We start from the raw sequence: 115,343 nt of genomic DNA on the forward strand, positions 1-115,343 counted from the left end.
GTCCTGTCGCTTTCGGAGCTTTTGCCGTCCTGGCAAAAATTACGAAATTTTTCAATATCTTAAGCAAAGAACTTCTAAAATTCGTTCGAATCTTCCTTCACAGCATATATCAGTCTCCATACAGTTGAAATTTACTTCTCAGTGCATTGCGTATACATATAATACATTATTACATGATTCTCAATAGAAAACTCAGATTTTATAATACTTATTATCCAATTTATGCATATTTTAGCTGTTTTAATAATATTCTATGACGGAGCCTGAAAAAATAATAAATTTGTTGATTATTACATTCATGAGATACTTGCATGTTTTTTTATGTTATATTTTTCAACAACTTAAATAATAAATTTCTTTTAAAGTATTTCTATATATGTAGAAAGCAAGTTGCTTTTAAATGAAATATATTAGTCTAGCAGCAAGCTACGCCTTAATTTTTAAGCATTATAGTTGTGATTATAAATATAATTTTGACTTACTAAAACCACTTACCATATATCACGGAATAAAAGTTAAAATCCAAACTTCCACTGCACCCTTATGTCGCAATATGCTTATTATTATCACTTAGCTTAAACTTACTAACTATATCATCAAGTTTTTCAGATATACCATTGAGCTTCTGCATGCTCACATTTATGTTTTCAATTGAATTATTTTGTTCTTCAACTGAAGCTGCTAATTCCTGACTCCCTTCAGAGGACTTTTCTGAAATGAAGGATATATTTTCTATTGACTTTACAACTGAATTTTTGTCTGCATCAACTTCATTAATTTTTTCAACCAAAGCATCTATGGTTAAAATCATTTCATCCATGGATTTTTTCATTATATCAAATGATTCATTGGATTTTTTCATGCTCTCATTGACTTCGGTATTAGTTTTGGCTACACATTCAATATTCTTTAATACCATTTCTATTTCTTCTCGTATTTCATTTACCACTTTGGAAATATTGCTTACAGATTTTTTGGTTTCTTCTGAAAGTAATCTAACTTCTCCTGCTACCACTGAAAATCCTTTTCCTGCTTCACCTGCTCTTGCAGCTTCAATAGCTGCATTTAATGCAAGCAAGTTAGTTTGATCTGATACTGACTTTATTTCATCTACTATTTTAACTATGGATTTGGACTTTTCGGCAAGATCATTTATACTCCTTGTGGCTTCCAAAACGGTTTTATTATTATCATTTAGTTTTAAATTTAATGATTTTATCTTCAATATTCCAGTGTCGTTTATACTTTTTACATTTGAAAAATGTTCTTTGAATTTATTTGCATTACTTGTTATATTATTTATTTCAGCAGATAAATCATTTAATTTTTCATTTCCTTTATTTGCTTCAACTGTTTGTAAAACTGAGTCACTAGCCATTTCTTCAGCTGTTTTTGAAACTTCTTCAATTGATGTTGAGGATTCACTTAATGCATGTAATATACTATTTGAATACTCAAGAATATCATAGGAACTGTTTTTTATAGTTTGAACTACAGAAGTTAAAGTTTTGGAAAGTGATTGTATATCACATGCTATATCCGCTAATTCATCTTGATTATTAATAACACTATCTAATTTATCTGTATTATAGTTGAAATTTAATTTTCCTATTTGTGATATTACATATCTTATATTATCTATAGGTCTTGATATTATTATGGCAATGTATCTTGAAAATATAATAGCTGCAGCTATGCATATAATTAATATAATTAGGTTTAATGCTATAAGAGAACGAAGGTCTTTTGTAAATTCACTTTTAGGAACTGCAAATCCAACAGTCCAATTGGATGCATTGACCTTAGATGCCGAAAAGTATTTGTTTATTCCATCATAATCATCCATATTTATGATTTGTCCATTTTTTTCTGTAATAGTTTTGTATTTTCCACCCTTAAAGTCATATAAACTTTTAAGCTTGTCTTTTTCAGGCTTTAAATCTTTATAAGGATGGACTAATACATTATTTCTATCATCAATTAAATAACCATAGCTATTTTCAATTGGTTTTGCTTTTTCTATTACATTTGTGATGGAGTCCATTTTTATATCTTCGGAAACTACGCCTAGTAGTACTCCATCTTTTGATACAGTGGTAGATATTGATACAACCATTTTCTTAGTTACCAGATCATAATAAGGCACATAGACCACTCCATTTTTTGAAAGGGCATTTTTGTACCAATCTCTTTTTGTAGGATCAAAATCTGCTGGAGGAATCCATCCTGATCCATCTATGTGAGTTTTATTTGTAAATCCCATATATAAATCTGAAATATTAGGATTTGCTTTAAGTTTTTGCTTAAAATAACCTGTTAATTTATTATTGTCATCTATTATATTGTTATCATACATATTATCAACAATATCTTTAAATTTTATGGTTTCTTTATCAAGCCATCCATTTACAATTTCAGAATATTTTTCAGATGATATGCTCATTTTATTACTATATTGATTTATAAGTATGTTTTTGGATATTAAATAACTTCCAGTAGATGAACAAAATAATAATAAAACAATTAATAACAGCATTGAAAAGGTTATTCTGTTTTTTATACTATTCATACAGCATTGCCTCCTTAATTTGATAATTTTATATTTTTTCATAGGTATATTTATCAAAATATTAATATTATAGTACTATATTTGATGAATTTTTGTAATAACCTCTGCGATACGTTAACGATTTGTTAACATTTCTTTTATATAATGAAGAGTATAAAAAGAACATTCATATATTTACTGTATCTTCAAAGTATTTGGTGTGATATAATTTTTAAAGGAAATTTTCAATGGTAAGGAGGAAATGCTGAATATGGGAAAAACAACTGATGAAAAAACATCTTTACAATTATCGAATCATAAAAGAAAGCTTGCTATTGCTGCAGTTGCACTAGGTACTTTTATGTCTGCATTAGATTCCAGTGTAGTAAACATAGCATTACCTAATATAAGCGCTCACTTTAATACAAATCTTTCAACTATTGAATGGGTTGTAATGTCTTATCTTCTTATAATAAGTAGTCTGCTCATTACATATGGACGAATGGGAGATATGTATGGACATAAAAAAGTTTATGTTAGAGGATTTATAATTTTTACTTTAGGATCTTTTTTATGTGGAATATCACCAAATATAATTATTTTAATCATTTCACGTATTATTCAAGCAATAGGAGCAGGGATGCTTATGTCCATGAGTTCTGCTATTATTACAAATATTACGCCTTCAGAAGAACGTGGAAAGTCTTTAGGTATAATAGCTGTTTCTGTTTCAATTGCGCTTGCCACAGGTCCGGTTATAGGAGGTATTTTAACTTCTCTTTTAGGATGGGAGAGTATTTTCTATATTAATATACCTATTGGAATATTTGGTTGTTTTTTTGCTGAAAAAGTTATTCCTAAAAGTACAATTATTGATAAGCAGCCATTTGATATAAAAGGTTCTGTACTAATTTTTGCATCATTAATTACTATACTTCTTCCACTAAGCTATACTGAAACCTACGGATGGGAAAATCCTTATATAATAACTTCACTTATTGGAGGAATAATGCTACTTGGGCTTTTTATTTTTGTAGAAAAGAAAGCACAATATCCTATGATGGATTTAAGCATGTTTAAAAACAAGCTTTTTTCCATGAGTAATTTATCAGCACTTTTAAGCTTTATAGCACAATTCTCGGTAATATTAATTATGCCTTTTTATCTACAGCAATTAAGAGGACTTCCGCCATCAAAGGCAGGATTCTTAATGATACCTATGCCTCTTACTACTATGTTTATAGCTCCTATAAGTGGTGCTATTTCTGATAGAATAGATAGTAGATATATCAGTGCATTAGGTATGGCTATAGCCTCATTTGGCATCTACCTTTTAAGTAATTTAAAAATTGGATCTTCCCATAGTTATATTGCTATGGCCCTTATGATTACAGGTTTAGGTACTGGCTTATTTCAGACTCCTAACAACAGTGCTATAATGGGCAGTGTTGCAAACAATAGAAGAGGTATTGCTTCAAGTATACTTGCTACTATGAGAAATATAGGAATGGTACTAGGAATAGCAATATCTGGTGCAATTTTTAGTACTCATCAAAATTACTTACTTAGAACTCTCTCAACAAAAGGATTAAATGCTAATGAAATAAAGGTTCAAGCCTTTACTGGAGCTCTTCATCTTGCATATACAGTAGGTGCTGCAATAGCATTTGCTGCTATTGTAACATCGCTAATAAAAGGTACAACTAAAAGGACAAATAAGTAAATATATTGATTTAATAACTTAATTTGGCTAAACAATTAAAAATGTGGTAATATTTAAAGTAGAAATATTATTTCATGACTTAATAGGAGGCTAATATGGTTAAAATTGATTTAAAAGTTAATCAAGGCAGTCCTCAGTATAGTTGTAGTTCTTGTAGTGATTGTCAAAGTGTTTTTGGAAAGAGCTTATGTTCAATAAAAAATAGAGGATGCTGCTGGTATTTTCCTAAATTTACACTGTATGAAATTCATAAAATGGCAAAAGAGGAAGATGGATTAAAAATATTGAATAGTATTGTAAGACTTCCCAAAGTAAAAATTTATAATTATTATATTCATGCAAAAGGGTATTTTGATGAAATAGGGTACACAAGATATATTAAAACCGAGCATGTATATGATGTTTCTCTAAAGGATAAATCTATTTTCTTTAGAGCATGTCCATTTGTAAATCAAGGAATAGGATGTATGCTGCCTGAGAAATATAGAAGCTATGTGTGCAACTTTTTTATTTGTGCTGAAGTAGTAAAAAAGGTACAAAAATATGATGAATTTAAAAATTATATAAATGAGCGCACCAATTATGTTAGATGGATTGAATGGGAGAACTTTTCCCTTGAAGAATTTTTAGCTGAGAAAAAATTAAATTTAGAGGACAATTTTGAGGAAGTTATAGAGGTTCTTAAAGATATGCCATTAGAGGAATATGAATTTAGGAGCTTAAAACCAATAGTAGCAATAGAAAAATTTAGTGATTATGAAAAGAAAAAAATTGGAATAAATTAGGCATTTTAAATGTGGCAGACTCATACTTATTAAAAGTATGAGCCCTTTAAATTTATAAACTGTATTTAGCTACAAATTCTTTAAATGAATTTGACTTTTTTATATTTTCCAATTCTTCATCTTCCAAAATGTATTTCAAGAACTCAGGATACAGCTTTAAAGCCATAATTATATCTTCACAAGCCCTATTTTCTTCACCAATCAAGGCATAAAAACAACTTCTGTTATAATATAAAAAATGTGTTTCACTGCAATTATTAATTCCACTAGATAAAACTTCTATGCCTTTTTTTGTATCTGCATATTTATAGATTACAGCTAAATTTAAATAACTGTATTCATAACTCTTATTTTTTTCAATTGCTCTTTCATAGAAGTTAATTGCTTTTTCTATCATATTAAACTTATAATAAATTACTCCCATATTGAACAAAGCTAAATAATTATTAGGATCTATCCTTAAAGCTTTTGAAAACTTCTTATAGGCAGCACCATTTTCATTTCTTTCTTCATAAATGCATCCTAGGTTTAAATTTGCCCAAAAATCCATAGGATTTAGGCTTAACAATTTTTCATAAGTTTCTATTGCTAAAGCTTTTTTTTCAGATACATCATAAACATTAGCTAAGAAAAAATAAGCTTTATGATAATTTGGATTTATATAAATAGCTTTATTATATAACTTTATAGCTTCTTCATAATTTTCTTCTTCATCATATATTGTAGCTAAACCGTAATAAGCTCTTTCTTCATAGTTATCTATGCTTAAAGCTTCCTTATAATAATCTTTGGCTTTCTCTGATTTTCCTAAAAAATCATATATTAAAGCTAAATTAATTATTGCATCTATATCTTCACCGTTTGAAAGTTCATAAGCTCTATTATATAAATTTAGTGCCTTAATCAATTTGTTTTTCTCAAAAGCTTCTTCTGCTTTTTCTAAATATTTATTAATTTGCATATCATCCTTCATAAATACACTCTTTCTATTAAATTATTTTAATTTGAATAGTTAAAATTATTAGCATTCAACAATTTTAATCCAGTTCTTTAATTATAGCATTTATATAATCTTGTGGTATACTTTATTAGGACTAGAAGATAGTGAAGGTTGTTAAATTGAAGCATAAGAGGTGAATTAAATGAAAGAGATAAATTATACAAAATTAATAGAAGATCTAAAAAATGCTGATGATAGGCAGAGAGCTGAAATAATAGATAAACTTTCAAGGAATTATAATAATGCAATGCCGTTGTTGTGGTCAGAAGCCTTAAATCAAGATAATCCAAGAGCAGTACTTTCTGTTATAAGAGATATTATAAAGAAAGAGAAACCTAGAGGTATATTTAAAAGAACTGTGGGGCATTCCAAACAAAAGCTTAGTGACCTTCTGAAACATTCAGATCCCAAAGTTAGAAAGAATGTATGTGGAATTATTGGTGAAATGGGTGATTCAAAATATTTAGAGGCTTTATATAGTGCATATGGTTCAGAGGAACAGCTATTTGTAAAATCATCATATGTACTTGCAATAGGAAATTGTGGTGGAATTTTGGATGCAGAAAAGCTTAAGTCAATATTTGAAGAATTAATAATTAAAGAAAAATCTCCAAAAGATAAAAATTTGGCTGTAAAGGATGAGAAGCACATAAATGAAGAAAAACGTGCACTTACAAGGGCTATAGCTAAATTATCTCCTCCAAAGCCTCATGAATTTACAGGCTTTAAGAATCCTGTACCTATGATATTAACAACTATGAATGATCATTTTCAAATTACTTTAATGGATCTTAAAGAAAAATCAATTAAAGGCACAACTGTGACTGAAGGTATATATATTGAAGAAAAGGATTTAAAAAAAGTCTACGAATGTAGAACTTTTTATGAACTTCTCTTTCCTTTAGAATCTTGTAGTAATCTTGAACTTAATTATAAGGTAGTAGCGGATAAAATTATAAAGACAAATATTATAAGCTTTTTAAATCAGTGTCATGCAGGAGATAGTAACAACCCATTTTGGTATAGAGTTGAATTTAAAACTACAGATCACAGCAGGGAAAGATCGGAGTTTGTAAAAAACTTATCTAGAGAACTAGATGAAATTTCAGGTGGAAATTTAAAAAACAGCCCTTCCTCTTATGAAATTGAGATTAGGATAGTTGAGAAAAACAATTTATGTAGTGCATTCATCAAGCTATATACATTAAATGATAATAGATTTGATTATAGAGAAAAATCGCTAGCTGCATCTATAAATCCTGTAACTGCAGCTATTGTAATGAAAAATATAGAAAAATGGCTAAAACCTAATGCTAAAGTTATAGATCCGTTTTGTGGTGCAGGAACTATGCTAATTGAAAGAGCTAAATTAAAAGATTTTAAAAGCTTGACAGGAGTTGATATATTTAACACAGGTATTGCATATGCAGAAGTAAATTCTTACATAGCTAATGTTAAAATAGAATTAAAATGTGAAGATATATTAGAATTCTACTCAAGAGATCGTTTCGATGAGATGATATCAAATATGCCTTTTGAAAGTAAGTCAGGAGTTAGCAGCTTTAACACTAGATTGTATAGTGAATTTGTAAATAGGATTCCTAGTATTGTAAGACAAGGGGGAATGGTATTTCTTTATACAGTAGAAAAAAATTTACTTAAGGAAAGTTTGATAGATAATAAGTATCTTAAGATTATTGACACTATAAAGATGGAAAGTGGCGGCTTGATTCCTCACGTGTTTGTAATAAGGGTTTTATAATTAATTTATATTAGAAGGTGAATTGTATATACAATCTACCTTCTATATTTTCTAAATAGATATACTAAACTGGAGGCCTCTGTCTGCTAAGAAGAAAAATTATTCTATTATAGACTGTACTCTGCCAATTTTGCCATCCTGTAATCTTACTTTAATCCCTCTTGGGTGAAATTTAGAGTTTGTAAGGATATCTTTTACAACTCCTCTTGTTAATTTTCCTGTAGGTTGATCTTTCTTAAGTACTATGTCTACAACTCTTCCAGAATAAACATCTTCTCTTTTCTGTCCGTTCATTTTTTAATCTCCTTATTATAAGATATTCTTTAGTTAATATATTGACTTTTGCCTTTAATTTTATCATGGATAGATTATAACACTATTTTTATATTAAGTGAAACTTGTTAACTTAAAATTTATGCTATTTTATTTGTTAAGACTAATTTTCTTGTAATTTTAGTTAATGGGAATAATAGTGATAAAATAAAGAATCTTACTAAAGACAGGTGTGTTAAAAAAATAACAAGAATTAACTTTTCAGAAGTATCTGATAAGAAAAAATATTTTTTTTTATTAGAGAAAATAATGGAATTAAAAGGTTGTTTATACAATGTTTTCATGAATTTACATAACTCATCTTTTTATGTTAATAAAATAACTATTATGGTAATTTTGAGAATATTATGCTAACATTAAAAGTGTTAAGTGGTCATACCATACTGCCAGTTTTAAAAAAATTGATGTGTGGTTACTGCTTTGTTTATAATAATTTGCTTCAAAGTTTTAATTGAAGCAGTAGAGTTTTTGAATTAGCAATGATAAGGCGGATAACATTTTAATGAAGTCTTATATAGTCATTGTAAACGTTTTTTATAAGCACTTATATATTTTGTAGTTTTGACTATATTGGGTTTCTCAAAAGTATTAACTTAGTGGTATGACCATAATACTATATTACCACTAAGCTGCATAAAAACATATGAGAAAAATTATGTAGAATTAATGAAAAATATTAAGTTAGCATTTGATCCTAAAAGTATGTTAAATTAAGTTGATTTTGCTAACAAATCATTTATATTTAGGGGAGGAATGAACATGAAATTAAAAAATATAACGCTTGTAAAAGATGAAAAACCAGGCTAGTTAGGATTAATAGAGCTAAAGCCTTAAAGATACTAAATTCAGGAACTTTAAGAGAATTATATACTAATGATGGCCAAAAGAAAGATGCAGTATTTATAAAAAGATAGATAAATATTAAAAAATAAAGTGAATTTTATGTAATAAATTTTTTAGATTTATGGTAAGTATATACTAAAAGGTAAAGGGGATGAAAGTTATGCAGATTCTAGTATGCGTAAAACAGGTTCCAGATGATTCTGTTGAAATTCATTTGGATGATAAGGTGAAAAAACCTAATTTAAATGGGGTTACTTCGGTAGCCAATGCATTTGACACATATGCATTGGAATTAGCCGTTCGCTTTATGGAAGCGCATGGAGGAAATGTCAGTGTATTAACTGTTGGAGCAGAGGATTCTTTGAATACGTTAAAAAATTGTCTTGCAGTAGGAGCAAAGGAAGCATTTTTTATAAAAGATGACTTATATGCAGATTTAGATGCTCTTGGTACAGCTCATGTCTTAGCAGATGCAATTCATAAGATTGAAAAAGACAAAGATATGAAATTTGATTTGATTCTTTGTGGAAAAGAATCTACAGATGAAATTACAGGTCAAGTAGGAGCAATGCTTGCTGAAGAACTAGGGACAGGCTTCGTAAGCAGCACAATTGAAATTGATCTAGAAGAGAATGTTATGAAGGTTCATCAAGAAACTGAAGAAGGGTATAATGTAGTTTCTTTAGATTCTCCAGCGGTAATAACAATAAGTAAACCAAATTATGATCCGCGTTATCCTACCATTAAAACTAAGATGGCAAGTCGTAAAGCAGTTATTCCAACTTATTCAGCTGCAGAAATTGGAGAGGTAAAACAAGCAAAGGTAAATTGTATTGAATATGTTGAACCTCCTAAGAGAGAAGCTGGTATCAAAATTCAAGAGAAAGATGTTACATTGGCAGTAAGTACTGCTTTAGAACAAATGAAAAAGGATAAGGCAATCTAATTAAGGGGGGAATAAAAGTATGAAAGCATTATTGTTTATGGAAACAGATGGAGAAAAAGTTTTAGGTGGAAGCCTTGAATTGATTAGTGCAGCAAAAGCATTAGATGCAGAAGGAACAGCCCTTATAGTAGGCAGCAAAACATCAGCTGATACAGCAGCTGCTTTGGGAATTCCAGTTATTTTTATAGATGCTGCTGCAGATTGTGATACTTTGACAGAAATATTATCAGAAATGGTCAAGGAACAAAATCCAGACATTGTTTTACTATCAAATACAGCAATGGCTAAGGATGTTGCACCTCGTATTGCAGGACGTATGGGCTTAGGATGTGTCAGCGATGTAATAGGGATTAATAAAGATAATGGCAAAGTTATATACACTAGACCAGCTTATGGTGGTACAGTTTTAGAACATATGGAAGTAGATGGTACTGCAGTAGTTACAGTTAGAAGCGGAAGTTTTTCAAAACCTGAAGAAGCTTCTAAGGCAGTTGTTACTGAGAAAAAGATGAAAATTCCAGCAGGCGCTATTAAAGCAAAAATTATTGATAAGGTAAAAGAAATTTCTGAAGCTGTTAATTTGGAAGAAGCAGAAGTTATTGTTTCTGGCGGACGTGGAATGGGAAATGTAGAAAATTTCAAACTTGTTGAAGAATTAGCAAATGTACTTGGCGGTGTGGTAGGTGCCACAAGGCCACCAATTGAAGATGGATGGATTTCTCGTGCACATCAAGTTGGACAATCAGGAAAGATTGTAGCACCAAAACTTTATATTGCATGTGGAATTTCTGGAGCAACTCAACATACATCTGGTATGTCAGGTTCTAATTATATTGTGGCAATTAATAAAGATGAAGAAGCTCCAATTTTTGAAATTGCTGATGTAAGTATTGTTGGAAATGTAAATGAAATTCTTCCAGTTATGATTGAAGAAATGAAGAAAGTAAAAGAAGAAGCAAAATAAAATTTTTTATTTCTTGGGCTAGGAATAAATTACTAAAATACAATCTATGGGAAACAATGTTAAATAATAAGGGAAAAGTTATATGATTAAAATATAAATGGTAGTACTAATTATAAGGTAATACCATAAAAATTGAATAAGGGGAAAAGAAAATGTTATTTTTTAAATTTTTATTAGCTATATTACCAATTATCTGGCTTATAGTGGCATTGAGTAAATTAAAAATGCCAGGTCATAAAGCTTGTTCTATTGCACTTGTTCTTACAGTGATTTTAGCTATTGGTTTTTGGAAATTAAATGTTATTTATACTGCATCAGCAGTATTAGAAGGATTACTAAATGCTTTGTGGCCAATTTGTTTGGTTATTGTTGCAGCTTTGTTTACGTATAATTTGACTTTACGTACAGGTGCAATGGAATCCATAAAGAAAATGTTGGCTGGAGTTTCTATTGACAAGAGAGTTTTAGTGTTAATTATTGGATGGGGATTCGGTAATTTCATGGAAGGTATGGCAGGGTTTGGCACAGCCGTTGCTATTCCAGCATCTATGCTTGCTGGCGTTGGATTAAATCCATTTGCAGCAGTTGTAGCTTGTTTAGTTGCTAACAGTACACCAACTGCATTTGGATCAGTTGGAATACCACTAGTAACACTTTCATCAGTAACAGGAATTACATCTCATACATTAGCAGCAAATACAGCAATGATTGAAGTAATTCTTGCTTTTATTAGTCCATTTATTATGGTATGTATCGTAGGTGGTGGAATAAAGGCATTAAAAGGAGCATTTCTTATTACATTAATTTCAGCACTAGCATTTGTACTACCTTGGTATGTTACAGCAGTAGCAGTTGGAGCTGAATTACCAAATATAGTAGGTTCTATTTGCTGTATGGCATGTACAGTTATTGCAGCAAAAGCCTTTAATAAAAAACCTGAAGATGAGTACAGCATTCTAACTAAGGAAGAAACAACTTCAAAAATAACTAAAGAAGAAACAGCTTCAGCAGTAGCTCAGGGTAAAGGAGAAGCTATATCATTTGGCAAAGCATTACAAGCATGGAGTCCATTTATTTTAATATTCGTAATGCTAATAATTACATCAACTTTATGCCCAGCAATTAATCATTTAATTGCAAAATACAAAACCATTGCCATTGTATATGCTGGTAAAGGCGGAGGTAAATTGACTTTTAGTTGGATCAATACACCAGGTGTTATCATCTTTATTGCTGCAATTATTGGTGGTATTATTCAAGGTGCAAAAGCATCAACCATGTTCGACGTATTGATTGCTACATTAAAAGCAAATTGGAAAGCAATGGCTACAATTTGCGCAGTTATGGCAGTAGCAAAGGTAATGGGCTATAGTGGAATGATTGCAGATATTGCAAGTCTTTTAGTTGTAGTTACAGGCAGAGCATATCCATTGATTTCACCATTAATTGGAGCTATTGGAGCATTTGTTACAGGTTCAGGTACATCAACTTGTGTTTTATTTGGAGGATTACAAGCAAAAACAGCTCAAAATCTTGGACTTTCTGCATCATGGATGGCAGCAGCCAATGTTCTTGGAGCAGGTATAGGAAAGATGATTTGTCCTCAAAGTATTGCAATTGGTGTAACTGCAGTTAATCAATCTGGTTCAGAAAGTAAGATTTTAGGAAGTGTGTTTAAATATTTTATGATCTATGTAGTTATTGCCGGCATCGTATGTTTTGTAGGAACATTGATATAAACTTTTAATAATATGTAAGAAAAAATTAGAAGGGAAGGATTATTATGGCCAAGTACAATGAATTGACAGAAGAATTAATTTCAAAACTTAAGGAGGCAGCTCCAGGACATATTTTGCTAGGTGATGATATAAATGAAGATTATTGTCATGATGAAATGCCTATTTATGGAAAGAAGGCTCCACAAGTTGTATTAACGGCACATTCTACAGAAGAAGTTGCTGCAGTAGTAAAAATATGTAATGAAAATAAAATACCAGTAACTCCAAGAGGAGCAGGAACAGGACTTGCAGGAGGAGCAGTTCCACTACTCGGAGGGGTTCTGATTGATATTTCAAAGATGAATAAAATACTTTCTTATGACATGGAAAACTTTGTTGTTCGTGTTCAAGCTGGTGTTCTATTAAAGGATCTTGCAGAGGATTGTACAAAACATGGACTATTATATGCTCCAGACCCTGGTGAAAAATCTGCTTGTCTAGGTGGAAATGTTTCAACAAATGCTGGTGGAATGAGAGCAGTTAAATATGGCGCAACTCGTGATTATGTACGTGCAATGACAGTTGTACTTCCAACAGGAGAAATTACAAACTTTGGAGCTTCAGTATCAAAAACAAGTTCAGGATATAGCCTTTTGAATTTAATGATTGGTTCAGAAGGTACTCTTGGAATAATTACAGAGATTACTTTGAAAACTATGCCAGCACCAAAGGTAGCTGCAAGTTTAATTATTCCTTTTGAAAATTTAGATGATTGTATTGCTACTGTTCCTAAATTTAAAATGGAGCACATGAATCCACAAGCATTAGAATTTATGGAAAGAGAAATTGTATTATCTAGTGAAAGATATGTTGGAAAGAGTGTATTCCCACAAGTAGTTGATGGAGTAACTGCAAATGCATACTTACTTGTTACTATAGATGCAAGTAGTGAAGATGAATTAAATAATCTTATTGAACAGGCAAGTGAAATAGTTTTAGAAGCAGGAGCAATTGATGTTCTTGTAGCAGATACACCTGCAAAAATGAAGGATGCATGGGCTGCACGTTCTAGCTTCTTAGACGCAATTATGGCAGAAACAAAATTATTAGATGAATGTGATGTTGTAGTTCCAGTAAATAAGATAGCTTCTTATCTTAATTTTGTAAATAAAACTGGTGAAGAATGTGGATTAACTATTAAGAGTTTTGGACATGCAGGAGATGGAAATCTTCATATATACCAATGTAGTAATGACTTAGAAGAGTCAGAATTTAAAACAAGAGTTGATAAATTCTTTAAGATCATCTATAAAGAAGCAACAGATTGTGGTGGTCTTGTTTCAGGAGAACATGGAATTGGTAGTGGAAAAATTAGCTATTTAGCAGATAGTGTTGGAAGCATAAATATGGAGTTAATGAAAGGTATTAAAAAAGCTTTTGATCCGAACTATATCATGAATCCAGGTAAGGTATGCTACTCATTAGATAAATAGTAATAATAATTAATAAAGCAAAATTATATGCACATAGAAAGAAAGGTAGGAAATTAATATGAATTTTAAACAAGATGAAAATCATGAACAATTACAACAAATGTACCGCGATTTTGCACAAAAAGAGGTAAAACCAATTGCAAAAGAAATTGATGAAACTATGAGATTCCCAAAGGAAAATGTAGCAAAAATGGCTGAAATGGGATTGCTTGGAATTCCATATCCTGAAGAATATGGTGGAGCAGGCATGGATACATTAAGCTATATGCAATGTGTAGAAGAATTAGCTAAATGTTGTGCAACAACAAGTACCATCGTTTCAGCACATACAAGTCTTGGTTCAGGACCTATTTACGCATATGGTACTGACGAGCAAAAGGAAAAATATTTAAAACCACTTGCTTCTGGTGAAAAATTAGGTGCCTTTGCATTAACAGAACCTTGCGCTGGAACTGATGCTTCTATGCAAAAGACAACAGCAGTACTTGAAGGTGACCACTATGTATTAAATGGTAGTAAAATTTTCATTACTAATGCAGGATTCGCAGATGTATATATTGTTCTTGCTATGACAGATAAAACAAAAGGAACAAGAGGTATTTCAGCATTTATCGTTGAAAAAGATTTCCCAGGATTCTCTGTTGGAAACCATGAAATGAAAATGGGAATAAGAGCATCTTCTACTTGTGAATTATTCTTTGATAATTGCATAGTTCCAAAGGAAAATCTTTTAGGACAAGAAGGTAAAGGATTTAAAATTGCAATGGCAACTCTTGATGGAGGTCGTATTGGTATTGCTTCACAAGCTCTTGGTATTGCAGAAGGCGCAATAGAAGAAACTATAAAATATGTAAATGAACGTGTTCAATTTGGACGTACTCTTTCAAAATTCCAGAATACACAATTCGAACTTGCTCAAATGCGTGCAAATACAGAAGCTGCAAAGCTTTTAGTATATCAAGCTGCATGTGCAAAGGATGATAATCAACCATATACACATTTAGCTGCTATGGCAAAATTAGTTGCCTCTAGAAATGCTAGTGATGTAACAAGACGTTGCTTACAATTATTCGGTGGATATGGATATTCAAGTGATTATCCAATTGAAAGAATGATGCGTGATGCAAAAATAACAGAAATTTATGAAGGAACATCAGAAGTTCAAATGATGGTAATTTCAGGATGGATGGGTGTTAAATAGTTAACACATATCATTTATCATGAATATTGACTGTGCACCGATAACGGGCGTAGATCTAAAATTCATTAGATTACCATATATTAAATTGCTATATATTTAGAATATTATATAAAAGGAGTATGGGTTAGTTTTATGCTTTGGATATATATACACCACTGATATTCAACTTATACTCCGGCAAATGTTGCCAAATCTCAGCACATATAAAAACTTTTTAATTATTCTTAACTTAGTATTTTAGAATAATTAAAAGTTTTTGTATGTGCTTTCCATTTTTAAAAACATATATCCCTCATTATCAATGCTGTCATTAGGTGGAAGCTTTTCAGCATATTTGGTTGCTATAGTCACTATACAGCTATTATGGTGGCTTGGTATACATAGATTTAATGTATAGTAGGTTTAGTGATAATTCAAGCGTCCACATAGTTTAAGGAGTGTTGTATAGTGCTTAAGCTGGGAAAGTTGAGTTATTCATTTACAGGTAAAGAGTGTAGTGCTAAAATTTATATATAAAAGGCATAGTTTATAAGAAGTTATTAAAAAATGAGGAGGTTTCGAGGTGGATTTAGTTCAAAAGAAGAATAATAGAACTGTTTCTAGCTGTTGAGGGGATGCTGCTGGTGCTAGTGAGCACACTAACTCCAACACTGAAAATTGTAAAATTTGTGGAGGGAAATTAGAGTATTTCAATTCTGGAAGAGAATTAACTTGTATTCTATGTGGTAAAAAAGAGGTTGGTAACATTTTTTGTGAAAATGGACACTATGTTTGTGATGAATGTCATGGTAAAGACCTTTTTGATAATATAAAGGATTATGTTTTAAAAAGTAAAAAATTGAATCCATTTGAAATTGCTGAATATCTGATGAATAAGGATAATGTTCCAATGCTTGGATGTGAAAATGCTTGGATAGCAGCAAGTTCTTTGATGGCAGCAATAAAGAATAATGGAATTGTTAAAGTTACGGATGAACAGATTGTTGAAGCATTAATAAGAACTAAGAGGCAAGCAATTGGGGGATATTGTGGATTAACAGGTGTATGTGGAATTGCACCAGCAATTGGTGCATGTTTTAGTGTTATTTTAGGTGCAGCTTGTCCTAAAGACCAAGAAACAGCTGTGACCATGAAAGTAGTTGCAAGAATTATTAATAAAATTGCTGATGAAACTGGTCCTTGCTGCTGCAAGAACTTTGTCAGAACTGCAATTGATGAGAGTATTAAAGCTGCAAAAGAATACTTAAATGTATCTTTGCCTTCAAATAGTGAAGTAATTATCTGCACTTACAGTTCCCGTCATCCTCATGGCTGTAGGGAAGCTAAATGTCAATATTTCAATATTAACGAAAACCGTTAAAATCCTAATATAAAAAGTAATGGAGAACGGTATTAACAAAACATATTGAAGTAAATTTCATAATCTTATTTGAAAAGCTTCAGTGGATTTATACATACTTTGCAAAATAAAAAATAACGAGTAGTGAGAACCAAACTGGATTTACACTACTCATTTTTTAATTATTATATAACCTTTGATTTTGTAAATATTAAAACTATTAGTATTTGCTATTATACTTTCTTTATTTTAAGCTTTGATACCATAAGATAAGTAAAAAGTGATAATAACATAAGAGATAAAATCATAAAAACGTCATTATTAGGTGTAATTAATGTAAACAATGCAATAAATGAACCTGAAATTGTTATAGGTATACCAGTAAAAACGCCATCAAATTCACTTAAATTGTATTTTGCCAATCGATAACAACCGCTTATAGTATATAGTAGTGGAATGATAAATCCTATTATACCCATATATTCTAAATGGAAAAAGTAATATTTAACAAATATTAAAAGGGCTGGTGCAACTCCAAATGAAACTAAATCTGCTAAGGAATCTAATTCTTTTCCAAGATTATTGGATACATTTAAAAACCTAGCAATCTTACCATCATATCTATCTATAATAGCTGCAAGAACTATTAATATAGCAGCATAAAAATAATTGTTATTAAATGTTTCAACTATTGAGATAATACCTAATGATAGATTAGTAAGTGTAAGTAAATTAGGTATAGAATTTTTTAACATATAACCACCTCTTAACTAATTTTATAAGATTCTTTATAATTGTTATTACGTGAAAGCTTGTTTATAATTTTGTCTTTGTAAATTATTCCTAAAATAAAGGCTATTAAAGCAAATGAACCTATTATTATTGTAGATGTATAATTTCTATAATGAAGATTTGATCCAACACTTACAGATGCTAAAAGCCATGGAAATCTACTAACAAGTAAAATACCAAAAAATTTCAAAGGTTTTATAGGAGTTAATCCTGCAACGTATATTAAAAAATCTTTTGGTAATCCAGGAATAAAGAAAATAATGAATAAAATGATAGAAAATTTTTTATTATCCATAATATCATTTAACCATTTAGAATTCTTTTTATTCATTAGCTTTTTCACAAAGGAATCACCTATGAGTCTGGTAAAATAAAAGGCTATAATAGCTCCTAAGAGCATACCTACTGTTGTGTAAGTTAGTCCTAAAGATACACCATAAATATATCCACCAGCAACTTGAATTACTTCTCCGGGGATTGGAGCAATTACTGTTTGCAGTACCTGAAAAAAGATAAATACAATAGTTCCTAATTTTCCTAGAGAAACTATATAATTTCTAAATTTATCAAGAGACATAGTCAGTTCAATAATATTTGGCAAATATTTTAATACCAATACAGTTGCACAAATTCCTAATAAATACATAAACATTTTAAAAATGAAAATTTTTTTAGATTTATTCATGATTGTTTCATCCTTTCTTATATGTTATAACTAATTAATATTTTATTAGAAACATCTTAAGATTTTTATATAGTAAATCTTAATAATTCTTAAGTCGCTTAAATAATGTAGATTTTAAGTTTAATGAATTATATACTAATAATTAAATGGAGGGTGAATGATTATGAAGAATATTTTGATTGCAGATGACAATGATGAAATAAGAGAAATAGTTCGTATTTTATTAGAGAGTGAAGGTTATAATGTTATGGAAGCTGTAGATGGTGAAGATGCTGTAATTAAAGTTGATAAAAATATAGATTTGATCATACTTGATATAATGATGCCTATAAAATCTGGATTTAAAGCATGTGTGGAAATTCGTGAAAAAACAAGTGCTCCTATTCTGTTTTTGACTGCTAAAACACAGGATTCAGATAAATGTATGGGATTTTCTTCCGGATGTGATGATTATCTATCAAAACCATTTTCTTATACAGAACTTGTTTCAAGAGTTAAAGCACTGCTTAGAAGGTATTATGTATATAAAGGAAAAGAGAAAGTTAATTCAAATGAAGATATTAATATAGATGGATTAATAATAAACACAACTTCAAATGAAGTGTTCATGGATAATAAAGAGATTATACTCACAGAAACTGAATATAGAATATTATTGCTTATGGCACAAAATCGAAAGAAGGTATTTTCAGCACAAAATTTGTATGAAAGCGTTTGGAAAGAACCTTACTTTTATTCTTGTAATAATACCATTATGGTACATATAAGAAATTTGAGAAGGAAGTTAGAAAAAGAACCACAAAACCCTAAATATATAAAAACAGTATGGGGAAAGGGGTATAGGATTGAATAAGAGATTTATATGTACAAAATTAGAAATCAAATTAATTCTAAGCGTAATATTTTCATCTGCTATTGCTGTTGGTATCTTTTTTTTACTATCAACAATAGGTGAAAATATATTATATAATTATTTTAATAAAACTTCTTTTGTAAGTAATCAAAAAAATCAGGCTATATCCGATTTTAAAAAGTATGTATCAGATAATAATTTGACAGTAAATGATCATGATAAAATAACAGAATGGGTTCGTAAAGAGAAATATGTAAATATTTATATTTATAAAGACAATAGATTAATTTATAGTTACAATATCAATAATCCCGATACTGGTTCCAATCTATTACAAGAAAGCCCAATAATTTTTTCGGATCAAGCACTTAGTGACATTAAATTTAATGATGTAAATGCAAAAATCTATATGGAATGTTTTTTTGAGTATAAATATTATTATATTGTAGCTTTTTTTGATGCTGCAGTTGCATTTTTATGCTTTATAGTAATTATGTTAATTTTAATAAAAAGAAAGACAATGTATATAGGAATACTTGAAAATGAAATAAAGATACTAGAAGGTGGCAATTTAAATCATGAGATCACCATTAAAGGAAATGATGAACTTTCTTCTTTGGCTCAAGGTATTGATGAAATGAGAAAGTCCTTTATGGAAAGATTGGAAAGTGAGGACAAAGCACATTTAGCTAATAGCGAATTGATCACAGCAATGTCACATGATTTAAGAACACCACTTACAGCACTAGTGGGATATTTAGATATTATAGAATATAAAAAATATAAGACAGATGAAAATTTGAAACAATATATTCATAACAGTAGGGAAAAAGCGTATCAGATCAAATATCTTTCTGATAAATTATTTGAATATTTTATAGTATTTAATACTAATGATGATGATTTGGAATTAGAAACTTTTGATGGAAATGAACTTTTAGAACAATTGTTAGGGGAGCAAAGTTTTATATTAGAAGACAATGGATTTGATTTTGAAATTGAATCTTGCAATGCACCTTTTTTTATGGAGATAAATTTAATTTCTATACGTAGAGTTTTTGATAATATTTTTTCTAATATTATTAAGTACGCGGATAAATCAGAGTCAATTAAAGTTAAATACTATATTCAAAAAAAGTTATTATTTATTTATATTGAAAATGAGATAAATAATAACTTAAAAGCAGTAAATAGTACAGGAATAGGACTAAGAACATGTAAAAAAATTATAGAAGGACACAATGGAAAAATTGAAACTGAAAAACAGGAGAATACCTTTTTCATTCAAATTGAACTACCTATAAAACTAAGTAATAGATGATTGGTTTTATTTATAAGTTTAATCAAGAGATTCTTAGACTCAGGTGTGGGTATTAGAAATGTACACATGGGATAAAAATTAAGTTGCCGCATTAAAGAATTTATGTATAATGTATTGCATTTAAATTCTTTAGTGCGACAATCTATTTTAAGAAGCTTTTATAGTAAATTGACTATTATATATATCACTATATAAGCCGCCTTTAGCTAATAATTCATCATGGTTTCCTTGTTCAACAATATTTCCTTTATCCATAACCAGTATTTTATCTGCATTTTTAATTGTAGATAATCTGTGTGCTATTATAAAACTTGTTCTCCCTTTCATAAGATTATCCATAGCGTGTTGTATTTCTAATTCTGTGCGTGTATCTACACTTGAAGTTGCTTCATCAAGTATTAAAATATAAGGATTGGCCAAAATAGCACGGCCAATGCATAAAAGCTGCTTTTGTCCTTGTGATATTGAAGAATTCTCATCATTTAAAACTGTATCATAGCCATGAGGAAGAGTCCTTATAAAATAATCAGCTTTGGCAAGCTTTGCAGCTTCTTTAACCTCTGAAATTGTTGCTCTATCTCTGCTGTATGAGATATTATCTTTTATACTTCCGTCAAACAACCAGGAATCTTGCAGCACCATTCCAAATAAAGAACGTAAATGACTTCTTTTTAGTTCAGTTATATCTATGCCATCAATTTTAATTTTTCCACTATTTAATTCATAGAATCTCATAAGAAGATTTATCAAGGTAGTCTTTCCAGCACCAGTTGGACCAACTATAGCAACTTTTTCACCTGCTTTTACGTCTAAGTCTATTCCTGTGATTATAAGGTCTTTTCCATATCCAAACTTTACATCTTCAAATATTATATTACCTTTTGGTGCTGATATTGTCTTATGATTTATAGTATCTGCCTTTTCTTCTGTTTCATCTAAAATCTCAAATACACGTTCCAGTGAAGCAATAGCTGCTTGCATTGAATTTAAAATATAAGCGGCTTCAGTTAGAGGTTCTGAGGCTTGATCTACATATTGGAAAAAGGCTTGAATTAATCCTATTGACAACTTTCCTTGAATGACAAATATTGCACCAAGAGATGCTATTATTACATATCCCATTTGATTCATCAAACGAATTAAAGGATTTATAGCATAGGTAATAAATTGAGCTTTTTTTTCATCAATATATAATTTATCATTGGATATTTTAACTTTATCGATTATTTCATCTTCCAAATTAAAAGTTTTTACCACCATCTGACCAGTAAAATATTCTTCTATTTGCCCATTAAATTTACCTAGAGATTCTTGTCTGTTTGAAAAATAATTGATGCTTTTTTTACCAATTATTGAAGTAGCGATAATTCCCATGACAATAGTAAAAATAGCAATTAACGCTAATATCCAATTTATTGAAAACATTAGAATAACAGCTCCTATAATTGTAAGTGTTGCTGTTATGAACTGCATCATTCCAGATTGTAAGGTATCAGATACTTTTTCTAAATCATTTGATATTCTGCTTAAAATTTCACCTTTACTATGTGTATCGTAATATTTTAAAGGAATTTTTGAAAACTTTTTACTTATTTCTTTTCTTATAGATAATACTAATGTTTGGGATACTGAAGCCATTATATTCTGCTGTATATAGTTAGCTAATGAAGATAGTAAGTATATAAAAAGCAGTAATAGCGAAAGTTTTTTTATAATGTTAAAATCTATATTGAAAGAACCAGTAGAAGACATATTTTTTATTCCTTCATAAACGGTATTAATAGCTTTACTAAAAATCAATGGAGCAGTCATTGTAAAGGTTAAACTTATAACAGCAAAGAATATTACAACAATTATTTTCCATTTTTGTTTAAAAAGCAGCTTTATCAATCTTTTTACAGTTTTTTTGGTATCTTTAGCTTTTTCTATGGACATTTCGGTGTCAAAAGAAATTGGGTCATTTGTATTTTCTTCATACATTATGCTAATTCCTCCTTACTTAATTGAGATTGTGCTATTTGCATGTAAATAGAGGAATTTTTAAGAAGTTCTTTATGAGTTCCTATTCCTACTATTTTTCCTTCTTCTAAAACTATAATTTGATCTGCATCCATAATTGTACTTATTCTTTGAGCAATGGTTATAACAATGGCATCCTTTAATCTTGGTTTTATAGCTTTTCTAAGCTTTGCATCTGTTTTATAGTCTAAAGCAGAAAAACTGTCATCAAATACATATATATCACTTTTTTTAACTAAAGTTCTTGCTATGCATAACCTTTGTCTTTGACCACCTGAAAAATTACTGCCTCCTTGTGCTACAAAGGAATCATAATTATGTTTCTGCTCTGCAATAAATTCATCTGCTTGAGCTAATTTGGCAGCATCTTTAATTTCTTCTATAGTAGCATCCTTTTTACCATGTCTTATATTGTCAGATATGGTTCCGCTAAAGAGAAATGCTTTTTGAGGTGAAAAACTTACTGCATTTCTTAAGGTTTTTTGAGAAAGATCCTTTATGTTAACACCATTTATTAAAATTTCCCCGCCTTGTATTTCATGAAGTCTTGGTATTAGCTTACCAATAGTACTTTTTCCAGAACCAGTAGCTCCTATGATGGCAGTAGTTTTACCATTTTCACATGTAAAATTAAGATTTTTTAGAACAGGTTTTTCAGCATCCTTATAAGAAAATGTTACATTTCTAAATTCTAAAGTCTTTTTGCCATGTGGAAGAATTTCAGGTGTTTTTTCTTCTGCTATTTCGGGTTCATATTCTAATACTTCTAATATACGTCTTGAACATGCACTGGCACGTGGTACATTAAGTAATACAATTATAGCCATTACTAAGAATACAAATATAATTATTGAATATTCAATAACAGCCATAATATCACCAATGAGCATAGCTCCTTGGCTTACTCTAATTGATCCAAACCATAAAATAGCAACAGCACAAACATTCATTACAGCCATTATTGCAGGCATAGCTACAGCTAGTATTTTATTCATTTCTATATTAATATTTGCATAATCTGTAAATGCAGCATCCATCAAGTTTTTTTCATGTTTTTCACGATTAAAAGCACGTATAATTCTTATTCCTGAAATATATTGCCTCACTCTGGAATTTATTTTATCTAATTCAGTTTGCATTTTAAGCGATAAATTTATAACTTTTTTGCTTATGAGTATATTAAATAATATAAAAATTACTCCTGTTATAAAAATTATAAAAGCCATATATTTATCTTTAGAAAAGGCAAAAAACATTCCTACTATGGTTATGAAAGGTACTGGAATAATCATTTCAAAAAACATAGTTACTGTATTTTCAATTTGATTTACATCACTTGTACATCTTGTGATTAAAGATGAAGTAGAAAAATGTTTAAAATCATGTATTGATAATTTCTGTGCATGAGAAAACATTTTAATTCTAATATCTCTAGAAAGTGTTCCTGATAAATTGGCAGATAAATAAGTAGAAAGTATAGCCAGTACTCCAGTAAATATTGCAACACTTATCATTATTCCACCAGTTCTTAATACATAATGTATGTCACCCTTTATTACTCCATTATTTATTATTTTTGCAGTTAGTGTTGGAATATATAATATACCTATAGTTTTCAGTAATATGATTATAAATAGTGAAACTAAAAGTATTTTGTTAGTTTTAAAGTGTTTAAATAGTTTTAGCATAATAATCTCCTTTATCTATGATTGTATTTACAGATCATATGATAAACTGTACAGTAACTTGACAGTCAATACTTTTATGAATAGAATGATTTAAAGAAGAAAAAATCAATAACTTAATAGTTATAGAAAGTGTGATTTATGAGTGATTTTATGGGTTCAAAAAAGTATTTATCTATAAGTGCTTTTTCTAAATTAGCTGGCATAAGTAGAAAAAATTTAATATATTATGATGAAATAGAAATATTAAAACCTGCATTTGTAAAAGAAAATGGATATAGATATTATTCTTATAGTCAATTAGATGAGGTAAGTATTCTTCTTGCTCTAAAAGATTTGGACATTCCATTAAAGGAAATAAAAAATTACATGAAAAATGTATCTCCAGATAATTTGATTAATTTGATTGCTGATCAGAAGAAAAAAATATTAGAAGAACTTAATAGATTAAATCAAATGAATTATATTATAGAACAGAGGATTAATAATGCTCCAGTAATATCTAATATCAACTGTGGAGAAATATTATTGGAATATTGCGAAGAAGAAGTACTGTTTTTAGGACCTGAGTATTTGTATGATTGTAATAATTTTGAAGATGATTTTATTAGTTTTTTGAATTATTGTGAAACTAAGAAAGTACTATATGGTTACCCCCTAGGTGTTTATGTTGATTATGATAGTTTAGTTCCTGATAACGTTAGGATGTATAGATATTTTTATAAGGTTTCGAAAGATACGGATTTAATAGAAAAGACCATAAAGCCAGCAGGTCTTTATGTTATAATCTATGATAATAGTTATTTAGCTGAAGATATTAGTATTTTTGATAATGTAATCAAGTTTATAGAGAAAAACCATCTTAGTGCTTGTGGAAATGTTTATATAGAAAATATATCAGATGAAATAATTACTAAAAATCCAGACAAATATTTATCAAAAATTTCTGTACAAGTTGAAGAATTGAACTACATAAACTAATCCATATATTTTTTACCCCAAAGGCACAGTTCATTTAGGATATTTTCTAGTGATTTGCCTCTATCTGTAGATATATATTCTACCTTAGGTGGAATAGTAGCATAAGCAATCCTTTCAATAAGGCCATCCATCTCCAGATTTTTTAATTCTTGAGATAGTATTTTGTGACTTATATTAGGAATAGATTTTTTTAGTTCTCCGTATCTTATAGAATCAGTTTTTAATATATGCCATAATATTATGGCCTTCCACTTGCTGCCGATTACAGTCATGGCAAATCCCAATGAACATTTAAAATCCTTTTGCCTCTTTCTTTGATTGGGGAACTTTTCAATAGTGTGTTTGTTCATATCTTATCCTTCTCTCCAAATGGTAACTATCTAATTAAAAATATAGCATATAATAGTTGAAAGTTCAACTATTATATGCTAATATATATTTATTATAGTTGAACTTTCAACTATAATTGTAGGAGGTGAAGACTTATCAAAACCTTAGATAGTGACATATTAAGAGAACTAGGAACTTTATCAAGGTGTATTCATTACATGAGTGACTTGAAATTTAAAGAGATAAATTTGCAAAAAGGACAATTTACTTTTTTAACAAGGATATGTGAAAATCAGGGAACTAACCAAATTGACTTATCAAATCTTTTAAAAGTAGATAAAACTACAACAACAAAGGCTATACAGAAACTTATTGAAGCAGGATATATAGAGAAAAAAAGAGATGACATTGATAAAAGGATGTGGAGACTTTATCCAAAGGAAAAAGCACTAAAAACATACACATTTATTATTGAAGAGGAAAATAGAAATATTCAAGCTTGTATTAATAACTTTAGTGAAGAAGAAAAGAAATTGGTCAGTAAATTAATTAAAAAAATGAGAAAAAATATTGAAAATGACTGGAAAGAAATAAAAAATTTTTGAGGAGGATACTATAATGAGAAAAGCAGTTATGGAAGATATAAAAGATATTATGGAAATTATAAGAGGAACTATTGCGGAAATGCGAACGTATGACAACAGTCAATGGGATGAAAATTATCCTCAAGAAAAGGATTTTATTAATGATATTCAAGAAAGAGAATTATATGTAGCAGAGAGAGAAGGAAGATTAGTTGGTTTTGTATGCATTAATAAAATAGAGCCAGCTGAATATGATGGATTAAACTGGTCATTAAAGGAAGAGTGCATGATTGTTCATAGAATGGCTGTTGGTCTTAACTGTAGAAGAATTGGAATTGGTATTGAATTAATGAAATTTGTTGATGAACTAGCTTTAGCTAACAATATAAGATATTTAAAAACAGATACCTATTCCATAAATACAAAAATGAATGCATTATTTAAGAAATGCAATTATGATTTAATTGGAGAAATGAGATTTTTAGGAAAAGAAAAACCATTTTATTGCTATGAAAAAATATTAAATAAAGATAAATAGATTGTGGTTTAATATTTGAATTTAGCTTGATTAAAAATGTTTTGTTTATTTATGAATAAATAATGTTTTAGTATACATGTTTACCATTGCTTAAAATAAGCTTTAATAAAAGCTTATTTTAAGCAATGGTATTTTTGTTTGCAATAATATATTAAAGTGAAAAATAGTGAACAGTAGGTAGTGTATGAATTAAAAAAATAGGAAGAAATTGGACTGTGATTAGTAATTAGCAGTGTGATATAATGATTCTAAATGTTAAATTTAGGTTAAGCGGAAAAATTAAGGATTGGATTGATTAAATGAAGTTTTTATATAAATTTACATTGCTGATTGTTATTTTAATTGTTTTAGGTTGTTTTGTTCAATTTGTAGTATTTAATAAATTTTTTATTTCTGATACTAATTCTTTATTGTTGAGTACTAATGAAAAGGCTGCAGAAAATGTTAGTATGCAGCTTGTAGAAAACTTTAAAAAAGTGGAGAATTTTCTAGAGCTAGTTGCTGCAAATGATGAAATTAGAGAAAATCAGGAACTTCTCAATAAATTTAATGAAATTGTGCCTGAAGTAGATGTAGTAACAATTGTTAATTCCAAAGGAGATATTTTACGTATGTCTGGAAATGTAAACAATCATAACGTTACAAATTTGGCATATAGAGATTACTTTCAGCAGGCAATTCATGGTAAAACTTATATAAGTAATGTTTTCACAGGCACTAGTGGAAATAAGATAGTTGTAATGTCAGTTCCAATTATGAAAAATGGCGGTATTGATGGGATAGTTGTTGGAACTGTTAAATTACAAGGAAACTCCTTGGCATCCATGTTTGATAATAAGGAATTCGGAAAAAAAGGTTATATTTCTGTTTTGGATAGTAATGGTTATGTTGTTTATCATCCTAATAAAGAACGAATTGGTAAAAAATCTGTAATTTTTGATAAGTTACAGGGAAAATTGGGTTTTAAGATAATGAAAGATTATTCAGGAAAGGATCAGTTTGTTGGGTTTAGTAAAGTTTCAAACTTAAATTGGTATGTAACTGTTATTACTCCCACTGCTGACATAATGACAATTAGAAACATTATAATTTATGAAACATTCATAGGGTCAATCATAGTAAGTATTTTAGTTATTTTACTTGGTATATATACAATAAAACGATATAGTAAACCGCTAAATAAGTTAATATTTTCATTTAACGCTTTGAAAGATGGGAAGTACAAAAAGATTGATCCACATGATTATGAAGAAGAATTTCAAGAAATGGTTAGAGTTTATAATAATACAATTGGAAGATTAGAAGAAGCACATAATGATCTTGAAGAAGCTGCTGATATTGATTCTTTAACAGGAGCCTATAATAGACGTGCCTTTAATAATTCTTTAAGTACCGTGAAACAAGAAATAAATAATTGTAATTTGAAGAGCTTAGGAATTCTTTTACTGGATATTGACCATTTTAAAGATCTAAATGATACATCAGGACATTTAGCTGGAGATAATGTACTAAAAAAACTTGCTCAAATAATGAAAATTACTGTTGGAGAACGTTCTGTATTTCGCTTTGGTGGAGATGAATTTGCTATTGTAATTCGTAATGTTTCAGATGAAAAATTATTATCTGTTGCAGAAGGAATTCGACTAAAAAGTGAAGCAGCGTTAAATGGATGTTCGGTTAGTATTGGCATAGCTAAATTTCCAAAGGATACGCATTCCGTGGATGAATTGATAGATTTTGCAGACAAAGCTCTTTATATAAGTAAAAAAAGTAAGAATAAAGTGACTGTTTTCATGAAATCAAGTGATTCCTAGATTCAGATGGAGTTTGATTGTGAGAAATGTCTCTTTCTTGAGAAAAAACTCGTAAAATGTTTTGAAGTAATTTAAAAAGATTGATGAAATCAAGTAATATAGTAGAAAAAGTATTTTTTATTATTTGCAAAAAATGTTGAAAAAGTTCCTTAAAGATGTTAAAATGACATTAATTAGATGTATACAGTATATATAATAATAATAATAAGTTAGAAAAATTAAAAATATTACAAGTCACTATTAATAGTTTGTTTTATATATGTTGAGATTTTAACGATAAATGTCGAATTAATTATATATAATTTTTTACTGACATATTAAGAAAAAGTGGAAACCGTGAAAAATTCTCTTTACTTGGGCACTTGGAGAATTTGGAGTTAGTAGTGCAACCGGCGAATAACTAGTTTTAAAACTAATTATTGGCCTTTATTTTTTGAAAAAATGAATAACATAATTTTTTAAACTAAGGAGGAATACAATGAAAATTTTTAACAACTTAAAAATGTTATATAAGCTAATGATAGCTTTTATAATAATGATAATATTTATAGCAATTGTTGGTTTTGCGGGAATATCAAATATGAGAAAAATCAATTCAAATGTTTCAAATTTGTATAATGTCGATTTAAAAGGGGTAAAAGATATAAATATGCTTAAAACAAACCTTACAACTGTTAGAGTAGATATTTTACAAATTTTAGATCCTAAAAATAGTGATAAAGTCTCCAGTTTAGTTGAAGATATTGATAAATTACAAAATATAGACAAAGATTTAATTGAAGAATATAAAACTACAATTACGACTACTATTGATAAGGAGCAGTTTGCTCAGTTTGAAAAATTATTGAATGATTATAGAAGTTATCGAGTACAACTTATAGATAAAGTTAAAGCTTCAGATTATAATGGTGCCAATGCTATTTTTCCTGAACTTTCAAAAGTTAAGGATGATATGTTTTCTGTATTAGATAAAGAAGTAAACTTAGGGACAAAGCTTGCTGCTGATGATTATAATAGCAGTAATGCGATTTTTAAAAGTTGTACAATATTTTCTATTAGTATAATTGGAATAGCTGTTATAGTCGCAATTATTTTGGGTCTCTTTATATCCATTGTAATATCAAAGAGATTAAATAATATCTTATTGTTTTCCAAAGCTATAGGACAAGGAGATCTTACAGCAGAAATTGATGTTGATTCGAAGGATGAAATAGGAAATGTTGCTAAAGAATTAAATAAGTCCAGAGAAAATATAAAAGAGCTAATAAATGAAATATTGAATAGTTCAAGTGATATGAGTGCAACAAGTGAAGAATTGTCAGCAACTGTTGAAGAAGTTTCATCTAAAATGGAAGTAGTAAATGAATCAGTAGAACAAATATCTAAGGGGGTTCAAGATTTAAGTGCAACTACTGAAGAAGTCAGTGCATCAACAGAAGAAATAAACGCCAATACCAATGAACTTGCCAATAAAGCAAATGATTCAAAAATATCAGTAAAAGAAATAAAAGACCGTGCTCTTAATATAAAAGCTAAAGCATCAAAAAATATTGAAGAAAGTACATTTATGTACAATCAAAATCGTTCAAATATTTTGAATGCAATTGAAGAGGCTAAAGTTGTGGAAGAAGTTAAGATTATGGCTGATTCTATTGGTAATATAGCACAACAGACAAATTTATTAGCTTTAAATGCGGCAATAGAAGCAGCAAGAGCAGGAGAACAAGGAAAAGGGTTCGCAGTAGTTGCAGATGAAGTAAGAATGCTAGCAGAGCAGGCTGAACAAGCAGTTGTAGATATTCAAAGCATGGTTGGCCAAGTAAAAACTTCGGTGGATAAGCTTTCACAAAGTGGACAAGAAGTACTTAAGTTTATGGAGAATAATGTTAATCCAAATTATGAATTTCTTCAGAGTACAGGTATTCAATATGAAAAGGATTCGGAATTTATGAATAATATATCAGAAGAGATTTCAACTTCTTCAAAACAAATGAATGAGATCATTGAGCAAATAAGTTATGCTATACAAAGTGTATCTGCAACTGCAGAAGAATCAGCTGCAAGCTCAGAAGAAATATCAAAAAGTGTTAATGAAGTAACTTTTGCCATTAGTGATGTTGCAAAATCTGCACAAAATCAAGCAGAACTTGCACAAAAATTAACTGATATGGTACAGAAGTTCAAACTGTAAATTTTGATAGTTTATATGCAGTTAAAATAATTAAGACAGCAAAATTCACTTTGCTGTCTTAATATTTTATATAGGATTTAGTTCCAGTGTATGTATGGAAAATAGATTTGAAATGATAAGCAACAATAAAGTATAATGTTTGTTGTGAGCACATAAATGTTACAATAACATTATTTCAATGGAGGAGTTTTTAATATATGAATTTTTATTTTGCACCTATGGAGGGCTTGACTGGGTATATTTATCGAAATGCTCATAATGCCTTTTTCAATAACGTAGACAAATATTTTTCACCTTTTATTGTTGCAAATCAAAGCAATAGTTTTAAAACAAAGGAATTAAGAGACGTTTTACCTGAAAATAACCAAGGGCTGTTTTTGATTCCACAACTATTGACAAACAATGCAAAAGATTTTATACATATGTCAAAGAAATTAAAACAGTTGGGATATAATGAGGTCAATTTAAATTTAGGATGTCCTTCTGGAACTGTGGTTTCAAAAAATAGAGGATCTGGATTTCTTTCAAAGACAAAAGAACTTGATGAATTCTTAGAGGAAATTTTTTCAGAAGCTGTAACAAAAATTTCAATAAAAACCAGGATAGGAAAGGATAGTCCGAAAGAATTTTATAATTTAATTGAGATATTTAACAAATATCCTATGGAAGAGCTTATAATTCACCCTAGGATTCAAAAAGATTTTTACAAAAACAAGCCTAATATGGAAATTTTCAAAGAGGCTTTGATTTTGAGTAAAAATACTGTTTGTTATAATGGTGATATTTTTAAAGTTAAAGATTACGAAAATTTTTCTAAGGATTTTCCTAGTGTACAAACTTTAATGCTTGGCAGGGGATTACTAGCCAATCCTGGACTGATTGGTGATATTAAAAATGATACTAAACCTGAAAAGAAATTATTAAAAGATTTTCATGATAAAATTTATGAAGATTATAAAGAAGTACTTTTGGGAGATAAAAATGTATTGTTTAGAATGAAAGAATTATGGTTTTATATGCTGCCGAGGTTTTCAAACAATGAAAAATATGCAAAAAAAATTAGAAAATCAGAAAGATTGTATGATTATGATGCAGCAGTTTTTAGTTTGTTTAGAGATCAGGACATTTTAGAAAGTTAGTAAAATAAAAAAGCTCCACATATAGGAATGAACATCCTTTGTGTGGAGTTTTCTTATGATAAAAAACTTAATAAATTGTTCATACATTTGTTAAGAAACGGTGAAAGTAACAAGTTAAAATGGATTCATCAAATAATTTAAATAAAGGAGAATAGTTAATGGATAACAAATTACTGCAGAGGAGTTTTTTATATGTTAGGATTGATTAAAAAAATAATATATGTAATATTTACTTTCTTCATAGCACTTTTCATAGCATCATCATTTTTTGTAAGAGCTGAATATAATTACTTTGTTTATGGTGATACTCCTATTTTACAAAATCAAAAGCTTGGTATTTTTATTTTACTTATAATATTTCTAATTTCATTAAGTATAGGCTTGTACAAGCTGTGCTTAAAATTTAATAAGTACAGTAGAAAGATTGTAATTCCAGTAACGTTGACACTTTCATTTATTGTTCAAATAGTTATTATATTCTTATTTACTAGATTACCTACAGATGATTCTCAAACTGTGGTTTCACTGGCTTTAAACATGCTGTATAATAAAGATTATTCTTCATTTCAAAGTGGTGGATATCTTCATATGTTTCCTTTTAATTTTTCTATGGTATTATATTTGCAAGCTTTATTAGCTGTATTTCCAGATAACTATTTAGTTATAAAGATTTTTAATATACTATTTACTCTTATTACAACTTTAATGATTTACTTGATATATAAAGAGATAAATTATAAGTCAAAGGAAAATGATTATGGTGTACTAATATTTTCGGCAACTTATGTACCATCATTGTTTATGTGTAATTATATATATAATGATGTTATATCTACAGCACTTTTTACTACTGCTATATACTTTTTAATAAGATTTATAAAACAAAAGTCAATTAAGTATATTGTTGTTTCTTCAATTCTTTTAGCAATTGGAAATTACTTTAGAAGTGTAGGAGTTATTATTTTCATAGCTGCAGTTATTTACATTTTATTATGTATAAAAAAAATTGGAATTAAAAAAGGAATGACTTCTTTATGCATAATGGCTTTACTATTTAATGTTCCAAGCTTTACTCAAAATGCTGTTTTACAAGATACCCATATTGTAAGTCAATCTGTTAATAAAAATTCTGCACCTACATATATGTGGCTTAACATGGGTATAAATAAAGAAAGATTCGGTTTTTGGGACAACATGCAAAGCTACAATATATATGAAAGGCAAGGAAATTATAATAAAGAAAAAAGTACAGAATTATTTAAGGAAGAAATAAAAAATAAATTATCAAACTTAACCTTTGTGGATTTAACAAAAATGTATTATAAGAAAATTGTATGGACCTGGACAGAAGGAACATACCAAATTGAAAGATATGGTCTTGGTGTTCAATCAGCATCTAGTCCAGGAGAGAGAGGAAAAGGTATGGTGATGGGTGGCTATAGTTATACTACCTTTGCCACTAATTTATTTAAGGGAAATTCACAATATAGAAGTGGGCTTATTTGGGTATTATATGTAATGAATTTCTTAATGTACTGTTCTATTTTGGTTAGATTGATAGGTGGAATAAAAGCTAAAAGGTTTGATGAAGTGTTCTTAATTTTAGTGATTTTAGGGTTTGTTGGATTCTATGTTTTATGGGAAATTAAATCTAGATATATTTACCCAGTATATCCTTTGTTAATAGTTTTATCATACATGGGATTTAAGGATGTATATGATTCTATGTCAAAAAGAAAGCTTTCAGAGTATTTGCAATTGCTTGGAAAGAGGGGATAAAATATGAGAAAAATAGTATACAGGATATTTATAATTGCAGCATTATTTGTTTGTTCCATGTCACTTACTTCCTGTAAGGCAATTACAGCTCAAAATATAACCAATATGGGCTCTGGTCAAGGGATGAATGGCGGCGGAATAAACGGTGGTCCAAGTATGGATGGTAACAGAATGTCCAATGCTGATATTATTGGTAAAATAGTATCTTTAGATGGAAATACTATAAAAATAGAAGTAGCAAAGCAAAATTCAAATGGAAGCTCGAATGGGAATAGTAAACGAAGTAACAACAATAGTGACAATAGAAAACCGCCTCAAGGTGGATTTTCAGGTGGCAAGCTTGAATTAAGCTATACTGGTGAGACAAAAACAATTACAGTTAATAGTGATGTTAAAATATCAGAAAAAACTGGTATGCCTGATCAAAATGGAAATGGCAGCTCAAAATCATCTACAAAGGTATCAGATTTGAAAAAAGGACAAGTAATAATGATTTGGTATAAACAAAATACTAAAATAGTAGAAAGAATCAGTGTGACGCAGTCATAGAAAATAAATTTTACCAATAAATAAAAAGATGGAAGAGAACATTTATTCCATCTTTTATTTATTAGTAACATTAATCATGTATAATACATATTTATGTATCTTTCATAATTAAATGGGAATGCTATTAGTACATAATCTAAGGGGAGATAGTATGTGAATAATTTTTTTACAAATAGGCAGATTTCAGTAATGATATACAGCATAGTTATTGGATATAGTGTTATAAATATACCCAAAGATGTAGCAGAAGTTGCTGGTACTGGTGCATGGTTTTCATTGTTAATTGCAACAATAATATTCATTTTAACTACATACATAATTACATATCTTCAGTACAACTATGAAAATAAAACGCTTTGTGAATATAGTGAAATGCTAGTTGGCAAATTCATAACAAATTTATTTTTAATCATATGTTTAGTGTACTTTTTTGTGTTTTTTACCATGATCACAAGGCGATATGCTGAAACTATTAAAGCACTTCTCCTCAATAAGACACCATCAATATATATAATTATAGTATTCTATATAGTTATAGGTTATGGACTGACAAAAGGAATTAATGTTATTGCAAGAATGTGTGAAATATATGTACCTATTAATATAATAGGAAGTATACTAATTAACTATCTTTTAATTTCAAAAGGTAGGTTAGTGAATTTAAAACCACTATTTTTTGTTGAAGATATAAAGACGTATATTCAAGCATTGTCAAGTACAATTCTTCCTTTTATGGGGATAGAAATTTTACTTTTTATGCCAGTTAATCGTGTAAAAAATAAGAATATTTTTAGATATACAATGTTAATGGTTGGATTCATAGGAATTTTGTATATATACATAGCAGAATCAACTATATCTGTGGTTGGAGTAGAATTAGTAATATTGATAAGATCAACAGTACTTTCTATATTAAAAGGCGTTGATGTATATAGTCTTGATATTATTAGAAGACTTGATGGATTTTATGTAATTATCTGGACAATAAATATAGTTTGTGCTATGTCCTTATGGGGATATGGAGTAAGCTTTATTATAAGTAAAAAATTTAAAAATATCAAATATAATTATATAGTAATTATTATGATTTCTATATCTTTTATAGTATCTCAAATACCTAAAACAGTAGGTCAAATAAGAGAGATAATTAAATATAATTCATATTTGGGAATTATTGTGTGCTGGGCCATACCAATTATTTTATTTATAATTACAAAGGTGAAAAGATATGATAAACGGAAGACGTAGTAAAATAGCGTGTATATTAATGTTATGTTTATTTTTAACAGGATGTTGGGATTATAGGGACGTTAATAGGAGAACTATTGCTATTTCAGCTGGAGCAGATATTTTAAATAATAACATAGTGAATGCAGGTGAGAAAGCAAAGCTTTGGTCAAGTTTTTTAGGAAAGGGAAGTACTAATCAAGTAATAGAGTCTTATAAATATAAAGCTGAGGGTAAAAACTTTGATGATGTAAGATCAAATTTTGAAGCTGGAATTTCTAATCCAGATTTTCCAGGCTCAATAAGGGTATTTGTATTCAGTAAAAGATATGCTGAGGAAAGAGGTATAAAATCTTATATGAAAAGACTTTATTATCTTATTGGACTTAGAAGTTCTGTAATGCTAGCTGTAAGTAAGGAGCCAGTGGATGAACTTTATAGTAAAAAAGTTAATAATGATATATCCATAGGATATGGAATAGAAGATACAGTTAAGCATTTAGACTTAAATGGAAGAGCATTATATAAAACAGTTCAGGATATAGAATCAGATATAGAATTTGGAAGTATAGGATTTTTACTTCCATACATTACAGAAGAGAATGATGCTATTAAATATGTAGGGTTTGCAGCATTTAATGGCAATAAATTGGTAGGTACTGTTAAGCGTGAAGATGGTAATGGTTTTTTATTTGTGCTATCAAAAAAAACTACTGATATAAGATCTATTACTTATCCTAAAAATCCCAAGACTTTAATTTCAATTAAAAGTAATTTAGTAAAACGAAGCATAAAAACTAGTTATAAAGATAATGTAATTAACATTTATATAAATTTAAAGTTAAAATCACAAATGCAATATGAAGAGAATGTTGAACCAATGAATAAACAAGATAGGAAAGAAGTAGAGAAAATAATTCAAAATGAAATAAAAGAAGATATTTTGTCTTCTGTGGTACGTTCACAAAAGGAATTTAAATCTGATGTTTTTGGTTTTGCCAGATATTTCAAAGGGCAAAATATAAAAATCTATAGGCAAATAAATTGGAAAGAAGAATATCCTAAAGCAATTTTTCATGTAAATGTAGATACAAATATTGTAAACACTAACTTTTTAGATCCAAATGCGAAAGTACATTAAACAAAGTGAGGGAGAGGAATATGGTATGGGAACATAAATTAGAACAACTTAAAAAGAATATCACAGGAATGTTATCAAGAAAATTAAATGTTAAAGGTAAGAAAATATATATACTATATATTCCTCAAATTACAGATAGGAATAGTTTGTCAGAAAATATTATAAAGCCATTATTACAGTATAGTGACGAGCAAACATTAACAGCAGAACTAATTATAAGCTCTATAATTTACATAGATGATGTCCTTTTAGAAGATGATACAAATGAAATCACTGAATATGTTTTGCAAGGAAAATCGGTCATTATTATATGTGACAGCAGCAAATATATAGTAGCTAATACTTTGAAGATTGAAAAAAGAAATATTCAGTCTCCAGAAGTAGAAGCTGCAGTTAGATCACCGAGAGATGCTTTTAACGAAAATATAGATTCAAATTTATCACTAATACGTTATAGAATAAAGGACTCAGCCTTAAGAGCAGACTATTGCACTGTAGGTGTAAGAACAAAAACATCTGTTGTATTAGTATATCTTCAAGATGTTGCAAATCAAAAATATATAATAGAAATTAAAAAAAAGTTAGCCAAAATAAAAGTTGATGGTATTTTAGAATCAGGATATATACAAAAATTTCTATCAAATAAAAATTCTACTTTGTTTTCAGAAATAGGTATTAGTGAGAGATCAGATTCAGCATGTGCAAGTATATTAGAAGGGCGTATTTGTATTTTAGTAGATGGAAGCAATTTAGCATTAATAGTACCTAAAGCTTTTATTGAATATCTGGACATTGGAGATGATCATTATGACAATACTTATGTAGGTATGTTTCTCAAAGGTTTGAGAGGTATGGCTTTAATTATGAATCTTACGTTGTCCTCAGTATATGTTATAATTGTTGCCTTCCATCCAGAATTTCTTCCATCACAGTATATTTTACTGCTTGCAGCTTCTAGAGTGCAGGTTCCTATAAACGCTGTTACAGAAGCTTTAATGATGGAGGTCATATTGGAGTTACTTAGAGAAGCAAGCTTAAGACTTCCAAAACAAATAGGTTCTTCTGTAAGTATAGTTGGAACTATTGTTATTGGTCAAGCAGCAGTTTTCGCAGGCATTGTAAGTCCTCTTATGGTTATAATTGTATCGCTGACTTCTATGGCATCCTATGCTATTGCAGATTATACTTTTATGAATTCTATGAGATTGTTAAAATTTTTTATGATTTTTCTTTCAAGTATATTTGGATTATTTGGATTTTGTATGGCATTAAGTATTATAGTTATTAAAATATCATCTATTACAAGCTTTGGTGTACCATATACTGAACCAATAGCTCCATTTAATTATGAAGATATGAAAAATTATATTTCAAGTAATGTGGTTCAAAATAAACATCGACCTAATTTTTTAAATACAAAGAATAAAAGAAGAAAAAAATAATCAGTATAATGTTGACAAAGTAGAGTATCAAGTAATACAATAACTATATAATTATTTAATTATATAGTTATTGACATGCGGAGGATAATTATGAATAAGGAAGAAATAAGTGTTAAAATTTTTAAAGCATTGGGACATCCTATAAGATATAAGATAGTTAAGTTTTTGTATGATGGACCAAAATGTGTATGCAAGTTAAATGAAAATATAGAGTTTAGTCAAGCAAATTTATCTCAACATTTAAGAATACTTAAGGAAGCTGGTATACTATCCTCTGAAAAGGTTGGTATGAACACTCATTATAGAATTAGTAGTGAAGAAATAAAAAACATTATTAATAGTGTGGATAAGCTTGTTATGAGTTATTTTGATGATTCTAAATAAAATAATTATATAAATTTAGGAGGAGTAAATTATGGAAATAAAAATTTTAGGTTCAGGTTGTTCAAATTGTAAAAAACTTGAGGCAAATGCAAAGGAGGCTGTTAAGGAGCTAAATGTAGAAGCCGACATCACAAAAGTACAGGAAATTAAAGATATCATGAAATATGGAGTTATGAGAACGCCTGCTATAGTTATTAATGAAAAAGTTAAAATGTTTGGTAAAGTTTGTACTGTTGATGAGATTGAAAAATATATTAATGAAGAAATATAAATATAAGCTATATTAAAAAAGGACTTTAATCCTAATTTAATGGAATTAAAGTCCATTAAATTAAAACAGTACATAAGTATTTAATTATAAAGTTATAATATGAATGGAGAGATAATATGTTTACACCTGTACAAATTTTTGCTGATTGGATTGTTTATAATGTATTTGGAATTGCTAAAGAAAGTAGAATTGGAAGCGCTTTAAATTTCTTTGTATTTGATACTATAAAGATATTTATATTATTGCTAATTATTATTTATGTAATTACATTTATAAGAAGTTTCTTTCCACCAGAAAAAACAAGAAAGATACTTGCCAAAAGTAAAGGAAGCACATTTATTGGACATGTTTTTGCAGCTTTACTTGGAATTGTTACACCATTTTGTTCATGCTCTGCAGTACCACTTTTTATTGGTTTTGTGGAAGCAGGAGTGCCACTTGGAGTTACGTTTTCCTTTTTAATAGCTGCACCAATGGTAAATGAAGTTGCACTAGGACTTCTTTATGGTCTGTTTGGAATAAAAATAGCTGTTATCTATGTAGTTTCTGGTGAGATAATTGCAATAGTAAGTGGTATCATAATTGGAAAATTAAAAATGGAAAAGCATGTAGAAGGATATGTTTATGAAATGCAAATGAATTCTGATTTGGAATTACCTGATCCAACAATAAAGGAAAGATTAATAGATTCTTGGAATTTCACTAAGGATTTAATAAAGAAAATATGCTTGTATGTAATAATCGGTATTGCTATAGGTGGTTTCATACATGGATGGATTCCAGCGGGAGCACTAGCAAAATATGCAGGAAAGAGTAATCCATTTGCAGTATTTGTAGCCGTTGCAATTGGAGTTCCATTGTATTCTAATGCTGCTGGGGTAATTCCACTAGTTAGTGAACTTACAAGAGCTGGAGTTGCAATGGGAACAGCTTTGGCATTTATGATGGCCGTTACAGCTCTCAGTTTACCAGAGGCAATTCTTTTGAGAAGGGTTTTAAAACCTAAATTATTGGCAGTGTTCTTTGGAGTAGCGGCACTAGGAATAGTGTTTACTGGATATTTATTTAATTTTATGATAAGTTAAAACTTTGTATATAGTAAAGCCAGTTGTTAAAAGCTTTCTTTAGTTGTAAATTAATATAATTTATAGTTATAAAGTTTAATTTATTTCAAGTATATTATTATATTAAATTTAATAATACGCTTCTGGAAGAAGTATTCTTTATAGTAATAGAATTTGATTTTTAAATAAGTAAACATTATAAAGTTATATTGTTTTGAAGGGTAATAGTAACACTTTGTATATAAATGCATAAAATGCTAAATATAGATTACAATAAATGTAGTAAATAATATAATGCTAAAATAACTATATAATATTGACTATACATAAATGATTGTTTATACTATACATAGATGAATATCTATATATGGGAGGGGAGATTAGTATGAGTAATCAATCATCAAAATTGTCATGGCTTGATCGTTATTTAACATTATGGATCTTTATAGCAATGGCACTAGGAATATTTTTAGGATGGGCGCTGCCAGGTTTATCTGATGCATTATCAAAATTATCAATTGGAACAACATTTATTCCTATAGCAATAGGACTCATAGTTATGATGTATCCACCACTTGCTAAAGTTAATTATAAGGAACTTGGAAAGGTTTTTAAAAATCCAAAGGTATTAACTCTTTCATTAGTTCAAAATTGGGTTATAGGACCATTATTAATGTTTTCTCTAGCAGTTATATTCCTTAGAGGGTATCCGCATCTTATGGTAGGGTTAATTCTTATAGGACTTGCAAGATGCATTGCTATGGTTATTGTATGGAATAGTCTTGCAGATGGAGATAGTGAATATGCAGCAGCATTAGTAGCATTTAATTCAATATTTCAGGTAGTATTCTATTCAATATTTGCTTATATATTTATCACCGTATTACCAAAAGCTGTAGGACTAGAAGGTATGCAAGTTCATGTTTCTATGGGTCAAGTAGCTTCTTCGGTAGCTATTTATTTAGGTATTCCGTTTATTGGGGGAATCCTTACAAGATTGTTGTTAGAGCCTAAAAAAGGAATGGAATGGTATACTAAAACATTTGTGCCTAAGATAAGTCCTTTAGCTTTAATAGCATTATTATTTACTATAGTTATAATGTTTATGTTTAAAGGAAAATATATTATTGAATTGCCAATGGAAGTAGTAAGAATTGCTATTCCTTTGCTTATATATTTCTTAATTATGTTTTCAGTATCTTTTTTTATAAGTTATAAGTCAAAAATAGATTATCATAAGACAGTTAGCTTATCATTCACAGCTGCAAGTAATAATTTTGAATTAGCAATTGCAGTAGCAGTAGCAGTTTTTGGCATTCAGTCACAGGAGGCTTTTACTGCTGTTATAGGACCATTAATTGAAGTACCTGTTATGATTGCACTTGTCAATGTAGCTTTATCATGGGGGAGAAAGTATTTTGGATTGAAATAAATTAGGATTAATTATCTGAAATAATCAAGATAGATAACTATATATATAAATTTATTTATTATAATTAACACATTTGAATAATATTGACTATATATGGATTATGATTTATATTATATATAGATAATTATCTATATATGAGGTGATGCAGTGGATAACAAATATGAAATTAATGCTAAAATTTTTAAAGCGTTATCAGATCCAAGCAGATTAAAAATTCTTGATATGCTTTCATGTGGTGAAAAATGTGCTTGTGAGATATTGGAAAGTTTTGATTTTACACAGCCTACATTATCACATCATATGAAAGTATTGATTGAGTGTGGACTTGTAAAGTCTAGAAAAGAAGGTTTATGGAGTCATTACTGTTTGGATACTAATAATACGAGTAAATTGATGTTATTTTTAATGGGGATCTTTACTGATACAGAGGATTGTATTTGTAAAGAAAAAAACAAATGTAATTGTAGTGAATAATAATCAATTAATCTTGCTTAATAAGAGTGTCATACTAGGTAACCATCAAATAAAATTTTATTTTGAATAAAGGAGAGGTAGAATATGAAAAAAATGATTATTTTCGATCCAGCTATGTGTTGTTCAACAGGAGTATGCGGACCAGGAGTTGATCCAGAATTATTAAGAGTAGCTACAGTACTAGATAATTTGAAAAGAAAAGGCGTAATGATTGAAAGATACAATTTAACAAGTAGTCCTCAGTCTTTTATTGATAATAAAGTTATTAATGAAATACTAAATAGTGAAGGAATAGATGTATTACCAGTTACTATAGTTGATAATGCTGTAGTAAAGAAAGGTTCATATCCAACTAATGAAGAGTTTTGTAAATTGCTTGGAATATCAGAAGATTATTTAAAAGCTGGACTTAAGTTTAAAAAGAAATCTGGTGGATGTGGTTGTAATGGTGGCTGCTGCTAATTAAAGAAAAGAGGGATAACTATGGTAAAGAATTTTTCCTTGGAAAATTTAGAGTTAACTAAATATATATTTTTTACTGGAAAAGGTGGAGTTGGAAAAACATCAGCAGCATGTGCAACTGCAGTTACTTTAGCCGATCAAGGGAAAAAAATTATGCTTATAAGTACAGATCCAGCTTCAAACTTGCAGGACGTATTTAGTACAGAGTTAAATAATAAAGGAATTGCTATTAAAGAAGTACCAAATTTAGTAGTAGCAAATTTTGATCCAGAGCAAGCTGCCAGAGAATACAGAGAAAGTGTTATCTCGCCATATAAGGGAAAGCTTCCAGATGCAGTAATAAAAAATATGGAGGAACAACTTTCAGGGTCTTGTACTGTGGAAATTGCAGCCTTTAATGAATTTTCTAATTTTATAACTGATGAAAAAGTAGAAAAAGAATTTGAACACATTATATTTGATACTGCACCAACAGGACATACTTTAAGAATGCTTCAGCTTCCATCAGCCTGGAGTAATTTTATAAGTGAAAATACACATGGAGCATCTTGCTTAGGACAATTGGCAGGACTTGAAAGTAAAAAAGAAGTATATAAAAAGGCTGTAAAAACTTTAGCAGATGAAAAAAGAACCACACTTATACTTGTGTCACGGCCGCAAAGAACACCTTTAAAGGAGGCAGAAAGGGCATCCAAGGAACTACAAGATATAGGAGTAAATAATCAAATATTACTTATTAATGGAGTATTAAAAATTCATGATGACCGTCTTTCCAGCTCAATTTATAAAAAACAAGAAGAAGTTTTAAAAAATATACCAAAACATTTAAGAAAGTTAAAGACATATAAAATTCCATTAAGACCTTATAATGTAACAGGTCTTGAAAATGTAAGAGCTTTTTTAAAGGAAGACAATATTAAATATAGTGATGAAGCTTTAAATAATGAAAAGATGCTAAAATTAAAAACAGTAATTGATGATTTATATAGTACAAATAAAAAAGTAATTTTTACTATGGGTAAAGGTGGAGTTGGAAAAACCACTATAGCAGCAGCTATTGCACTAGGTCTTGCAGAAAGAGATAGAAAGGTACATTTAACCACTACAGATCCAGCAGCACATTTAAAGTTTGTTTTAGATGATAGCTATGGCATTACTTTAAGTCATATTGATGAAAAGAAGGAATTGGAAAAGTATAAAGAAGAAGTTTTAAGTAAGGCTAGAGAAACTATGGGAGAAGAAGATTTGGCTTATGTGGAAGAAGATTTAAGGTCTCCATGTACTCAAGAGATTGCAGTATTCAGGGCTTTTGCAGAAATAGTTGATAGATCTAAAAATGAAACAGTTGTTATAGATACTGCACCAACAGGACATACATTGCTGTTATTAGATTCTACCCAAAGCTACAATAAAGAAATTGAGCGTTCACAAGGGGATATACCGGAATCAGTTAAAAAGCTCTTGCCTAAGCTCAGAAATGCTGATGAAACAGAGGTTATAATTGTAACCTTAGCTGAAGCCACACCTGTATATGAAGCTATGAGATTAGAGGCGGATTTAGAAAGAGCAGGTATCAATAGTAAATGGTGGGTTATAAATTCAAGTTTGTTTGCAACAGATACCACCAATGCTATTCTTAGAGCAAAAGCAAGTAATGAGATAGCCTGGATAAATAAAGTAAGTGAAATTTCTGATGGGAATTTTGCAGTTATTGAGTGGAAGGAAAAAGAATTAAAAGAGGATAGATTACTGGATTTAATTAAATAACTGAAGTTTTTTAGTTTAAAAATTCAGCACAATATTTTTGAGAGGACAGCGAAGTAGGAAAACTCACACCTTTATTGTCCTCTGAAAAATTGAGGTTCATTATACTTATATCAAGTCAAAATTATATTTGAAAAAGTTAAATTTGCACTAGAGACAAATATTATCAATACTTATTTAGTAAAAGAGAATCTCTTTTACTTTTTTTTATACCTTAATTTTCTGTTAAATTTTTGTAGTATTTTATGTAACAAAATCAAAACACATTACATATTATGGTAATGTGTTTTGATTTTTAATTATTATAAGGGGATGGGTATTATAAAAAGAGAAGAGGATAAACACAATAAAATTGTTATGGGTATTGTAATTTCTCTTTGTGCTTTACTTGTTATATATTTGGGTATGGCTGCATACTTTGTTAATCATTTTTATTTTGGATCTCAAATTAATCATATCAATGTTTCTTGTAAAACTGTAGATGAAGCTAAGCAACAAATGGAAGCTGAATTGGAAAAATATACATTAAATTTAAAAGAACGTGGGGACAAAAATGAACAAATTAAAGGTATTGATATTGATTTGAAGCATAATTTAGGAGGAGAATATAAAAGTTTAAAAGCCTCACAAAAGCCTTTGGAGTGGATTTCAGCATTCTTCAATGAAGAAAATTTAAAAATGACAGATGCAGTTACATATGATAATGAATTGTTAAAGCAAAAGGTGGAGAAGCTTTCTTGTTTTGATAAGTGTAATATAATTGAACCTAAAAATCCAAATTTCAAGTATACAGACAAGGGTTATGTGATTGTAAATGAAGTAAATGGAAATAAGATTAATAATGATATTTTATATGATAGAATGGCAAAGGCCATACAGAATGAAGAAACTACAATAGATTTAGAAGCAGATAATTGCTATATAAATCCAAAGTATACTTCAAAATCTCAAAAGACTATTGACAATAAAAATATTCTTAATAAATATGTAGCTTCTAAGATCACCTATACTTTTGAAAATCGTAAAGAAACCATAGATGGATCTATAATAAATAAATGGCTTGAAGTTAATGAGAATTTTGAAGTTGTAGTTGATAAGAAAAAAGAAAACACTTATATGAAGACATTGTTTGAAAACTATAATACTGTAGGGAAGATGAGAAGTTTTGCTTCAGCATCAGGTAATACAATAAGTATTGGCGGCGGTGATTATGGCTGGCTAATTGATACTGATAAGGAAATGCAAGAATTGAATGAAGTAATTAAACAGGGAAAAACTATAGTAAAGGAGCCTTTTTATGCTCAAACTGCTTTTTCTCATGATAGTAATGACATAGGAAACACCTATGTGGAAATAAATATAACAAGACAACATTTGTGGTTTTATAAAAATGGATCATTGATAGTACAAGGGGATGTTGTTACTGGTAATGCAAGTAATCATGGCACCCCAAAAGGTATCTATAGTTTAAAATATAAAGATAGAGATGCTGTATTAGTTGGTCCAGGTTATAAGTCTCCCGTTAATTTTTGGATGCCATTTAACGGAGGAATTGGCATTCATGATGCAAGCTGGAGAAGTGAATTTGGAGGGATCATATATAGGGGGGATGGTTCTCATGGTTGTGTAAATTGTCCATATTATTTAGCGAAAAACATATTTGATAATATTGAGGCAGGAACTCCAGTTATATGCCATTATTAACTTGAATTCGCAAACTAAAAATATTGAGGCATATAAGATGTATATATTGTTGAAAAGTCTGAAATAATAAGTAATAAGATGTATATTTAAGTTTTGTTTTATGTTAATACGAAAGTTTTTATTAGTCTCAAAAGAGGTGATTATGATATCGGAAAAGAAGTTAGCAGAAAAAAGGTTGACGGAAGCCTATAACAACGCAAAAATTGAGTACTTTGATAACAATTCTAAATATATATTTTTCAGTGATTGCCATAGAGGAGATTCTACACCATCTGATGAATTTTCGAAAAATCAAAATATCTTTTTATTTGCATTAGAATCCTATTTTAATAATGGATACACCTATGTTGAGGTTGGAGATGGGGATGAACTTTGGGAAAGTTCTGATTTTAAGGCAATAAGACTGGCACATGATGAAGTATATTCTCTATTAAAAAAATTCTTTGATTCTAATAGATTGATTATGTTATATGGTAACCACAATATATATTTAAAGTATAAGAATTTTGTAAAAAAGAATTATTATAAATTTTATGATGATTATAACCAGGAAGATGTAGAATTATTTCCTGGGATTACTCCATATGAGGCAGTAATATTTAAACATAAAAGTACAGGACAGGAAATATTAACTGTTCATGGTCATCAAGGTGACAGGATGAATGATAAGTTATGGCACTTTACTAGGCTTACAGTAAGATATTTTTGGAGATATCTTCATTCAATAGGTTTTATAAATCCTGCGAGCCCTGTAAAAAATGCTGAAAAGATTCATAAAATTGAACGCATCTATAACAATTGGATTGAAATGAACAAAATTATGATTATCTGTGGACATACACATAGACCACATTTTCCAAAAGTTGAAGAATTACCTTATTTCAATGATGGGTCCTGTGTACGAGCAAGTGGAATACAAGGAATTGAAATAGTAGATGGAAAAATAATGTTAATTGAATGGAGTATTCGATATGATCCATCAGGTGATCTTCATATAAGAAAAAAAATATTAAGAGGTCCAAAACCAATTGAAGAATTTGATTTAAGAACTGATAAAACAAATATTGTTAAATAGAAATAGTTGTGCAAAGTATACTTTTGGCACAACTATTTTATTTGTTTATGTTATATTGTTAAGTCATTATATTCTTTTATTTTTATTGCTTTATTAAATACGTCTGCAATCAGGAAAAATGTTAATGAGATAATTACTAATGTTACTAAGCCTATTGTTATATTAAGGCCCAATATTTGAACTAAACCATGATCAGGATTAAATATTGAACTATAAGCGGCTTCAATAATTGCTTCTATGAAAAAAATGTATCCAATTATATTAAAACGTTTTACACTACTTTGAATAAAAGGATTTTCTTTAAAATTATCTGTTAGTCTCAGTAAAATGTATATAGCAAGTGAATATCCTAAAAGTACAATTGCTATATATATTTTTTTAAATAGAAAGCTTAAAGTAGTTTTATCACCAATTATTTCACATATAAAAACAATACTACCTACTATTAAACTTATAATTATTAACATTAATGACAGCCATAAAAATGATGTTAATAATGATTTAATTTTTTCACTTTTCATTTACAACACCCCTTTCATTGTATTATATACCATTATAATACATATTTCATTGTTTATCAATAAATTATTATTGATATTCATTATATACAAGTAAAATATGCTTAATTTAGACTCAATCCACTTTGTAAAACGAAAAGCCATATTTGTAATTGAAAACTTAATTTTTGCAACTTGTTCAATTTATGATTAAGGTTTATTGAAAAAAATGTTATAATATTGTAAAACGTAAAAAATAATAAATTAGAAGAAAAGAGATGTTAAATAATGAACATTAGAACTGTTTCAATTGTTGGATTAGGTGCTTTGGGAACGATGTATGCAAAATATTTTTCAGATAAATTATGCAAAGATAAAGTTCGCATTATTGCAAACCAAAAACGTATACAAAAATATAAAAAGCAGGGGATTTACTGTAATAATGAGATTTGTGATTTCAATTATATTTTACCAGAAACCCAGCAAGAGCCTGCAGATTTATTGATTTTTTCTGTGAAATTTAATCAGTTGCAGCAAGCTATAGAGGATGCAAAAAAACAAGTAGGAAAAAATACAATTATTATTTCAGTGTTAAATGGAATTTCAAGTGAAGAAATTATAGGAAAAACTTTTGGAATGGAAAAAATGCTTTATTGTGTTGCACAGGGAATGGATGCGGTAAAGCTTGAAAATAAGCTGAATTATGAGAATATGGGAATGCTTTGCTTTGGTGAGAAAGATAACAATATAATGTCTGAAAAAGTTACCTCTGTTGCAAAATTTTTTCATACTATAGATTTTCCTTATGAAATTCCCAAAGATATGAAGCATAAAATGTGGGGAAAATTTATGATGAATACAGGAGTAAATCAGACAGTAGCAGTATTTTCAACAAATTATGGTGGTGTACAAGCAGAAGGCGAACCTAGAAAAGTTATGATATCAGCTATGAGAGAGGTTATTGATCTTTCTGAAAAAGCAGGTACAAACCTAGATGAAACTGATTTAAAATATTGGTTAAAGGTACTTTCAACATTAAATCCATTAGGAATACCTTCTATGGCTCAAGATATGGAAGCTCACAGGAATACAGAAGTAGATCTTTTTGCTGGAACAGTAATTAACCTAGGAAAAGAATACAATGTGCCAACTCCTACAAATCAATGGCTGTATGAAAAGGTACAGGAGATGGAGAAAAAGTTTGTGTAAAATATTATTTTTAAACTGCCAAAGTTGAATTTTTAATCATATAACTTGTTTTATTCCAATTAAGATTAATATAATTCCTGATGCAAAAGTAGCTTTTTTTCCTAGATTCCTTTTGTTAAAAAATTCTGTAATGTAGTTTCCAGACCATAGAGCTAAGAAGCTTATTATAGCTGAAAACAATCCTATTAAAATTGAATTTAAACCAATCATACCTGCACTTATACCTCCACCAATATTGTTTACAGACATAGCAACACCTAATAAAGTTGCTTCTTTGTAATCGATATCTTTAGAGTTATCTAAATCTGCAATTTCTAGATTTCTCAAAACATTGTATATAGAAGGATCTTGTTTCATTTTATCTTCAGAAGCTTTATTAAAATAAGGCTCTACTATAATCCAAAGGCCGATAATTATAAGTAACAACATACTTAATATTGAAGATATATTACTGCTAAGAACTTTTGTTAAAAAGTTTCCAGAAAACGCAGCAAGAGAAGAAATAACAAAAGTTATAACAGAAATCCATAAGTTTTTTAGTGTAGATATTTTTATACCTCGAATGCTATAGGCAATTCTAACACTTATGTTGTCTAGGTTATTGATTAGAGCAATGAAAACTGTATAGATCAAATGCATAATTAAGACCACCTTTTTAAGCTTATTTAATTCTATCTTAATAATATATAATTTTTACAAGTATTGTTTGTAAAATTTAAACGTAAAATGGTAATTTCTTTACTGAATTTTACAGTTGTGATTTTAAAATATTATCATTGAAATATAGTAATTGTATATAGCCTAAATCTATAAATTAACTTAATAAAAATGTAGAATTTACTAGTAATTAAATATTCATTAGTCACAAATAATAAGTGTAAATAGTATCAAAACTAGAATTGTTTTTAAAGTTATTTTTGTATCAGATGTTTTGATAAATATTGGATTTTATATGAATTAGGAGATGTATAATTTGAAAGGAAAAAGTAAAATATCGATTTTTTTAATAGTATTTTTACTATTTACATTTATGTTGACTAATAAATATGGACTTGAAAAATCAAAAGCTACCATTTCGGATGGTAGCAAAAAGGTGATTTATTTAACTTTTGATGATGGTCCAAGTGACATCATTACAAATAAAGTGCTAGATATTTTAAAAGAAAATGATGTAAAGGGTACTTTCTTTCTTATAGGAAATCAAATCGACGGCTTAGAAGATGTTGTGAAAAGAATCCATAAAGAAGGACACAGTATTGGACTTCATACTTACACACATAAAATGAAGCGGATTTACTCTAACAAAAATACCTTTATAAATGAAATGCTGCAATCTCGTGAAAAGATAAATAAAGTAACTGGTGTCTCTGCTAATGTAATTAGGTTTCCAGGAGGAAGTAGAAAACACCTTTCAGATGACTTTCTCACTCAACTTCATAGTTATAATTTTAAAATATATGATTGGAATATGGTAACTGCAGATGGTTTAAACCCAAAAGCTTCTCCAGATAGATTATATAGAGAAGCAACAGATAACAAGAAAGAATTATCTAGCATAATTTTACTTTTGCATTGTGATTATATGCATAAAAATACATGCAAAGCATTACCTAGAATAATTAAATACTATAAGGATAAAGGGTATGAATTTAAGATAATTACAGAAGATACACCAGAGCTTTATTTTCCTATAACTAAAAAGTCTTTTAATTTATTTGATTTCTTGTTTCCGTATATAGATTGTAAAAAATAGATAATTATGCAGGCCAATTTAGCCTGTATATTTTTTTATCAGATTTAAAAATATTACTTTGTATTTTAATTAAATTTTAATTTTGTATGGATAATATAAAATATGATAAAGTTAGGTTATAATTTTTTCAACAGACTAGAAATAGCATGGGGTGGTGGTAATTTGAAGGATTTTAAAATTCTTTTAGTGGAAGATGAAAAACAAATGTCAATGTTTATTGAAATGGAGCTTGTTCATGAAGGATATAAAGTTGATAAAGCCTATGATGGGAGAGAAGCCTTAAGAAAAGTAGATAATGTGGAATATGACTTAATTCTTCTTGATATTATGATACCATATTTGAATGGTATTGAGGTTTGCAGAAGAATAAGGGAGTTTTCTTATGTACCTATAATAATGTTGACAGCTAAAGGAGATGTACCAGATAAAGTTTTAGGACTTGATGTTGGTGCCAATGATTATTTAACTAAACCATTTGCCATAGAAGAATTATTGGCAAGAATAAGGGTATATAAAAGGGATAAAACCTTAAAAAATAAAAATGATGAAATTAAAGTTAAAGATATTGTTATGGACAATAAAACCCATCAGGTTTGGAGAGGTAATAAGGAAATTGAGCTTACTAAAAAAGAATATTATCTTCTTGAAACGCTTTTAATTAATAAAAATATTGTACTTACTAGAGATAAATTAATTGAGGAGATATGGGGGTATGATTATGATGGAGATACCAATGTGGTAGATGTGTTTATAAGATATTTGAGAAGTAAAATTGATGATGGCTTTGAAGATAAACTTATAACTACTATAAGAGGAGTAGGATATGTTATTAAAGATAATTAGAAGTGCAAAAATTTCTATAAAGCTCACAGTAATATATGCTTTTATGTTTTCCTTAGTATTGCTTTTGTTAAATGCATCAATTTTGTATGGTGTTAAGTATTATATGTACAATCAAGCAAATAAACAGATAGAAGATATGCAAACTATAGTGTTAAATAAGATTACATCACAAAATGAGCAGATGGATTTGGCAAGTAAAGAAATTTTATCAAACTTTCCGTCTAAAGAAAATGTATCTGTAAGGATAATACAACAGGATGGCAAAGTAATAAATTCATCAGAAAAATTTGATTATAATATTAAACAATCTAATTTCAAAAAATCACCAAGTAAAGAAAAGCATATGGAGGATAAAGAGCGTCATTTAACATATAAAAACGTTAAATATGAAAGTAAAAAGTATAGCACTGTATATATTCAAATAGTAAAGGATATGCACAATGAATATGAGTTTATGAAAATATTATTTGTAGTTATGGCTGCAGCTGACTTTATAGGAGTTATTGCTTCAATTATATTAGGATATATGGTAAGTAAAGAAATGTTGAAACCTATTGATAATATTACTAAAACTGCTGAAAACATAAGTATCAAAAATTTGAAGGAAAGAATAGAAGTAAAAGAAGGATCTGATGATGAACTTAAAAGGCTTGCTAGCACCTTTAATAAAATGATAGATAGACTTCAAGAAGCTTTTAACAGGCAGGCACAATTTGTTTCAGATGCTTCACATGAACTTAGAACCCCTATTGCGGTCATTCAAGGATATGCTAATTTACTGGACAGATGGGGGAAGGATGATAGAAATGCTTTAGAAAAATCCATTTATGGAATTAAGTTAGAAGCTGCTAATATGGCTGATTTAATTGAAAAATTATTGTTCCTTGCAAGAGGGGATAGTGGCACTCAAGTAATAGAAAAAAAGGAATTTTGGATTAATGAATTAATTGATGAAGTAGTGGAGGAAAGTAAAATAATAGCACAAGAGCGCAGCATATGCAGCAATAAAAATGATATTGTAAAAATTTTTGCAGATTATAAAATGATAAAGCAGATGTTAAGAATATTTATTGATAATAGCATAAAGTTTACTTCAGAGAATGGAAAGATAAATATAAGCTCAGAAGTTCAAGACAAAGCTGTAAAAATAACTGTTAGTGACACAGGTATTGGAATACCTGAAAATGAAATTGAAAATATATTTAATAGATTTTATATTGTAGATAAATCTAGATCTAAAGAAAAAGGTGGTACGGGGCTTGGATTGTCCATAGCAAAATGGATTGTTGATATGCATAAGGGAACTATAAATGTAGAAAGCGAAGAATGTAAAGGTACAAAAATAGTGGTGACATTGGATATAGGAAAATAGAGTTTTTGGTATCAGGCAAATAAAGAAAAAGTATAAGGTGAAAGAGAAGGTTTCTTTCATCTTATTTTTATGTGATATTTACTTAAAATTTAAATTATAGGAGAATTTTTTTGATAAATTTAAGAACTATTTAATGTGATTTTAATGTTGCAATAATATTATTAATCAATAGAAAGTTACATAGGCTTTCTAAATATTATAATAACTTGGAGGGGTCAAATATGAATAAAAAGCTTGTTGCAATGGTAACTAGCTTAGTGGTTGGTGGTACTGTGCTTTGTGGAACTGCCTATGCTAATGCTTCACAACTTTCTGGATATGAGTCATATAAAGCATCTGTAAAGGATACTAAAGCTTTAAAGAATGGAACTGCAGATTTAAAGGTGTCTGTGTATGACAATGGCAGCGATATAGTTGATATGACTGCTAATGCTAAAATTAATTTACCTTCTAATGCCATGAGTGAAGTAACTACTGTAAAGTCTAGTGCTGGTAATCAAACTTTCAGCATGTACAAACAGGATGAAAAAAATATTTTTAAATCAAGCAGCAGCGATGTCTATAATGTAAGGGAAAATAAGAACAAAAATGTTAATAAAAAAGATAAAGTTGAAAATCCTGAAATAGCTAAAAGTGTAGAAACTGTAGTAGACACCTTAGTAGGTAATATGAAAAATAATGTATCAGTAGTTGATAACAATGATGGTACTAAAAAAGTATCTATAAATTTAAGTGAAAATGATGTAACACCATTAGTAAATGCTTTAACATCAATGGCTATGATTAAAAGTGGCGGTGAACCAATGCATAATGGAAAAGCTGGAGAAATTAATTTAACAAATGTTCTTCCACAGCTTCAAAGCAATATAAAAATTAAATCTGTAGAAGTAACTGGAGATATTAACAAGAGCGATATACTTGATAATCAAGTTGGAAAAATAGTTTTAACTGGTACAGATGCTCAAGGAAAAACTCATGAAATTACTATTAATGCTACTTTAGATTTATCAAATATAAATAGTACAACCCCTGATACTGTTGATTTAACTGGAAAACAAGTAAACACTGTAACTGAAAAGTTTAGAGGAAGAGATTAATAATTAATTTTAACCTTAACCTAGTAACAAAAATCAATACTAAAAATTGAGCAATTTATAATTTGCTCAATTTTTAGTATTAATTATAGAGAGGAAATAATATGGAAAAAGTTTTAGAAGTAAAGAATTTAACTAAACTCTATAAGAACGGTAGAGGTGTAAAAGATATAAATTTTGATGTTTATAAAGGTGATGTTTTTGGTTTCCTTGGACCAAATGGTGCAGGTAAAACTACTGTTATGAAATCAATTGTTGGATTAAATATGTTTGAAAGAGGAGAAGTTAAAATTTTAGGCTTTGATATAAAAAGTAAGTTCGAAAAGGCTCTAGAAAAAGTAGGAGCAATTATTGAAACAGCTGATGCTTATGAATATATGAGTGCTTATAACAATTTGAAAATAATATCTAGATTTTATAGTAATATTAAAGAATCAGATATAGATGAAATACTTGAAATGGTTGATTTAAAGGAATTTAAAAATGAGAAAGTATCTAAATTTTCTTTAGGAATGAAGCAAAGATTAGCGCTAGCTTCAGCACTTCTATCTAATCCAGAGCTTATAATTTTAGATGAACCTACTAATGGATTAGATATAGAAGGTACAGTACAAATGAGAAATTTAATAATTGGGTTAGCTAGAGAGAAACAAGTAACGTTTTTTATATCTAGCCACCTTGTGCATGAAATAGAACTTATGTGTAGTAAAGTTGCCATAATTCATAAAGGTATGTTAATAAACAAAGGAGAAGAAATTAAAAATATAAAAGAAAAATATGCCTCCTTAGAGGATTTCTATATGAATGAGATAAATAAAAGGAGGGGAGAATCTAATGAATAGCGTAAAAGCAAATATTATAAATGAGGTTCAAAAACTTTTCTTGAAGAAAAAGATAATAGTATTTTTATTAATTACAGCTATTATATGTTTTTTGTCAGCATTTTTTGTTTCAAGTATTCAAGCAAAGCTTGTATTTATAGCTTTAAATTCATTGAGTTTTCCTATGATGACTCTAAGTATATTTGCTAATATATTCTTGCCTTTATTTATATTTATGGCAGTGTCAGAATTATTTTCAGGTGAAGTTAGTGATAAATCACTGAAATTAGTTCTTATAAGGCCTATAAGTAGATTTAAGGTTTTTATTTCTAAGAATGTGGCAGTAGTTATTTATATCATCATAAATTTATTAGTTGTTTTTATTGTATCAATGGTTTCTATAATGTTTTTACATCAAGGTTTTACGATTCAAAGTATTCCACAAATTGTATTTGCTTATTTTATAGATATAATTCCAGCAGTGGTTTTAGCAATATTTGCGACATTTATAGCACAGTTTTTTAAAAGCAGCAGCGGAGCTTTAATTACATGTATCTTATCTTATATTGGAATTAAAATATTATCTATGTTTATAAAAGGTATGAATAATAGTATATTTACCTCTTATTTAAATTGGTATTCAATATGGTTAACAGGAAGCTCTAGTTTTTTAAGGAATATTAACATTCTATTTATGGTTTTATCATATGGAATAATCTTCTTTACAGTTGGCTATTATATATTTGATAAGAAAGAGGTATAAGATTACTAAAGGATTTGGTATATTTGTAATTTATGGAATTATAGCAGGATGCACTTTTATAGCTATTTACCTTTTAAGAAAATAGAAAAAAATAAGTACAAGATTTACTGATTTAAAGCTGCGGTAATTTTTGTGCTTATTTTTTTACTCATAAAACATATACATAGTATTTTATATAAACGAATTTTTAAGAAAAATCTAAGAACGTTTTAATGTAATTTTAATCTTAATAGTTAATAATGTATAACAGAATGAAAACAAATTAGATGGATAAAATTATATGTATTATGTTTTATCCTATGCATAATACATTTTAATAACGAAGGGAGAAAGATATGAGCATTATAGGAACTTTGATCAATGTAATATTGCATATTGATAAATATTTAAATGTAATAACACAGAATTATGGTGTATGGACATATGTACTTATATTTCTAATTATATTTTGTGAAACAGGGTTAGTTATTACTCCATTCTTGCCGGGAGATTCTATTTTGTTCGCAACAGGAGCACTTGCATCTATTGGATCACTTAAAATATTAATACTATTTATGCTATTTTATATGGCTGCTGTAATTGGTGATACTGTTAATTATTATATAGGGCAGAAAGTAGGAAACAAGATTCTAGAGAAGGAAAATGTGAAATATATAAATAAAGAGTATCTTAAGAAGGCTAATATTTTTTATGAGAAACATGGAGGTATGGCTATAATAGTGGGAAGATTTATACCTATAATAAGAACCTTTGTACCATTTGTTGCTGGAATAGGTGAAATGAGTTATTCGAAGTTTATTATATATAACATGTTAGGTGGCTTCATATGGGTTACATTGTTTTTAGGTGGAGGATACTTTTTGGGAAATCTACCTTTTATAAAACAACATTTCTCATATATATTAATTGCTATTATAATAATATCTATTATTCCGGCAATAGCTGCATTTATTAAAGAAAAAAGAGATGGTGATAATAATGAAGATGATGTCAGCAATACAGGATCTTGATAATTATATTCTCTTAAGTATAAAGAATAAAATGCATGGATATGTAATAGATAAAGCTATGGTGATTATAACCTATTTAGGCAATGGAGGAATCATATGGATTGCAATATCCATTTTACTAATGAGCAATGAAGAGTATAGAAATATAGGCTTTATGACTTCAGGAACGTTAATATTGAGTACTATTATTGGTGAAGGAATAGTGAAACATTTAGTTAGACGTATAAGACCATGCAACCATTTAAATGAAAATAAGCTTTTAATTTCAGAGCCTAAGTCTTATTCATTTCCGTCAGGACATACACTATCTTCTTTTGCTGTAGCAGGGGTTTTGTCAGTGTACTTTGCAGAATATAGCTTTATTTTTATAGGCATAGCATTTTTAATAGCTTTATCAAGGGTGTACTTATATGTTCACTATCCAACTGATGTTATAGCTGGAATTGTATTAGGATTGCTGTGTTCAAAGTTAGTATTTATGATTTTACAACAAGGATGTTTTCAAAAAATTATAGTAGTATGTAATTGAAAAAATATTTTAGATATGAATATGGAGTTTTTTAGATTAAAAAATAAAGTTGAAGAAAATGTATCATAAAATTAAGTAATTAAATTTTGTGCATATATAACATAAATTACGCAAATAATTTATTTGGGTGATATTATGAGTGAAAATTATGAAATCACAAATAATGAGCAAGAAAATAATAAGATAGAAAATAGAGTTTTAGATAAATCATTATACAACCTAAGTGACTATAGATCGATAGTGATATAGACTGGATTATTAATGATTTATTTTTCCTACATAGTTTATGATAATATTATGACCATGGAATATTGGGCTTTTAAAGTTTATTCTTATTTTGCTTTTCCATTTCAAGTGATATTACCTGTTATTATATGGATTTTAGCTGAGATTAAGGTAAGAAAAGCCAATAGATTAACAGCTTGAAATAATAAATTTATATAAGTATTCAATTAATAGAGAATATAAGGTGAAAGAAAAAGTTCTATCCACCTTATTATTTTTTGTCATACTTACTTGAGTTTTAAAATACAGGAAAATTTTTACAGATAAATCTAAGAAATTTTTAATGTAAATTTAATCTTAATAGTCAATAATGTATAACAGAATAAAACAAGTAATAGAAAGGACATTTTAAATATGAATATGGAGTTTTTTAGATTAATAAATAATTTAGCAAATAAAAATGCATTGCTAGATAAAATAATGATTTTCTTTTCAAAGGATGTACCTTATATATTTATGGCAGTTACTGCATTAGTGTTTATTTTAGGTGTCATTAAGAAAAATGAAGAGTTCAGAAAAGTATCTGTGAGCACAGTTGTTATTACAGTGATTAACTTAATGTTAAGTTTTATAATTGGAAGTGTGTATTATGTAGATAGACCTTTTGTGCACAATAAGGTTAATTTGCTTGTTCCACATGTTAAAGATGCATCTTTTCCAAGCGATCATGCTACAGGAACAATGAGTATAGCTTTAGGACTTGGGAAATACAATAGAATACTTGAGATAATAATGATAATACTATCAATAATTGTAGGCTTTTCAAGAGTGTATGTTGGTAATCATTATCCATTAGATGTTATTGGTGCGTATGCTATGGTTTTTATTATAAGTTATTTATATAATTTATCACTAAAAAATAAAGTTGAAGGAATTTATACAAAAATAGAAAGGCTGTTAATTAGTAAAGTAGGATTTTATAAGAGTGCAGATGAAAACATATTAAATTAAATAGTTAAAAAACTACTGGCAAACATGTTTTGCCAGTAGTTTTTTATTAGTGATAATACATCTTAAAAGTAAAGTATATACATAGAGTTTGCTGGGGATATTATAGACAAACACATTCAAATGTTACACATGGTTATAAGGAAGTGAGTTGATTGACAAAAAGATTGAAAAGTAAAAAGTCGAAGAAAACTGCAAGTACTATATTGTGTGTGATTTTATCCATATCCCTAGTAATTATAGTATATTTTTATGTTAATTGTTTACCTACAGCAATATCACTTTATGATGATGCCACTAAAAAGGTAAACTCTATATCTTATAATACCTTTCATGGTAATCAAACAACGTATTTGTATGATTCAAATAATAATGTAATCAATAATTTATACAGTTCAAAGAATTCCATATATTTAGCATACTCTAATATACCTCAGGATGTAAAAAATGCTTTTGTATCCATTGAGGACAAAGATTACTTTAAACATGGTGCCTTTAGTGTAAAAGCCAACTTTAGAGTTCTGTATTCTATCATAAAAAATAAAGGAAAAATTACACAGGGAGGAAGCACAATTACACAGCAGTTGGCAAGAAATATATTTTTAAATTTTGATAAAACTTATAAAAGAAAAGTGGAGGAAATACTAATTTCTATAAAGTTAGATCAAAAATATACTAAAGAACAAATCTTGGAATTCTATATCAATAATATTAATTTTGCCAATAGTACTTATGGTGTTGAAGCAGCATCAAAAAGATATTTTAATAAGAGTTGCAATAAACTTAATTTATCTGAAATCTGTTTTTTAGCTGCTATACCTAATGATCCCACTTATTATGATCCTATAAAAAATATTAATAATACATTGAAACGCAGAAATCTCATTTTATCATCAATGAAGGAAAATAATTATATTACAGATGCTCAGTACAATATAGCAATTAACTATAAAATTGTATTAAATCCAGAAAAGTATAATGGGAATGTGTGGGTTGAATCCTATGCTCTTGATAATGCTGCAAAAGTACTCATGAAGTTAAAGGGATTTCAATTCAAAGATACATTTAGTACACAGCAGGATAAGGATGAGTATAATAAAGATTATTCTGATGTATATAATGGATGCATAAATGATATTCGTGAGAACGGATATAAAATTTATACTTATATAGATATGAACAAGCAAAAGCTTTTACAGGATTCATTAGATAATGAATTATCAGGCTTTAATGAGCAAAATAGCGGAGTATATTCATTGCAGGGTTCGGCTGTTTCTATAGATAACAACACAGGTGCTGTTATAGCAATAGTAGGAGGTAGAACAAGTCCTAAGAAGGATTACTTGAATAGGGCATTTCAAGCTTTTAGGCAGCCCGGTTCATCTTTTAAACCTTTGGCAGTTTACACTCCTGCTTTTGAAAAAGGATATACTGATGCAACTATTATAAATGATCATTATATTGAAGGAGGTCCTCATAATGATGGTGATATTTATATGGGGGATATATCCATAAGAAAAGCAGTACAAACGTCATTAAATAGTGTTGCACATCAAGTTTTTGAGTCAATAACTCCTAATTATGGGTTATCATTTATAAAAAACATGGATTTCAGTAAAATAGTAAAGGAAGATTATACTTTATCTGCTGCATTAGGTGGTTTAACCTATGGAGTAACTCCTGTTGAAATGGCATCTGGTTATTCAACTCTTGCAAGAGGAGGAGAGTTTATTGATCCTACATGTATACGCAGCATTGTAGATAATCAAGGAAAGATTATTTATCAAAATAAAATGGAAAAGAGAAGAGTATACGAAGAATATGCAAGTTATTTGATGACAGATATTTTAAAAGGTACTTTAGAAAATACCTGGGGGACTGCTTATAATGTAAGACTTGATGGAATTACCAGTGCTGCTAAAACAGGTACAACAAATGATCAAAAGGATGGTTGGTTATGTGGCTATTCACCTTACTATACCACAGTAGTGTGGATTGGATATGATACACCAAAATATGTTTATAACTTGTATGGTGGAACATATCCAGGTGAAATATGGCATAATTATATGCAGCAAGTACATGCAGGAGTGGAAAATAAGGATTTTAATATGCCTTAGATGAATTTAAATGTTTATAAATATAAAAGTGAGTGTCTCTTTTACACTTTAAATAAAGTGTACCCTTTGTCAAGGACAATAAAAAAAAGAGTTATTTTAAATTAAGAAGATGATTTCTGTATTGTACAGGAGTCATCTTTTTTAGTCCCCATTGATATCTATAGTTATTATAGTAAAACATATAGCTTGTGATTTCTTCCTTAAGTTCACTTAAAGTTTCACATGATTTAATGTACGATTCATCTTTAAAGTGCCCAAAAAACGATTCTTGCGGCGCATTATCCCAGCAGTTACCGCGCCTTGACATGGATTGCCCTAGGCGGTAGCCTTTCACTAGACTTTGAAACTTAGGACTTGTATAGTGAGCGCCTTGATCAGAGTGAATAAATGCATCTATAGTAAGTTTAACTTGTCCTTCATTTATTAGTTTGTCTATCGTATCCGTAGCTATGTCAAGTGTCAATTTATCTGAGAGATTGTATGACAGAATTTCATTAGTAGATCCATCCTTAATTGTTGATAGATATGCTTTCTTACCATTGCCGTAAAATAAGTAAGTTATATCAGTAAGAAGCACCTTCCCAGGTGTATTTTGTTTAAAATTCCTATTTAATAAATTAGGCAGGGTGGTGTGCTCTTTGGTAGCTTTCATTATTCTTCTATAAGGATTTGCTTTTCTAATGGGACAAATAATTCCGTACTTTATCATTATCCTTCGGATACGTTTTAAATTGTATACGATTCCAAATCGACCTTCTAATGTCATTTTTATTTGTTTAGCTCCTTTTTTGCGCCCTTTAAAGTTATATGCTTTTAAAATGATATCTCTCAACATCTCATCCTTAACAGTGCGTTTATTCCTTGCTCTATGGGACTTTGATGAAAAATAATTATAGTATCCAGAACGTGATACACCTACTATTTTGCATAAATAACTAATCAAGTTTTTCAACTTATGCTTTGTAATTACCAACTTAATAAGATTGAATTTCTGTTCAGCCGGTAGGCTTATTTCTTTTTCATCATCCCCCTTTCTAACATATCGAGTTTTTTTAGTAATTCATTCTCAGCTTTAAGCAAACTAATTTGTGCCTTAAGACGTTCATATTTTTCTTCGATGGAGAGTTCCTTCTCTCTAGGCCTCCCTGAATTCTCTTTTCTGGTATCCTGTAATCCTAATACGCCTTCCTTATCGTATGCAGTACGCCATCTATAAGCTGCCATTTCTATGCGCCTTTTCCCCAGAATATTTATGTCAAATCCGTATTCTTCGAATATTAGCCTTGGAAACTTGCCTTTTCCATCCTCACTTATAAAGATGCGCTTAAATTCATCAGTATAGGTTATTCCCTTCGCGCTGACGCGCTTAACATATTTGTTCTTAGATAGTATTTCTATTTCTTCATTCGTGAATATCTTCTTGCTCATTCAACTTACTCCAATCTCTCAATCTCTGCCTGTTTTATTATAACAAAAATACCCTATAGGGTAGACTCTTTTTTCTCTGTCTACTCTATAGGGTACATTTTAAAACACCCACTTTTAAAATTTTATATAAAAAATTATCTATAATTAACTATTTGATATTTATTTTGAGCTATCTGCTGATTGAGGAGTAGTTTGGCTAGATTCTTCTGTACCTTGCATTTGTTGCACATGATGATGGTGATGATGTATTCTCGTATTTCCTTGAGAACCTGAAACTTGTTGAGTTCCTTGTTTAGCTTGAACTATTGATTGTAAAGAATTTTTAATAGCATCTGCTTGATCTTGTGTGATTGTTCCATTAGCTACAAGACTGCTTATAGGGTTTGCTGGTGTACTACTATATGCTCCTGACAAACTAGCTTGTTTTGCTGATCTAAAAGCACTCTTAATAGAATTTTCCTGATCCTGTGTAATTGTTCCACTAGCTACTAAACTATCTAATGGACTTTTAGGCGTAGTCCCTGTTGCATCTTGATTAGCTTCACTTAATGCTTGCAATCCTTCTTTACTAAATTGTGGTGAATTCTGGGATTCTGCCTTTTTATGATGATGATGCACTTTAGTTTGTCCTTGTGAATTTGAAATCTGTGTACTATTTTGAGTATACAAATTATATGAATTTGAAGTACTATTTACTGTGCTCATATTTTCAACTCCTCCGTTATTTTAAATTATTTAGTTAGAAGATTGTCCATTATTATTTTGAGAGCTTTGTCCATTGTTTTTATGTGTAGAATTTTCCTTCATCTTTTGAGTAACAGCATCAGCTTGAGCTTGTGTAATAGTGCCATCACTTACTAATTTACTTAAAGGATTAAATTTTTGCTTATTTTGAGTACTTTCCTGTTGACTACTTTGTTGATTATCCTGTGGTTTATTCTTCTGTCCATTTCCTGCAGGACGTGCTTCATATGCTGCTATAATTTTATCAGCTTGAGCTTGAGTTATGGTTCCTGCTGTTACTAAAGGTTGAATGCTATCTTGTACTTTTTTCTTCATTTGCTCTGCAGAGAGTTTATTTTTATTTTGTTTCTTGGTACTTTGAGTAGTATTATTAGTATTTCCACTATTATTGCTACTTTGACAACCTGCAAACAAGGTCATTGATACGCCAAGTACAAGTAAGCAAGTTACTGTTTTACTTAAAAAAGTATGTTTTTTCATTAATATTACCATCCTTTGCATTCTTTTTAAAGAAATTACTATTATAATTTTTAATAATGATATGTTATCCATTAAGTGTTTTGATTTTCTTAATTATAAAGGTTATTTGTGACAACATCATGACAATTTATAGGCAAAACTGAGCAATACTAATTTTTTCATTTTGTACATGATAAGACTGAGTTAAAAATGACAAAAATGAGTTGATTTAGTGGCTAAACTATGTTATCATAATCCTGGAATAAATATTATTAAACAATATATATTATTGAATAGTGTGAGAAGTTTAATAAAAGTTCATTGAAAGGAGATAAAATTGTGAAAACTTTATATGAAACAACAATAATTAATGTAGGAGCAAGGAAAGGTAGAGTTTATTCACCAGATATGTCTTTTAAATTAGATGTAGCTATGCCAAAAGAATTAGGTGGAGAAGATACAACATTAACAAATCCAGAGCAGCTTTTTGCAGCTGCATATAGTACTTGTTTTAATGGTGCATTGGAAGTTGTTTTACAAAAAACTAGAACAAAGTTTGAAAAAACTACTGTTTCAGCAATTGTATCCTTAAAAGAAGATCCAGAAGATAAAGGGCTAAAAATAGCTGTAAAATTGCAAGTATCAATTGATGGATTAGAAAAAGAAAAAGCTTTAAAATATGTAAATATAGCACATAAGAACTGTCCTTATTCCAAAGCTATTAAAGGAAATGTGGATGTAGAAATAGAAGTAATATAATAGATAATATATTATTTAAAACAAAATTCAGGAGGTTACAAAATGAAAAAGGATTTACTAGAAAAAGGAGCAATATTGCAAAGGGATAAGGAAACATATAGTATTGCACCACATTTAACTGCAGGAATTGTGACACCAGAGGTTTTAAGAACTATTGCAGATGTAGCTGAAAAGTACAATGCAGCAGCTGTTAAGGTTACAGGAGCTCAAAGAATTGCATTAGTTGGCTTAAAACAAGAAGATTTAGATAGTGTTTGGAAAGATTTAGACATGGACCCAGGTGCAGCAATTGGGCTATGTGTAAGAAGTATAAAAATATGTCCAGGTACTACTTTCTGTAAAAGAGGACTTCAAGATTCAGTAGCAGTTGGATCAAAGTTAGATAGCTTATATCATGGAAAGGAATTACCTAATAAGTTAAAGATAGGTGTAAGTGGATGTCCTAATAGCTGTGCAGATAGCGCCTTTAAGGATATAGGATTAATAGGTGGTGGAAAAGGTTGGATGCTATATGTTGGTGGAAAAGGTGGAGCTAAGCCAAGAATAGCAGATAGAATAGCACTTTCTGTATCAGAAGAAAAAATATATGATTTAATAGAGAAAGTTATTCAAGTATATAGTGAAAATGCAGGAACAAGAGAAAGATTAGGAGATTACATAGACAGATTAGGATTAGAAGCGTTCAAAGAACAAATAGACATTAATAGTTATTTATAAAATAGAATTAAACGTTAATATAGGTTCTATCTCAAAATTCACATTACATACATTTTGAGATAGAACCTTATATATATTCACAGCTAAAAACTTATTAAAAGTATTTTAGTTAACTGGTGGAACAAATACTCTTGCAGCTAACTCAGAGTCTAGCATATACAGTGCTGCCATATCATTTTCTATTCTTTTCAATTTCTTAATAATTGTGTTGAAATTTTTCTCTTCTTCAACTTGTTCGTCTATAAACCACCTTAGTAAGCTTAAAGTAGCATGTTCTCTTTCTTCAAGTGCAATATCAGAAAGGTTATAAATCCTCTTAGTCACAGTTTTTTCATGTTCCAATGAATGTTCAAAAGCATCTAAAGGTGATTCAAAATCCACAGGAGGATTTTCAAATCCTTTTAGTAACACTCTTCCTTCCATTTCATTTACATAATTATAAAATTTCATTGCATGAAACTTTTCTTCTTCAGCTTGAACTGTAAAAAAGTTTGCAAAGCCGTCTAAATCAATAGATGAAAAGTAAGCGGCAATTGATAAGTAAAGATGTGCAGAGTAAAATTCAAAATTGATTTGGTCATTTAAAGCTTGAGCTAAGTTTTCACTAAACATTTAATCAACTCCTTCTTCATTTTGTATATTAAATAATAAAATACTACATATTAAAGAGTATATTCAAGTAATTTTTATAATAAGTTTACAATAAATAATTTAATCAGTCAATATCAGATGATAATCTTTATTAATTGTGATAATATTTATTTATAGAAGAACAATAACATTGAAGGGGGAGGCAAGTTATGAGTACAAAGAAGAAAAGAGGATTATTTACTGGAGAACATAAACCTAAGTTTATGGCTCTGGATTTCATTAAATACATAGGACCAGGATTAATAGTTACAGTTGGCTTTATCGATCCGGGAAATTGGGCATCTAACCTTATGGCTGGGTCAACTTATGGATATTCACTTTTATTTACTGTCACACTTTCAACGATAATGCTTATTATACTTCAGCATAATGCAGCACATCTTGGCATAGCTACAGGATACTGTCTGTCTGAGGCAGCATCCATTTATTTAAAGCCTTGGCTTAGCAGAAGTATTTTGGTAACAGCAACACTTGCAGCTGCTTCAACTGCAATGGCGGAAATACTTGGTTCAGCAATAGCACTTAATATGTTATTTAAAATACCAATAAAGCTTGGTAGTGTCATGACTTTAATATTAATTGTATGGATGTTATTTACTAATTCCTATAAAAAACTTGAAAAGTGGATAATTGGATTTGTTTCTCTTATAGGTATCTCTTTTATTATTGAACTTGCATTTATTAATGTAGATTGGGGAAAAGCTGTAGTAAATTGGGTTACACCTAATTTTCCTAAAGGTGCTATGCCTATAATAATGAGTGTCATTGGTGCTGTGGTTATGCCTCATAATTTGTTTCTTCATTCAGAAATAATACAAAGCAGGCAGTGGAATTTAAAAGATGAAGCAATAATTGAAAAGCAATTAAAATATGAATTTGCAGATACCTTATTTTCTATGATAATAGGCTGGGCTATTAATAGTGCTATGATCTTGATTGCAGCAGCTACATTTTTTTCTAATAAAATAAACATAACTGATCTTGGGCAAGCTAGACAAATGCTGGAACCATTATTAGGTAAAGGAGCAGCAGTGATATTTGCAATTGCACTATTATTTGCGGGTATATCTTCTACAATAACTGCGGGAATGGCAGCAGGAAGTATTTTTGCTGGCATATATAAGGAACCTTATGACATAAATGACACACATACAAAAATAGGAGTTGGAGCAACATTAATTACTGCAATTTTAATTATATTTTTCATAGAAGATCCATTTAAAGGCTTAATTTATTCACAAATGTTTTTGAGCATACAATTACCTATTACGGTATTTCTGCAAATATATTTAACTTCATCGAAAAAGGTAATGGGCAAATATTCTAATGACGTATTTTCTAAAATAATTTTGGGAATAATTGCAGTTATAATAACAATTTTAAATTTAATGCTGATATTAAATGTATAAGTAAGTTTTATATTTAATTATGTAAAAACTATAAGTTTTGTAAAAATAAAACTTATAGTTTTTTGTATTAAACAGTTTTAATTGTGAAAAATAATTTTAGACTGTTATATATGGATATAAAATTAAGGTCATTGTTTATTTATATGACTGTTAATTTAAAATTTTTATTGTGATTACAAGTGGAGGCATCATGAAAAGTAAGCAAAATAAACGAAGTAAAATTGTCAAGAGCATTATAATTTTTTTGAGTACTTTAGTTTGTATGTATTTTTTTATAGCAATATATTTTGAGAACCATTTTTACTTTGGTTCTGAAATTAATCATATCAATGTTTCGTGTAAAACTGTTGAAGAAGTGAAAGAACAAATGACATCAAGGTTGAGAGCATATACAGTAAATATAAAGGAACGTGGCGGTAAAACAGAACAAATTAAATCTCTTGATATTGGTCTGAGATATAATTCAGGAGGAAAATATGAGAAATTTAAAGATAGACAAAATCCCTTAAATTGGATTTCGGCTTTTTTTAGTAAAAAAAATTTAAAAATGACAGATGTAGTTATATATGATGAAAAAATGTTAAAAGAAAATCTGGAGAAGCTTTCTTGCCTTGATATTAGCAATATAATTGAACCTAGAGAACCTGACTTTAAATACACAGATAAAGGGTATGTAATTATAGATGAAGTGAATGGTAATAAAATTGATAAGGATATTTTATATAGCAAGGTGACAAAGGCAATACAGAAAGTGGAAGATATAATAGATTTGGAACAGATAGGTTGTTATGTGAAGCCTAAATATACTTCAAAATCTCAAAGAACTATTGATAATAAAAACATTCTCAATAAATACATATCTTCAAAAGTTACATATACTTTTGGAAAAAATAAAGAAATCATAGATGGATCAATAATAAATGAATGGCTTAAAATTAATGATGATTTTCAAGTTGTACTTGATAATCAAAAAGAAAAGAGATATATGAATTCATTGTTTAAGGATTATAATACTGTAGGAAAAACAAGGAATTTTATTACAACTTTAGGTAAAACAATAAACATAAGTAGTGGTGATTATGGATGGTCAATCAATATTTCCAAGGAAATTCAAAATTTAAATAAAGTAATTGAAGAAGGAAAAGTTATAGAAAAAGAACCTGTCTACATACAAACGGCTTTTTCTCATGGTAGTAATGATATTGGAAATACCTATGTTGAAATAGATATGAAAAATCAACATTTATGGTTTTATAAAAATGAAGAACTAATAGTACAAGGAGATGTAGTTACAGGTAATGAGAGTAGTAATTATTTGACACCACAAGGTATTTATAGATTGAAATATAAAGAAAAGAATGCAACTCTAACTGGTCAGGATTATAGTACTCCTGTTGAATTCTGGATGCCTTTTAATGGAGGTATTGGAATTCATGATGCAAGCTGGAGAGATAAGTTTGGAGAAAATATATATAAGACAAATGGTTCTCATGGTTGTATAAATTCACCATACAATTTAGCAAAGACAATATTTTATAATATTGAGAAAGGTACTCCAATCATTTGCTATTATTAGAAGTTAGAGTATTATTTGATTTTATTGTAAAGTAGTGTTAATGTAGTATTGCATCAATATTTAGCAGAAAGGATATTTTTATTATGAATATGGAGTTTTTTAGACTAATAAATGATTTAGCAAACAAAAATGCAGTTTTTGATAAGATGATGATTTTTATTTCAAAAGATGTACACTATATATTTATGGCAATTACTGCATTAGTATTTATTTTAGGCGCTATTAAGAAAAATGAGGAGTATAGAAAGATATCTGTGAGCACATGTATTATTGCAGTAATTAACTTAACATTAAGTTTTGTAATTGGAATAGTATATTATGAAGATAGACCTTTTGTAAATAATAAAGTTAATTTACTTATAGAACATACAAAAAATGCATCTTTCCCAAGTAATCATGCTGCAGGAACTATGAGTGTAGCTTTAGGCCTTAGAAAATATAATAAGATACTTGGAATAATAATGGCAGTAATATCAATAATAGTAGGATTTTCACGAGTATATGTTGGAAATCACTACCCGTCAGATGTCATTGGTGCATATATTATGGTATTTGCCATAAATTATTTATATAATTTTTTATTAAGAAACAAAATTGAAGAAATTTATATTAAAGTTGAAAAGCTGTTAATTAGTAAAACAGGATTTTGTAAGAATTCAAATAGAAACATATTGAATGATTAATTATATAATTTGGTTAAGAAGTTTATCTCATACTAAAAAGTATGTGGTAAACTTTTTAATATTTTTTGATTTTACTTTTTTAGCTTTGGATATATTATAAGACTCTAGTTTACACGCTTTCGTATTAATACTTAACAATAATAATATATTCAATTTATATACAAATGTAACAAAGTATTTTAAAAAAGCATAACTTATATAGAATATGAGTTTAAATGGGAGTGGGAAAATGATAAATTTTCAATCTTTTCATGGTAGAGTTACTATGATTGATGACTTCTGGGTACAACCAAATGGAGAGCAATTAGGATGCTATAAATTAATGTCTGTACAAAATAGATATGGAAGCTTAGTAAAATTTGTGATATCGCCAGATACTTATTTTGTGAATCATGTAAGGGTTAAAATAGGAGATATGGTAACTGGGTTTTATGATGCAAATGCACCAACTCCCATGATTTTTCCACCTCAATTTAGGGCAATTGTTATGGTAAAAAATACACCATATCAAAAAGTGAAGGTAGGATATTTTAATAGGCAGTTGATAAGTAGTGACAATAAATTAAAATTAAATATTTCACAAAGTACTAAGATAATACTTAAAAATGATCAAACTTTTACTAAAAATCCTGCAAATCATAATCTCATTGTTGTTTATGGTTTTACTACGATGAGTATACCAGCACAAACCACACCATACAAAATTATTGTAATGTGTTAAAGTTTTGAAATGATAAAGTTTTTTATATTTAAAAATGAAGGAATATAAGTCAAAGTAATATAAGCAACTTTTAACTGTATTATACCTGATATACAGCTAAAAGTTGCCTTTTAATGTATTAAACAATATATTTACTATAATTTAAGCCATATTTCATAGTTTTACTATGAAAAATTTAATAAATTGGAATATGTTAAATTCCTTAAACATATTTTTTTGCAAAGTATGGAATTAAATAAGGACTAAAATATATAGAAAAGCTATCTAAAAAAAGGTTAATTATTTAGACTTAGATAATAATATGATATTAAATTTCGAAATTGTTTATCTTATGAAATAAATGATTACGAAAATGCTAAAACTTTCACAAAATCGTTATAAATTGTTATAAAAAACCAACCAATTATCATAAAAGTTTCAAATTGAATTTTATAAAAATGAATAAAAAAAGTCTAGGCTAGATAAAACTAGCCTTAAAGTTGTAGTTATTTGTAGTTAGATGTAGCTAAGTGAAGCATTTTCGAATAATTTTGTAAAAGATGACACTTTTTATTATTTATGCCGTCATTGACAATATTGAAATGATTATATAAAATGAATAAAGAATATTATATAAATTGAATAATTTAAAAACAGAAAAGTATAAAATAGACAATTTACTTGAAATTGAATATTTTAAAAAGACGGAATTATTTTATTTATGATGAGTTTTAATTCGTTCATAAAGATTACTTCACAATATACATTTTTAGATATGACAATTCATATTAAAATTTAGTAGGTGAGGAAAATTCTTTTTGATATAACTTGAAAAACTTGAAATCTTATTAGACTTAGAGTTTTAAAAGTACTAAATTTTTCTTTTTTTAAAGGAAGGAGTAAGTAAAATGAATAACGAAACTCAAACGCAAACAGGAGAAAACCTAGAACGTGGTCTTGAAGAAAGACATATTAAAATGATGGCAATAGGTGGAGCCATCGGAGTTGGTTTGTTCCTAGGGTCAGCAACAGCTATTAAGGCTGCAGGTCCAGCTATATTAATTACTTATGGTGTTGCAGGAATAATTATATTTTTTATTATGCGTGCTCTTGGTGAAATGGCCGTTGAGCATCCAGTTGCAGGATCATTCAGTGCATATGCAAACGATTACGTGAGCCCTCTTGCAGGATACCTAACAGGATGGACATACTGGATAATGTGGGTTGTAACTTGTATGGCAGAAGTTACGGCAGTAGGTATTTATATTAACTTTTGGTTTCCAAATGTACCACAATGGGTATCAGCACTTGTTGCTATTTGTATACTTACAGGCGTAAATTTAACTGCAGCAAAAGCATTTGGAGAAATTGAATTTTGGTTTGCACTTATAAAAGTTGCTACAATAGTTATCATGATTATAGTTGGTATAGCTATGATAGCATTTGGACTTGGAAATAAAGGAGTACCAATTGGTATTTCAAACTTGACTGCGCACGGTGGTTTCTTCCCTAAAGGAATTATGGGACCTATATCTACTTTAACTATGGTTTCATTTGCTTTCGTAGGAGTTGAGCTTATAGGTGTTACGGCTGGAGAGGCAAAAAATCCTGAAAAAGTAATACCAACAGCTATAAACAGTGTTTTCATGCGTGTAATGATATTCTATATTGGTGCATTATTTGTTATAATGTCACTTTATGCTTGGGACAGCATAGGAACAACAGGAAGTCCGTTTGTTCTTACATTTGCTAAACTTGGTATAGGTGCAGCAGCAGGTATCATAAACTTCGTTGTACTTACAGCAGCATCATCATCATGTAATTCAGGTATATTTACAACTGGACGTATGCTATACAATCTTTCATTACAGGGACAAGCACCTAAGTGCTTTGCAAAGCTTAGTTCAACTAACGTTCCTAAGAATGGAATACTTACTTCAGTAGCATTTATGTTAATCGGAGTTATATTAAACTATGTTGCTCCTGGTAAAGCATTTACTTATGTTACAAGTGTAGGAACATTTGCAGGTATATTTGCTTGGTTTATGATTGTTTACACTCAGATTAAATTTAGAAAGAGTCTTACACCTGAACAGGTTAAAAATTTGAAGTTTAAAACAGTACTTTATCCAGCTTCAGGCATCATCACTATGATATTCTTAGTTGGTGTATTTGTTTCAATGTGCATGGGAGCAGATACAAGAATTCCAGCTATAGTTGGAGTTATATGGATACTACTTTTAATTGCAGCTTGGTATGGATGTGGATTAAATAAAAAGGAAGCTACTAAATTGCTTAGTTAAACTGTTTAGCTATTATACAGCTGTATTAAATAAAAAATATTGCTGTAAATAATAAAAATTATTGTTAGACATTATGAAGAAAAACTACAGAAGGTGAGAGTCCACTTTCTGTAGTTTTTCTATTTTAGAGCATTTTCAACGGATTTCATAAATGCCTTACTAGTAGTGGTTGCTCCAGTAACAGCATCAACATTTATTTTTTGTTCTTTAATGATTTTTGGAAATATTCCTTCTGCATAAGTTACATAAGGGCTTTTTCGATTATCTATACTTTTAATATTAACAATTTTATGATTTGTAACTTTTACTTCTACTTTATATATGGAATTGCCAACATCTGCTTTTCCTTTATATACACCATCATTAATTTTTGAGAGGTTCAAATTTTCTATAGGCATATGTCTAATTTTATTCAAATTAATATCACTTACAGCTGCAAATCCAATACCAATTATAAATATAGGAAGTACAATCATTATAATAGTTTTTTGCTTTACAGGGTGTTTTACTTCTCTTTTTCCAAAAGGCTTGAAAATAGAGATTAAAGCAATGAGTATCATTATACACAATTCTATAGATGTATACATTAATGCTTTGTTTTGAAAGTTTAAATATTCACTTTTCATAACAGAATTATTTAAACCTATATCTGCTATAGAGGTCATTCCATTAACAGAAGGTCCAAATCCAATCCAAGTCATTGCAAATATAACAAGTATAAGGAACCATTTTAAAATTATCCATCTATATTTAACAAATCCCCATTCTGTAAATAGGCTATATATAAATGCAGTTATGAGTAAAATAAAAAAAGCATAGTTTACCGTCCAAGTAAATATTTTAAGTATTCCTAAATCTATTGGAAAAGTATTCCCTTCAAAATTTTTAGTTTGCTTTAATAAAAGAAGACTTAAGATTGAAATTAGTCCTCCTAGTACACTTGCAGCTAAAATGATGTGAACTGCTTTCAATAATTTTTGACAGCTGATATTTAGAGTACAGTTTTTATTCATGTTTTTACCTCCATTTTAGTTCAATAAACTTATAATTATTTAAATAAATTAGTAACTCCAAATAGATGATAAAGGTTTATAATTTTAAATGACTTTTTTATATCTTCAGGAGAATCTGACTCCTTAAGAATTTGTATCATCATTGAAATCAAATTTTCATAAATGATTTTAATAATCTTATAATTCATGGAATCATAGATAATTTTATTGTTTTCTTTTGAATAGTTTTCCTTTATATTTTTTATCATATAATTTATAGCTTCATACTTTAGACTTTCATATTTTGTACCTTTGCTTCCAGTAAACATTATTAAGATTTGTTCTCTGTTTTTAATCATATAATCAATAAATTCTTCATTTACAAGTTGAAAATCATTCTTTGAGTTTAGTTCGTTTGCTGTTTTGTATTTTGCAGATATAAGCTTGTTAATCAAAATATTTTTTAAGTTTTCTAAGACACTTTCAGGAGCTATTGAATAAAATATTTGTTTCTTGCTCTTATAGTACTTATATATATTTCCAACTGAAACATTTGATTCTGTTGCAATGTTAGAAATTTTTGTTTTTTCATATCCGTTCTCTACAAAGATTTTTAATGCTGCATTATCGATTTTTTCTTTAATATCGTCTTTTTTATATTGAACCATATTTGTCCTCCTATAAAAGAGAATAACATATTCTCTTTTGATTGAATTATACTCCTTCCCTTTCTAATTGTCCATAATTCATAGTGGAATATTTTGATTTTATAGAATAATTATGGATTAAATATTGTACCAAATTTCTACAATATGATATAATATTTTCAAAAACATAATACATTAATAATATCATCATGTCGTTATTTTAATATTTATAGAAAAGCGAGTGATAGTATGAAAAAAAATAATTTTAGTTATTTGTTCGATAGGGACCAGATATTTAAAAAAGATCGTAGGATAAATAAAAGGCACAGCTATGACGATATGTTAAAAATCATAAGTGTAAATTCTAAACAGGTTCATTTAGAAAGAATAGCTGTGGATATTTCTATTTCAGGTATAGGGTTTATATCAAGTACAAAGTTTGAGATAGATGATATACTAGAATTGATATTTAAGTACAACAAGATAACTATACCTGCTATTGTTAAAGTAGTTCACATCAATTTATATGATGAGGGTTACTTCGTTGGTGGACAATTTGTAGCTATAAAGAATATTTATAGGGAAATGTTAAAGCAAGACTTATTATAACTAACTCAACTTTAACACATACAAAATTTTGATTTAATATAGAAATGATGCTATGCAACTTTTTTTGAGGTAACAATTGATATTTGTCATCTCAAAAAAGTTGTGTTATATCATGTTTGTTGTATTAAATTAAAACATTACATGTGAGAAAGTTGAGTTAATGCTTTATGAACACCTGGCAAAATGAAAGGAAGTAAAACTAATGGATTTTAATGTAATGTGGACGCTTCAAGGTACTATGTTTCTAATTGTGATCATTGGAGTGTTTATGAGAAAAAAGGAGGTATTAACAGAAAAGGCAAAATCAGTGTTAACTGAATTGGTTTTAAATCTTATATTACCATGCAATATAATCACTTCTTTTAGGATTGATTTTAATACAGCGATACTAAAAAAATTTGCAGTTATCATAACGATTGCTGTAATTGCACAGATATTTTCTTATATTGTTTGTAAATTTGCTTTTAATAGTTATGATATAAGAAAAAGAAAGATTTTTAAATATGGAACGCTTGTATCTAATTCAGGCTTTTTAGGAAATCCTATTGCACAAGGTATATTTGGAGCAACAGGTCTTATGTATTCCTCTATTTTCTGTATTCCTAATAGAATTGCTATGTGGTCAGCTGGATTGTCACAGTTTACAAATGAAACTGATAAAAAATCAGCAATTAAAAAAGTAGTACTGCATCCATGTATGATAGCTGTTTACATTGGATTTTTGTTAATGATTACAAGAATACATCTACCTATATTTGTAGAAAAAACTATAAGTGATTTAGGTCAGTGCACTACAGCCCTTACCATGATATTGATAGGATGTATTATAGCAGAAGTTGATGATTTAAAGACTATGATAAATAAGGATGTTATATATTTTACTGTAATCAGGCTTGTAATAATTCCTGGAGTGGTGTTTTTGGGATGCAAACTAGCTGGAATTGACAAGCTTATTATTGGTGTAGCAGTTATTTTGACAGGAATGCCAGCAGGAAGTACTACAGCTATTTTAGCAGCTAAATATGATGGAGATTATGTATTTGGTACAAAAATTGTGGTGTTTTCTACTGTTATGACTTTGTTGTCTGTGCCTATTTGGAGTCTTATATTGAGTTAAGTTAATATAAGAAGTTTAAACAATTGTATGCTATACATGGAAGTATATTGATGTTTTGACGTAAATTAAACCAAAATTGTTAAGTATAGGATATTTATTTCGATAACAAAAGTGTAACAAATTTTTGAAAGGAGATATTTATGTCAATACAAATTAATACATCAAATATTCAAAACAATAATATTATTAGTAGTAAGAAAAAAGAAAATAAACAACAAAGCTTCAGTGAAGTTTTATATGAAAAAGTAGATGATTATAATGAAGCTTTAAATGGTAAATTAGATGATGAAGACAAGCTACAATATAAAGAATTTGAAAAAGAAGGGCTAGATATGGTCCATCATTCATTGGATTATTATAGACATAATATGGCATCTCTTGGGTTTCCGCCACCTTCAGCACCATCATACGTAAGAAAAGCATGGAGAGAGATGCTAGAACAAATGCCACTGCAGCAGAGAAAAGAATTTCAAACAGGTATCATAGCTGTTATGGGTACTATAAGATATAATAATGAAGGAATAGATAAGGATATGGAAAAATCAAATTTTTCTTATTTTAATTTTGCGGATGAAATGTTGGATATGGCAAATAGTATTAACCATGGAGTTGGATTTGACAATTCATTAATCATGAAATATTTAAATATCTTTAAAGAAAATTTAGGTACTAATTAAATAAAATCTAAACAGAGCACTCCTAAAGCTTTGAAATATAAGCCTTAAGGGTACTTTTTTTATTTATAATTGACAAATACGCTATTTAGTACTAGTATAAAAATGAATTATAAATTCAGTTTTAAGATAATGGAGAGAAAAATGGTTCAAGTAAAAAAAGATGAAGTTAAAAAAGCAATTGAAAATGCAGCAGTAGATATATTTTTAGAAAAAGGATACTTAAATACGAAAATGAGTCATATTGCTGCAAAAGCAAATATTTCAGTAGGCAACATTTACATTTATTTTAAGAACAAAGAAGAGTTGTTTTATACTGTTTTACCACAATCTTTTGCAGATATATTAAGAGATTATAATTCTAGAATATTTCCAATATTAACAAAAGCTTTTTTGAAAAATCAGCAAAACTTAGAAAGATACCTTCCAACTCGTAGAAGAATAGACGATCTAATAGCAAAGAGGAAGAGATTATTAATTTTACTTAGATATAGTAAGGGAACAAGATATGAGAATTTGAAAGAAGAAATAATGGAAAATATGACACAACATGAAATTGCATTTTTACAGAAGTGTGGGATGGATAATTGTAATATGACTCAAAGTTACAAAATTATAAGAATGGTATTTGATAATATGCTTAATCTATTGTTGGATTCACTAGAAGATGATATGGAGGTTAATGAAAGAAGAAACGTAGTAAGATTTTCTTATGAATATAATTTAAATGGATTCATAAGGTTGCTTAGGGAATACATTAAATAAAACTATTTCATTAATTGGAGGTTCAATATGATTGATTTAGGTTTAACCAATAAAATAGCTTTAATAACAGGTGGAACACGAGGACTTGGAAGAGCTATTGCAGAGAAATTAGCAGCAGAAAAAGTAAAAATAGTGGTAACGGGAACTAATGAAGAAAGAGCAAAACAAGCAGCAAATGAAATATTATCAGCTTATGATGTTGAGACTTTAGGCTTAAAACATGATGTGAGTTCAGAGGAATCAACGAAAGAAGTTGTAAAAGCTATAATTGCAAGATTCAAAAGAATAGATATATTAGTAAATAATGCAGGGGTTACAAGTGATGGTATAATGATGACCATGAAAAAAGAAAACTGGGATAAGGTAATAAATACAAATCTCACAGGAGCATTTAACTGTACTAAATTTGTATCAAAACAGATGTTAAGACAAAAATCTGGCAGTATAGTTAATATGGCTAGTGTTGTAGGTATAACAGGGAATGTTGGTCAGGCAAATTATGCTGCTTCTAAGGCTGGGCTTATAGGTTTTACTAAAACAGCAGCAAGAGAATTAGCAGATCGAGGCATAAAGGTAAATGCTGTTGCTCCAGAATATATAGCAACAGATATGACAGCAGCACTTTCAGAAAAAGTAACTGAAGAAATGTTATCCAAAATTCCAATGAAAGCTTATGGTAGACCTGAAGCAGTAGCTAGTGCTGTTTTGTTTCTTGTTTCAAACATGTCAGAATACATTACAGGGCAAGTTATAAATGTTGATGGTGGTATGGTAATGCAGTAAAACCATTAGGAGATTTAGAAAATAAAAATTTTTAACTATTATATTGATATTAAGGTGGAAAATTAAATGATAGATTTATTTAAAGCATTTACTATGAAAGAAGATTTTTTTTACGAAGGTGCATTTATTGCTAAAGTAAAATATCAAAGATTCCAATCAAAACTAGATAATGAAACTTATAAAAATGAAATTGTAAAAAACAGCAGAAAGCTTTGTGTAATTAGCTGTAGTGGATATGTTAATAATGAAATTGCAGAAACATTAACAGTTTATTTAATGATGAATGTAAAGGTTAAAGAATCTGTTCAAAAGGAAAAGGTTGAAGATTGTGGAACCTTATGGCGTAGTTTTTCAAAAGAAGAAATTTCAAATTTTAGTCACGTAACAGGAGATACAAATTCTATCCATCTAACAGAAAATCCTGTTGTACAAGGACTATTTATTCTTAAAGAACTTTGTGATACTACTCAAAGCAATGAAATAGAAGTGAAATATATTCATCCTGTTTATGGTGGCAATCCAGTATACATAAAGCATGAAGAAAATCTTATCAAAGGTTATAGTGATGATACATTATGCTTTCAAGCATTTTTTAGAGGACAATTGACAGATGACAGAGGACAATGAAGGTGAGTTTTCATCCTTCACTGTCATCTGTCAATTGTCCTTTGTCCTCTAAAAAAGTTGTGTAGCATTATGCTCATATTAAGTCAAAATTGCATGTACAAAAGTTAAGTTATATTTAAGTGCAACAGCACACCTAATTTACTTTAAACATAAAGTAAGCCATTTTATTATATATATCTAGTAGTGTGATTGATACTGGGAGATGGTATTTATGAAATTTAAATCTATAGCAAATATTCTAGGAATACTAGCATTTATTATGAGTATATCTGAAGTGGCAGCAATGTTTATGGGAGTGGAATTACCAGAAATCATAATAACAATAATTATAATACTTTTATTTGTTGCTAGTATGTCTGAATTTGTGGAAACTCGCAAACTGAGAAAATTAGCATATCCTATAATTACAATTTATTTTTTTATGGTAATGCCTTTTATAGGAGAATTTATACATAATAAAACTTTGGATATTGGTTTTGCTGTATTAAGTGTTTTTATTACCATGATATTTGTATATAGGGACTTAATGTTAACCAGTAAAGAAAAAGGGTAACTGACATAATTAAACTCTCCACTATAACACCAGACTTTTTATTGATGGTATTATAGAATAGAGGTGAATTAAAAAATGAATACCTATAGGACGGCAGAAGTGGCAAAAATAATAAGGATACATCCTAACACAGTGCGGCTTTATGAAGAACTTAGACTTATTTCTAAACCTCATAGGCAATCTAATGGTTATCGTGTTTTTACAGATCTTCATATTGAGCAGTTTAAGCTTGCAAGAGTTGCTTTTAAAATTGAAGTGCTTCAAAATGGTCTGCGTAAAAAGGTTGTTGAGATTGTAAAGTTATCTGCAGCAGGAAACTTTAATAAAGCCATTTCGCTTACACAGGATTATATAGAGCAAATACAAAAAGAACAGAGTAATGCAGAAGAAGCCATAGAAAGTGTAAAACAATTATTATCTTATGAATCAACAGATACATTATCTCTTAAAAGGAAAGAGGCTGCTGAATATTTACAAGTTTCTATGGATGCCTTAAGGAATTGGGAGATGAATGGATTATTAAGAGTAAAGAGAAAACAAAATGGTTATCGTGTGTATAGAGATGAAGATATTAGACGATTAAAAATTATTCGTTCTCTTCGTTGTGCAAATTACTCTCTTGAAGCTATCTTGAGAATGCTTGGAGCATTATCTAAAAATCCAAATGTGAATATTAAAAAGGTGCTTGATACTCCAGATGAAAGTGATGAAATCATATCTGTATGTGATAAGTTGATTACTTCTTTGAAATCGGCTGAAAAAAATGCTCATACAATGTTGTTTCACATTGAAAAGATGAAAAAAGAAATATGATGGGGTAAAGCCTACACTTTAACACCAATCTTTGTATTGGTGTTATTCTTTTTGTGTAGATAAGTTCAAAGGAGGATAAAGTCATGGAAACAATCATAAAGGTTGAAAAATTAAGCAAGTATTATGAAGGAGTTCCGGCAATTGAAAACATCAATATTACAATTTCTCGTGGCATAGTATTTGGCCTTTTGGGAGCAAATGGTGCAGGTAAAAGTACAACCATTGAGTGCATTTTAGGAACAAAAAAGCCGGATAGTGGAACAGTATCCATTTTGAATAGGAATCCACAAACAGAACGTAAAGAGTTGTTTGAAAAGGTAGGTGTTCAATTTCAAGAAGCAAATTATCAGGAGAATATAACAGTAGCTGAATTGTGCCAGGTTACACAGTCACTTTATAAGTCATCTGAGGATTATAAAGCTTTGCTAAATCAATTTGGACTTTCTGATAAAGCAAAAAGTCTTGTTAGTAAGCTTTCAGGAGGACAAAAACAAAGGTTATTTATTATACTTGCATTGATTCCAAAGCCTGAGGTTGTATTTTTAGATGAGCTGACCACAGGACTTGATACAAGGGCAAGGCGTGATGTTTGGAAATGCCTTTTACAATTTAAGGAGAAAGGTCTTACTATCTTTTTAAGTTCTCATTTCATGGATGAAGTTGAAGCTTTATGTGATAAAGTTTGTATTCTTAAAAATGGGGAAATAGTATTTAATGGAACAGTACAAGAAGCAGTTGCCTCAAGTCCTTTTGAAAAATTTGAGGATGCTTATCTTTGGTACACAGAGGAGGAAAACAAATATGAAAACATTTAGTACAATGCTTAAAATTGAACTAAAACTATCCCTGAGAGGAATGGATATGTTCATTTTTGCAATATGCATGCCAGTTGTATTAATGATGATTCTAGGTATTATATATGGAAACAAGCCAGCTTTTTATGGATCAGAATATACTTTTTTAGCCCAATCCTTTGGAGCTATATCTACTATAGCTATTTGTGCAGGTGGAGTTATGGGACTTCCATTAGTAGTATCAGATTATCGTAATAAAAAGATTTTGAAGCGATTTAAGGTAACGCCAACAAGTCCAGTATTAATTTTAGCAGTGCAGCTAGTCATTTATACTCTTTACTCACTTGTTTCATTAGTGCTTGTTTATGCTGTTGCAGCAATTTCCTTTGGTTATAAGTTAAACGGTTCGTGGCTTCAATTTGCAGGTGGATATTTTTTAGTAATGCTGTCCATGTTTAGTATTGGTATTATGGTTGGAGGCATTGCACCAAATACAAAAATAGCAAGTGTTATAGCAAGTGTTTTGTATTTTCCAATGTTAATCTTTTCAGGAGCCACACTACCCTATGAAGTAATGCCAAAAGCACTTCAAAAAGTAGCTGATATATTGCCTCTGACGCATGGAATAAAACTTTTAAAAGCTGCTTCTCTTGGTTTGCCTGTGGAAGATGTTATTTTTCCTATTGTTATAATGGTTATACTTTCTATAGTTTGTATATTTGTTTCTGTTAGATTTTTCAGATGGGAATAATTTATGCAAACATGGTATAATATTATTAAGTGTGTCTTAGAATAACTTATCCAAGCGCTTATAAGTGTTTATCTAACAGTTAAGTAGAGAGTCAGAATTTATGATTTTGTACTAATATCTTACTCCTTGGATAATAGGAAAAGTAGTTTCGTACAAAGAAGGTTGGGGATTAGCAGTGGTAGTGATTGGATAAATTATCGGAGGTTTAAAAATGATTAAAATTAGAAATGAAGAAGAAACAGATTATAAAAGAGTAGAAGAAATCACAAGGAAAGCTTTTTGGAATTTGTATATTCCAGGGTGTAATGAACACTATTTAGTTCATGTTATGCGATCCCACAAGGATTTTTTGCCGGAGTTGGATCTGGTTATTGAAGTTGATAACCAAATCATAGGGAATATCATGTATACGAAAACAAAACTAATTGATGAATTTGGAAAAGAAAAAGACATCCTTACCTTCGGGCCAGTTTGTATTTTGCCTGAATACCAAAGAAAGGGGTATGGAAAAAAACTAATTGAATATTCTTTTGAACAGGCAGCAGCGCTTAATTATGATACAATTGTAATATTTGGGAATCCTAATAATTATGTAAGTCGCGGTTTTAAAAGCTGCAAAAAGTACAATGTCTGTCTTAAAAATGGAACATATCCAGCAGCAATGATGGTAAAAGAACTAAAATCAGATGCTTTGGACGGAAGAAAATGGATTTACCATCAAAGCCCTGTATTTGAGATAGATGAAAAAGAAGTTCAGCGTTTTGAAGAGGGATTGGAAAGCTTGGAGAAAAAATATCAGCCAAGTCAGGAGGAATTTTATATTTACAGCCATTCTATTATGCAGTGAGTTTCATTTAGTGATATGTTTTGGTGGTTATTTAATACAAATATAAATAGTATAATTTTTATAGTTAAAATATTCATATTAAGGAGAAGGTTTAAAATGAAATTAGAAACTAAAAGATTAATTATAATACCACTAAATTTGGAACAATTTAATTTGATGCTAAAGGGTATGAGTAAAATGGAGAATGCATTAGGATTAAATAATTCATATGAAATTTTAGATGCTCATACTCAAAAGGCAATGGAGTGGCTTTATAAAGAAGCTGAAAAGCATAAGGAAAATTATCTATGGTATACAAATTGGCAAATAATATTGAAGGAAGAGAATATTTCTATAGGAAGTGCATGTTTTATGCGACAGGCTAATGACAGTGGTATCGTTGAAATTGGCTATGGTATTAATGAAAAATATAGATGTAATGGATATATGACAGAGTCAGTAGAGATAATTTGTAAATGGGCATTAGGTAAGCAGGGTGTTTCAAGAATTATAGCTTTAACTGAAAAGGATAATCTTGCATCTCAAAAAGTGCTGCAAAAATGCGGGTTTGTAAAATATAAAGAAGATGATGCAAACAAGGAGTATTTTATGGTTTAAATGCTGACATCTTAAAATAATTTTACCAAATTTTATATTGACAAATATACCATATACTACTATACTTTATACTAGTATAATAAATGGTGGTGATTAAATTGTCTTCAATAAACTTAATAATACTTGGCTATTTGAAGAATAAAGAAAAAAGTGCATATGAAATGGTTAAAGAATTTGATGTATGGAATCTTACTAAGTGGCTAAAAATCAGTAACCCGTCAATTTATAAAAATATAATTAAATTATGTGAGAATGGATATTTAAATTCAAGAACTGTTAAAGAAGGTGAAATGCCAGAAAAAACATTATATTCACTGAATGAAAAAGGGAATTTATATTTCAATGAGTTAATGGAAGAAAGTTCAAAGCATATAGGGAATTTTTATTTGGATTTTAATGCATTTTTAGCTAATATAGAAAATTTACCAGAAGAAAAAAGGAAAGAATACCTTAAAAATTTCAAAGAAAAGGCAGCAGAACGTAGAGCATATGTGGAGCCAATTTATAATGACATAAAACAGCACAATGAAAAATCTGGTTCTGAAATTCTTATAATAGATCTGTATAACGAATTCTATAAAATTTTAGAAAAATGGTCTGAAAAAGTTTTTGATTATTATAATTAATAATTTAATGTCTCTAATCAAATTATTATATTGAGAGACATTTTTTTTGCCCAATTACTATAAATTATAGTAATTTATTATACAGTAGTATATATTACATTATTTTTTAGGAGGTTTTTCTTATGAACAAAAAACATCAAATCATTTCTTTTGTAGCTATTATTTTAGGATTTTTTATGGCATTATTAGATACAACTGTGGTAAATATCACTTTGCCTAAAATGACTGAGTACTTTAATACTACTATGGATCATATTTCTTGGGTGGTAAATGCATATAATCTATCTACTGCAGTTATTCTAGTAACTGCTTCCAGATTGGCAGATCAATTTGGAAGAAAAAAACTGTTTATTGCAGGAGTATTTTTATTTATTATATCTTCACTTTCATGTGGCATTTCAAATTCGCTTCAAGCACTTATATTATTTAGAACAATTCAAGGGCTAGCTGCAGCTTTTGTTGTGACTATTTCAGTGCCTCTTTCTCTTGAAATATTCCAACCAGAAAAAAGAAGAACTATTATGGCACTTTGGGGAGCTTTTTCTGGTCTTGCTGCTGCAAGTGGACCATCTATTGGGGGGATAGTAACTCAATTTTTTAGTTGGAGATATATTTTCTTTATTAATGTACCTATAGGTTGTATTTGTATACTATTAACTATGAAATTCATAAAGGAATCCTATGACCCAACTGCAAGTAAAAGTATAGACTTTGGGGGAATTATAACAATCTCAATTGCTATGTTTTGTTTAACTTTAGCATTGATGAAGGCTACTGAAAAAGGCTGGACTTCAAGCTTTATCCTTTCCTTGTTTGCAGTTTCTGCTATAGCCTTTATACTATTTATTATTATTGAACTAAAAGTTAAGGAGCCTATGGTTCCACTTAGCTTATTTAAATCTGCACCATTTACGAATGGTTCCATTGCTCTATTCTTACTGGGACTTGGTATTATGTCTGGTACTTATTTGCTATCATTTTTCCTAATTCAGGTTAAAGGATTAGAACAATTGTCAGCAGGACTTATTATTTCAACTATGTCCTTAACTTCAATGTTTTTTTCATTATTAGCTACTATTTTAACAAAAAAATTAGGCAGCAGGGTTACTAGTGCGTTGGGTATTCTTTTAATTTCTACCTCTTGCTACTTAAATAGTTCTCTTACTCAGAATTCTTCAAATATAGATATTATTTTAAGATTAATTGTTGCTGGTTCTGGTACAGGATTAAGTATGGCAACACTAATAGGTTCTATAATGGCGAATGTTCCTTTAGATAAAATAGGAATAGCTTCTGGAATAAATAACATGACAAGAACACTTGGAACTGTACTTGGGGTTGCATTGTTCTTAACTATATTTACATCAAATATGACTACCCAGATGTCTTATGCTAAAGACTCTGCTGTACAAATAATACAAAATGACAGTGTATTTGGTAATAAAACCAAGCTGAACATGATTTCTTTTGTTAAAGCAGGTAGTGCTAAAAATGTTAGTCTATCAGAAATATTAAATACAATTGATGAAAAAGAAGCCTCTGAAGCTCAAAAGAAAGAAACAAAGAAAATAGTACCTTATATTCAAGATACCTTTTTAACCTATACTGTTAAAGCTTTTAGTTTTACATTTAAAGTTAGTGCTGTAATTCTTTTGCCAGGTATACTTTTTGCATTATTCAGTGATAAGAAGAGAAAAACTGAATTAAAAAATGAACAGTTTGCTAAAAGCACAGATAATGCTTCAGCAAGCTAAATTGAGTAGGAGCTGAATAATTATTTTATTCAGCTTTTCTCATATATAACAGAACAATATGATGAGTTTAAAAAAGATTGCTTAGATGATAAACATTCAGTAAGTAATGAATTAAATGTAAGTATCTAATTAAACTATAAATTACTTCATCAATTTTTATTGTGGCTCCTACAATGAATAGGCGTTTTATAAATATAAGCATAGCTGTTAAAATGTTAACAAGAAACAAAAATAATCAGAATATTTTAATTTGTGTGGTAGGAGGAATTTATATGTTTGATAATTTATTTTCAAAAGGAAAAATAGGTTCTATGGAAACAGAAAATAGAATTGTAATGACACCTATGGGTATTCATTTGGGCAATGAAGATGGTTCTATGTCAGATGAAACCGTTGCCTTTTATGCTGCAAGGGCAAAAGGTGGAGTAGGTGTTATATTTACAGAGGTTACAATGGTTGAAGAATCAAGAGGTAGAGGAAACTGTAAGCAAATGTCTGCAGCCCATGACAAACATATACCTGGATTAAAAAAATTAGCAGATGAGATTCATAAATATAAAAGTAAAATAGTAATCCAATTATATCATCCAGGAAGACAAGGTATAAGTGCTGTCAATGGAAATTTACCAATGCTTGCACCAAGTGCAATTGAATGTCAATGTGTACATCAGGAAACAGTGGCAATGACAACAGAAGAAGTTGAAGAAATGGTTGAAAACTTTGTATCGGCAGCAGTAAGGGTTCAAAAGGCTGGTATAGATGGAGTTGAAGTACATGGAGCACATGGATACTTGGTAAATCAATTTTTAAGTCCACATACAAACCATAGAACTGATAAATATGGTGGAAGTTTTGAAAATAGATTAAGATTTCTAGATGAAATAATAATTGGAATAAGAGAAAGATGTGGAAAGGATTTTCCACTGATTGTAAGGTTATCAGTGGATGAATTTTATGAAAAGATAGGTCTTCCAGAAGAAGGCTTACATCTTGAGGATGGTGTTAAAATAGCTCAGCACTTAGAAAAATTAGGAGTAGATGCTATAGATGTTAGTTCAGGTACTTATGAAACTATGAATACAGCATGGGAACCTACGTCCTTTGAGCAAGGTTGGAAAATATATTTACCTGAAACCATAAAAAAAGCAGTTAATATTCCTGTAATTGGTGTATCGGTTATTAGAGAACCAGAGTATGCAGATCGTATTATAGCAGAGGAAAAAGTAGATTTTGCTGGGTCTGCAAGACAACATCTAAGTGATTCAGAATGGTCCATTAAGGCTAAGGAAGGAAGAGCAGATGAATGTAGAAAATGTATATCCTGTCTTCACTGCATGGAAACATTGATGTCTTCGGATATCACTCAATCACCTTGTCAGTGTGGGATTAACATTCAAAGTGGCAGAGAATTAGATTACAGCAACTTTAAAGAAGATGGTAATGGAAGAGTTGTAGCTATAATAGGTGCAGGGCCATCAGGTTTAGAAGCAGCAAGAGTTCTTGCAATGAGAAAATTTAAACCTGTAGTATTTGAAAAATCAGATAAAATAGGTGGACAATTAGAATTTGCAAACAAACCTCCAAAGAAAGAAAAAATAACTTGGCTTATAGATTATTTAAGAGTGCAGGCTGAGAAATTAGGAATAGAGATAAGATTGAATACTACTCCTACTATAGCTGATTTAAAGAAATTAAATCCTTATGCAGTATTTGTTGCCCAAGGTTCAAATCCAATAATGCCAAAATCCATATCAGGTATTGATGGAAAAGAAGTTTTATCAACTGTAGATATATTAAGTGGAAAAGTTAAATTAAAAGGAAAGAAGATTGGTGTGGTAGGTTCTGGTATGACAGGACTTGAGACATCAGAATTGTTGGCTGAAATGGGTAATGAAGTTACTGTATTTGAAATGGCTGATAATATAGGACCAGGATTATTCTTCCAAAACCTAATTGATATAATGGGTAGAGTTTCACAGTATGGTGTAAAGCTTTATCCTAAACACAAATTAGTTAAAATTGAACATGGAAAAGCAACCTTTGAACTTATGGAAAGTAATGAAATTAAAGATTATTCTTTTGATAATATAGTTGTTTCTTTAGGAACTAGGCCTAATGATGAATTATTAGAAGATATTAATGCTAATTTTGGCATAGTAAAAATATTAGGTGATGCATGTAAGCCAGGTAAAATTAGAAATGCAATGGAAACTGGTTTTGTAAATGCATACAATCTATAAAAATAAACAGATGGAGGAATAATATTATGGGAAGATATGCACAAACATGTCCAATTATTTGTGGAGCAGGAACAATTAGTTTATTAGGTGAAGAGGCAAAAAAATTAGGTTGTACAAAGGTAATGATTGTATCAGATGAAACTGTTGCAAAATTAGATGGATATTTTAAAGCAAAGGAAAGCTTAACAAATGCAGGTATAGAAATAGTAGAATTTAAAAAAGTAATTGCTGATCCACCAGATTATATTATAAATGAGGGTGGAGAAATTGCCAAAACAGAAAAAATAGATGGTATAGTTGCTATTGGTGGAGGAAGTCCAATGGATGCAGCTAAAGGTATAAATGTATTAATTAATAATCCAGCACCTGTAAATCAGCACTTTGGAAATCCTTTTTATACCCCAGGAGTTCCTGTAATAATGGTAGTTACGACAGCTGGAACAGGAAGTGAAAGTACATCTATTGGAGTAATAACAGATACAATTAATAATGTTAAAAATTCTGTTATTTGTAATTCTACTTTAGGTATACTAGATCCAGAAATAACTACATCCGTACCTGCAGATGTAACAGCTAATACTGGTATGGATACAATTTCACATGCAGCAGAAGCGATTACAGCACAATACCCTAATCCTAAGTCAGAAGTTTTAGCATCAGATGCTATAAAAAAAGTATTTGATTCTCTCGAAGTAGCTATAAATGATGGTAAAAATGTTGAAGCAAGAGAAAATCTATTGATAGCAAGTAATTTTGCAGGGTTAGCTTTTAATGATTCTTTAGTACATTTAGGACATGCTATTGCCCATTCAATTGGTGCTAAATTCCATATTCCTCATGGATCAGTATGTGCACTTGCGTTACCAGAAGTTATGAAATATGCTTCAGAAATTAAAGCAGATAAAGTTAAAATTGTTGGAAAAGCTATGGGCATCACTTTTAATGGAAAAGAAACAGATTTAGAAATTGGTGAAATAGTAGCAGCAGAAATACGTAAATTTGCTAAAAAAATAGGTATTAAATCCTTAGAGGAGCAAGAAATAAAAAAAGAAGATTTAATAAGTACAGCAGATATGGTATTAACTGATGGATGTTATAATTTTGTGCCAAAACAACTAAGTAAAGAAGATATAGAAGTAATTCTTGGAGATATTTATGATAATTATAAGTAAAAAAGCTATATATTCTATCAAGGATTATTAGGTTCAGATGAGGTTTGCTTATAAAAAATATGTATTTTAAAAATAACAATGATGGGATAAAATCTTTATTTATATAGGATAGAAATGTATAATAAAATTACTATCCTATATAAAATTTAATCATCTTGGAGGTATTATGGATATAACTTCTTTAAAATATTTTATAAAAGTATGTCAGGATAAAAATTTTACTAAATCAGCTAAAGAACTTTTTATAACGCAGCAGGCACTTAGTAGGATAATTAGTAATTTGGAGAAGGAATTAGGTGCTTCACTTTTTAAAAGGACTTCTCGCGGCGTTGAATTAACTGAACTAGCTCAATACATTTATCCTAAAGCGGATAAACTTATAGAAGAGTTTAATACACTTCAAGATGATATTTACAACAAAGTAAAAAAGAAAAAGAGAAAATTAAAGGTAGGTTTTGCACCAGGAACTCTACGTACTCTAGGAACTAAAGAAATAGTTGAGTTCAGTAAAGGTTCTTTAGGAATAGATATTGTTATATATGAATATAGGGATATTGAATGTGAAGCTAATGTATTAAATGGAAATCTTGATATAGCATGTACTATAAACCCAAGGAATCCAATTGATTTCTCATATTATCATTTAAAGAAGGATCACTTTGTAGCTGTGGTAAATAAAAATAATCCTATTGCTAAAAAAGAAAGCATAAGTTTTACAGATTTAAGAAATGAAAAACTCATTTTATTAGATGAAACCTTTCGAATACAATCTTTAATAATGGAGCATTTTCTAGAGGCAGGCTTTGAACCTAATGTTTATACGAAATGTGCTTTTGATTTATTAATAGCATATGATTTTGTAGCCTTAAATAAGGGAGTATTTGTTTTTGTAAATTCTTTGGCTAATGTGACTGAATATAATGAATTAAGTTGTGTTCCAATCAATACTCCAACTGCAGTTTGGGACATAGGATTTATTATAAAAAAAGATACAAAAATAAATCAAACCATGAAGATATTTATGAATTATTTTTTAGATAAAAATAATCAAAATACAATTGCATAATATTAATTGATAAAATAAAGATAATAAGCTGATAAGTGAAAATACCTTGTCAGTTTATTATCTTTATTTTATACATTTTCGTATGAATTTTTACACAAAGTAAGATGCAAACTGAAAAATAGGATTATATTGACAAAGATAAAAAGCTATGATATGCTTTTGACAATATTAAAAAGCAAGAATATTCTGTAAATAATACGATATGTTTGTAAAATTTAAATAAAATGAGGTGTATTTATATGACAAAGGTAAAAGAGTATCATATGACATATACTACAGACATAAATAAAAGAAAATATGAGATAATTACAGAAGGTGTTTGCTTTCATTGTGAACCAAATGATATAGATGAATTAATTGATTGTCAATACTACATACATGTATACAAAAATGGGGAACATGTATTTACTGGAGATTCTTTGACTTGGTTAGTTGAAAATAATTTTGATAAACAAATAAAAAAAGCTTTAATGGATCTGGAGAGATATAGAATTACAGAATTTCATAAATTGTATTTTGATTACATCATTGAAAAAAATGAATAAAAACATAAATTATTAGATTTATTTTTCTTTCCAAATGGTAAGTATCTAACTGAAAAGTGCATACTATTATTTAGATCCCACTGGTATTATAATTAATTACAAGATCAACTTTGTACACAGAAAAGTTTGACTGAATATGAGCATATATATTAGGAGGCAAATACAATGAAAAAATACAATTTATATCAAATCGATTCATTTACAAAGGAAAAGCTAACAGGAAATCCAGCAGGGGTAATAACCAATGCAGAGGGATTGACTGACTGTCAAATGCAGAAAATAGCTAGAGAACTTAACAATTCAGAGACAGCATTTATATTTCCGTCAAATAATGATGAGTATGATGTTCATGTACGATTTTTTACTCCAACAAATGAAGTGCCGATTTGTGGACATGCAACTATTGCTGCCCATTATGCCCGTGCTATTGAAAATAATCTTGATACTTCAAGAATTTATCATAAAACGGGAGCTGGAGTTTTACCTGTTGATATAATAAAGGAAAATCAGGATTATAAAATTGTTATGACACAGGGAAAAATTGAATTTGGAAATATCATTGATGGTATAAATAAAGAAGAACTCTTAAAAGCTCTTAATATAAAAAATAGTGATTTAATAGAAAATTATAAAATACAGATTGTCTCAACAGGTCACTCTAAGGTTATGGTGGGAATAAAAAGTATTGAAACTTTAAATGCACTGCAGCCAGATTATACGTTACTTTCTAAATTAAGCAAAAATATTAAGTGTAATGGATATTATGTTTTTACAGTTAATGAAGAAAATGATAATATTTTGGTGCATGGCAGAATGTTTGCTCCTGCAATAGGTATTAATGAAGATCCTGTAACAGGTAATGCCAATGGTCCTCTTGGAGCATATCTTGTTCATCATAAACTTGTTCATTACAATAAATCTTCATTTAAATTCAATGCGGTACAGGGAGAAGCCATAAAAAGAGCAGGTGTTATTGAAGTTGAAGTAAAAATAGAAAATATGGAACCTATAGAAGTTAAAGTTTCTGGAAACGCAGTAATAGCATTTAAATCTGAAATTTCCTTGTAGTAATACTATTTACAATGTATAATATATGTAAATTAGGTATAAAGAGGAGGAAATAAATGCATATTAAAAAGTATATTTTTAGTTTATTTATTATGGGAGCAATGTTTTTTTTAATGAGTCCAACTACTGTATTTGCGGATTCACCAGTAACATCTACCGACTTTTATAAGACTTATACTGATGTTAGCATTGTAAAAATAGCTGCAGAAAAAGGGACTGTAGATCAACAAATAGCTGATTATTTGCACTCAAGTAAAAATCCTATTGATGTTAAAGCAGCAGTTGTTAATGCATTAGGATGGAAAATTGATGGTAAAAATAATGCGGAAGATTATGTTAAATTAGTTTATTCAAAGAATATATACGAATTGGATATAGATTCATTATCCGGAGATGAAATTTTTTGCATAAGCTATATGATGGCTCTAGACGATTATTTTCATGTTGATAAGGCATTGACATTAATGGACAAGGCTTATGAAAAAAATAACACTAGTTTTACAATTGCAATAATTAGAAGTGTTTTAAAGGGACAAACTGCTCTTGATAACGGAAATTGGGGAATGGTTTGGTTTAATACAGAAAATGTTTTGAATGATAAGACACTTGTAAAAGATATGAAACAAGAAGCGATAGATAATATTTTAGCATATATGAAATTATATGATGGATATATTACAGATAAACCTAATACAAAGGCTGTATTAAATAGACTATCAGGTAATGATCGTTACAGCACTGCAGCTGAGGTTAGTAAATATGGATGGAGTGACCAAGCTAAATATGCCATTTTAGCTTCAGGTAACAGTTTCCCTGACGCACTTAGTGCTGCACCTTTGGCTAAAAAATATGATGCACCTATTTTACTTACAGATAAAGACAAAATGCCTGAAGCAACAATTTCAGAGTTAAAAAGACTTCAGGTAAAAAGTGTATATATTGTTGGAGGCACAGGAGTTATATCATCAAATATTGATAATGAATTGAGCAAAATCGGGATAAGCTGTATAAGGCTTCAAGGTAAAGATAGGTATGAAACTTCAGTAAAGATAGCAGAACAGCTAGGCACACCAACAGAGTTAGCCGTGGCAACTGGTGATGATTACTCAGATGCTCTATCAATTGCACCTTTTGCAGCAAATAAAGGAATGCCAATATTGCTTGTACCTAAGGATAACGTTCCAGATAGTATTAAAGCTTATTTGGCAAATAAAAACATAAAAAAGACATATATAGTTGGAAATTGTGAGATAATAAGTGATAACGTTGGAAATCAATTTCCTAATGGTTACAGAATATTGGGTTCAACAAAATATGCTAGAAACCAAGCTGTAATAAGCGAATTTAGTAAAGATGCAGATTGGAATACTGTTTTTATATCAAGTGGGGAAAACTTCCCTGATGCATTATCAGGTACAGCCATAGCAGCTAGAAGTGCTTCACCAGTTATTTTAGTTAGCAGTGATTCTTCAATTTTAGTAAATACTTATATGAAAAATAAAACTTCTTTAGTAAGTAAGTTTAATGTACTTGGTGGAGAAAGTGTAGTTCCCTCTTCTATTTTAAATAGTGTATTTTCATTAGGTAATATAATTAAAAATAAATAATTGATTTAGTACTGTAGGAACTGTGGCATTAAGTATTTTAACTATTTACTTTTAATGCACAGTTCCTTATTTGCATATATTAAAATGCTATTCAATTATCTTAATTGTAATATCTTCTCCATTAGCATATCTTTCTAAAAGTTGTTTGCCACATTCTAAGTATTCTTTAATATTATCCTTACCACTAAAGGAAAAGATGCACATTAAAATTTCACCTGCGTCATTTGTTATCATAGCCCTTTCCGAATCACTTGTTGGACTTCCAAAATGACCAAGTGAATCAGTTAATACAGGAAGACTTTCTATATTTATATTTTCCTTACCAATACCTTTATATTGATCACCCTCTTTGCCTATCACTAAGGAAATTGGAGAATGGAGGTTCTTGGTATTGTAAGATCCAACGGGAAACTTAGATTTTAAGGATATTAAATTGTTAATGTCAACTATATTATTCACCTTGTAAAGTCCTTTTCCTTGTAAAATTCGTCTAATTAATGCTTCCGAAGATAACCTATATTTACTAGGTGCTTTACCTAACTTTTTATATACTGTTCTTCCATCCATAATTCTAGGTGATGATGCTAAATTTTCTATATGTATTTCTTTTTTCAAGACTTCACAATAATCATTAATTTCTTTCAATAAGCTGTCACTGCTGTTTTCTACATTTACATGGGCTTGAATACATCCTAATGTCATTTCAGGACAAATTTTTTTTATCTCTTCGCAAATTAAAATATCTATCATAATAGATCAATCTCCCTTCAATACTTATTTGCAAGTACTCTAAATTTTATTATAGCATTATAACAATTTAAAGGTAGTTTTTATGAAATAAATATTATAGTGATGTGTAAAATATATTTATTAAAAAAGAGCCTTGACACAATATTAAGTTTAATGTAATGTGTATGATGGCAGCAAAAAAAGTTAAACTTAGTCAATATGGTTATAAAAGCCATAAAAATAATTATTCAAAATACAATTTAATATTATATGCATTTAGGTACTGCATTTGAATAAATGCAGTTTAAAAGGGAAATAAGTGAAAAACTTGTACGGTTCCGCCACTGTAAAAGGGGAGTTTAAAGGAATTTTATGCCACTGGGAAACTGGGAAGGCATTCTTTAAATGATGATACTTAAGTCAGGAGAACTGCCTATTTGTTTGGTGACTAACTTTACGGGAAAATGAAGGAGGTGACACATAACAGGTTTATGTATTTTTATGTATGGTGTTAGAGCTTTCTACGTTTGATGGAAGGCTTTTATTTTGCACAAAATTAATAATTTACAAAAGTTAAAATTGAAAGAAGGTTTAATAAATGAAAAAAATAAAATTGTTATGTTTATCTAGTGTTTTGATTGTTAGTTTATCTGCTTTTGCAGGCTGCAGTTCTAGTAAGGAAAAGGTCTCAAATGATAAAAGCACTGAAGCACAAAGTTCTACATATAAGCCTGTAACCATTACAGTAGATTTATTGAGAAATGGTAAAGGTGAAAAGGTAACAGAAACTTTTAAAGCCCCACCTAAAAAAGCTGTTACATTGGGAGATGAATTTACTGACATATTGCTGGATTTAGGCTTAGAAAAAAATATAGTTGGACGTACAGAAAATGGGTGTAAGGCTGTGAGAACAACCTTTAATGATGTTAGAAAAAATGTTCCTGTACTTGCAGATAAAAATCTTTCACAAGAAAAATTATTAAGTGTACAACCAGATTTCATAATGGGCTGGGATTCAAATTTTTCTGATAAAAAGTTTGGCAAAGAATTTTGTGAGAAAAATGGAATATCCATTTATACACCTAAATTTACAGGAGATCATGCTACAATACAGGATCTTTATACAGATTACATAACTTTAGGACAAATTTTTAATGTTTCTTCAAAGGCAGAAGCTAGAGTTAATGACATGAAAGCTAAAGTCAGCAAGGTTCAGGACAAGATTAAAACGGTTAAAAATGATCCTCAAAAAATATTTATTTATGATTCAGGAGAAAATGCCCCTTTTACAGGATGTCAAGGGTTACCAGGAGATTTAATCAAGATTGCAGGTGGCAAAAATATATTTGATGATATTGATAAAGGATGGGCAAATGTTTCATGGGAAGAAGTTGTAAAGAGAAATCCACAAGTAATAATTATAATGAACTATGGTACTGGAGATGCTGAAAAAAAAGAAAAATTCCTTTATTCTAACCCAGCATTAAAAGATGTAGAGGCTATTAAAAATAAAAGAGTTTATCCTATAACGCTTACTGATGTAGAGGGTAGTGCAGGAACAGCGGAAGTTGTTAATGATTTGGCTAAAGCTTTTTATCCTAGTGTTTTCAATAATTAGGAGGTTTTAACCTTGTTTAATAAAAGCTTAAAGGATCTTCTTCCTTTAAAAAGTAAGTTAAGCTATTTTATATTCTGCCTTGTACTGATATTTCTTGTACTTTTATCTATGATTTTATCTATTCTCATTGGAAGTGTTAATATTGAAAGCTGCTGGATTTTTAAGATTATATTTAATAATTCCATGCATCAGGAATACTTTCAAGCAGTGTGGCCTAAATCCAGCGAATCAATTGTTTGGAATATAAGATTACCTAGAGTTTTATTATCAGCTATTGTAGGAGCAGGACTGTCTCTATGTGGAATTGCTATGCAGGCCTTAACTAAAAATTCTCTATCAGATCCTTATATTTTGGGCATTTCATCTGGAGCATCATCTGGTGCAGTGGCAGTTATAATGTTTGGATTTTTTAGTTTTCTAACGCCTTACAGCATTACAGCAGGGGCTTTTATTGGAGCCGTACTTGCAATTATTATTGCATTGAAATTTGCTAATATAAGAGGAAGAATTACTTCCACACAATTGGTTTTATCAGGAATAGCGGTTTCAGCTTTGTTTTCGGCAATAACCAATTTGTTCATATTTAAGGAGGATAATTCAGATAAAGTTAGAACAGCTTTGTTTTGGATGGTGGGTTCACTTGGAGGCACAAAGTGGAGCTATATTCCTTATTCTGGAATTATGTTTGCTATTTGTACAGTTTCATTTTTTTTACTTCATAAATCCCTAGATGCACTGCTTTTAGGTGATGCTACAGCTACTACTTTAGGAGTTAATACTAAACTTATAAAGATTGTAATAATAGTTTTATGCACTTTGCTTACAGGTTCTATAGTTTCTGTAAGTGGAGTAATTGGCTTTGTTGGCTTGGTAATTCCCCATATTACACGTACTTTTGTAGGATCTAATCACAAAAGGTTGATGCCTGCAGCAGTTTTAATAGGAGCATTATTTTTAATCTGGTCAGATGTGTGTGCAAGAGTAATTGTTTCACCAGAAGAATTGCCTATTGGAGTAGTTACAGCTTTTATTGGAGCTCCATTTTTCTTATGGATTTTAAGAAAGAGCAGTTATAGTTTTGGAGGTAGCAAATAGTGAAATTAAAAGTAGAGGATTTATGCTATAAAATTTGTGACTATGATATATTAAACGATGTAAATATTGAGATAAAAGAAGGAGAATTTGTTGGTTTAATAGGACCAAATGGATGTGGAAAGTCAACCTTATTAAAAAATATTTATAGAGTGTGTAAACCCTATTGTGGAAGTGTATTTATTGATGATATCAATATCAACAAGTTAAGCAGTAAGGATGCAGCAAAACGAATGTCAGTTATGATTCAAGAAAATAACATAGAATTCGATGTTAATGTTTTAGATATGGTATTGCTTGGAAGATATGCCCATAAAAAGCTTCTTGAAAATAATTCTGAAGAAGATTTGATTATAGCAAGACAATCATTAAAAGATGTAGGTTTATATGGTTATGAGGACAGAAGTTTTTTCAGTTTGTCAGGTGGAGAAAAACAAAGAGTTTTAATAGCCAGAGCCTTAACTCAAAAAGCTAAACTAGTAATATTGGATGAACCTACAAATCATCTGGATATTGGCTATCAGTTTCAAATTATGGATATATTGAAAAGTCAGAAAGTAACTGTTTTTTCTTCTATACATGATTTGAACATAGCAGCATTTTACTGTGATAAGATATTTGCTATGGATTGTGGAAGGATAACTGGCTATGGAACTCCTGAAAAAGTGATAACTGAAGATTTGATAAAAAAACTTTTTAGAGTAAATGCTCAAATTCAAGTTAATTCTACAACCAACAAAATTAGTATACATTACATTTCAAGCAGTATTGATTCGCCATAGACAAGCTCCACATGAGTGTAGGAATAAATTGATAAATAATGTAGTGTTTAAAAAAGATGTGATTATAAATATAGACATGCATTATTTGTTGGTTTATAATTACAAATAAGGGAGGGATGAGCGTGAAAGTTGACAACATTTCTCAAATTATGAGATATAACACCTTACAAAATCTATCCAATATAAACCAAGGATTATTTAGTAATAGTTCAGAAGTCTTATTTTCAAGAATGTTAGATAACATGATACAGGATAATAATAGTAGTCATGTTAAAAATAGATCAAAAAAAGGCAAGCTAAAAGATAGTAGGGATTTTAACTCAACAGATAGTGTTGAGGGTCTTTCATTGCAGCCTCAGCAAATGGCAAGAATGATGAGAATTTCAGCAGAACAGAGTATGATTTCAGCATTAAGTGGAAATAGTATGAATTCAATGTATAATGGATTTTTGGGTTTAAATGGTATGATGGGTGGAAGCAATTACACAACATTGATGTTTGGATATATGCTTGGAAGAATGTCACAAAATTCACATTCTACAACTAAATAGTAAAAATTGAATAATTCACAGAAGCACCACATTATTCAAGCTTGAATTTTGAGGTGCTTTTATTATTCTTTATTATAGAGAAACAATTATGTGTCAGGTTTTAGAAGATTATAAATTAATATATGAAAAACAATAGATTTAAAGATTATTTGGACGAGAATAAAATTGAAAGGAAGAAATAAATGGAATTTCAGGTTATTAGAAAGCTTTTTAATATAAAACAAAATAATGGATTTTCAGAAGATGATATATGTAAGGCTTGCAAAAAACATGGAAATTTACCTTTAACATTACAAGAATATTACAGACAATTAGGTAATTGCAAGCATATAAATCAAACACAAAATAGCTTATGCCATCCAAATAAATTAATTGACACTGGAGAATATCTTATATTTTACAAGGAAAATCAGTATGTTGTTCAATGGGCTATAAAAAAGACTGATTTGTATAAAGATAATCCACCTGTGTATTGCTCATGGGATGAAAATGAATTTAAACTTGAGAGTGAAAGTTTACTTGATTTTTTATATGCAATGGCATTTTTTCAAGCGGCTAGTTGGGGATTAGAATATTGTAGTGAAGATTTATATATGATTAGTAAAGAACAAGCTCAAATTATTAAAGATCAATACAAAAAGATAGATTATGAATTACATTAGTGGATGAATATTTCATATTATGGAAATTATGATGATGAGGTAATTTGTATGATTGAGAATAGTGATTATGATATGCTGTATGCATCTTCTAAACAACAGCATTTTGATGAAATGAAAGAATTTATAGATAAATTAGCACTTGATTCTTATTAGGTGTAAGATATTTAAATTTATTGACAAGAATTAAAGAGTGAGGTGACGGTATATTGGAATTAGAAAAGAAAATCAGAAGTAAAACTGCCATTTTAATAGTTTTGGCATTTGGACTTTATATAGGATTTAATTATTGGAATAATATTATGGGAATATTTATTAAAGTATATAATTTGATTTTTCCATTTATTTTAGGAGGATGTATAGCATTCATACTTAATATTCCAGCTGGATTTATATCCAAAAAATTATTGGGCTGCAGCGACAAAGGCATTGGAAGAATAATCAAAAAACATAGTACAGGTATTAGTATAGTAATTTCTTTCTTTGCTATAGTAGGAATTTTTGTTTTAATTTCATCCATTATTGTGCCTAATATTATTGAAACTGCTGCCATATTGCCAAAGACCTTTGATAATTCAACAAAAGCATTTCAAAAATGGATGGATAGTAATACTAAACTATCTAGCAGTATTGTCAATTTGGTAAACAATATGGGAATAGATTGGAACAACATTTTCAATAAGGCAAAGTCAATTATTTTTAATGGTATAGGCTCAATGGTACTATCAACACTACAAGCAGCAACCAGCTTGGCAAGTGCTACTGTAGAGTTTATATTAGGAGTCATATTTGCAATATATATATTGGCACAAAAGAAAAGAATAGGTATTCAATTTAAAAAGCTATTATACGCTTTTATGAAAAAAGAAAAAGCAGATTCAATTTTAGATATTTTGAAACTTACAAATATTACATTTTCAAATTTCATTACAGGACAATGTATTGTAGCTGCAATTTTAGGAATGATGTTTTTTGTAGTAATGATGCTGTTAAGTATGCCATATGCTTTGATGATTAGTGTATTAATTGGTTTTTTATCAATAATACCTGTGTTAGGCTCAGCTATTGGATGTGCTTTAAGTGTAGTATTAATTGTAATGGTTAATCCTATAAAAGCAGGTGTTTTTCTATTAGTTTTTTTATTGATTAAACAAATAGAAGATAACTTGATTTATCCTAAGGTTGTTGGCGAATCTGTGGGACTTCCATCCATTTGGGTATTAGTTGCAATTACTTTGGGAGGTAAAACCTTTGGGGTTGCAGGAATGATTATATTTATTCCAGTATTTTCAGTAGCTTACGTTTTACTTCGTAAAGAAGTATATATAAAGTTAAAGCAAAAAGGGTTAGAAATAGAGTAGATGTAGTTTTAGTTAATAATGAAAATTTAATATTTAAAGTAATAGAAATAGCAATAGGAACTGATTGAAATTTCAAACATTTTCTATTGCTATTTACATTTTATAGAATTGTGGTATAATATTTACCGCTATATCAATTTTATGTAGTTTGTTTTTTACTCATGGATTGATAGGATGCAGCAATAAATTATAAGGAAGCGAATACTTTTATGGGTTCTCGAAAGCGTAATATAGATATGTGTAATGGCCCCTTATTTAGTAAGGTGTTTATTTTTGCGTTGCCGATTATGGCAATGTTTATTTTACAACTGTTGTTCAATACTGCTGATATGGTAGTGGTGGGACATTTTTCAGGAAGCAAAGCATTGGCCGCAGTTGGAGCCACAGGTTCACTTATTAATCTTATCATAACTTTATTTATGGGGTTATCAGTAGGAACTACCGTTGTTGTTGCTCAAGATTATGGTGCGGATAGACCAGATGCTGTAAGTAGATCTGTTCATACATCAATTGCCGTAAGTATTATTGGTGGGTTGATTGTCATGGTACTAGGAATTCTACTTTGTAAGCCTTTGCTTGAGCTGATGGGAACTCCTGAAGATATAATTGGGTTGTCCGTGGTTTATATGAAAATCTATTTTATCAGTATGCCTGCTAACATGGTATACAACTTTGCAGCAGCTATTTTGCGTGCTGCAGGTGATAGCCGACGTCCAATGTACTATCTCATTGTTACAGGTATATTACATGTTATATTCAATCTATTTTTTGTAATTGTACTGCATATGGGAGTAGCAGGGGTTGCATTTGCCACAGTTATTTCTGAATACCTCTCAGTAATGCTCATTATGATTTGTCTATATAGGTGCGAGGGAGCCATACGCTTTATACCTGGCAAGATGCGTATTGATAAATGTAAGCTAAAGGATATCATAAGGATTGGATTGCCAGCAGGAATGCAAGGATTGTTATTTTCCATTTCCAACGTACTTATTCAGTCAGCGGTTAACTCCTTTGGATCTACAATGGTAGCGGCTAGTGCTGCTGCTAGCAATGTTGAAAACTATATAGGAACTACAATGAATGCATATTATAATGCAGCAATTTCTTTCACTGGCCAGAATATGGGGGCAAAGAAGTATGACAGAATTGATAATATTGCAAAAGTATGTACAATATTAATCTTCGCTACATGGATTATCATGGGCGGTATGACAATGTTCTTTGGAAAGTCACTGCTTGGAATCTATACCTCCGACCCAGAAGTCATTAGGCTTGGTATGCTGCGTATTAATGTGATGATGATTGCATTTTTCACCTGTGGAATGATGAATGTGTATCCTGGATTGACACGTGCCATGGGGTATTCTATACTACCTATGATTTCTACTTTAGTAGGAGCTTGCCTTATGCGAATTCTTTGGTTATCTACAGTATTTGTCTGGTATCCAACAGAAGTTATGCTTTTTGCGTGTTATCCAGTAACCTGGGCACTTGCAGGAATAGGCCAAGTAGCTATTTTCTTCTATGCTAGGCGGCAGATTCGTGAGCAAACAAAACCAAGTTTTCGAAGAAGATTTTTAGCAATTTTGTCTTCTATAGTTAGATAGAATAATGTTATTTTAATATATAAAACTAGGAAAATGCCTTGTCTTACATGACTCAAAGTATGTCTTTGCTATTTCATAGCTTAGTTGTATGATATAATGAAAATTGTAGTTTGAGTAATGTAAGAGGGAGGAAGATTAAAGTGGTTTTATTAGTGGTTGATACACAAAAATTAATAACTAATGAAAAATTATATAAATTTCATATGTTTGTATCTAATGTTAAGGAAATAATACATATGGCTAGGGAAAACAATATTGAAGTAATATATGTACGTCATGATGATGGAATAGGAAATGAATTAACAAAAGGGAATGATGGCTTTGAAATATATGAAAAGTTTCAACCTATGAGTGATGAAAAGATATTTGATAAAAAGGTTAATAGTGCTTTTAAAGAAACAGGATTACTGGAATATCTAATGGATAAAGGAGAAAAAGATATAATCATTGTAGGGCTTCAAACAGATTATTGTATTGATGCTACTATAAAATGTGGATTCGAACACGGATTTAATATTATAGTTCCTGCATATTCAAATACAACAGTTGATAATAAATTTATGTCAGCAGAACAAAGTTATGAATATTATAATGAATTCATGTGGAATGGAAGATATGCAGAATGTATTTCCTTTGATGAAGCAATTAAAAGAATGAAATAGATAGTGATTTGTCAATATCATTATAATAAATAAAATGTGGGTTTAAAATACTCTTATTTAATAAGACAATTTAAAAATTCAGTGATGTATATGCTTCATAAAAATGAAAGAAGGTATATATTAAAATTATAAGGTGGTAAGAAAAATGACATCTCAAATTTACATAGTATTTATATTAACTTTTACTATTTTTTTAATAGGAACTTTAGCATATTCTGCAAGAGTCGTTGGAGTAAAAACTGGTAGAATTGCAGTAGCTGCTGCTGTATTTAATGTTTTTGTATTGATACAAAGGACAGCAAGTACCATCCAAGCACCTTTACTAGGAAAGGCAGTTGATAATAGTATAAGTACAGGACAAACTAGTGATTTATTGTATGTCTTTAGGTGGATAATTTTTTCTATTACATTAGCAACAATAACTGGTGCAATTTTAATGCCAACTTTTATAAAAATATTTAATAAATTAGTTGTATCATTTAGTGTATATCGCTCTGTGCCTAAATTGGTATTTCATGCATTTTCAAAATCAGGAATTGAACAATTTAAAAATAGTATTTCAATTCCTAAAAAAGAGAATTTGTATGAATTGAGAAATTTTAAGAAAATACCTAAAAAAGTAGTTTTATTGAATATGATTGCGTTTTCTGTATCTAGTATAAGTGTCTTAGCAGCATTATACGCTGCATGTTTAAGTCCTAATTTAAGAACTACATGTACCACCTTATCATCTGTAATAAACAGTGTTTCAACAATATTTATGGTTATATTCATTGATCCTTATTTATCTATGACAACAGATGATGTAATAAGAGGAGATTGTACGGAATTAGAGTTTAACCGTTGTGTAATTTTTATTATTGTTGGACTTATCGTTGGAAGTATATTAGCACAATTCATGCTAATTCCTGCTTCAAAATTAATAGTAATTATTGCAAAACTAATATAAATCAAATGAGTATACTTGAAAGCAACTGGAAATTTTACCAGCTGAAACTAAAAGTAAATTGCCTTTAAATGATTGAAATGTAAGGCTTAAAGGTACTTTTTGCATCGGATTTTTAAAAACGAAAAAACGGCTGGTAGAATTTCAATGAAAGTCTTTATTTGCAATGTATTAAGGGGTATAATGGAAAAGAAGAATGGCTGGGTTACAGTGGTTGAACTTTAACATAGGATGTATTTAAATTAACAATCCCTCCGAATATTTTATCATTGAGAATTGGTTGAACTTTAACATAGGATGTATTTAAATGACAGTGGAAATGTAAACTACGCTGGCGCTAGAGAGTTGAACTTTAACATATGATGTATTTAAATATAGCTAAAATAAATGGATGGAAATTAAGTTTTAACGTTGAACTTTAACATAGGATGTATTTAAATAGGATATGCCCTGCAGTATATCCATAACGGCGGTTAAGTTGAACTTTAATAATTAACTGTTATTATTTGGAACAACAGCTATTTAATTATAAGATGAAATGCTTAAATATTATTCTATCTATAAATGACATATTATTAATTTACTGACTAATATATTGTATATATAAATAGTAAATATCCATTATTATAAGTTTTTTATAAAAGCTATGTATTTAGGAGATTATATCCGGCTATACATAGTTTCTTTATGTTTTTCAGATTAAAAGTTGCATATTGATAAGTTATACAATTGAAACAAATATTTGAAAATGGTATAATTTTATACAATATATGGAGTGTATTGTAGTATAATAGCTAAAAAGGAGGATAAATTATTGGATTGTAATAAATTAATATATGCATTTGCTAAGTATTTGAAGAATATTGATGAAGAAAGATATAATAAATTATTGGATATATTTTTTATTGAGAATAATGATGATATAGAAAAAGCATATATGGCAGCTATAGGTAATCATGTGAGTCAATTAAGAAATAAGCCTATATATAAGCTGAAAAATATATTATCAAATACTAATGATAGCTACCTACTATTTATAAAGTTAGAATTAGATTTTGACTCATTAAACAAAAGTAAAAAAGAAAATAACATGATTCAAAAATGTGTTTGGGACAACTATATTGATGAGGTACTTGATAAACTTAAAACCAGTAAGGGTAATTTCGAAAAGGTTTACTATATATGTATGAAATATTTAAGCAACATTCCGGCTATTAATAAAGAAAATTGTGATATTTCATTATTCGATGCTTGTAAAATAACTTCAGCTATAGCAAAGTGTCAAGAGAAAAATGATAGCCAATTTATTTTAATAAAAGGAGATTTTTCAGGTATACAAAAATTTATATATAAAACTAAAAAAGCAGATGCTCTGAAAACATTAAAGGCACGTTCCTTTTATTTGACTTTATTGCAGGATTTATGTTCAAAATATATGGTTAGAAAACTAAAACTTAATATTACTAATATTTTATATAGCGGAGGAGGGAACTTCTATATTATAGGGAGTAAAGATGATGTTGCAGAATTTGAAAAAGCAAGAAAAGATCTAAGTAGACTTTTGCTTAATGCTCATGGCGGTGACCTTTATTTGGCGCTATCAGAGGTTGAATTTACATTATATGACTTTAATAATTTTCAGGAAGTTTGGAAGAAAGTTGGAAACAATGTAGGAAAAATTAAGAATAAAAGGTGGAGTGAAATAGGTCTTGAAGAAAATTTTGATAAAATATTTGGACCTCTAGATTATGGTGGAAAATTAAATCAAACATGCAGTATTTGTAATTGTATATCTGAGAAATTAGATGAAGAAAAAAGATGTCCGTTATGTCAATCATATATAGAATTAATAGAAGGTGCAAAAAATAAAAAATATTATATAGAAGAGGAAACAGAGTTTGGTTTAATAAAAGATTCTTATTATGAAGTAAAAGATATATTTAGAGCATTAGGATATAATATTTCTTTTACCAAAGATCTTTATAAAGAAAATGAAGAAACAGTAGTATATTCAATTAATGATTTTGAAGATCATAATGCAGATGGGTATATTTTTAAAAGTATAAAGCTTATTACTAATTCGTTAGATGAAATGGTAAAAAGCAGTGAGATATTAGGAGACAATAAAATTGGTGTTATTAAACTAGATGTTGATAACCTTGGAAGCTTATTTATAAATACAAAAAGCATTGGACAAGTTGTTGGCTTGAGTAGAAATATTTCTATGTTTTTTGAGGGATTTGTTGAAAAGATTATAGAAAATAATTATATTCCTAAAAAGTGTAGACAATATTTGAAAACAAAAAATTGGAAAGAGAAGATTACAATAATTTATGCTGGTGGAGATGATACTTTTGTAGTAGGAAGATATGATGAAGTATTTGAATTTGCATATGTATTTAGAGAATTATTTAGAATATTTGTAGATTGCAAAGATAAAACTTTTTCAGCTGGTGTGGGAATGTTTAATTCAGATTTTCCTATTATTAAGACAGCTGAGATAACTGAAGATTTTTTATCTAAAGGAAAGTTAACAGAAGGAAAGGATAAAATATGTTTTCTTGGAGAAGTTTTTACATGGGAGCAATATTTAGAACTAATTAAATTAAAAAACCTTATTGAGAAAATATATGCGAAAACACAAAGTAAAAGTATATTTGAAAAAATAGATAAAAGCACAAAGGGCTTTGAAGCAGTTTTTAAAAAGGGAAATAGGAATATAAATTATATAAAAATGTATAGATTAGCTTATTACTTAAGAGATTTGAGAACTAAAGATAACACCATATTAATTGATAGTTTAGTAGAACAGTATGAAAGTATATGCTTAAGTGCAGTTGTTAAATCAGATTTAAGGAAACAAGCCATGATAATACCATTTGCCAATAAGTGGGCTCAGTGCAATTGTAGGCAGGTATAAAGGAGGGGGAATTATAGTGAACAACAATAGTGGGTGGAATAATAGAAATCATCAAAATAATAAGTTTCAGAATGGAAAACCTCAGAATAGAAACGAAAGGTATGATGACAGTGAGAAATATGCAAATTACTTTAATGAAATTATACTAAAGATTACAAGTTTAAAAGAAGAGTATGACAAGTATATAAATGAATGTAAGGATTATGCTTATTATTTAAAAAGAGATGGGTTAACCACTTCTCAAGTAAGAAAAATATATAGTGACATTATGAATGCAGAAACAGCAATAGATTTAAAAAGATTAAGACCAAGACTTGCCTATATTATTGGAAAAAATGAAAGGAATCGTGCAATTAAAAGTTTAATTAATATTTTAGATAAAGGCATTGAAAAATTGAATATTAAGGATGTAGATGAAGAAATAAAATCTTTGAAAGAATTTATGGAAACAATAGTAGCTTATAGAAAATACGTTGGTAATGATAAATAAAGGGGTGTGATTAGTAAATGCTAGGTAGATTAATTATAAATGCTGATTTAGTTGTTAAAACAGGATTACATATAGGTGGAGGAAGTTCAAGTGTTGAAATTGGAGGAATAGATAATAGTGTAATAAAAAATCATAAGGGTGAACCATATATTCCTGGTTCATCTTTAAAAGGTAAGTTAAGAAGCCTCACAGAACTTGCTCATAATAAAATAGGTAAAAATGAAAAAGGAGAAAATCTTCCTTGTAATTGCGGAGAATGTTTTATTTGTAAGATATATGGAGTTTCTGCTAGTGAAGAAAATAAAAGCACAGATAGATTACCAACGAGAATTATAGTAAGAGATGCCTTTTTAAAAGATAGTATAGCTGAAACTATGAGAAGAAAAGAAAAAGACTTTAAAGATTTAGAGTTAAGCTATACAGAATCAAAATGGGAAAATTCAATAGACAGGCTAACTTCTAAAGCAAATCCAAGACTTTTTGAAAGGGTTCCTGAAGGAGCTATATTCGATTTAGAGATAATTTATACAATATATAAAGAAGAAGATATAGAGAATATAAAAAATTTAATAGAAGGCTTTCAGTTTCTTGAAGATGATTATTTAGGGGGAAATGGGACAAGAGGATATGGTAAAGTTAAATTTGAAAATATTCGATTTTTTACAAAAACAATAAAAGACTATACAAGTAAGCAATTTGGGGATACTAAAGCTTCTGTAGATGAAATTGATGATATTTGGATTGGTAAGTTAAAAGAACAAATGATTGATACTAAGTAGGTGGTAAAATGAAGAAGGTTACATTAAGTTTTAAAAATAATGCAAAACTTCATATCGGTGAAGAGCTATATGATTATATATCTTCTGATAAACTATATTCTATGATTATTAATGCGTTATCTTATATAATTTCAGTTGATGAATTAAATGGTATAGTAAATTTAATAAATGAAAAAGTGAGGATATCCTCTGCTTTTTTGGGATTGAAGGTAACTAAAAATAATATATCAAATAATATAGAATTTTTACCTAAGCCTTATATATTAATCAAGGAAAAAGAAATCTCAAAAGAAATAGAAGAAGAAAATTTGATAAATAGAAAAAAGTATAAGAATATTTTATGGATATCCAGCAATTCTTTTGGAAATATGAGTAAAAACTATGATTTGCAGGAAGATTTGATTAATTATAGCTTTAAGAATGGATTTATTATAGATGGAAAGTATTATGTGGAAAATGAAGAAGTAGATGAAGATGTCCAAAAAGTACTAGAGGATTATTCGCCAATAAAAAAAGATATGATACAAAGAAATATAATTGATAGGTATACTAAAGAATCTCTGAATACTTATTATGATACATTTAGCATGTTTTCAAATAAGGAGACAGATTGTATAAGGATAGAACCGTATTTATATTTTTTCTTAGATGATAAGGAAGAAATATTAAAAGATAACTATATTCAAGCTCTTCAGTTTATATCAATAGGTGGAAAAAGATCTTTAGGTGCAGGGGTAGTTGAAAAAATAGGTATAAGTAACTATAAACTTGATATTTATGATAATGAAAAAATATATATAAACTTTTCAATGATTTACCCTAATAAAAAGGATTTAAGTAAAATAAGTAAATATTCTTTAGAAAATAGAAATGGATTTATTTTTTCTAAAAGATCAACAAATATAAAAAAGCCTACATTAAGGATGATAAAGGAAGGGAGCATTTTCAATGGAAAAGCAGAAGGAGAAATATACTCTCTTAAAGTAGATGGGGTTAATCATGACATACATGTTTATGGTAAAGCCTTTTTGAGTCCATTTGGAGGTGAAAAGTAGTGAGTTATTTGCAAAAGGATATAATAAACTTGAAAATAAAAACACTTGCTCCTATTGCAATTTTAAATGATGATAATAGCAAGTTAAGTCCATATATAGATGTAATAAGAGATAAGGATGAGTATATTCTGTTAGATATTGATAAAATTTCAGATATTCTTATTAGCGATGAAAAATATTACAATAAATACTTGGAAATTTTACGTAATAAGAGAAGCAATAGTAGGGATAAATATACTATAAAAAATTTACTGCGAGATAAAAACATAAAGCTGGAAGAGGTTGAAGCTGGGAGAATTAAATGCAGCTGTAATATAAAAGGAAATGTTGAGATAAATACATGTATTAAATCTAAGGGAATACCATATATACCAGGAAGTTCCTTAAAAGGTGGTATTAGAACAGCAGTTTTATACAACAAAATAGACAAAAATGATGTTGTAGGTAAGCAAAAAATATTTTCAAGAGAATATGTAGGACAAGATATATTTAGGAAAAATCCTAAAAGTGTTCAAGAAGATATATTTAAAAATCTAATAATAAGAGATACAGAAATAGATAGCAATATACAAACATCTATATATGAAGCTAGGAGTATAAATATATATAAAGACATTAATTCTGAAAAATTGAATTTAGATATGAAGATGCTTCTAGAGTGTATAGATCAAAACCAAACACTAAATTCTCAAATTATATTAAAGGGTAATGATTTTAAAAAAGAGGATTTGTTTTATAAAATAAATGATTTTTACGAGAAGGCTATAAATAAGGAACTAGGAGAGATATCAAAAGTTAGGTTTAATGAAAAAGATATACTTATAAATGAGTATAGTCTTTTATTAGAGAAAATAAGGAAATTCAAAAATGACAAAAACGGTTTTATATCTAGAGTTGGAAAATTAAAAGGCTTCTTTAGTAATACATTAACAGCAGAACTTAATGATGATGAAATTTATAATTTTGCAATATATCCAAAGAAGAGAAGGAAGAAAGGTGAATTTCCTACAACAAAATGGGTGATTTCAAGTGATAATGACATAAGAGGAACTTTTGGATGGATTGAGGTGAAGGAAAGATGAAGAATATATTAATTACGAATTTGGGAAATCGGGATCTTCAAATACATAAAGATAATGTTAGAGCAATCAAAGAATTATATAATGATGATGAAAAAATGAAAGATATATTAAATAAAGGCAGACTAGAAGATGATGGCTACATGGTATTTTCTAAAATTTTCAGAGAATTAACCCAAAAAATATTAGAATATTATCCTAAAGGGATTGAATATATTGATTTTCCTATAATTAAATCTATTGTTAAAAAGGTTGAAGGAGATTTAGAAAATGAAAAGTTAGAAAAAATTATTTTGATGGTAACAGATCAACAAGATATAAAGCATAATGGACAAGATACTGTATATTTAGGGGAGATAATAGAGAGATTACATAGAGATAAAAAATTAGAAATAGGATTAAATCAATCAAAAGATAATATAGAAATAGCTAGTTTTTGTACAAAATCAAATCCTTCTGATTATGATGAGATGAGAAAGTTCTATCAAGAAAAATTAAGTAAAGAATATGATTCAAATAAAATTTTCTTAAACATAACAGGTGGTACACCAGCGATGGCTTTTGGGTTATTATATAATGCAAGTATAAATGCAAGCTGTAGAGTTATACCATTTTATACGAAACAGAATACTAATAGAACAGTAAAATTCAATATATCTGAAACTCTTAGAAAAGATGATGATAAAAAGCAGATATGTGAATTTATTACTAAAAATGATTATATGACTGCGAATATATTACTTGAGAAATATAATAATAAATATGGAGTTTTAGAGGGAAAATATGAAACAGCTTTAAATATGGTAAAGGCAGCACATGCACGAATTCAATTTGATTTTGAAAGTGCTAGTAGATATATAGATAAAGCACAAGATTATGATAGTGGGAGTAGAGCTGTTTGTGATAGATTTATATATTTCATAAAGGAACTACAGAACAAGCAAAAAATATATTTGTTAAATGAACTTAAAAATAATGCCATATATGAATATGAGAATGGAGCATATACTGATTTTCTTGGTCGTGTATTTAGAAGTCTGGAAGATATATATCGGTTTATTTTAATTAAGAAAAATATATTGAAAATAAATGAAAATGATAATTTAAAACTTAATAAAGCTGAACTAGAAAGCGCAGGGATTATTGTTAAGGGGAAGCTTAATGTACCACAAATGAGCACAATATTAGAGAAAATTTTAGAAAAAGAAAGTGAAGAATATAAATTATATATTCATTGTACTAAAATGGATAAATTAAGGCAAATAAGAAATGATAGTGTACTAGCCCATGGATATAAAGGAGTATCAAAAGATAAAATAGATAGAGAAATAGGAAATGCTATTGAATTTTTAGGTAACCTGATAGTGCAGTATAAAAAAGTATTTAATATTGAAATTAATGATGACCATTTTTATGATAAAAATGGTGAATTTAATAGCCATTTGATAAAACTTATAGAGGAGATATAAAATGAATTTTTATGAGCTTAGAATAAAAGTTAAGCTATCACAAAATATGGATCTTATTGAAGTTCCCTATAATATTGGAGTATTTATAAATAATTCTATGCTGAAAACAGCTTTACTTAAAAAAATTCATGAAGAAAAGTTTTATAAATATGTATATGATACTTTTTATCCTATGGAAAAAGACAAGCTATATAAGAAAGATAAAATATATTATTTTCGCCTTAGAAGCATGAATATTCAATTGCTAAATAAAATGGCAATAGCTATTTATAATCATGACTATAATAATATTAAAGCTATAGATGTTGATTTAAAGGTGCAAGAAGTAGATAAAATTAATGAAATATATACGTTAAAACCAGCTATTGTAACTATAGATAGCAAGCCATGGCTTAAAGAAAAATATTCAGTAGATTTATTAATGAAGAGGCTAAATGATAATTTAGAGAAAAAACTTAACCAAATTGGAGAAGAATGTGAAGTTGTTGGATTAGGATCGTTTATTAATGGAATAGAAATTTTAAATAAATTTCCTATGAAATATAGATATAAATCTATTAATTTATTGGGAAATAAAGTGCAGATTAAAGTTAATGAGGATAAACTTAGTCAGAAGAAAGCATTAATAGCTGTTGCTTTAGGGTTAGGGGAAAAAGGGAGTAGCCTTGGAGCTGGGTTTTGTGAATACAAATAATATTATTTTCAGAGTATAATTTAAAGTAAAGTGCCTTTTAAGCCTTGAAATATAAGCTTTAAAGGTACTTTTTATATTGAATTTTTAAAAATCAAAAAACAGTCGGTAAAATTTTAAGAAAATCCTTTATTTACAATGTATTAAAGGGTATAATGAAAAATAGAAATGGCTATTTTAAAGTGGTTGAACTTTAACATATAATGTATTTAAATATTATCTGGAGAAGTAAAACAATCAAATATGATAGGTTGAACTTTAACATATAATGTATTTAAATCTCCATGAAGTACCATCAAATTTACTATATTTTATTGTTGAACTTTAACATAAGATGTATTTGTGAATTAAGATTTTCTTCAAATATTTGAAATTTTACTTAACTAAAATTTATTATAAAATTAGCTGCAGAGGTGTTACATGGATATAACAATAATAAAAGGAAATATAAATTACATAGATGAATGTGAAGCTGCATTAGTAAATTCTGAATTAGGCATAAGATATTTTGATAAAAAAGGAAGTGCTAGAGACGCATTGAAAGAAGGCTTTGATAAGAGGCAAGTGTATGTTGCTATTGATGATAATAATAATTGCAAAGGGTTCATATGGGTTATTCTAAATGGAGCATTTCATTCGTTTCCTTATTTACATATTATTGCAGTAAATCAAGAAAGTCGTGGTAAAGGAATAGGTAAAAAATTATTAAAATTCTTTGAGTATATTTGTTTTAAAGATTATAGTAAACTATTTTTAGTAGTTGGAGATTTTAATTCAGCTGCAAGAATATTATATGAAAGAATTGGATATGTTCAAGTTGGTACTATACCTGATTTGTATAGAGAAGGAATAACTGAAAATTTGATGATGAAATCTAGAGAAGAGAATTGATACCATATACGTTTACTTTTTAGATGTTCTTCAAATACTTATATATTAAAATTTATATATAAGTCCATTGAAGTAACAATGGGTGAGAATGGTAAGTTTTTAGCTTCTAAAGAATCATATTCTAATATATCAGATTTAGTTGATAAGGAGTTGATTCATAGGCAAACTTAAAATGCTAATTCAATAGAAAAGCAGAAAGATACTGAAATAACTTAGGGTAAAGCTATAGAACTTGTTAAATAGCTTCTTAGTAATGAAACAGATTATAAGGTAAATGATATGGGGAACAATCTTGCATACTATGATTTATATACTAAATCATAGTATGCAATTATAAGTTAAAACATTAATTTATAATTGATTTTTGATACAGGACTTATATGTTCAGCCTACCCATCTGTAAATTCAAAAAATTATCAATTAAGTTTTTTATTACTTTTAATTAATATAATTGCTAATACTGATAAAGTTACAAATATTATAGAGATAAAAAGATAAGCATAAGGCTCCTTTTCAAATGCTAAATTAGTGGGGTAATTTAACCAAACAAAGAACATTCTTAAACCACACAATGGTGTAAAAAATATAATAATGAATAAAATATTTGATGTTATCGAGGCAACCATTACCAGTATCCAATATGCTAATGCATATAAGAAAAATGCTAATTCTTTTTTCTTATATAGGTATATACCATAACCAGTCCATGCCAATAAATAAAAAACAGTAGCAAAAAAGTTGAAGTAAGATAATTTACTATCAATAATAAGGGGAAGATTGATGGTAAAAGTAACTAAATACAGAATAAATAAAATAGAAATACCAACTGCACTTTTTGAAACAGTAACCATATTTTCCAAGTATATCACATCTCCTTTTTAATAAGTTAATTCTATGAGTTTAATTAACTCAAATATCAATATTAAATTATAATTTCAATCCACATATTTTAAAGTGAAATTTTAATGCTTTTGTATTGAAATTTTATCTTGAAAATAGTTAAACCCTTCATAGAGGATCATGTATTTAGTTTTCTTAAATTATTCTATTTATTGTTATATAATGCAACAAATTACATTATTTTATTTTTTAGATTATAAACGACTCTTTTATTATAGAATCCTTTTCTTTAAATTAAATTTTTAACATTATAGTTTTCTTGAAGAATAGTAAAAAAACTATTATAGTGTAATTATACACTATAATAGAAATTTAATCAACTTTGCTATTTGTGTGAATAGCAGCATATCACAATTATTTAGTATAAACTAATGATGTTCAAAAAAGTAAATAAAACCTCTTTCAACAACAATTTTTTTATCAGATCCCTATTATTGCTAATACACCCATCTTTATTTATATGAAATTCCTTCTCCTATTGTGGAAGAAATAAGTGATTGGCACAAAATCATATATTTATGCTCTCTATTTAACTGGCAGATAACGAGCTTACTTAGGTAAGGGGTATTTCTAATAAGCAAACTCAATCTGAGTATAAGAATCACTTGATTATATTAAATGTATAAATGAGCACTGGATAAGAAGTATTCATCATAAGTAAACTCTGTCTGAATGTAAGAATCACTTAATCAGATAGAGTTATTTTTATATTTATAAACTTCATAACCCCAATTACTAAGAGATTCCAAAACAACTATAAGTTTTTCACTAAGCCCTGATAGTTCATATTCTACTCTTGGTGGAATTTCATTGTATTGATGACGAACAATAAGACAGTCTTTTTCTAATTCTTTTAAGTTTTTTGAAAGCATTAAACTGGAAATGCCTTCAACTTTTCTTTGTAATTCATTGAATCTAATAACTCCATTTTGGTACATAGTCCAAATGATCAGGAGCTTCCATTTGCCACCGATAACATCCATAGCATATTTAACATAACAATCTTCCATAAAGCAACCTCCATTACTTATATAAATATTAGTAACTAAATAAATTTTGCGTACTTGTTAATTTATATGTTACTTAATATAATAAAGTTAGTCAATAAATATTTAAAGGGGAAATGTGAAATGTCAAAAGTAGTTATTTTTAAAGGTAGTCCAAGAAAAAATGGATACACTTCAAGGCTATTAGAACAAGTGGCAAAAGGTGCTAAATCTAAAGGTGCCGAAGTTATTGAATTTGATTTAAATGATCCTGGTATTCGCGGATGTCAGGGATGTTATTATTGCCGTACTCATGATGGTTGTGCTGTTAATGATTATCTTCAGCCAATGTATAAAGCCATTGATGAAGCTGATGCTATTGTATTTGGATCTCCAATTTACTATTATCAAATTACAGGACAAGCAAGAGTTTGGTTAGATCGTACTTTCCCAATGGTTGGGGAAAACTTTGCACCAAGACACTCTGGTAAAAAGGCAATAACAATATTTGCTCAAGGTAATCCAAATCCACAAATAGCTGAAGAAGGAATTAAATTTGTTACTAACATTTTTGAAACATATGGTTGGAAAATAGAGGATAGTATTCATTACTGTGGAACTAGCTCTAATCCTGATTTAGAAAAGTTTGAAGAGTTATCTTTAAGAGCTTTTAAAGATGGGGAAAATTTAGTTGGGTAAATTAAGCTTGACAAATTACTAGTATATTTTAATAAGAATTTTACCAGCTGAATTTAGAAACAAAGTACCTTTAAAGCTTTGAAACATAAGGCTTAAGGGTGCTTTTTTTATTTGAATTTTCAAAAACGAAAAACGGCTGGTAAAATTTTAAGAAAATCCTTTATTTTCAATGGATTAAGAGTTATAATAAAAAATAAGAATGGCTATTTTACAGTGGTTGAACTTTAACATAGGATGTATTTAAATATATTTTCTTGAACTGCATTAACTAAATCCTGGTCAGGTTGAACTTTAACATAGGATGTATTTAAATGAAATAACAAAAGTTGAAGGTGAAACACTTAATAAATGTTGAACTTTAACATAGGATGTATTTAAATTTATATTTAGACTGTATTGTTTTTATTTCCTCATTAGTTGAACTTTAACATAGGATGTATTTAAATTTGCGATGTAGCTCTATATTTGAAAAGACTATTTTGTTGAACTTTAACATAGGATGTATTTAAATACTTAACTTTCTAAAATATCTTTTAAAACTAATCCGTTGAACTTTAACATAGGATGTATTTAAATCATACACAGTAATAGCACTTGCCATGTTTATTATGTTGAACTTTAACATAGGATGTATTTAAATTAATTTTACTAATACTAAAGTAACGTTTAAAGATGCGTTGAACTTTAACATAGGATGTATTTAAATGCTGCTGCTTCTTGAACAGTTTTAGTTTGTGCCATAGGTTGAACTTTAACATAGGATGTATTTAAATAACAATTTTAATTGCTGGTATGTTTCCTTTTTCTCTGTTGAACTTTAACATAGGATGTATTTAAATGATGTAAATGGTTCATATCAAATAATAAAAAAAGTAAGTTGAACTTTAACATAGGATGTATTTAAATGCTTGTCCTACATAATAAGTTGCATTATTAAGTGCTAGTTGAACTTTAACATATGATGTATACATGAAAAACGTATTAAGCAATTTGAACAGAGGATTATATTATTAATTTTACTCCACTAAAATCGTTTAATAATTTTTTAGCAATCAAAAGGTCTTTCATTAATTTTTTTAGTGAGAAAGACCTTTTTACTTGATAAGTGTTACCATATTAGAAAATTATTCTGTTAAATTTATCATTTTCTTAAGTGATGTTACATATTATAAGGAAAGATATATATAATAATATTAATAATTTGAATTTTAATAATTTTCTATTGTTTATATTGACACAGGATGGAAAAAATGATAATGTATAAAACAAAATACAGTAATTAGCTATGATGAGGAAGAGTAATTACAGATTTGAAATAAAGAGAGGAAATGATGGTGAGAATTTTCCGTGATAGATGTGATGAAGGTAGCCTTGGAGCTTTAAACCGAAAGTATTATATGAGTAGGCTTTAATGGAGTTCCCACCATTAAAAGGGAAGTAGTATCGGTAGAGTTTACCCGTACTATAATGAGCGTGTATTTTTGTACAAATTTAGGTGGTACCACGGAGTTACAGTCTTCGTCCTATTTATTAGGATGAAGGCTTTTTTTTTTAATGCACAGTTAGAAAAAAATTTAATTTTTAGGAGGTAAAAAAATGTTAGATAAAAAATATGATCCAATAAAAAATGAAAAGAAATGGCAAAAATTTTGGCAGGAAAATCGCATATATAAATATGATTTTGTAAGTGACAAAAAAA

General features: G+C 28.9%; 107 protein-coding genes, 1 CRISPR repeat array, 2 riboswitches and 1 other annotated feature (1 of these 111 only partly in view). Of the genes, 88 read left to right on the plus strand and 19 right to left on the minus strand.

Features of this window, described 5'->3' with window-relative positions; translation table 11 throughout:
- Window positions 1-541: 541 nt before the first annotated feature.
- Window positions 542-2,569: a methyl-accepting chemotaxis protein gene (locus EG57_RS0209400; protein WP_032076979.1), complete on the minus strand. Its 2,028-nt coding sequence runs from the start codon at window positions 2,567-2,569 to the stop codon at window positions 542-544.
- A 250-nt stretch (window positions 2,570-2,819) separates the two neighbouring features.
- On the opposite strand from EG57_RS0209400, the gene EG57_RS0209405 reads away from it, so the two are divergent.
- Both EG57_RS0209405 and EG57_RS0209410 read left to right on the plus strand, forming a co-directional pair.
- On the plus strand, window positions 2,820-4,271 hold the full coding sequence (locus tag EG57_RS0209405; RefSeq protein ID WP_032076980.1) for an MFS transporter: 1,452 nt from the start codon (window positions 2,820-2,822) through the stop codon (window positions 4,269-4,271).
- A 95-nt stretch (window positions 4,272-4,366) separates the two neighbouring features.
- On the plus strand, window positions 4,367-5,056 hold the full coding sequence (locus EG57_RS0209410; protein ID WP_032076981.1) for a hypothetical protein: 690 nt from the start codon (window positions 4,367-4,369) through the stop codon (window positions 5,054-5,056).
- Between the two features lie 52 nt (window positions 5,057-5,108).
- Here the strand turns inward: EG57_RS0209410 and EG57_RS0209415 are convergent, their stop codons facing one another.
- The gene (locus tag EG57_RS0209415; RefSeq protein ID WP_032076982.1) at window positions 5,109-6,029 is read right to left on the minus strand and encodes a tetratricopeptide repeat protein; all 921 of its coding nucleotides are present in this window, start codon (window positions 6,027-6,029) and stop codon (window positions 5,109-5,111) included.
- A 169-nt stretch (window positions 6,030-6,198) separates the two neighbouring features.
- Between EG57_RS0209415 and EG57_RS0209420 the strand changes: the two genes are divergently transcribed.
- Complete coding sequence (locus EG57_RS0209420; RefSeq protein WP_032076983.1) at window positions 6,199-7,818, plus strand: methyltransferase; 1,620 nt, start codon at window positions 6,199-6,201, stop codon at window positions 7,816-7,818.
- Window positions 7,819-7,917: 99 nt separating this feature from the next.
- Here EG57_RS0209420 and EG57_RS0209425 read toward each other — a convergent pair whose 3' ends face one another.
- A complete protein-coding gene (locus EG57_RS0209425; RefSeq protein ID WP_032076984.1) occupies window positions 7,918-8,112 on the minus strand; it encodes a YwbE family protein in 195 nt (64 codons plus the stop codon).
- A gap of 1,042 nt (window positions 8,113-9,154) precedes the next feature.
- On the opposite strand from EG57_RS0209425, the gene EG57_RS0209430 reads away from it, so the two are divergent.
- The 6 genes from EG57_RS0209430 (at window position 9,155) to EG57_RS0209455 (ending at window position 16,676) form a co-directional block, all read left to right on the plus strand.
- Complete coding sequence (locus tag EG57_RS0209430) at window positions 9,155-9,940, plus strand: electron transfer flavoprotein subunit beta/FixA family protein (protein WP_032076985.1); 786 nt, start codon at window positions 9,155-9,157, stop codon at window positions 9,938-9,940.
- Between the two features lie 19 nt (window positions 9,941-9,959).
- Window positions 9,960-10,904 (plus strand): electron transfer flavoprotein subunit alpha/FixB family protein, encoded by a 945-nt coding sequence (locus tag EG57_RS0209435; protein ID WP_032076986.1) that lies wholly within the window; start codon window positions 9,960-9,962, stop codon window positions 10,902-10,904.
- Window positions 10,905-11,056: 152 nt separating this feature from the next.
- Window positions 11,057-12,643: an L-lactate permease gene (locus EG57_RS0209440; RefSeq protein WP_032076987.1), complete on the plus strand. Its 1,587-nt coding sequence runs from the start codon at window positions 11,057-11,059 to the stop codon at window positions 12,641-12,643.
- Window positions 12,644-12,687: 44 nt separating this feature from the next.
- Window positions 12,688-14,115, plus strand: coding sequence for an FAD-binding oxidoreductase (locus EG57_RS0209445; RefSeq protein ID WP_032076988.1), 1,428 nt, complete (start codon window positions 12,688-12,690; stop codon window positions 14,113-14,115).
- A gap of 58 nt (window positions 14,116-14,173) precedes the next feature.
- Window positions 14,174-15,316, plus strand: a complete 1,143-nt coding sequence (locus EG57_RS0209450; protein WP_032076989.1) for an acyl-CoA dehydrogenase — start codon at window positions 14,174-14,176, stop codon at window positions 15,314-15,316.
- A 562-nt stretch (window positions 15,317-15,878) separates the two neighbouring features.
- The gene (locus EG57_RS0209455; RefSeq protein WP_414629344.1) at window positions 15,879-16,676 is read left to right on the plus strand and encodes a DUF5714 domain-containing protein; all 798 of its coding nucleotides are present in this window, start codon (window positions 15,879-15,881) and stop codon (window positions 16,674-16,676) included.
- 212 nt (window positions 16,677-16,888) lie between these two features.
- Here the strand turns inward: EG57_RS0209455 and pssA are convergent, their stop codons facing one another.
- Window positions 16,889-17,410: a CDP-diacylglycerol--serine O-phosphatidyltransferase gene (pssA, locus tag EG57_RS0209460; protein ID WP_032076991.1), complete on the minus strand. Its 522-nt coding sequence runs from the start codon at window positions 17,408-17,410 to the stop codon at window positions 16,889-16,891.
- Between the two features lie 11 nt (window positions 17,411-17,421).
- On the minus strand, window positions 17,422-18,132 hold the full coding sequence (locus EG57_RS0209465) for a TVP38/TMEM64 family protein (protein ID WP_032076992.1): 711 nt from the start codon (window positions 18,130-18,132) through the stop codon (window positions 17,422-17,424).
- Between the two features lie 163 nt (window positions 18,133-18,295).
- On the opposite strand from EG57_RS0209465, the gene EG57_RS0209470 reads away from it, so the two are divergent.
- Window positions 18,296-18,985, plus strand: coding sequence for a response regulator transcription factor (locus EG57_RS0209470; protein WP_032076993.1), 690 nt, complete (start codon window positions 18,296-18,298; stop codon window positions 18,983-18,985).
- Window positions 18,978-20,306 carry a sensor histidine kinase gene (locus EG57_RS0209475; RefSeq protein WP_032076994.1) on the plus strand — a complete coding sequence of 443 codons (1,329 nt, stop codon included), beginning with the start codon at window positions 18,978-18,980 and terminating at the stop codon, window positions 20,304-20,306. The genes EG57_RS0209470 and EG57_RS0209475 overlap by 8 nt, the downstream gene beginning before the upstream one ends.
- 147 nt (window positions 20,307-20,453) lie before the next feature.
- Here the strand turns inward: EG57_RS0209475 and EG57_RS0209480 are convergent, their stop codons facing one another.
- Together EG57_RS0209480 and EG57_RS0209485 are read right to left on the minus strand one after the other, a co-directional pair.
- Window positions 20,454-22,286 (minus strand): ABC transporter ATP-binding protein, encoded by a 1,833-nt coding sequence (locus EG57_RS0209480; protein ID WP_032076995.1) that lies wholly within the window; start codon window positions 22,284-22,286, stop codon window positions 20,454-20,456.
- Window positions 22,286-24,013: an ABC transporter ATP-binding protein gene (locus tag EG57_RS0209485; protein WP_032076996.1), complete on the minus strand. Its 1,728-nt coding sequence runs from the start codon at window positions 24,011-24,013 to the stop codon at window positions 22,286-22,288. The genes EG57_RS0209480 and EG57_RS0209485 overlap by 1 nt, the downstream gene beginning before the upstream one ends.
- 138 nt (window positions 24,014-24,151) lie before the next feature.
- Here EG57_RS0209485 and EG57_RS0209490 point away from each other — a divergent pair, with 138 nt between their 5' ends.
- A complete protein-coding gene (locus EG57_RS0209490) occupies window positions 24,152-24,991 on the plus strand; it encodes a MerR family transcriptional regulator (protein WP_032076997.1) in 840 nt (279 codons plus the stop codon).
- On the opposite strand, the gene EG57_RS0209495 is transcribed toward EG57_RS0209490, so the two are convergent.
- Complete coding sequence (locus tag EG57_RS0209495; protein WP_032076998.1) at window positions 24,988-25,341, minus strand: winged helix-turn-helix transcriptional regulator; 354 nt, start codon at window positions 25,339-25,341, stop codon at window positions 24,988-24,990. The genes EG57_RS0209490 and EG57_RS0209495 overlap by 4 nt on opposite strands.
- Before the next feature lie 198 nt (window positions 25,342-25,539).
- Here EG57_RS0209495 and EG57_RS0209500 point away from each other — a divergent pair, with 198 nt between their 5' ends.
- The 19 genes from EG57_RS0209500 to EG57_RS0209590 all read left to right on the plus strand — a co-directional run bounded on the left by EG57_RS0209500 (window position 25,540) and on the right by EG57_RS0209590 (window position 46,355).
- The gene (locus tag EG57_RS0209500) at window positions 25,540-25,926 is read left to right on the plus strand and encodes a MarR family winged helix-turn-helix transcriptional regulator (RefSeq protein WP_052037813.1); all 387 of its coding nucleotides are present in this window, start codon (window positions 25,540-25,542) and stop codon (window positions 25,924-25,926) included.
- Window positions 25,927-25,939: 13 nt separating this feature from the next.
- The gene (locus EG57_RS0209505; protein WP_108849494.1) at window positions 25,940-26,443 is read left to right on the plus strand and encodes a GNAT family N-acetyltransferase; all 504 of its coding nucleotides are present in this window, start codon (window positions 25,940-25,942) and stop codon (window positions 26,441-26,443) included.
- A gap of 299 nt (window positions 26,444-26,742) precedes the next feature.
- A complete protein-coding gene (locus EG57_RS0209510; protein ID WP_032077001.1) occupies window positions 26,743-28,257 on the plus strand; it encodes a sensor domain-containing diguanylate cyclase in 1,515 nt (504 codons plus the stop codon).
- Between the two features lie 320 nt (window positions 28,258-28,577).
- A riboswitch (cyclic di-GMP riboswitch) is annotated at window positions 28,578-28,661 on the plus strand.
- Between the two features lie 74 nt (window positions 28,662-28,735).
- Window positions 28,736-30,448, plus strand: a complete 1,713-nt coding sequence (locus tag EG57_RS0209515) for a methyl-accepting chemotaxis protein (RefSeq protein ID WP_032077002.1) — start codon at window positions 28,736-28,738, stop codon at window positions 30,446-30,448.
- A 197-nt stretch (window positions 30,449-30,645) separates the two neighbouring features.
- The gene (locus EG57_RS0209520) at window positions 30,646-31,587 is read left to right on the plus strand and encodes a tRNA dihydrouridine synthase (protein WP_032077003.1); all 942 of its coding nucleotides are present in this window, start codon (window positions 30,646-30,648) and stop codon (window positions 31,585-31,587) included.
- A 192-nt stretch (window positions 31,588-31,779) separates the two neighbouring features.
- A complete protein-coding gene (locus tag EG57_RS0209525; protein WP_032077004.1) occupies window positions 31,780-33,366 on the plus strand; it encodes a glycosyltransferase family 39 protein in 1,587 nt (528 codons plus the stop codon).
- 3 nt (window positions 33,367-33,369) lie between these two features.
- Entirely contained in the window at window positions 33,370-33,915 is a 546-nt protein-coding gene (locus EG57_RS0209530) for a hypothetical protein (RefSeq protein WP_032077005.1), read from the plus strand.
- A 153-nt stretch (window positions 33,916-34,068) separates the two neighbouring features.
- Window positions 34,069-35,163, plus strand: a complete 1,095-nt coding sequence (locus EG57_RS0209535) for a GerAB/ArcD/ProY family transporter (protein ID WP_032077006.1) — start codon at window positions 34,069-34,071, stop codon at window positions 35,161-35,163.
- A complete protein-coding gene (locus tag EG57_RS0209540; protein WP_032077007.1) occupies window positions 35,144-36,283 on the plus strand; it encodes a Ger(x)C family spore germination protein in 1,140 nt (379 codons plus the stop codon). Before EG57_RS0209535 ends, EG57_RS0209540 begins: the two co-directional genes overlap by 20 nt.
- Before the next feature lie 20 nt (window positions 36,284-36,303).
- Window positions 36,304-37,725 (plus strand): spore germination protein, encoded by a 1,422-nt coding sequence (locus EG57_RS0209545; protein ID WP_032077008.1) that lies wholly within the window; start codon window positions 36,304-36,306, stop codon window positions 37,723-37,725.
- A 90-nt stretch (window positions 37,726-37,815) separates the two neighbouring features.
- A complete protein-coding gene (locus EG57_RS0209550) occupies window positions 37,816-38,109 on the plus strand; it encodes an ArsR/SmtB family transcription factor (protein WP_029163672.1) in 294 nt (97 codons plus the stop codon).
- A gap of 31 nt (window positions 38,110-38,140) precedes the next feature.
- On the plus strand, window positions 38,141-38,380 hold the full coding sequence (locus EG57_RS0209555; RefSeq protein ID WP_032077009.1) for a thioredoxin family protein: 240 nt from the start codon (window positions 38,141-38,143) through the stop codon (window positions 38,378-38,380).
- 116 nt (window positions 38,381-38,496) lie between these two features.
- Window positions 38,497-39,465 carry a permease gene (locus EG57_RS0209560; protein ID WP_032077010.1) on the plus strand — a complete coding sequence of 323 codons (969 nt, stop codon included), beginning with the start codon at window positions 38,497-38,499 and terminating at the stop codon, window positions 39,463-39,465.
- A 364-nt stretch (window positions 39,466-39,829) separates the two neighbouring features.
- On the plus strand, window positions 39,830-40,876 hold the full coding sequence (gene arsB, locus EG57_RS0209565; RefSeq protein WP_032077011.1) for an ACR3 family arsenite efflux transporter: 1,047 nt from the start codon (window positions 39,830-39,832) through the stop codon (window positions 40,874-40,876).
- 147 nt (window positions 40,877-41,023) lie between these two features.
- Window positions 41,024-41,350: an ArsR/SmtB family transcription factor gene (locus EG57_RS0209570; protein ID WP_029163676.1), complete on the plus strand. Its 327-nt coding sequence runs from the start codon at window positions 41,024-41,026 to the stop codon at window positions 41,348-41,350.
- 84 nt (window positions 41,351-41,434) lie between these two features.
- A complete protein-coding gene (gene arsD / locus EG57_RS0209575; protein ID WP_029163677.1) occupies window positions 41,435-41,812 on the plus strand; it encodes an arsenite efflux transporter metallochaperone ArsD in 378 nt (125 codons plus the stop codon).
- A gap of 21 nt (window positions 41,813-41,833) precedes the next feature.
- On the plus strand, window positions 41,834-43,579 hold the full coding sequence (arsA, locus tag EG57_RS0209580) for an arsenical pump-driving ATPase (RefSeq protein WP_032077012.1): 1,746 nt from the start codon (window positions 41,834-41,836) through the stop codon (window positions 43,577-43,579).
- 309 nt (window positions 43,580-43,888) lie between these two features.
- Window positions 43,889-45,280, plus strand: a complete 1,392-nt coding sequence (locus tag EG57_RS0209585) for a L,D-transpeptidase family protein (protein ID WP_032077013.1) — start codon at window positions 43,889-43,891, stop codon at window positions 45,278-45,280.
- 142 nt (window positions 45,281-45,422) lie between these two features.
- A complete protein-coding gene (locus tag EG57_RS0209590) occupies window positions 45,423-46,355 on the plus strand; it encodes a metallophosphoesterase (RefSeq protein WP_032077014.1) in 933 nt (310 codons plus the stop codon).
- A 50-nt stretch (window positions 46,356-46,405) separates the two neighbouring features.
- Here the strand turns inward: EG57_RS0209590 and EG57_RS0209595 are convergent, their stop codons facing one another.
- On the minus strand, window positions 46,406-46,876 hold the full coding sequence (locus EG57_RS0209595) for a DUF2975 domain-containing protein (protein WP_032077015.1): 471 nt from the start codon (window positions 46,874-46,876) through the stop codon (window positions 46,406-46,408).
- Between the two features lie 264 nt (window positions 46,877-47,140).
- Between EG57_RS0209595 and EG57_RS0209600 the strand changes: the two genes are divergently transcribed.
- Window positions 47,141-48,061 (plus strand): ketopantoate reductase family protein, encoded by a 921-nt coding sequence (locus tag EG57_RS0209600; RefSeq protein WP_032077016.1) that lies wholly within the window; start codon window positions 47,141-47,143, stop codon window positions 48,059-48,061.
- Between the two features lie 36 nt (window positions 48,062-48,097).
- On the opposite strand, the gene ytaF is transcribed toward EG57_RS0209600, so the two are convergent.
- Window positions 48,098-48,700: a sporulation membrane protein YtaF gene (ytaF, locus tag EG57_RS0209605; protein WP_032077017.1), complete on the minus strand. Its 603-nt coding sequence runs from the start codon at window positions 48,698-48,700 to the stop codon at window positions 48,098-48,100.
- Between the two features lie 391 nt (window positions 48,701-49,091).
- Between ytaF and EG57_RS0209610 the strand changes: the two genes are divergently transcribed.
- From EG57_RS0209610 to EG57_RS0209655, 10 genes are all read left to right on the plus strand, one after another.
- Window positions 49,092-49,814 (plus strand): polysaccharide deacetylase family protein, encoded by a 723-nt coding sequence (locus EG57_RS0209610; RefSeq protein WP_242859833.1) that lies wholly within the window; start codon window positions 49,092-49,094, stop codon window positions 49,812-49,814.
- 162 nt (window positions 49,815-49,976) lie between these two features.
- The gene (locus EG57_RS0209615; protein ID WP_032077075.1) at window positions 49,977-50,657 is read left to right on the plus strand and encodes a response regulator transcription factor; all 681 of its coding nucleotides are present in this window, start codon (window positions 49,977-49,979) and stop codon (window positions 50,655-50,657) included.
- On the plus strand, window positions 50,638-52,029 hold the full coding sequence (locus tag EG57_RS0209620; RefSeq protein ID WP_032077018.1) for a sensor histidine kinase: 1,392 nt from the start codon (window positions 50,638-50,640) through the stop codon (window positions 52,027-52,029). The genes EG57_RS0209615 and EG57_RS0209620 overlap by 20 nt, the downstream gene beginning before the upstream one ends.
- Before the next feature lie 221 nt (window positions 52,030-52,250).
- Window positions 52,251-53,126 (plus strand): hypothetical protein, encoded by an 876-nt coding sequence (locus EG57_RS0209625; RefSeq protein WP_032077019.1) that lies wholly within the window; start codon window positions 52,251-52,253, stop codon window positions 53,124-53,126.
- A 101-nt stretch (window positions 53,127-53,227) separates the two neighbouring features.
- Window positions 53,228-53,965 (plus strand): ABC transporter ATP-binding protein, encoded by a 738-nt coding sequence (locus EG57_RS0209630; protein ID WP_032077020.1) that lies wholly within the window; start codon window positions 53,228-53,230, stop codon window positions 53,963-53,965.
- Window positions 53,958-54,707, plus strand: coding sequence for an ABC transporter permease (locus EG57_RS0209635; RefSeq protein WP_032077021.1), 750 nt, complete (start codon window positions 53,958-53,960; stop codon window positions 54,705-54,707). The genes EG57_RS0209630 and EG57_RS0209635 overlap by 8 nt, the downstream gene beginning before the upstream one ends.
- 335 nt (window positions 54,708-55,042) lie before the next feature.
- On the plus strand, window positions 55,043-55,717 hold the full coding sequence (locus tag EG57_RS0209640; RefSeq protein ID WP_032077022.1) for a DedA family protein: 675 nt from the start codon (window positions 55,043-55,045) through the stop codon (window positions 55,715-55,717).
- Window positions 55,686-56,246 carry a phosphatase PAP2 family protein gene (locus EG57_RS0209645; protein WP_341350112.1) on the plus strand — a complete coding sequence of 187 codons (561 nt, stop codon included), beginning with the start codon at window positions 55,686-55,688 and terminating at the stop codon, window positions 56,244-56,246. Before EG57_RS0209640 ends, EG57_RS0209645 begins: the two co-directional genes overlap by 32 nt.
- A gap of 639 nt (window positions 56,247-56,885) precedes the next feature.
- Complete coding sequence (locus EG57_RS0209650) at window positions 56,886-57,482, plus strand: phosphatase PAP2 family protein (protein WP_032077023.1); 597 nt, start codon at window positions 56,886-56,888, stop codon at window positions 57,480-57,482.
- A 152-nt stretch (window positions 57,483-57,634) separates the two neighbouring features.
- Entirely contained in the window at window positions 57,635-59,599 is a 1,965-nt protein-coding gene (locus EG57_RS0209655; RefSeq protein WP_052037815.1) for a transglycosylase domain-containing protein, read from the plus strand.
- A gap of 91 nt (window positions 59,600-59,690) precedes the next feature.
- Here EG57_RS0209655 and EG57_RS25805 read toward each other — a convergent pair.
- The 3 genes from EG57_RS25805 to EG57_RS0209675 form a co-directional block, all read right to left on the minus strand.
- Window positions 59,691-61,027 (minus strand): IS3 family transposase gene (locus tag EG57_RS25805; protein WP_108849483.1). Its coding sequence is split into 2 segments (ribosomal slippage): window positions 59,691-60,640 and window positions 60,640-61,027, totalling 1,338 coding nucleotides; the frame shifts between segments, so codons are not numbered across the junction.
- A 159-nt stretch (window positions 61,028-61,186) separates the two neighbouring features.
- Window positions 61,187-61,732, minus strand: coding sequence for a hypothetical protein (locus EG57_RS25410; RefSeq protein WP_052037816.1), 546 nt, complete (start codon window positions 61,730-61,732; stop codon window positions 61,187-61,189).
- Window positions 61,733-61,762: 30 nt separating this feature from the next.
- Window positions 61,763-62,251, minus strand: a complete 489-nt coding sequence (locus tag EG57_RS0209675; RefSeq protein ID WP_032077026.1) for a hypothetical protein — start codon at window positions 62,249-62,251, stop codon at window positions 61,763-61,765.
- Between the two features lie 318 nt (window positions 62,252-62,569).
- Here EG57_RS0209675 and EG57_RS0209680 point away from each other — a divergent pair, with 318 nt between their 5' ends.
- Both EG57_RS0209680 and EG57_RS0209685 read left to right on the plus strand, forming a co-directional pair.
- Complete coding sequence (locus EG57_RS0209680) at window positions 62,570-62,989, plus strand: organic hydroperoxide resistance protein (RefSeq protein WP_032077027.1); 420 nt, start codon at window positions 62,570-62,572, stop codon at window positions 62,987-62,989.
- A 42-nt stretch (window positions 62,990-63,031) separates the two neighbouring features.
- The gene (locus EG57_RS0209685) at window positions 63,032-63,706 is read left to right on the plus strand and encodes a nitrite/sulfite reductase domain-containing protein (protein WP_032077028.1); all 675 of its coding nucleotides are present in this window, start codon (window positions 63,032-63,034) and stop codon (window positions 63,704-63,706) included.
- Window positions 63,707-63,811: 105 nt separating this feature from the next.
- Here the strand turns inward: EG57_RS0209685 and EG57_RS0209690 are convergent, their stop codons facing one another.
- Complete coding sequence (locus tag EG57_RS0209690; RefSeq protein ID WP_032077029.1) at window positions 63,812-64,318, minus strand: ferritin; 507 nt, start codon at window positions 64,316-64,318, stop codon at window positions 63,812-63,814.
- A gap of 188 nt (window positions 64,319-64,506) precedes the next feature.
- Here EG57_RS0209690 and EG57_RS0209695 point away from each other — a divergent pair, with 188 nt between their 5' ends.
- The 5 genes from EG57_RS0209695 to EG57_RS0209715 all read left to right on the plus strand — a co-directional run bounded on the left by EG57_RS0209695 (window position 64,507) and on the right by EG57_RS0209715 (window position 71,028).
- Complete coding sequence (locus tag EG57_RS0209695; protein ID WP_032077030.1) at window positions 64,507-65,766, plus strand: Nramp family divalent metal transporter; 1,260 nt, start codon at window positions 64,507-64,509, stop codon at window positions 65,764-65,766.
- Window positions 65,767-65,956: 190 nt separating this feature from the next.
- Window positions 65,957-67,342: a L,D-transpeptidase family protein gene (locus EG57_RS0209700; RefSeq protein WP_032077031.1), complete on the plus strand. Its 1,386-nt coding sequence runs from the start codon at window positions 65,957-65,959 to the stop codon at window positions 67,340-67,342.
- An 83-nt stretch (window positions 67,343-67,425) separates the two neighbouring features.
- Complete coding sequence (locus tag EG57_RS0209705; protein ID WP_032077032.1) at window positions 67,426-68,025, plus strand: phosphatase PAP2 family protein; 600 nt, start codon at window positions 67,426-67,428, stop codon at window positions 68,023-68,025.
- Window positions 68,026-68,254: 229 nt separating this feature from the next.
- Window positions 68,255-68,746 (plus strand): hypothetical protein, encoded by a 492-nt coding sequence (locus EG57_RS0209710; protein ID WP_032077033.1) that lies wholly within the window; start codon window positions 68,255-68,257, stop codon window positions 68,744-68,746.
- An 887-nt stretch (window positions 68,747-69,633) separates the two neighbouring features.
- Window positions 69,634-71,028, plus strand: coding sequence for an amino acid permease (locus tag EG57_RS0209715; RefSeq protein WP_032077034.1), 1,395 nt, complete (start codon window positions 69,634-69,636; stop codon window positions 71,026-71,028).
- A 119-nt stretch (window positions 71,029-71,147) separates the two neighbouring features.
- Here the strand turns inward: EG57_RS0209715 and EG57_RS0209720 are convergent, their stop codons facing one another.
- The gene (locus EG57_RS0209720; RefSeq protein WP_032077035.1) at window positions 71,148-72,041 is read right to left on the minus strand and encodes an FMN-binding protein; all 894 of its coding nucleotides are present in this window, start codon (window positions 72,039-72,041) and stop codon (window positions 71,148-71,150) included.
- Window positions 72,042-72,076: 35 nt separating this feature from the next.
- Entirely contained in the window at window positions 72,077-72,688 is a 612-nt protein-coding gene (locus tag EG57_RS0209725) for a TetR/AcrR family transcriptional regulator (RefSeq protein WP_032077036.1), read from the minus strand.
- Window positions 72,689-72,916: 228 nt separating this feature from the next.
- Between EG57_RS0209725 and EG57_RS0209730 the strand changes: the two genes are divergently transcribed.
- The 20 genes from EG57_RS0209730 (at window position 72,917) to EG57_RS0209825 (ending at window position 91,675) form a co-directional block, all read left to right on the plus strand.
- Complete coding sequence (locus tag EG57_RS0209730; protein WP_029160856.1) at window positions 72,917-73,276, plus strand: PilZ domain-containing protein; 360 nt, start codon at window positions 72,917-72,919, stop codon at window positions 73,274-73,276.
- A gap of 202 nt (window positions 73,277-73,478) precedes the next feature.
- Window positions 73,479-74,393 carry an AEC family transporter gene (locus tag EG57_RS0209735; protein WP_032077037.1) on the plus strand — a complete coding sequence of 305 codons (915 nt, stop codon included), beginning with the start codon at window positions 73,479-73,481 and terminating at the stop codon, window positions 74,391-74,393.
- A 140-nt stretch (window positions 74,394-74,533) separates the two neighbouring features.
- Window positions 74,534-75,070, plus strand: coding sequence for a hypothetical protein (locus EG57_RS0209740; RefSeq protein ID WP_032077038.1), 537 nt, complete (start codon window positions 74,534-74,536; stop codon window positions 75,068-75,070).
- Window positions 75,071-75,211: 141 nt separating this feature from the next.
- The gene (locus tag EG57_RS0209745) at window positions 75,212-75,832 is read left to right on the plus strand and encodes a TetR/AcrR family transcriptional regulator (RefSeq protein ID WP_032077039.1); all 621 of its coding nucleotides are present in this window, start codon (window positions 75,212-75,214) and stop codon (window positions 75,830-75,832) included.
- 27 nt (window positions 75,833-75,859) lie between these two features.
- Window positions 75,860-76,615, plus strand: a complete 756-nt coding sequence (gene fabG, locus EG57_RS0209750; RefSeq protein ID WP_032077040.1) for a 3-oxoacyl-[acyl-carrier-protein] reductase — start codon at window positions 75,860-75,862, stop codon at window positions 76,613-76,615.
- A 66-nt stretch (window positions 76,616-76,681) separates the two neighbouring features.
- Window positions 76,682-77,242 carry a MaoC family dehydratase gene (locus tag EG57_RS0209755; RefSeq protein ID WP_052037817.1) on the plus strand — a complete coding sequence of 187 codons (561 nt, stop codon included), beginning with the start codon at window positions 76,682-76,684 and terminating at the stop codon, window positions 77,240-77,242.
- Between the two features lie 211 nt (window positions 77,243-77,453).
- Window positions 77,454-77,795 (plus strand): hypothetical protein, encoded by a 342-nt coding sequence (locus EG57_RS0209760; protein WP_242859831.1) that lies wholly within the window; start codon window positions 77,454-77,456, stop codon window positions 77,793-77,795.
- A 75-nt stretch (window positions 77,796-77,870) separates the two neighbouring features.
- Entirely contained in the window at window positions 77,871-78,608 is a 738-nt protein-coding gene (locus tag EG57_RS0209765) for a MerR family transcriptional regulator (protein WP_032077042.1), read from the plus strand.
- Between the two features lie 83 nt (window positions 78,609-78,691).
- A complete protein-coding gene (locus EG57_RS0209770) occupies window positions 78,692-79,423 on the plus strand; it encodes an ABC transporter ATP-binding protein (protein WP_032077043.1) in 732 nt (243 codons plus the stop codon).
- Window positions 79,410-80,153, plus strand: a complete 744-nt coding sequence (locus tag EG57_RS0209775; protein WP_032077044.1) for an ABC transporter permease — start codon at window positions 79,410-79,412, stop codon at window positions 80,151-80,153. The genes EG57_RS0209770 and EG57_RS0209775 overlap by 14 nt, the downstream gene beginning before the upstream one ends.
- Window positions 80,154-80,364: 211 nt before the next feature.
- Window positions 80,365-81,000, plus strand: a complete 636-nt coding sequence (locus EG57_RS0209780) for a GNAT family N-acetyltransferase (protein ID WP_032077045.1) — start codon at window positions 80,365-80,367, stop codon at window positions 80,998-81,000.
- 96 nt (window positions 81,001-81,096) lie between these two features.
- Window positions 81,097-81,597, plus strand: a complete 501-nt coding sequence (locus EG57_RS0209785; RefSeq protein ID WP_032077046.1) for a GNAT family N-acetyltransferase — start codon at window positions 81,097-81,099, stop codon at window positions 81,595-81,597.
- A 98-nt stretch (window positions 81,598-81,695) separates the two neighbouring features.
- Window positions 81,696-82,223: a PadR family transcriptional regulator gene (locus tag EG57_RS0209790; protein WP_029160868.1), complete on the plus strand. Its 528-nt coding sequence runs from the start codon at window positions 81,696-81,698 to the stop codon at window positions 82,221-82,223.
- A 122-nt stretch (window positions 82,224-82,345) separates the two neighbouring features.
- The gene (locus EG57_RS0209795) at window positions 82,346-83,977 is read left to right on the plus strand and encodes an MFS transporter (RefSeq protein WP_032077047.1); all 1,632 of its coding nucleotides are present in this window, start codon (window positions 82,346-82,348) and stop codon (window positions 83,975-83,977) included.
- 272 nt (window positions 83,978-84,249) lie between these two features.
- A complete protein-coding gene (locus EG57_RS0209800) occupies window positions 84,250-86,217 on the plus strand; it encodes an oxidoreductase (protein WP_032077048.1) in 1,968 nt (655 codons plus the stop codon).
- Window positions 86,218-86,243: 26 nt separating this feature from the next.
- Window positions 86,244-87,389, plus strand: coding sequence for an iron-containing alcohol dehydrogenase (locus tag EG57_RS0209805; RefSeq protein WP_032077049.1), 1,146 nt, complete (start codon window positions 86,244-86,246; stop codon window positions 87,387-87,389).
- A gap of 166 nt (window positions 87,390-87,555) precedes the next feature.
- Complete coding sequence (locus EG57_RS0209810) at window positions 87,556-88,455, plus strand: LysR family transcriptional regulator (protein WP_029160872.1); 900 nt, start codon at window positions 87,556-87,558, stop codon at window positions 88,453-88,455.
- A 239-nt stretch (window positions 88,456-88,694) separates the two neighbouring features.
- On the plus strand, window positions 88,695-89,000 hold the full coding sequence (locus EG57_RS0209815; RefSeq protein WP_029160873.1) for a hypothetical protein: 306 nt from the start codon (window positions 88,695-88,697) through the stop codon (window positions 88,998-89,000).
- Window positions 89,001-89,165: 165 nt separating this feature from the next.
- On the plus strand, window positions 89,166-90,068 hold the full coding sequence (locus tag EG57_RS0209820) for a PhzF family isomerase (protein WP_032077050.1): 903 nt from the start codon (window positions 89,166-89,168) through the stop codon (window positions 90,066-90,068).
- A 56-nt stretch (window positions 90,069-90,124) separates the two neighbouring features.
- The gene (locus EG57_RS0209825; RefSeq protein WP_032077051.1) at window positions 90,125-91,675 is read left to right on the plus strand and encodes a cell wall-binding repeat-containing protein; all 1,551 of its coding nucleotides are present in this window, start codon (window positions 90,125-90,127) and stop codon (window positions 91,673-91,675) included.
- Between the two features lie 87 nt (window positions 91,676-91,762).
- On the opposite strand, the gene EG57_RS0209830 is transcribed toward EG57_RS0209825, so the two are convergent.
- Complete coding sequence (locus EG57_RS0209830) at window positions 91,763-92,425, minus strand: B3/B4 domain-containing protein (RefSeq protein ID WP_032077052.1); 663 nt, start codon at window positions 92,423-92,425, stop codon at window positions 91,763-91,765.
- Between the two features lie 240 nt (window positions 92,426-92,665).
- Window positions 92,666-92,855: riboswitch (cobalamin riboswitch) on the plus strand.
- Window positions 92,856-93,002: 147 nt separating this feature from the next.
- Between EG57_RS0209830 and EG57_RS0209835 the strand changes: the two genes are divergently transcribed.
- From EG57_RS0209835 to EG57_RS0209915, 17 genes are all read left to right on the plus strand, one after another.
- Complete coding sequence (locus EG57_RS0209835; RefSeq protein ID WP_032077053.1) at window positions 93,003-94,022, plus strand: ABC transporter substrate-binding protein; 1,020 nt, start codon at window positions 93,003-93,005, stop codon at window positions 94,020-94,022.
- A 12-nt stretch (window positions 94,023-94,034) separates the two neighbouring features.
- The gene (locus EG57_RS0209840; protein WP_029160880.1) at window positions 94,035-95,117 is read left to right on the plus strand and encodes a FecCD family ABC transporter permease; all 1,083 of its coding nucleotides are present in this window, start codon (window positions 94,035-94,037) and stop codon (window positions 95,115-95,117) included.
- Entirely contained in the window at window positions 95,117-95,896 is a 780-nt protein-coding gene (locus EG57_RS0209845) for an ABC transporter ATP-binding protein (protein ID WP_084572202.1), read from the plus strand. Before EG57_RS0209840 ends, EG57_RS0209845 begins: the two co-directional genes overlap by 1 nt.
- 116 nt (window positions 95,897-96,012) lie before the next feature.
- Window positions 96,013-96,447: a hypothetical protein gene (locus tag EG57_RS0209850; RefSeq protein WP_032077055.1), complete on the plus strand. Its 435-nt coding sequence runs from the start codon at window positions 96,013-96,015 to the stop codon at window positions 96,445-96,447.
- A gap of 182 nt (window positions 96,448-96,629) precedes the next feature.
- Complete coding sequence (locus EG57_RS0209855; RefSeq protein ID WP_052037818.1) at window positions 96,630-97,109, plus strand: hypothetical protein; 480 nt, start codon at window positions 96,630-96,632, stop codon at window positions 97,107-97,109.
- Window positions 97,110-97,315: 206 nt separating this feature from the next.
- Window positions 97,316-98,467 carry an AI-2E family transporter gene (locus EG57_RS0209860; protein ID WP_032077056.1) on the plus strand — a complete coding sequence of 384 codons (1,152 nt, stop codon included), beginning with the start codon at window positions 97,316-97,318 and terminating at the stop codon, window positions 98,465-98,467.
- A 209-nt stretch (window positions 98,468-98,676) separates the two neighbouring features.
- A complete protein-coding gene (locus tag EG57_RS0209865; protein WP_242859832.1) occupies window positions 98,677-100,077 on the plus strand; it encodes an MATE family efflux transporter in 1,401 nt (466 codons plus the stop codon).
- Between the two features lie 140 nt (window positions 100,078-100,217).
- Complete coding sequence (locus EG57_RS0209870) at window positions 100,218-100,739, plus strand: cysteine hydrolase family protein (protein ID WP_032077058.1); 522 nt, start codon at window positions 100,218-100,220, stop codon at window positions 100,737-100,739.
- A 145-nt stretch (window positions 100,740-100,884) separates the two neighbouring features.
- Window positions 100,885-101,688 carry a lipid II flippase Amj family protein gene (locus EG57_RS0209875; protein WP_029160889.1) on the plus strand — a complete coding sequence of 268 codons (804 nt, stop codon included), beginning with the start codon at window positions 100,885-100,887 and terminating at the stop codon, window positions 101,686-101,688.
- Window positions 101,689-102,499: 811 nt separating this feature from the next.
- Complete coding sequence (gene cas10 / locus EG57_RS0209880) at window positions 102,500-104,605, plus strand: type III-A CRISPR-associated protein Cas10/Csm1 (protein ID WP_032077059.1); 2,106 nt, start codon at window positions 102,500-102,502, stop codon at window positions 104,603-104,605.
- 16 nt (window positions 104,606-104,621) lie between these two features.
- Complete coding sequence (gene csm2, locus EG57_RS0209885; protein WP_032077060.1) at window positions 104,622-105,095, plus strand: type III-A CRISPR-associated protein Csm2; 474 nt, start codon at window positions 104,622-104,624, stop codon at window positions 105,093-105,095.
- A gap of 17 nt (window positions 105,096-105,112) precedes the next feature.
- On the plus strand, window positions 105,113-105,874 hold the full coding sequence (gene csm3, locus EG57_RS0209890; RefSeq protein WP_032077061.1) for a type III-A CRISPR-associated RAMP protein Csm3: 762 nt from the start codon (window positions 105,113-105,115) through the stop codon (window positions 105,872-105,874).
- An 8-nt stretch (window positions 105,875-105,882) separates the two neighbouring features.
- Window positions 105,883-106,929 carry a type III-A CRISPR-associated RAMP protein Csm4 gene (gene csm4 / locus EG57_RS0209895; protein WP_032077062.1) on the plus strand — a complete coding sequence of 349 codons (1,047 nt, stop codon included), beginning with the start codon at window positions 105,883-105,885 and terminating at the stop codon, window positions 106,927-106,929.
- Entirely contained in the window at window positions 106,929-108,011 is a 1,083-nt protein-coding gene (csm5, locus tag EG57_RS0209900; protein WP_032077063.1) for a type III-A CRISPR-associated RAMP protein Csm5, read from the plus strand. Before csm4 ends, csm5 begins: the two co-directional genes overlap by 1 nt.
- The gene (locus EG57_RS0209905; RefSeq protein WP_032077064.1) at window positions 108,008-109,477 is read left to right on the plus strand and encodes a hypothetical protein; all 1,470 of its coding nucleotides are present in this window, start codon (window positions 108,008-108,010) and stop codon (window positions 109,475-109,477) included. Before csm5 ends, EG57_RS0209905 begins: the two co-directional genes overlap by 4 nt.
- Before the next feature lies 1 nt (window position 109,478).
- Window positions 109,479-110,171, plus strand: a complete 693-nt coding sequence (locus EG57_RS0209910) for a hypothetical protein (protein ID WP_032077065.1) — start codon at window positions 109,479-109,481, stop codon at window positions 110,169-110,171.
- Between the two features lie 417 nt (window positions 110,172-110,588).
- Complete coding sequence (locus EG57_RS0209915; RefSeq protein WP_032077066.1) at window positions 110,589-111,059, plus strand: GNAT family N-acetyltransferase; 471 nt, start codon at window positions 110,589-110,591, stop codon at window positions 111,057-111,059.
- Window positions 111,060-111,475: 416 nt separating this feature from the next.
- On the opposite strand, the gene EG57_RS0209920 is transcribed toward EG57_RS0209915, so the two are convergent.
- The gene (locus EG57_RS0209920; protein WP_032077067.1) at window positions 111,476-111,919 is read right to left on the minus strand and encodes a hypothetical protein; all 444 of its coding nucleotides are present in this window, start codon (window positions 111,917-111,919) and stop codon (window positions 111,476-111,478) included.
- A gap of 729 nt (window positions 111,920-112,648) precedes the next feature.
- A complete protein-coding gene (locus EG57_RS0209925) occupies window positions 112,649-112,969 on the minus strand; it encodes a winged helix-turn-helix transcriptional regulator (protein ID WP_032077068.1) in 321 nt (106 codons plus the stop codon).
- A gap of 120 nt (window positions 112,970-113,089) precedes the next feature.
- Here EG57_RS0209925 and EG57_RS0209930 point away from each other — a divergent pair, with 120 nt between their 5' ends.
- Both EG57_RS0209930 and EG57_RS0209935 read left to right on the plus strand, forming a co-directional pair.
- Complete coding sequence (locus tag EG57_RS0209930) at window positions 113,090-113,644, plus strand: flavodoxin family protein (RefSeq protein ID WP_029160902.1); 555 nt, start codon at window positions 113,090-113,092, stop codon at window positions 113,642-113,644.
- Window positions 113,645-113,860: 216 nt separating this feature from the next.
- Window positions 113,861-114,617: direct repeats of the CRISPR family, unit length 30 nt; unit sequence GTTGAACTTTAACATAGGATGTATTTAAAT.
- 303 nt (window positions 114,618-114,920) lie between these two features.
- Window positions 114,921-115,173: a binding site (T-box leader), on the plus strand.
- 67 nt (window positions 115,174-115,240) lie between these two features.
- Window positions 115,241-115,343, plus strand: partial view of a valine--tRNA ligase gene (locus tag EG57_RS0209935; RefSeq protein ID WP_032077069.1) — the beginning only. 2,297 nt of this gene lie beyond the right edge of the window; 103 of the gene's 2,400 nt are visible here — the first part of the coding sequence; its start codon is at window positions 115,241-115,243; its stop codon lies off the right edge, out of view.

Source organism: Clostridium drakei (assembly GCF_000633595.2).
In the GTDB taxonomy this organism is placed as follows: domain Bacteria; phylum Bacillota; class Clostridia; order Clostridiales; family Clostridiaceae; genus Clostridium_AM; species Clostridium_AM drakei.

Coding starts and splice junctions, on each gene's coding strand:
- EG57_RS0209400 (WP_032076979.1), bottom strand. CDS start 2,569: ATGAATAGTATAAAAAACAGAATAACCTTTTCAATGCTGTTATTAATT.
- EG57_RS0209405 (WP_032076980.1), top strand. CDS start 2,820: ATGGGAAAAACAACTGATGAAAAAACATCTTTACAATTATCGAATCAT.
- EG57_RS0209410 (WP_032076981.1), top strand. CDS start 4,367: ATGGTTAAAATTGATTTAAAAGTTAATCAAGGCAGTCCTCAGTATAGT.
- EG57_RS0209415 (WP_032076982.1), bottom strand. CDS start 6,029: ATGAAGGATGATATGCAAATTAATAAATATTTAGAAAAAGCAGAAGAA.
- EG57_RS0209420 (WP_032076983.1), top strand. CDS start 6,199: ATGAAAGAGATAAATTATACAAAATTAATAGAAGATCTAAAAAATGCT.
- EG57_RS0209425 (WP_032076984.1), bottom strand. CDS start 8,112: ATGAACGGACAGAAAAGAGAAGATGTTTATTCTGGAAGAGTTGTAGAC.
- EG57_RS0209430 (WP_032076985.1), top strand. CDS start 9,155: ATGCAGATTCTAGTATGCGTAAAACAGGTTCCAGATGATTCTGTTGAA.
- EG57_RS0209435 (WP_032076986.1), top strand. CDS start 9,960: ATGAAAGCATTATTGTTTATGGAAACAGATGGAGAAAAAGTTTTAGGT.
- EG57_RS0209440 (WP_032076987.1), top strand. CDS start 11,057: ATGTTATTTTTTAAATTTTTATTAGCTATATTACCAATTATCTGGCTT.
- EG57_RS0209445 (WP_032076988.1), top strand. CDS start 12,688: ATGGCCAAGTACAATGAATTGACAGAAGAATTAATTTCAAAACTTAAG.
- EG57_RS0209450 (WP_032076989.1), top strand. CDS start 14,174: ATGAATTTTAAACAAGATGAAAATCATGAACAATTACAACAAATGTAC.
- pssA (WP_032076991.1), bottom strand. CDS start 17,410: ATGTTAAAAAATTCTATACCTAATTTACTTACACTTACTAATCTATCA.
- EG57_RS0209465 (WP_032076992.1), bottom strand. CDS start 18,132: ATGAATAAATCTAAAAAAATTTTCATTTTTAAAATGTTTATGTATTTA.
- EG57_RS0209470 (WP_032076993.1), top strand. CDS start 18,296: ATGAAGAATATTTTGATTGCAGATGACAATGATGAAATAAGAGAAATA.
- EG57_RS0209480 (WP_032076995.1), bottom strand. CDS start 22,286: ATGTATGAAGAAAATACAAATGACCCAATTTCTTTTGACACCGAAATG.
- EG57_RS0209485 (WP_032076996.1), bottom strand. CDS start 24,013: ATGCTAAAACTATTTAAACACTTTAAAACTAACAAAATACTTTTAGTT.
- EG57_RS0209490 (WP_032076997.1), top strand. CDS start 24,152: ATGAGTGATTTTATGGGTTCAAAAAAGTATTTATCTATAAGTGCTTTT.
- EG57_RS0209495 (WP_032076998.1), bottom strand. CDS start 25,341: ATGAACAAACACACTATTGAAAAGTTCCCCAATCAAAGAAAGAGGCAA.
- EG57_RS0209500 (WP_052037813.1), top strand. CDS start 25,540: ATGAGTGACTTGAAATTTAAAGAGATAAATTTGCAAAAAGGACAATTT.
- EG57_RS0209505 (WP_108849494.1), top strand. CDS start 25,940: ATGAGAAAAGCAGTTATGGAAGATATAAAAGATATTATGGAAATTATA.
- EG57_RS0209510 (WP_032077001.1), top strand. CDS start 26,743: ATGAAGTTTTTATATAAATTTACATTGCTGATTGTTATTTTAATTGTT.
- EG57_RS0209515 (WP_032077002.1), top strand. CDS start 28,736: ATGAAAATTTTTAACAACTTAAAAATGTTATATAAGCTAATGATAGCT.
- EG57_RS0209520 (WP_032077003.1), top strand. CDS start 30,646: ATGAATTTTTATTTTGCACCTATGGAGGGCTTGACTGGGTATATTTAT.
- EG57_RS0209525 (WP_032077004.1), top strand. CDS start 31,780: ATGTTAGGATTGATTAAAAAAATAATATATGTAATATTTACTTTCTTC.
- EG57_RS0209530 (WP_032077005.1), top strand. CDS start 33,370: ATGAGAAAAATAGTATACAGGATATTTATAATTGCAGCATTATTTGTT.
- EG57_RS0209540 (WP_032077007.1), top strand. CDS start 35,144: ATGATAAACGGAAGACGTAGTAAAATAGCGTGTATATTAATGTTATGT.
- EG57_RS0209545 (WP_032077008.1), top strand. CDS start 36,304: ATGGTATGGGAACATAAATTAGAACAACTTAAAAAGAATATCACAGGA.
- EG57_RS0209550 (WP_029163672.1), top strand. CDS start 37,816: ATGAATAAGGAAGAAATAAGTGTTAAAATTTTTAAAGCATTGGGACAT.
- EG57_RS0209555 (WP_032077009.1), top strand. CDS start 38,141: ATGGAAATAAAAATTTTAGGTTCAGGTTGTTCAAATTGTAAAAAACTT.
- EG57_RS0209560 (WP_032077010.1), top strand. CDS start 38,497: ATGTTTACACCTGTACAAATTTTTGCTGATTGGATTGTTTATAATGTA.
- arsB (WP_032077011.1), top strand. CDS start 39,830: ATGAGTAATCAATCATCAAAATTGTCATGGCTTGATCGTTATTTAACA.
- arsD (WP_029163677.1), top strand. CDS start 41,435: ATGAAAAAAATGATTATTTTCGATCCAGCTATGTGTTGTTCAACAGGA.
- arsA (WP_032077012.1), top strand. CDS start 41,834: ATGGTAAAGAATTTTTCCTTGGAAAATTTAGAGTTAACTAAATATATA.
- EG57_RS0209585 (WP_032077013.1), top strand. CDS start 43,889: ATGGGTATTATAAAAAGAGAAGAGGATAAACACAATAAAATTGTTATG.
- EG57_RS0209590 (WP_032077014.1), top strand. CDS start 45,423: ATGATATCGGAAAAGAAGTTAGCAGAAAAAAGGTTGACGGAAGCCTAT.
- EG57_RS0209595 (WP_032077015.1), bottom strand. CDS start 46,876: ATGAAAAGTGAAAAAATTAAATCATTATTAACATCATTTTTATGGCTG.
- EG57_RS0209600 (WP_032077016.1), top strand. CDS start 47,141: ATGAACATTAGAACTGTTTCAATTGTTGGATTAGGTGCTTTGGGAACG.
- ytaF (WP_032077017.1), bottom strand. CDS start 48,700: ATGCATTTGATCTATACAGTTTTCATTGCTCTAATCAATAACCTAGAC.
- EG57_RS0209610 (WP_242859833.1), top strand. CDS start 49,092: ATGTTGACTAATAAATATGGACTTGAAAAATCAAAAGCTACCATTTCG.
- EG57_RS0209620 (WP_032077018.1), top strand. CDS start 50,638: ATGTTATTAAAGATAATTAGAAGTGCAAAAATTTCTATAAAGCTCACA.
- EG57_RS0209625 (WP_032077019.1), top strand. CDS start 52,251: ATGAATAAAAAGCTTGTTGCAATGGTAACTAGCTTAGTGGTTGGTGGT.
- EG57_RS0209630 (WP_032077020.1), top strand. CDS start 53,228: ATGGAAAAAGTTTTAGAAGTAAAGAATTTAACTAAACTCTATAAGAAC.
- EG57_RS0209635 (WP_032077021.1), top strand. CDS start 53,958: ATGAATAGCGTAAAAGCAAATATTATAAATGAGGTTCAAAAACTTTTC.
- EG57_RS0209640 (WP_032077022.1), top strand. CDS start 55,043: ATGAGCATTATAGGAACTTTGATCAATGTAATATTGCATATTGATAAA.
- EG57_RS0209645 (WP_341350112.1), top strand. CDS start 55,686: ATGAAGATGATGTCAGCAATACAGGATCTTGATAATTATATTCTCTTA.
- EG57_RS0209650 (WP_032077023.1), top strand. CDS start 56,886: ATGAATATGGAGTTTTTTAGATTAATAAATAATTTAGCAAATAAAAAT.
- EG57_RS25410 (WP_052037816.1), bottom strand. CDS start 61,732: ATGAGCACAGTAAATAGTACTTCAAATTCATATAATTTGTATACTCAA.
- EG57_RS0209675 (WP_032077026.1), bottom strand. CDS start 62,251: ATGAAAAAACATACTTTTTTAAGTAAAACAGTAACTTGCTTACTTGTA.
- EG57_RS0209685 (WP_032077028.1), top strand. CDS start 63,032: ATGAAAAAGGATTTACTAGAAAAAGGAGCAATATTGCAAAGGGATAAG.
- EG57_RS0209690 (WP_032077029.1), bottom strand. CDS start 64,318: ATGTTTAGTGAAAACTTAGCTCAAGCTTTAAATGACCAAATCAATTTT.
- EG57_RS0209695 (WP_032077030.1), top strand. CDS start 64,507: ATGAGTACAAAGAAGAAAAGAGGATTATTTACTGGAGAACATAAACCT.
- EG57_RS0209700 (WP_032077031.1), top strand. CDS start 65,957: ATGAAAAGTAAGCAAAATAAACGAAGTAAAATTGTCAAGAGCATTATA.
- EG57_RS0209705 (WP_032077032.1), top strand. CDS start 67,426: ATGAATATGGAGTTTTTTAGACTAATAAATGATTTAGCAAACAAAAAT.
- EG57_RS0209710 (WP_032077033.1), top strand. CDS start 68,255: ATGATAAATTTTCAATCTTTTCATGGTAGAGTTACTATGATTGATGAC.
- EG57_RS0209715 (WP_032077034.1), top strand. CDS start 69,634: ATGAATAACGAAACTCAAACGCAAACAGGAGAAAACCTAGAACGTGGT.
- EG57_RS0209720 (WP_032077035.1), bottom strand. CDS start 72,041: ATGAATAAAAACTGTACTCTAAATATCAGCTGTCAAAAATTATTGAAA.
- EG57_RS0209725 (WP_032077036.1), bottom strand. CDS start 72,688: ATGGTTCAATATAAAAAAGACGATATTAAAGAAAAAATCGATAATGCA.
- EG57_RS0209730 (WP_029160856.1), top strand. CDS start 72,917: ATGAAAAAAAATAATTTTAGTTATTTGTTCGATAGGGACCAGATATTT.
- EG57_RS0209735 (WP_032077037.1), top strand. CDS start 73,479: ATGGATTTTAATGTAATGTGGACGCTTCAAGGTACTATGTTTCTAATT.
- EG57_RS0209740 (WP_032077038.1), top strand. CDS start 74,534: ATGTCAATACAAATTAATACATCAAATATTCAAAACAATAATATTATT.
- EG57_RS0209745 (WP_032077039.1), top strand. CDS start 75,212: ATGGTTCAAGTAAAAAAAGATGAAGTTAAAAAAGCAATTGAAAATGCA.
- fabG (WP_032077040.1), top strand. CDS start 75,860: ATGATTGATTTAGGTTTAACCAATAAAATAGCTTTAATAACAGGTGGA.
- EG57_RS0209755 (WP_052037817.1), top strand. CDS start 76,682: ATGATAGATTTATTTAAAGCATTTACTATGAAAGAAGATTTTTTTTAC.
- EG57_RS0209760 (WP_242859831.1), top strand. CDS start 77,454: ATGAAATTTAAATCTATAGCAAATATTCTAGGAATACTAGCATTTATT.
- EG57_RS0209765 (WP_032077042.1), top strand. CDS start 77,871: ATGAATACCTATAGGACGGCAGAAGTGGCAAAAATAATAAGGATACAT.
- EG57_RS0209770 (WP_032077043.1), top strand. CDS start 78,692: ATGGAAACAATCATAAAGGTTGAAAAATTAAGCAAGTATTATGAAGGA.
- EG57_RS0209775 (WP_032077044.1), top strand. CDS start 79,410: ATGAAAACATTTAGTACAATGCTTAAAATTGAACTAAAACTATCCCTG.
- EG57_RS0209780 (WP_032077045.1), top strand. CDS start 80,365: ATGATTAAAATTAGAAATGAAGAAGAAACAGATTATAAAAGAGTAGAA.
- EG57_RS0209785 (WP_032077046.1), top strand. CDS start 81,097: ATGAAATTAGAAACTAAAAGATTAATTATAATACCACTAAATTTGGAA.
- EG57_RS0209795 (WP_032077047.1), top strand. CDS start 82,346: ATGAACAAAAAACATCAAATCATTTCTTTTGTAGCTATTATTTTAGGA.
- EG57_RS0209800 (WP_032077048.1), top strand. CDS start 84,250: ATGTTTGATAATTTATTTTCAAAAGGAAAAATAGGTTCTATGGAAACA.
- EG57_RS0209805 (WP_032077049.1), top strand. CDS start 86,244: ATGGGAAGATATGCACAAACATGTCCAATTATTTGTGGAGCAGGAACA.
- EG57_RS0209810 (WP_029160872.1), top strand. CDS start 87,556: ATGGATATAACTTCTTTAAAATATTTTATAAAAGTATGTCAGGATAAA.
- EG57_RS0209815 (WP_029160873.1), top strand. CDS start 88,695: ATGACAAAGGTAAAAGAGTATCATATGACATATACTACAGACATAAAT.
- EG57_RS0209820 (WP_032077050.1), top strand. CDS start 89,166: ATGAAAAAATACAATTTATATCAAATCGATTCATTTACAAAGGAAAAG.
- EG57_RS0209825 (WP_032077051.1), top strand. CDS start 90,125: ATGCATATTAAAAAGTATATTTTTAGTTTATTTATTATGGGAGCAATG.
- EG57_RS0209830 (WP_032077052.1), bottom strand. CDS start 92,425: ATGATAGATATTTTAATTTGCGAAGAGATAAAAAAAATTTGTCCTGAA.
- EG57_RS0209835 (WP_032077053.1), top strand. CDS start 93,003: ATGAAAAAAATAAAATTGTTATGTTTATCTAGTGTTTTGATTGTTAGT.
- EG57_RS0209850 (WP_032077055.1), top strand. CDS start 96,013: ATGAGCGTGAAAGTTGACAACATTTCTCAAATTATGAGATATAACACC.
- EG57_RS0209855 (WP_052037818.1), top strand. CDS start 96,630: ATGGAATTTCAGGTTATTAGAAAGCTTTTTAATATAAAACAAAATAAT.
- EG57_RS0209865 (WP_242859832.1), top strand. CDS start 98,677: ATGGGTTCTCGAAAGCGTAATATAGATATGTGTAATGGCCCCTTATTT.
- EG57_RS0209875 (WP_029160889.1), top strand. CDS start 100,885: ATGACATCTCAAATTTACATAGTATTTATATTAACTTTTACTATTTTT.
- csm3 (WP_032077061.1), top strand. CDS start 105,113: ATGCTAGGTAGATTAATTATAAATGCTGATTTAGTTGTTAAAACAGGA.
- csm4 (WP_032077062.1), top strand. CDS start 105,883: ATGAAGAAGGTTACATTAAGTTTTAAAAATAATGCAAAACTTCATATC.
- EG57_RS0209905 (WP_032077064.1), top strand. CDS start 108,008: ATGAAGAATATATTAATTACGAATTTGGGAAATCGGGATCTTCAAATA.
- EG57_RS0209910 (WP_032077065.1), top strand. CDS start 109,479: ATGAATTTTTATGAGCTTAGAATAAAAGTTAAGCTATCACAAAATATG.
- EG57_RS0209915 (WP_032077066.1), top strand. CDS start 110,589: ATGGATATAACAATAATAAAAGGAAATATAAATTACATAGATGAATGT.
- EG57_RS0209925 (WP_032077068.1), bottom strand. CDS start 112,969: ATGGAAGATTGTTATGTTAAATATGCTATGGATGTTATCGGTGGCAAA.
- EG57_RS0209930 (WP_029160902.1), top strand. CDS start 113,090: ATGTCAAAAGTAGTTATTTTTAAAGGTAGTCCAAGAAAAAATGGATAC.